Annotated in this window: 61 protein-coding genes; 20 read left to right on the forward strand and 41 right to left on the reverse strand. The window is 51.8% G+C overall.

Translation table 11 applies throughout. From position 1 onward, the window contains the following. Nucleotides 1-145 precede the first annotated feature (145 nt). The 11 genes from G477_RS0117065 to G477_RS0117120 form a co-directional block, all read right to left on the reverse strand. On the reverse strand, nucleotides 146-1,084 hold the full coding sequence (locus tag G477_RS0117065; protein ID WP_026698944.1) for a 5-oxoprolinase subunit C family protein: 939 nt from the start codon (nucleotides 1,082-1,084) through the stop codon (nucleotides 146-148). Next, nucleotides 1,077-1,844: a LamB/YcsF family protein gene (locus tag G477_RS0117070; RefSeq protein ID WP_026698945.1), complete on the reverse strand. Its 768-nt coding sequence runs from the start codon at nucleotides 1,842-1,844 to the stop codon at nucleotides 1,077-1,079. Before G477_RS0117070 ends, G477_RS0117065 begins: the two co-directional genes overlap by 8 nt. Beyond that, nucleotides 1,841-2,569: a 5-oxoprolinase subunit PxpB gene (pxpB, locus tag G477_RS0117075; RefSeq protein WP_026698946.1), complete on the reverse strand. Its 729-nt coding sequence runs from the start codon at nucleotides 2,567-2,569 to the stop codon at nucleotides 1,841-1,843. The genes G477_RS0117070 and pxpB overlap by 4 nt, the downstream gene beginning before the upstream one ends. Then, on the reverse strand, nucleotides 2,566-4,389 hold the full coding sequence (locus G477_RS0117080) for a sensor histidine kinase (RefSeq protein WP_026698947.1): 1,824 nt from the start codon (nucleotides 4,387-4,389) through the stop codon (nucleotides 2,566-2,568). Before G477_RS0117080 ends, pxpB begins: the two co-directional genes overlap by 4 nt. 13 nt (nucleotides 4,390-4,402) lie before the next feature. Next, complete coding sequence (locus tag G477_RS0117085; RefSeq protein WP_051288191.1) at nucleotides 4,403-5,398, reverse strand: BMP family ABC transporter substrate-binding protein; 996 nt, start codon at nucleotides 5,396-5,398, stop codon at nucleotides 4,403-4,405. 459 nt (nucleotides 5,399-5,857) lie between these two features. Beyond that, a complete protein-coding gene (gene ppc / locus G477_RS0117090; protein WP_026698949.1) occupies nucleotides 5,858-8,623 on the reverse strand; it encodes a phosphoenolpyruvate carboxylase in 2,766 nt (921 codons plus the stop codon). A 405-nt stretch (nucleotides 8,624-9,028) separates the two neighbouring features. Then, nucleotides 9,029-9,481, reverse strand: coding sequence for a hypothetical protein (locus tag G477_RS0117095; RefSeq protein WP_026698950.1), 453 nt, complete (start codon nucleotides 9,479-9,481; stop codon nucleotides 9,029-9,031). Further along, entirely contained in the window at nucleotides 9,474-10,280 is an 807-nt protein-coding gene (locus G477_RS0117100; protein ID WP_035212325.1) for a DUF3100 domain-containing protein, read from the reverse strand. Before G477_RS0117100 ends, G477_RS0117095 begins: the two co-directional genes overlap by 8 nt. A gap of 86 nt (nucleotides 10,281-10,366) precedes the next feature. Then, nucleotides 10,367-11,914, reverse strand: coding sequence for a sodium/proline symporter PutP (putP, locus tag G477_RS0117105; protein ID WP_026698952.1), 1,548 nt, complete (start codon nucleotides 11,912-11,914; stop codon nucleotides 10,367-10,369). Between the two features lie 1,404 nt (nucleotides 11,915-13,318). Continuing rightward, nucleotides 13,319-13,981: an STAS domain-containing protein gene (locus G477_RS0117115; RefSeq protein ID WP_026698954.1), complete on the reverse strand. Its 663-nt coding sequence runs from the start codon at nucleotides 13,979-13,981 to the stop codon at nucleotides 13,319-13,321. Between the two features lie 24 nt (nucleotides 13,982-14,005). Then, the gene (locus tag G477_RS0117120) at nucleotides 14,006-14,206 is read right to left on the reverse strand and encodes a hypothetical protein (protein ID WP_026698955.1); all 201 of its coding nucleotides are present in this window, start codon (nucleotides 14,204-14,206) and stop codon (nucleotides 14,006-14,008) included. Between the two features lie 113 nt (nucleotides 14,207-14,319). Here G477_RS0117120 and G477_RS0117125 point away from each other — a divergent pair, with 113 nt between their 5' ends. Then, the gene (locus G477_RS0117125; RefSeq protein WP_026698956.1) at nucleotides 14,320-15,228 is read left to right on the forward strand and encodes a glycerate kinase; all 909 of its coding nucleotides are present in this window, start codon (nucleotides 14,320-14,322) and stop codon (nucleotides 15,226-15,228) included. 150 nt (nucleotides 15,229-15,378) lie between these two features. Further along, nucleotides 15,379-15,672, forward strand: a complete 294-nt coding sequence (locus G477_RS0117130; RefSeq protein WP_026698957.1) for a hypothetical protein — start codon at nucleotides 15,379-15,381, stop codon at nucleotides 15,670-15,672. Between the two features lie 733 nt (nucleotides 15,673-16,405). Here G477_RS0117130 and G477_RS0117140 read toward each other — a convergent pair. Then, nucleotides 16,406-17,293 carry an ROK family protein gene (locus tag G477_RS0117140; protein ID WP_026698959.1) on the reverse strand — a complete coding sequence of 296 codons (888 nt, stop codon included), beginning with the start codon at nucleotides 17,291-17,293 and terminating at the stop codon, nucleotides 16,406-16,408. Nucleotides 17,294-17,466: 173 nt separating this feature from the next. On the opposite strand from G477_RS0117140, the gene htpG reads away from it, so the two are divergent. Further along, entirely contained in the window at nucleotides 17,467-19,356 is a 1,890-nt protein-coding gene (gene htpG, locus G477_RS0117145) for a molecular chaperone HtpG (protein WP_026698960.1), read from the forward strand. Between the two features lie 103 nt (nucleotides 19,357-19,459). On the opposite strand, the gene G477_RS0117150 is transcribed toward htpG, so the two are convergent. From G477_RS0117150 to G477_RS0117160, 3 genes are all read right to left on the reverse strand, one after another. Further along, on the reverse strand, nucleotides 19,460-20,620 hold the full coding sequence (locus tag G477_RS0117150; RefSeq protein ID WP_026698961.1) for a glycoside hydrolase family 16 protein: 1,161 nt from the start codon (nucleotides 20,618-20,620) through the stop codon (nucleotides 19,460-19,462). Beyond that, nucleotides 20,617-21,057 carry a hypothetical protein gene (locus tag G477_RS0117155; protein ID WP_026698962.1) on the reverse strand — a complete coding sequence of 147 codons (441 nt, stop codon included), beginning with the start codon at nucleotides 21,055-21,057 and terminating at the stop codon, nucleotides 20,617-20,619. The genes G477_RS0117150 and G477_RS0117155 overlap by 4 nt, the downstream gene beginning before the upstream one ends. Before the next feature lie 147 nt (nucleotides 21,058-21,204). Continuing rightward, entirely contained in the window at nucleotides 21,205-22,575 is a 1,371-nt protein-coding gene (locus tag G477_RS0117160) for a TcaA second domain-containing protein (RefSeq protein ID WP_026698963.1), read from the reverse strand. 150 nt (nucleotides 22,576-22,725) lie between these two features. Here G477_RS0117160 and G477_RS0117165 point away from each other — a divergent pair, with 150 nt between their 5' ends. Then, the gene (locus G477_RS0117165) at nucleotides 22,726-23,430 is read left to right on the forward strand and encodes a hypothetical protein (protein ID WP_026698964.1); all 705 of its coding nucleotides are present in this window, start codon (nucleotides 22,726-22,728) and stop codon (nucleotides 23,428-23,430) included. Between the two features lie 998 nt (nucleotides 23,431-24,428). On the opposite strand, the gene G477_RS0117175 is transcribed toward G477_RS0117165, so the two are convergent. Further along, nucleotides 24,429-25,121: a LuxR C-terminal-related transcriptional regulator gene (locus G477_RS0117175; RefSeq protein WP_026698966.1), complete on the reverse strand. Its 693-nt coding sequence runs from the start codon at nucleotides 25,119-25,121 to the stop codon at nucleotides 24,429-24,431. Nucleotides 25,122-25,425: 304 nt separating this feature from the next. Between G477_RS0117175 and G477_RS20735 the strand changes: the two genes are divergently transcribed. Continuing rightward, on the forward strand, nucleotides 25,426-26,091 hold the full coding sequence (locus tag G477_RS20735; protein WP_051288192.1) for a response regulator transcription factor: 666 nt from the start codon (nucleotides 25,426-25,428) through the stop codon (nucleotides 26,089-26,091). 459 nt (nucleotides 26,092-26,550) lie between these two features. Here G477_RS20735 and G477_RS20740 read toward each other — a convergent pair whose 3' ends face one another. The 6 genes from G477_RS20740 to G477_RS20165 all read right to left on the reverse strand — a co-directional run bounded on the left by G477_RS20740 (nucleotide 26,551) and on the right by G477_RS20165 (nucleotide 43,328). Continuing rightward, a complete protein-coding gene (locus tag G477_RS20740; RefSeq protein ID WP_051288194.1) occupies nucleotides 26,551-27,888 on the reverse strand; it encodes a serine hydrolase domain-containing protein in 1,338 nt (445 codons plus the stop codon). Between the two features lie 363 nt (nucleotides 27,889-28,251). Continuing rightward, a complete protein-coding gene (locus G477_RS20150; protein ID WP_051288197.1) occupies nucleotides 28,252-29,991 on the reverse strand; it encodes an FAD-dependent oxidoreductase in 1,740 nt (579 codons plus the stop codon). A 465-nt stretch (nucleotides 29,992-30,456) separates the two neighbouring features. Then, on the reverse strand, nucleotides 30,457-31,458 hold the full coding sequence (locus G477_RS20745) for a CAP and S-layer homology domain-containing protein (RefSeq protein WP_051288199.1): 1,002 nt from the start codon (nucleotides 31,456-31,458) through the stop codon (nucleotides 30,457-30,459). Between the two features lie 99 nt (nucleotides 31,459-31,557). Further along, nucleotides 31,558-32,424 (reverse strand): GNAT family N-acetyltransferase, encoded by an 867-nt coding sequence (locus G477_RS0117210; RefSeq protein WP_084406331.1) that lies wholly within the window; start codon nucleotides 32,422-32,424, stop codon nucleotides 31,558-31,560. A gap of 572 nt (nucleotides 32,425-32,996) precedes the next feature. After that, a complete protein-coding gene (locus G477_RS20750) occupies nucleotides 32,997-36,143 on the reverse strand; it encodes an alpha-amylase family glycosyl hydrolase (protein WP_051288201.1) in 3,147 nt (1,048 codons plus the stop codon). 459 nt (nucleotides 36,144-36,602) lie between these two features. Continuing rightward, complete coding sequence (locus tag G477_RS20165) at nucleotides 36,603-43,328, reverse strand: pullulanase (protein ID WP_084406332.1); 6,726 nt, start codon at nucleotides 43,326-43,328, stop codon at nucleotides 36,603-36,605. Between the two features lie 764 nt (nucleotides 43,329-44,092). Here G477_RS20165 and G477_RS20755 point away from each other — a divergent pair. Continuing rightward, nucleotides 44,093-45,556: an S-layer homology domain-containing protein gene (locus tag G477_RS20755; protein ID WP_245575571.1), complete on the forward strand. Its 1,464-nt coding sequence runs from the start codon at nucleotides 44,093-44,095 to the stop codon at nucleotides 45,554-45,556. A gap of 720 nt (nucleotides 45,557-46,276) precedes the next feature. Then, nucleotides 46,277-47,008, forward strand: a complete 732-nt coding sequence (locus tag G477_RS0117230; RefSeq protein WP_026698970.1) for a potassium channel family protein — start codon at nucleotides 46,277-46,279, stop codon at nucleotides 47,006-47,008. Between the two features lie 115 nt (nucleotides 47,009-47,123). Here the strand turns inward: G477_RS0117230 and G477_RS0117235 are convergent, their stop codons facing one another. After that, the gene (locus G477_RS0117235; protein WP_026698971.1) at nucleotides 47,124-48,116 is read right to left on the reverse strand and encodes an aldo/keto reductase; all 993 of its coding nucleotides are present in this window, start codon (nucleotides 48,114-48,116) and stop codon (nucleotides 47,124-47,126) included. A gap of 869 nt (nucleotides 48,117-48,985) precedes the next feature. Here G477_RS0117235 and G477_RS0117245 point away from each other — a divergent pair. Together G477_RS0117245 and G477_RS20760 are read left to right on the forward strand one after the other, a co-directional pair. Next, complete coding sequence (locus G477_RS0117245; RefSeq protein ID WP_026698972.1) at nucleotides 48,986-49,708, forward strand: copper amine oxidase N-terminal domain-containing protein; 723 nt, start codon at nucleotides 48,986-48,988, stop codon at nucleotides 49,706-49,708. Nucleotides 49,709-50,074: 366 nt separating this feature from the next. Further along, nucleotides 50,075-50,827, forward strand: a complete 753-nt coding sequence (locus G477_RS20760; protein ID WP_026698973.1) for a copper amine oxidase N-terminal domain-containing protein — start codon at nucleotides 50,075-50,077, stop codon at nucleotides 50,825-50,827. Between the two features lie 417 nt (nucleotides 50,828-51,244). On the opposite strand, the gene G477_RS0117255 is transcribed toward G477_RS20760, so the two are convergent. The 17 genes from G477_RS0117255 to G477_RS0117340 form a co-directional block, all read right to left on the reverse strand. Further along, nucleotides 51,245-51,424 (reverse strand): hypothetical protein, encoded by a 180-nt coding sequence (locus G477_RS0117255; protein WP_026698974.1) that lies wholly within the window; start codon nucleotides 51,422-51,424, stop codon nucleotides 51,245-51,247. Nucleotides 51,425-51,573: 149 nt separating this feature from the next. After that, a complete protein-coding gene (locus G477_RS0117260; RefSeq protein WP_084406334.1) occupies nucleotides 51,574-52,188 on the reverse strand; it encodes a helix-turn-helix transcriptional regulator in 615 nt (204 codons plus the stop codon). A 385-nt stretch (nucleotides 52,189-52,573) separates the two neighbouring features. Beyond that, nucleotides 52,574-53,161, reverse strand: a complete 588-nt coding sequence (locus G477_RS20765) for a Fic/DOC family protein (protein ID WP_051288205.1) — start codon at nucleotides 53,159-53,161, stop codon at nucleotides 52,574-52,576. Further along, the gene (locus G477_RS21305; protein ID WP_156897388.1) at nucleotides 53,154-53,321 is read right to left on the reverse strand and encodes a hypothetical protein; all 168 of its coding nucleotides are present in this window, start codon (nucleotides 53,319-53,321) and stop codon (nucleotides 53,154-53,156) included. The genes G477_RS20765 and G477_RS21305 overlap by 8 nt, the downstream gene beginning before the upstream one ends. A gap of 399 nt (nucleotides 53,322-53,720) precedes the next feature. Then, nucleotides 53,721-54,017 (reverse strand): hypothetical protein, encoded by a 297-nt coding sequence (locus G477_RS21310; protein WP_156897389.1) that lies wholly within the window; start codon nucleotides 54,015-54,017, stop codon nucleotides 53,721-53,723. After that, nucleotides 54,007-55,617, reverse strand: a complete 1,611-nt coding sequence (locus tag G477_RS0117280; protein ID WP_026698977.1) for a hypothetical protein — start codon at nucleotides 55,615-55,617, stop codon at nucleotides 54,007-54,009. Before G477_RS0117280 ends, G477_RS21310 begins: the two co-directional genes overlap by 11 nt. A 1-nt stretch (nucleotide 55,618) precedes the next feature. Beyond that, on the reverse strand, nucleotides 55,619-56,089 hold the full coding sequence (locus tag G477_RS20185; RefSeq protein WP_035212330.1) for a CFI-box-CTERM domain-containing protein: 471 nt from the start codon (nucleotides 56,087-56,089) through the stop codon (nucleotides 55,619-55,621). Between the two features lie 9 nt (nucleotides 56,090-56,098). After that, nucleotides 56,099-56,542 (reverse strand): hypothetical protein, encoded by a 444-nt coding sequence (locus tag G477_RS0117285; RefSeq protein ID WP_026698978.1) that lies wholly within the window; start codon nucleotides 56,540-56,542, stop codon nucleotides 56,099-56,101. Nucleotides 56,543-56,619: 77 nt separating this feature from the next. Further along, nucleotides 56,620-58,218, reverse strand: a complete 1,599-nt coding sequence (locus G477_RS0117290; protein ID WP_026698979.1) for a dynamin family protein — start codon at nucleotides 58,216-58,218, stop codon at nucleotides 56,620-56,622. Next, nucleotides 58,193-60,028 (reverse strand): dynamin family protein, encoded by a 1,836-nt coding sequence (locus tag G477_RS0117295; RefSeq protein ID WP_026698980.1) that lies wholly within the window; start codon nucleotides 60,026-60,028, stop codon nucleotides 58,193-58,195. Before G477_RS0117295 ends, G477_RS0117290 begins: the two co-directional genes overlap by 26 nt. Nucleotide 60,029: 1 nt before the next feature. Then, complete coding sequence (locus G477_RS0117300; RefSeq protein ID WP_026698981.1) at nucleotides 60,030-61,964, reverse strand: dynamin family protein; 1,935 nt, start codon at nucleotides 61,962-61,964, stop codon at nucleotides 60,030-60,032. Between the two features lie 564 nt (nucleotides 61,965-62,528). Beyond that, nucleotides 62,529-63,530, reverse strand: coding sequence for an S-layer homology domain-containing protein (locus tag G477_RS0117305; protein WP_026698982.1), 1,002 nt, complete (start codon nucleotides 63,528-63,530; stop codon nucleotides 62,529-62,531). A gap of 885 nt (nucleotides 63,531-64,415) precedes the next feature. Next, nucleotides 64,416-65,252, reverse strand: coding sequence for an SDR family NAD(P)-dependent oxidoreductase (locus tag G477_RS20770; RefSeq protein ID WP_051288206.1), 837 nt, complete (start codon nucleotides 65,250-65,252; stop codon nucleotides 64,416-64,418). A gap of 568 nt (nucleotides 65,253-65,820) precedes the next feature. Continuing rightward, nucleotides 65,821-66,846 carry a zinc-dependent alcohol dehydrogenase gene (locus G477_RS0117325; RefSeq protein ID WP_245575572.1) on the reverse strand — a complete coding sequence of 342 codons (1,026 nt, stop codon included), beginning with the start codon at nucleotides 66,844-66,846 and terminating at the stop codon, nucleotides 65,821-65,823. Further along, complete coding sequence (locus G477_RS0117330) at nucleotides 66,827-67,663, reverse strand: IclR family transcriptional regulator (protein ID WP_026698985.1); 837 nt, start codon at nucleotides 67,661-67,663, stop codon at nucleotides 66,827-66,829. The genes G477_RS0117325 and G477_RS0117330 overlap by 20 nt, the downstream gene beginning before the upstream one ends. Before the next feature lie 4 nt (nucleotides 67,664-67,667). Continuing rightward, a complete protein-coding gene (locus tag G477_RS20195) occupies nucleotides 67,668-69,695 on the reverse strand; it encodes a TRAP transporter permease (protein WP_051288208.1) in 2,028 nt (675 codons plus the stop codon). Between the two features lie 64 nt (nucleotides 69,696-69,759). After that, nucleotides 69,760-70,953 (reverse strand): TAXI family TRAP transporter solute-binding subunit, encoded by a 1,194-nt coding sequence (locus G477_RS0117340; RefSeq protein ID WP_026698986.1) that lies wholly within the window; start codon nucleotides 70,951-70,953, stop codon nucleotides 69,760-69,762. 276 nt (nucleotides 70,954-71,229) lie between these two features. On the opposite strand from G477_RS0117340, the gene G477_RS0117345 reads away from it, so the two are divergent. The 11 genes from G477_RS0117345 to G477_RS20210 all read left to right on the forward strand — a co-directional run bounded on the left by G477_RS0117345 (nucleotide 71,230) and on the right by G477_RS20210 (nucleotide 82,569). After that, nucleotides 71,230-72,006, forward strand: coding sequence for an IclR family transcriptional regulator (locus G477_RS0117345; protein WP_026698987.1), 777 nt, complete (start codon nucleotides 71,230-71,232; stop codon nucleotides 72,004-72,006). 588 nt (nucleotides 72,007-72,594) lie between these two features. Then, nucleotides 72,595-73,383: an alpha/beta fold hydrolase gene (locus tag G477_RS0117350; RefSeq protein ID WP_026698988.1), complete on the forward strand. Its 789-nt coding sequence runs from the start codon at nucleotides 72,595-72,597 to the stop codon at nucleotides 73,381-73,383. 2 nt (nucleotides 73,384-73,385) lie between these two features. Further along, on the forward strand, nucleotides 73,386-74,552 hold the full coding sequence (locus tag G477_RS0117355) for an LLM class flavin-dependent oxidoreductase (RefSeq protein ID WP_035212333.1): 1,167 nt from the start codon (nucleotides 73,386-73,388) through the stop codon (nucleotides 74,550-74,552). 10 nt (nucleotides 74,553-74,562) lie between these two features. Then, the gene (locus G477_RS0117360) at nucleotides 74,563-75,147 is read left to right on the forward strand and encodes a cysteine hydrolase family protein (protein WP_026698990.1); all 585 of its coding nucleotides are present in this window, start codon (nucleotides 74,563-74,565) and stop codon (nucleotides 75,145-75,147) included. Nucleotide 75,148: 1 nt separating this feature from the next. Continuing rightward, nucleotides 75,149-75,694 (forward strand): NADPH-dependent FMN reductase, encoded by a 546-nt coding sequence (locus G477_RS0117365; RefSeq protein WP_026698991.1) that lies wholly within the window; start codon nucleotides 75,149-75,151, stop codon nucleotides 75,692-75,694. A gap of 6 nt (nucleotides 75,695-75,700) precedes the next feature. Then, on the forward strand, nucleotides 75,701-75,961 hold the full coding sequence (locus G477_RS0117370; protein WP_026698992.1) for a hypothetical protein: 261 nt from the start codon (nucleotides 75,701-75,703) through the stop codon (nucleotides 75,959-75,961). A gap of 130 nt (nucleotides 75,962-76,091) precedes the next feature. Continuing rightward, nucleotides 76,092-77,054 carry a 3,4-dihydroxy-2-butanone-4-phosphate synthase gene (locus G477_RS20775; protein ID WP_026698993.1) on the forward strand — a complete coding sequence of 321 codons (963 nt, stop codon included), beginning with the start codon at nucleotides 76,092-76,094 and terminating at the stop codon, nucleotides 77,052-77,054. Nucleotides 77,055-77,850: 796 nt separating this feature from the next. Next, on the forward strand, nucleotides 77,851-79,077 hold the full coding sequence (locus tag G477_RS0117380) for an FAD-dependent oxidoreductase (RefSeq protein ID WP_026698994.1): 1,227 nt from the start codon (nucleotides 77,851-77,853) through the stop codon (nucleotides 79,075-79,077). A 13-nt stretch (nucleotides 79,078-79,090) separates the two neighbouring features. Then, on the forward strand, nucleotides 79,091-80,533 hold the full coding sequence (locus G477_RS20205) for an aldehyde dehydrogenase family protein (protein WP_051288210.1): 1,443 nt from the start codon (nucleotides 79,091-79,093) through the stop codon (nucleotides 80,531-80,533). A gap of 49 nt (nucleotides 80,534-80,582) precedes the next feature. Beyond that, nucleotides 80,583-81,422: a fumarylacetoacetate hydrolase family protein gene (locus G477_RS0117390; RefSeq protein WP_026698995.1), complete on the forward strand. Its 840-nt coding sequence runs from the start codon at nucleotides 80,583-80,585 to the stop codon at nucleotides 81,420-81,422. Nucleotides 81,423-81,435: 13 nt separating this feature from the next. After that, nucleotides 81,436-82,569, forward strand: a complete 1,134-nt coding sequence (locus G477_RS20210) for a cupin domain-containing protein (RefSeq protein WP_035212334.1) — start codon at nucleotides 81,436-81,438, stop codon at nucleotides 82,567-82,569. Nucleotides 82,570-84,373: 1,804 nt separating this feature from the next. Here the strand turns inward: G477_RS20210 and G477_RS0117415 are convergent. Continuing rightward, nucleotides 84,374-85,351, reverse strand: coding sequence for a nuclease-related domain-containing protein (locus G477_RS0117415; RefSeq protein ID WP_026698999.1), 978 nt, complete (start codon nucleotides 85,349-85,351; stop codon nucleotides 84,374-84,376). Nucleotides 85,352-86,303: the final 952 nt, after the last annotated feature.

The following is an 86,303-nucleotide window of genomic DNA, read 5'->3' on the forward strand; positions in this document are numbered from 1 at the left end:
GCTTGGTCGAAATTTCCGTGAATTGTCCGCACTTTCTCTCAGCTTGGTCACAATCGGCCGACATTGGCCGAAGTTGCAAGTTACCTCCCCTGAACCGAAAACAAGCAGCGTCCGCCGGTGCCGGCGGGCGCTGCTTGGTCGTCTCTTATGGACCGCCGGCTGCTAGTTTGACGTAGCGGCGGAACTGTTTTTCCCGGTGCCGGCGCAGCTGCTGGGCGACTTCCACTGGCACGGTGGAGAAGCGGATCACCTCGCCGGGGCGCATCTGGGCGACTTTCGGGAGGTCTTCATGGATCACGGTGGCGATCCTCGGATACCCGCCTGTCGTCTGCCGATCGGCCATGAGCAGGATCGGCTGGCCGCCGGCGGTGATCTGGATGGTTCCCATCGCCACAGCATCCGAGAGCATCCCCTCCGCTTCAGGGACATCCATTTCCGGACCTTCCAGCCGGCTTCCCATCCGGTCGACGTCGTTGGTGATCCGGTAGGTTTCACTCATGAAGAGCGACAGGGAGCCTGGAGCGTCGGGCCCTGGGATGATACGGACGGGACGGCCTTTATGGTAATCCGGCAGGAGCTCGTGATGCATGCGCCGGCGTCCCGTTGTCCGCCCCGGTGTTCCGAGGGGAATGACATCCCCGTTGCGCAGCTCCCGGCCGCGGAAGCCGCCGAGTTTCGCACGGATGTACGTGGCACGGCTGCCCATCACTTCCGGGACATCCACCCCGCCTGCTACGGCGATGTAGGCACGCACCCCGAACTTCGGTTCACCGAAGGACAGGACACTGCCTGCCGGTACGAGCACCGCCGTCCAGAGCGGGATCTTCTCTCCGTCCACAGCCGCGGAGAGGTCTGCTCCCCCGACAGCTATCCGGACCGGTTCGGAGAAAGAGAGCTCCGGCCCCATCATCGTAACTTCCAGGCCGGCGGCTCCCGGATCGTTCCCCGTAAGCACATTGCAGAGCCGGAGCGCCCACGGATCCATCGCTCCGCCGACGACGATGCCATACTGCTGAGCCCCGGTACGCCCCTGATCCTGAATCGTGGTCAGGAGTCCCTGTTTTCGAATCTTCATTTCAGCCATCGATGTCACCCGGCGGAACGACCGCCACCCTTTCCTCGTACAGCATTTCGCGGATTGCCGCGGCCAGTGCCGGTGATTCCGGCTTATCTCCGTGCAGGCAGATCGAGTCCGCCTGGATCGGCAGCACCGATCCGTCGGAGGCAGTCACCGTACCGTCCATTACCATCTGACGCACCTGCTGAAGCGCAGCTTCCCTTTCGAGCAGCGCTCCCTCTTCTGTCCGGGGCATCAACGTTCCGTCCGGCTGGTACCCGCGGTCGGCAAAGACTTCCGACACGACGCGCAGCCCGGCACGGCGTCCAGCTTCCAGCAGTTCACTGCCGGCGAGACCGTACAACAGCAGGTCTTTATCCCAGTCCGCCGCAGCCGCAGCGACCGCATCGGCTTTCTCTCTGGAAACAGCCGCTTCATTGTAAAGCGCTCCGTGCGGCTTCACGTGCTGCATCGGAACGTCCGCTTTCCGGCAGAAGCCTTCGAGAGACCCGAGCTGATACAGCACAGCGGTGTAGATATCTTCCGGAGACAGTCCGACCGTCCGCCGGCCGAACCCGCTTAAATCAGGGTAGCCGGGATGAGCGCCTACGGCCGTGCCATGCTCCGCTGCAAGCGCCGTTGTCCGGCGCATGACCGCAGGATCGCCTGCATGGAAACCACAGGCAGCATGAATCGAGCTGACGAGAGGAATCAAGTCCGCATCGCTGCCGATCGTATAGGCGCCGTAGCTTTCGCCAACGTCCGCATTCAGATCTACTTTGATCATGTGACATCCTCCCATTCTATCTCGTAGTCTCCACGCTCCACGCGCCGGGCGATCGATTCATATTCAGACGGCGTAATCCGCGAAAAGCGGAGACGGTCTCCCGCCTGCATCAGCACCAGGCTCTGGCGGTTCCGGTCGTAGAGACGCACCGGGGTCTGGCCGATCAGCTGCCATCCGCCTGGACTCTGCAGCGGGTAGATGCCAGTCTGTTCTCCGGCAATGCCTACCGCTCCGGCAGACACTTTCTGCCGTGGGGTGCGGCGGCGTTCCACGGCAATCGCCGGGTCCATCCCGCCGAGGTAGGGAAACCCGGGAATGAAACCGAGCATGTAGATGCGGTACTCGGCACGCGTATGGCGGTCGATCACTTCCTGTTCCGTCATGCCGCAATGCTCTGCTGTGTCAGACAGGTCCGGTCCGTAGCCGCTCCCGTAGCAGACGGGAATGAGCCAGCGTTTCGGTGCTGCCAGCGGGACGTCCTCCGCTTCGGTTTTCCAGACTGCCATGGCAGCTGCAGCCTCCTCATACGACCAGTGAAGCGGGTCATAAAACACCGTCACCGCACAGTAGGCCGGCACCCATTCGATGACCGCTGGATCCTTTTTCTCCTGCAGCACGGCGCAGAAGCGGCGGATCGCTTCGTGCACTTCTTCTGAAATCACCGACCCGAATGGGACCCGTACGGCCGCATCCCCGAGCGGCTGCATCTCCATGCTCATGCTCATAACGTCTCCTCCTGACTCGACGGCATCGGAAATGTCAGGCAGAACGAGGTCCCTTCGGACGACGTTCCTTTGAGATCCAGACTGCCGTTGTGATGGTTCATGATTCGTTCTGCAATCGTCAAGCCGAGCCCGGTCCCCTTTTCTTTCGTCGTGGCGAACGGGTCGAACATCCGCTCTGCTTTCTCCTGCGGAATCCCCGGCCCGTTATCCGCAATTTCCACGGTGTAGGTCCGGGTCCGGACTTTTCCGGTGATGTCGATCCGGCCGCCGTCGGGCATTGCCTCGATGCTGTTGCGGACCAGGTTGTGAAAGACCTGCTTCATCTGCGCCGCATCCAAGTCCAGCTCAACCGGCTCCAAGTCGACACAGATCTGCACGTGGTGGTTCGCTTCCTGTTCCTGAATCAGCGGCAGAATATCATTCAGCGTATTCTGCAGCCCGGTACGGATGAGTGCCGGCGCAGCCGGCTTGGAGAGCATCAGCATGTCTTCGATGATCGCGTTGATTCTCTCGATTTCCTTCAGCAGAAGATCCAGACGGAACTTTTCCTGTTCCTCCGGGTCCATCGAATGCCGCATGAGGCCGAGGAAGCCGTCGATCACCGCAAGCGGATTGCGGATTTCGTGCGCCGCTCCAGCCGAGAGCTCCCCGATGACCGCAAGCTTTTCCGTCTGGCGGACCTGTCGCTCCAGTTCTTCCGTTTCCGTAATATCGATGAAGTAAAAGACTTTCCCGATTGTTTCGTCCTCTTCGCCGGCGAGCCGCGACTGGGAAGCAAGAAACATCCTTTCTTCTCCATGTTCTTTATACAGGACTTTCTCATTGCTGAAAATGTGCTTCGACGTCAGTACATCCCAGAACCGGTGCACCCCGGCGGCCTCCCGTTTCAGCTCCGGCAGCTGGCGCACGTGGAAGTGGTCGCCGAGCCAGTCGCGGGCGGTGCGGTTGAGCTGCACTTCGCCGCTTCGTTCATCCGAAGTGACAATGCCGATCGGAAGCGAATCGAGAATCTGCTCGCGGTACATTTTGTCCGACAGCACCATGTCAAAGGACTGCTCCAGCTGTGTGGACATCTGATTGATGGAGCGTGCGAGCGGCGCCAGCTCCACCTGGGTCGTTTCTTCCACTTCCGCCCCGTACCGGCCGTCGGCAATCTGCTGCAGCTGGCTTTCCATCGTGCGCACCGGACGGGTGAATCCAGCGCTGATGCGGTAGGCGAAAAACATGGCCAGCAGAATCACGATCCCGGTCACGAGCACAAGCAGGTCGAGCGCATCGGAAATGATGACGTTCAGGTAGGACTGCTGGTCTTCCAGGCTGCCCTGTACTTCCTGCCGCGAAGCTTCGATATCGGTACGGAGTGATTCCAGCTCATCAAAATAAGTACTCTCTATGTATTCTGCCGCCCCGGCTTCATTCCCGATTTCAACGAGCCCGTGCACGTGATTTAAAATCATGAAATCCAGCCGCTCCAAATCCCGCTGCACCGGCTCGAGACTTTCCGGCGGGGCATCGTGGAGGGAGAGCATCGAGCTTTCGCCTTCATCCCGGAAATCCTCATAGTTCGCCACAAAGTCACAGCAGAAGCTGCTCTCCACGCCGAACTCGGTAAACTGCTCCTTCATCGCGATCTGCGACTCCCAGTGGGAAAGCCAGAGCAGCTCCGGCACTTCTTCTGTCGTCAACGATTCACTCACATCGCTCATATCATCGAGAGACAGGATGAAGAAAAAGGAGAGGCTGCTCATCACAGCCGTGAAAAGCAGCAGTACTGTCAGTATTTTTGCCCGGAGGCTCCAATGTTTGAACGTATTCTTCATACGATGCGCTCCTTCAGCTCTCCCGCTGCTTCAGCTGCTCCTGGTATCGTTTAACAGCTGCTTTTTCAGCATCGGTGTACATCGGACCAAGCGGAGCCACTCCGTATGCTCCGTCTTCGATCTCCAGTTCACGCACACCGCCCGGCAGACCTTCATCTGATAAGTAGTCTTCCATCATTATCTCATAAATCTGCGGAATATGCTGGGTTACACTGGTCAGAACGTGATTTTCTGCAAGCATGGATTGATCTTCGACGAATCCGACCGCGTACATATCTTCCTGCTCCATTTCACTGATGATGTAACGGTTGAACTGGTTCCCTCTCGTGTAAATGACGTCGACGCCCTGCGCTTTCAGCGATCTCATCGCCCGGAGTGCCTCTTCCCTGTCATTCCTGCTGACGACCGTCTCCAGCAGAATATCGGTGTCTGCATCGAGCCGCCCGGCCTCTTCGTAGACCGCCTCTGCGGCATGCCAGTCCCCTTCCATGCTGATCACGCCGATCCGGCCTGTTTCTGATTTCATGGAAGCAGCATGAAGCGCCGTTTTCTCTGCATCGGTAATATCAAACGTGTAGACCGTATAGTTCTCCTGATCGGAATCGCCGTGCAGCGTGACAAACGTGACGTCCGGATGCTCTTCGGCGTAGAGGGAGAAGATATCCGAGAATTCACTGCCGTGGCCGATGATGATGTCGCATCCTTGTTCTATTTCCCGGGAAATACGAAAGTCGCGCATCCGTTTCGTCGTCAAATGCGGATAAAAGGCGACCTCCGTATCGAAACGTTCTTCCAGGTGCAGCTTGCTTTCATACGCCAAGGCTCCCCAGCTCTGGTCGTTAGTAGAGTCCGAGGTCAGCATGGATACGTGCAGCGGTTCGTCCTGCGGCTCCTCATCATCCGAACCTGAGACGTGGGACGAGAGCATCTGCAGGGCGAGCAGCAGCAGTACCGCTGCCGCACCGGCAACAGCTAAAATGATCATGGACTGTTTCTTCTGCACCTGCATCCGCTTTTCCCCCTTCTTCACCAACCGCCCTTGGCCGTTTCCGTGTATCCTGGTTCTATTCCATCTGTAACAATAACTTTCCGCACAAACGACCTCACCTTCTCATCTTACCGGACGCGGGGGCTTTTCGTCTATAGACCGTGCGGATTATGTGGAATTTCGTCGAAAAAATGCATCCACTTCCACATGTTTTCCGGCTTTCTTCCGTGTCATTTCAGTACTGGAGCACTATAACATAGATGATAGACCTGCGTCGAAAGATACGATACAGGACCTCTGATTTATCACGGGACCGCCGGTACGTCGCCCCACGAAGCAGACCGTGTCGAATCACGACCGACTGAGCGAGACGCCGCTTTCCTCCTGTGGCATTGGATGCTTGTTACACACTCAAAAAAATCCCGCCGGAGACGAGGCTCTGGCGGGATAATACGTGACTGGATGGAGCGTGCTGCAGGATCAGCCCGTATTCAGAAGTCCTGCGGCGACGCCGCTGATCGTCAGCAGTACTTCCGTGAGTACTTCTTCCGAATCTTCTGCTTCGTCCGAGCGCAGCTTCTGAATGAGGTCTACCTGCATGAAGTTGAGTGGATCGACATACGGATTACGCAGATGCACGGAGCCCTGGATGTTCGGAGTGAAGTCCAGCAGCTCGTCGGACTGCGAAATCTTGAGCAGCATGTCTTTCGTGCGGTCATACTCTGCCTGAATGTCCCCGAAGATCCGCTGCCCAACCTCCTGATCTTCCACCAGGTTGACGTATTCTTTCGCGGTCATGAGGTCTGCTTTCATCAGTGCCATCTGCAGGTTGTTGATCGTCGACTGGAAAAACGGCCACTGCTGGTACATCGCGCGGAGTGTCTCCAGCGCTTCATCGCCGCCGTTTTCGACATAGGCTGCGAGTCCCGTACCGGACGCATACCACGCCGGGATCATCTGGCGGCACTGCGTCCAGGCAAAGACCCAAGGGATCGCCCGCAGATCTTCAAATTTTTCCGAGCCCTTCCGGCTCATCGGGCGTGAACCAATGTTAAGCTCCCGCAGTTCGTTGAGCGGCGTGGTCTGCTTAAAGTACGTCAGAAAATCATCGTCTCCGAAGACAAGGTTCTGGTACTTTTTCAGCGAGTGATCCGAGATCGTTTCGATCGCGTCCTCCCACTCCTGCTTCAGTCCGGTCATCGCCGCTTCATCCTTGTGTACTTTCGACGTGGACTGAATGAGCGCAGAAGCTGCCTGCTCGAGGTTGCGGAACGCAATGTCGCCGAGCATATACCGGGAGGAGAGCACTTCGCCCTGCTCCGTAATCTTCACGCCGTCGCCGAGCGTTTCCGCCGGCTGGGAAATGATACTCCGGTTGAGCGGCCCGCCACCACGGCCGAGCGATCCGCCGCGTCCGTGGAAAAATTTCAGGCCAATGTTGTACTCCCGGGCCATGTTGTGAATTTCCTGCTGGGCTTTGAAGAGCTTCCAGTTGGCGGTGAGTGTCCCGCCGTCTTTGCTCCCGTCCGAGTAGCCGAGCATAATTTCCTGATGGTCGCCGCGCTTTTCGATATGGCTGCGGTACAGATCCATGTCGAATAGCGTCTGCATGATTTTCGGTCCGGCAATCAAGTCGTCGACCGTTTCCAGCAGCGGGGCGACATTGAGGTTGCTTTCCACAGTGCCGTCCACGTGCAGTCGGTAGATCCCCGCTTCTTTTGCGAGCACGAGCACTTCGAGCAGGTCACTCGCGGACTGCGTCATGCTGATCAAGTACACTTCCACGGAGCGCTTACCGAATTCTTCGTGCGCACTCTGGATCATCTTGAACACATCGAAGATATCCTGCGTTTCCTTCGAGTAGTCTTCGTTCAGCAGCATGAGCGGACGAGGGTCTTTCAATACTTTTTCCAGAACGTTGAGCTTCTCCTGTTCTTCCAGAGAGGCATAGTCCTCTGCAATGCCGACGACTTTCAGCATTTCAGAAACCGCCTGTTCGTGCTCCCCGCTGTGGTTACGGACGTCGAGCGTAGCGAGGTGAAAGCCGAACAGCTTCACCTGGCGGATCAGTTTGTTCAGCTTCTTGAGCTTCACGCCCTCGAGCTGATGCTCCATGGCTGTCTCTTCGATCATGAGCAGATCCCGCTCCAGCTCCTCGGCATGCGTATAGGCGTGACGGCTGTTTTTGCTGTCAACCGCACGCAGGCGCTTGAGCATCACGGCAAATTTACGACGGTATACTTCGCCTTCAATCTGCCACTTTTCTCTACCGGTCAAATACTGCTTTTCCTGTTCTTCCACGTGCTTCACGAAGTCTTCGGATACGCTGACGCGTGAGGTGGACTGACTGAAGCGCTTCATCAGCTCCGTGATGCCTTCATCATATTTGCGGAGCACGAGGCCGCGCTGCAGCTTCAACGTCTCCCACGTCACGTCCGGTGTCACGAATGGATTGCCGTCACGGTCCCCGCCGATCCACGAGCCGAAGTTCAGGAAGTTCGGTACTTTCCACTTCCGGTCGGTGAAATAATCGTTCAGCTGGTCCTCCAGTTCGGTATGTACCGCTGGAAGCACATCGAACAGCGTCTCATCAAAGTAGTAGAGTCCGTTCTTCACTTCGTCGATGACAGTCGGCTTCCGGTGACGCAGCTCATCCGTCTGCCAGAGCGCCGTCACTTCGTTCACGAGACTTTCTTCCAGATTGCGGCGCTTTTTATACGGAAGCGTCGGCTGATCGAGTTTCTGCAGAATCGTGGAAATCCGCTTCTGGATTTCCAGGACGGTCCGTTTCGTCGCTTCGGTCGGGTGCGCGGTCATGATCAGTTCGATCGACAGGTCATCAATGATGGACTGTACCGTTGCATCATCATGGTTGTCGTTCTGCAGGGCGATGATCGCTTCCTGCATCGAATGCCGCTGCACGTCGCTGTCGCGCTCGAGCCGGTAAAACTGCGAACGGCGGATGCGGTGGTTCTGCTCCGCAATATTGACAAGGTGAAAATAGATCGCAAACGCACGGATCACCTGCTGGCGCATCGGCGATTTCAACGTCGTGATTTCCTCTTTGAGATGACGGTACTTCGTATCATCATATTCGTCGCGGAGACCTTTCGTCAGTTCGCGGATATCTTCCACTTTATTGAAGAGTTCGTCGCCTCCGTGCTTTTTAAGTACTTCCCCGAGGATGTTCCCCAGCTTTTTCACATCGTTTCTCAGGTGCACGTTCTGATCTTCTGTTTGTGTCATCTCGATCCCTCCTGATAAAAAATGCAGGCAGCCTGTCCACAGGCGGCAGCTGTTGGCTGAAGCGGTGTTTTCCTGCTCCTGCGTGCGGCGGTGCTGCAGAGAAACATGCCTTCTGCAGCACGGTTGAGAGCCTTAACGGGTCAGCCGGGAGGGGATGTGCGCGGGACGTATTTTGTCCGGCCCGTCACACTGCGTCCCACCCACGGCAGAAACTGCCCCTGTCTGATATAACCAACATCATAACAGAAGCAGCAAGAAATAATCAATTTTTTCATACAATTCTTACGTGCAGCGCGCATTCAGGTGGAATCGGGTGAATCCGCCTGCTGAAAGCGTATCAGCCCGTTCAGCCGCAGCTTTCTGCCCGCCATTCTCTGCCAGCGGGATTGCTCCCGCACGCCTGTATCAGATGATCCCCTGGATCCGCAGCACGACTTCGGCAATCAGCGCGGAGCCGATGAAGGTTCCCAGAAGTACGAGACTCGCGACGACCAGCGTCCGCCAGCCGAGCTTGGCAAAGTCGGCCCAGGACCGTCCGATGGCAATCCCTGCATAAGCAAGGATCGGGGTTGTTAGAGCAAGCAGCTCCACCTGCCCGGTCCACTCTGCCACGTAGGCCGAACCCGGGGTCCACGGCGTCGAGACGAGGATGCCGATAATCGCGATATAGGCCACGCTCGGAAAGCGGAGCGGAATGACTTCCGCTGCAATAAAGCCCGCGAGACAGACGAGAATCAGGATGATCATGCCGGGCACCGCCTGCAGCGGCATAATCCCGTAGCCGAGCCAGTTGCCAAAAAGCGCTGAAATACCGAAAATCACGAGCAGAATCGTCCATTCCTGTATGTTGTTAAGCATCTCCGCCACCTCCTCTGCGCTTCTCCATCATCCGGTATAGTTTTTCGGTCAACGGCAGACCGATAAAGATACTGACATACAGCCCGGTGGAAAGCGACAGCAGGTTGCTCGCTCCGGCAAAGGCGACAATCGTATTTTCCATATCCGGGAAAGCTCCGATCAGCGATCCGCTCGCCGCAGCCATCATGCTGCCGCTGCCAATCCCCGAAGCCATCGCAAAAGAGTACGGATGCAGCGGCGTGAGCGTAGCCAGAAAGCCGGCGATGAGGCCCATAAACACCGCACCGAACACCGTGCCGAAAATATAGACGGCCATCACCCCTCGTCCCTCCGGGGAATTGATGCCGAAACGATCCATGATCAATCCGACGTTCGGTTCCCGTGCGACCGAGTGGGTCATGCCGACCGCCTCCCGCTTCAGTCCAAGCATCAGCGCAATCGGCAGCGCGACGAGAATCGTCCCGAGGTTGCCGAGCTCCTGGAGCAGCAGCGCCGGGCCGGCGGCAATGATCTCTGGCAGATCCGGGCCGATAATGACGCCGATTTTCGCCAGCAGCAGCGCGACTCCGAGTACGAGCAGCGGTTCTGCATGTTTGGACTGCTCCTCCCCGGCGAGCGGGGAAAAGAACACGACCAGCCCGATGATGATGGCATACAGCATCGGCAGCAGCAGCACAACCCCCGGCCCTACGCTGAATTCAAACTGACCAATCGATTCGGCAATGATGACGATCGCAAACACAATCACGTGAAGGCGCCAGTCCTTCCACAGTCCATTCGCTTTCTCCCTACTCAACATGACCACCCCGCTCCCTGAATTTAGGACAAACCCTGATAAAGAGGGAAGATCCCCCGGGCCTTAGCAGCCTGGGGGATCTCCGCTGTTTATTTTCCGTGGTGCATCGATTTCGCTTCCTCGAACTGCTGCTTCATGTTCTCTGTCGGTCCAGGACCGATCAGACTGAAGATGACAATAGCAATAGAGGAGAAGAGGAAGCCTGGTACCAGTTCATACATGTCGAACAGCGCCCCGATTCCGGCTGCCAGCGCATCTGGCGCAAACTGGGCGAAGAACTCACCCGGCGGCATGCCGAGCCACGTGGCAATGTTGAGCCAAACGACGACGGTACCGCCGCCGACGATCATACCGGCAAGCGCTCCGTTGCGGGTCATGCCTTTCCAGAAGAGGGCGAAGATGACCAGCGGTCCGAACGTGGCACCTAATCCGGCCCATGCGTTCGCTACGAGATCCATGACGGTCGAATCCGGATCCTGCGCCAGAATCAGCGCAACGATCGCGATCGCAAGAACGCCAAAACGCCCTACCCAGACGAGTTCTTTCTGGGACGCGTTCTTCCGCAGCATTCCTTTATAAATGTCTTCTGCCAGCGCGGAAGAAGAGACGAGCAGCTGGGAGTCAATCGTGCTCATGATAGCGGCAAGCACCGCAGCTAAAAGCACACCAGCGACAATCGGATGAAAGAGCACCTGCGTAAACATCAATAGAACCGATTCCGGGTCATCAAGCGGCTGGTCGGCAAAGTAGGCAATACCGACGAGGCCGGTGAAGACCGCACCCGTCATCGAGAGCAGCACCCAGGAAATCCCGATCGCCTGTGCTTTCGGAAGTTCCTTCATGGAACGGATCGCCATGAAACGAACGATAATATGCGGCTGGCCGAAGTAACCGAGCCCCCACCCGAGAAGGGAGATGATGCCTATCGCACCGACGCCGCCGCCGAGAAGGTTCAAGTTCTGAGGATCCACGTCCCGAATCGTATCGAATGTCGGACCGATTCCCCCAAGCTCCATCATCGCGATGACTGGAATAATGATGAGCGCGAGGAACATGAGAATCCCCTGCACAAAGTCTGTCCAGCTGACGGCTAAAAACCCGCCGAGGAACGTGTAGGCAATAATGATAGCAGCTCCTACCCAGAGTGCCGTGTTCTGATCCATCCCGAAGGAGCTTTCAAACAGGACAGAACCGCCGACGAGGCCGGATGATACGTAAAAGGTAAAGAAAAAGAGCAGCAGTACAGCAGAAACAATCCGCAGAATCCGTGCTCCGTCGTCAAAACGGTTCTCAAAAAAGTCCGGCAGCGTAATCGCATCGCCTGCAACTTCCGTATAGGCCCGGAGACGCCCTGCCACGAACATCCAGTTGATGATCGCACCTGCAGCAAGACCAATCGCAATCCACGCCTCCACTAGACCCGCGGCGTACAACGCCCCCGGCAGTCCGATCAGCAGCCAGCTGGACATGTCCGAAGCACCGGCTGACAAGGCTGCGACCCCTGCGCCGAGTCGGCGCCCGCCGAGCACGTAGTCGGACAAGTTGTTGGTCATTCTGTAAGCAATAAAACCGAGTGCCAGCATACCAATCAAGTACACAGCAAACACGATGATAATGGTTGTTTGACCTTCCACCATCATGATGGATTCCCCCTTCTAGTTATGTCTGTATCCGCCGACCTCCACCCTCCTTTGACAATTTTGTGAACTTTTCCTGCTGCTTTCATTATAGTCGCAAAGGGAGGAATTGACCAGTGCTATTTTTCTAGAGAGGGCCGCCTCTTTTACTAAAAACCTCCTCTTTTCGTGCATCGAAAGAAGCAGGCAGCGGTCGGCACTATGATCAGCGGAGCCGTTTGGCAGTGCTACACGTCCGTCCGCTGCCGGAAACCTTGTCGACTCGACAGGCAAAGCTTGACGCCCGCCCTGAAAAGCTCGACGCCCTGTGGCGAAAGTCTGTCGCCCCGGGGAAGAAGCCCGCCAAACGGACCTTGCCTCGCCACTCGAGTGAAGAGGTACGTCGAGGTATACCTCCAACCTTGTCGACTCGTCGTCGTACCCTCGCCACACCGGAGCATCTGCTTCTCTCCCGCACTACAGCAACAACTCGATACGCTCGTACCAGAGCCGGCACGGCAGCGCGCCGCGTTCGAGAGACGAGCGGGACAGCACCAACGAGATGGACCTACGTGGATGCTTGGTGCGTTTGCTCTCATCCTTACTAGGATCCTTTCGTCGGAGTGGCGGGTGCAGAGAAAAGAGAGCCGTTTTCGTTTTCCCGCGCAAAGAGGAAACCGCCATGCCTGAGGAGTATCGAATTCTCTGCGCTTTCCCCGGCTGCCACGAGCAGCCGGCGGAAACGAGCTCATCGACGTTTGTGCTGCGGCTGATCCAAAAGCGCGTCGCTTCACCAAACGTTTGAGTCGCTTCCCCCTGCCGGGCGGGCGGTTCAGCGCCGCCCGCGCGTCGCTTTCCGACTTTTTTGAGCCACTCCGCTGTTTTTGAGCCACTTCGCTGCCGCTTTGAGCCGCTTTTATCCGAGATGCCGACGCTTCGCCCGGGTTTTGAGCCACCGATACCGCCAACCCCTTCATCCACCTAACCCCTTCCAGTCCCCGGCTGCCACGGGCAGCCGGCGGAAATGAGCTCATCGAGGCTTGTTGTGCTGCGGCTGATCTAAAAGTGCGTCGCTTTACAAAAACTTTGAGTCGCTTTGCTCTGCGTGGCGGGCGGTTCAGCGCCGCCCGCGAGTCGCTTCCCGACTTTTTTGAGTCACTTTGCTGTTTTTGAGCCACTTTGCGACCATTTTGAGCCACTTCTGCCCGACATGCCGACGCTTTGCCCGGGGTTTGAGCCACCGAAACCGCCAGCAGCCCTTCATCCACCTGACCCCTTCCAGTCCCCGGCTGCCACGGGCAGCACACGAGGCCGGCCACTGTATTGGGACACCTTTCTTAAAACAAAAAAAGCACCCGTATCCCGGGCCGCGGCCGGCGGCGGAGATACGGATGCTTCGTGGGTAGTTAGTTTCGGCACTGACGGTTACAGGCGGATACGGGTACCGGCCGAGGCCTTCTTTTCAACACTGGACTGACTCGGCTGAATCGTCCAGCCGGTAATCCGCAGGGCTTCCTGCATCGACGGTGCGATCCGGATGCGGCAGCTCTGCATCATCTGCGCGTGAAGTTCGCGTGCCTGGTCGGGCCGGACCCCGGTGAGAACCGTCCCGGCTCCGATGAGCTCCAGACTGTCTGCCAGTTCCATGATGCGCGCGGTCATTGCTTCTGATTTACGGACAAGGCCTGAGATGTCGAGAATCAGATGGTCGTATCCTTCTTCGGATACAGAGCGCAGCACCTGATCCATAACAACTGCGGCCCGTTCTTTCGTCATCTCCCCCGTGAGCGGGAGAATGGCTGTACCCGGCGCGAGCGTCACGATCGGTACTTCGGCATACGTGAGACGATCTCTTTCCTCATCAACACTCAGCACGGACTGAAGCAGTCTCGCCATCGTTTCCATCAGCGACTGCTCTTTTTCCGTGAACGTGCGCCGGCTGCTGCTCAGCGCGCACAGTGTGCCGAAAGCGTCGCCTCCTTCTTTATAAACAGGAACGCCGATCAGGCCGTGCCCCTCAATCCCGAGCTTCGTCGAGGTTTCCTCTGTCAGTTCATGCGTCTGAACATCTTCCAGCTGCAGCGGCACCCGGCCGCTGTTAAGTATGTGCTGTCAGTAGGAATCCTTCATTGGAACTTGAATGCCTTCCGATACAAGGGTTGTTTCTTTATTGTAGGCGTGCAGCACGGTCATGCTGCCACGGTCAAATCTCGTTAAATAAACGGTGTTCAAATCGAGAATATCGCTGATCCGCTCCAGAACGGAGACAGCTGTATCCTCGAGTTCCCTCCGGGTCTGTCTACTGTAATTCATTCCGACCCCTCCTCTGTTTCCTGCATTCTAACATAGATGAAGGAAAAGTATATCTTTTCAGCAATTTTCGTCTACAGCGCGTATACTATAGAAAACGAATGGAGGGAACGACTGTGAGCCTACTGCTTCTTACCGGTCCATCTGAATCTTATCCGGCACACGAAACGGCAGCAATGCTGCGAAGTGCTGCCACCCGGGTTTTTCCTGAGGAAACTCTGACTACCATCCCTCTCCACCGCAGCTCACTGCCTGCGTTCCAGCACCGTTCTCCGCAGCCGGTGCTGCAGGAGGAAAACACCCTATGGATCGATGCGTCCCGCATTCTGCCGACCGACGCGGATCTGCTTCACTCCAACACATACCCAGTCGGCAGGCACATCAAAGAAGCGGCGGAGCGCCGTACGATCCTGCTTGCCGGCGCCGCACCAGCTGCGGACGGTGGGTTCGGTCTGCTGGAGGCACTCGGCGCCCGCTATTTTTCACAGGACGGCAGCGAAATCACCGCTCTATCTGCCGCAGATCTGAGCAGCATTCACCGTGTCCACCTGCCCGACCTTCCGGATGTCCACATCTGGACGACCGATACACTCCCCGTCACCGGCCCCTACGGCACGGCCGCCCACGCCGGAAGAGAAAGCGGTCTGTCCGATGGCGCTATTGAATTTCTCGAAAGAAGCCTCACCGGCTCCATTCAGCGCCTGTTCCCCCGGGCCGACCTTCATGCCCCGGGCAGCGGCGCCGCAGGGGGTGCCGTCTGTGTGCTTCAGGCAATCGGCTTCCCTGTAGTCACAGAAGCAGAAGGAGTATGGTACGAGCTCCCGGAAAAACTTCCTGAGGCCGGAATGATGATTACCGCAGGGGACCTGTCCCACAGCCTTCTCGCTGCGATCGATGCGGCAGCGCGCACCCGGGGAGCCCGGCGTCTGCATCTCCCACCAATGGACGACGCCCCGGACAAAGATATCATACGAAAGATGGAGGAAATCCTTTCATCTTCCTCTTCTTCTCGGGATGATACGTGAGATCCCTACGCGAAAAGACGCCAGAACGAGAATAATTTTCCAATTACTTCATGCTTTGAAATGAGAAAACAGCCTCCCAATTTCTGTTTTTAAATGATACAATAAGTATCGGGTCATTATTAGTGACGAACGATGAAGGAGGGGAAAGCCTTGGCAAGACTACGATCATTCCGTGGTGATTTTTACGAGGGGACGCTCGTCATTCTGGATATTGCCAGTACGTCCAGCAGCGGCACCTATTATTCAGGAGTGCTGCTTCGTGAAATGGAAGAACCGGTGTTCGAATGGATTCATGAAGAGGATTCGCGCATGCTCGACGGCCGCGAAAGCCACATGTATGTCAGCCCATTTCTGAAACCATTCGGCGGCCGGGTCGGACTCGGAACAAGACTTCGGGACATCCTGGACAACGAGGCGCCGCAGACAGAGAGCCGGACATCCTGATCTGTGAAAGGAAGAGAACCTTCAGGTTGTCTTCCTTTTGAAGCACACAGCAAGCTACATACAAAAAAGGACTCCCGCTGCAGCAAAGCCGTCCACTTTTCCTCGTGCGGAGGACGAATCACGCTGAGCACGAACCTGGAGTACCCTGCCCGCCTTTACAGCGGACAGGGCTTTTTTGCGTGAAGAAGATGAAGCCGCCGGTCGGTCTGCGTATGGCGCGGATGGCGCAAAGGCCGGAGCATCTCCACTCACTGTCTCACCTTTAGACGAGTGGCTCCAAGTGTCTTCCGGGCGTCCCGCCTGCAGCCGGCTTCTGCCTCTCTATCCGAGCGACCTTCTGGAGAGAATGCTTTTTTCTCTTCTCTCTACGCCAAGCAGCAGCCGACTGCTTTTTTCCCTGCCCCATCGTCGGGAGAAACCTTGTCGACTGGGCAGGCAAAGCCCGTCGCCCGAAATCAAAACCTCGACGCCCCGCGGCAAAACCTCGTCGCCCCGGAGAAAAAGCCCGCCAGACGGCTTCGACCCCGCCAGACGAGGCGAGAGGTACGTCGAGGTATGCACGAAACCCTGTCGACTCAGAAGAAAAGCCCGCCACTGCGAAGCACCTTCTTCAAACGACGCGGCGCGGCACCTTCTCCAACCGTGAGAACGTATCTATTCTTATCACGTGACGAAAAAAGCAGCAGGGAAGAGGCCCTGTCCGCCTCTTCCCTGCTCTGACTTCTTTCTGCTGTTACCGCTGCTGCTGCATCCGCTCCAGCATGGATGCACCGATGACGCCGGCATGGCTGCCGAGGGCAGCCGGGCGGATGACGACCCGGCCACGCAGGCTTTCGTACACTTTGCTGTCCAGGCGCTGCTTGATCAATGGGAGCAGCACCTCTGCGGCATTCATCACCCCGCCGCCGAGAATCAGGCGTTCCGGATTGACCGTATGGATGATGTTGGCCAGCCCGCGCGCGGTCCACTCACTCCATTCGGCCACCACCGGTAGTGCGGCTTCTTCGCCGCGGCCGGCTGCTTCTGTCAACGCCGCTGCGGTAGCGTAGCCGGCCTCTAGCGCCTTCGCCTGAAGGGCCGTTCCGGACGCAAGGGATTCCCACGCCCCTTGGTTCATCCCCTCCTGTTCCGGACTTTCGTCGGCAATAATCATGTTTCCGATTTCCGCGGCATTCCGATCTGCGCCGACGAGGAGCCGGTCGCCGTTGACAATGCCTCCGCCGACCCCGGTGCTGATCGTGATGAACACCATGCTGGCCGCGCCGGCACCGGCGCCGGCCAGATACTCGCCGACAGCGGCAGCATTGGCGTCGTTCTCGAGGAGAAACGTCCTCGGGATCGCCTTCTGCATCTTTTCTACGATCGGAAATCCGTGCCATCCCGGCAGGTTCGGCGGATCGAGAAAGATCCCGCGGTCCGGGTCGAGCGGTCCGGGCGCTGCCATGCCGACGGCCCCCGGCGCTTCCTGCAGCCAGCCTTCCAGCCAGCCCTGAACCTTCTTCACCGCTTCGTCGGGACGGTCCGGCGTGGCTGCTGAACAGAAATCCTCCACCCGCCCGTCATTCGACACGAGCGCAGCCTTGATCGTCGTTCCCCCAATATCAATACCAATCCGGCTCATAGGAACCCCCTCCTCTTCTGCGCACATTATAGCAGAAGCCTGCTGCGCCGCCTACACCTGTTTTTTGAAGGGAAAGGAATTGACAAACAGCCTGTTTTTAGTAGAATAAAATTGGATTAGCACTCCGTGTTCGTGAGTGCTAAAAGAATGAGTCGACAAAGGAGCGGGTTACGATGGCGAAGAAGGAATTCAAGGCGGAGTCCAAGCGTCTGCTGGAGATGATGGTCAACTCGATTTATTCGCAGAAAGAGATTTTTCTGCGTGAGCTGATTTCCAATGCCAGCGATGCGATTGATAAAATGTACTACAAAGCGCTCACTGATGATGCGGTGGCTTTCCATCAGGATGACTTTTACATCCGGGTTCAGACGGATGAGGAGGCACGCACCCTGACGATTGAAGACACCGGGATCGGCATGACGGAGGAAGAGCTGGAGCAGAACCTCGGGACGATTGCGGAGAGCGGATCTCTCGCGTTTAAAAAGGAGACCGAAACAGAAGACGGCCGGGATATCATCGGCCAGTTCGGTGTCGGCTTCTACTCGGCGTTCATGGTTGCAGACCGGGTCGTTGTGGAAACGAAGTCGCTGGACAGTGACCAGGCGTACCGCTGGGAATCCGACGGCGTGGAAGGCTACACGATTACACCCGGAAACAAATCAGAGACGGGGACGACGATCACGATTTACTTGAAGCAGGATGAAGAAGACAACGAAGACGACTTCAGCCAGTTTCTGCGGGAACAGCGCCTGAAGACGATCATCAAAAAGTACTCGGATTTTATCCGCTATCCGATTCTGCTGACGGTGACGAAAGAAGAGCCGGCCGGCGACGACAGCGAAGAAACGACGACGGTGCAGGAAGAAGAGACCGTCAACAGCATGGTGCCGATCTGGCGCAAAGACAAGTCCGAGCTGACGGACGAGGACTACACGAACTTCTACCATGAGAAGCATTACGGCTTCGATCAGCCGCTTAAGCACATTCATATCAATGTCGACGGCACGATCCGCTACAGCTCGATTCTCTACATTCCGGAAACGACGCCGTTCGATTACTATTCCAAGGAGTTCGAAAAAGGGCTCGAACTTTATTCCAGCGGCGTGCTGATCATGGAAAAATGCCCGGATCTGCTGCCGGACTACTTCAGTTTCGTGAAGGGCATGGTGGATTCCGAGGACTTGTCGCTGAATATTTCCCGGGAAATACTGCAGCAGGACCGCCAGCTGAACATGATCGCGAAAAACATTAAAAGCAAAGTGAAAAAGGAACTGCAGAACATGCTGAAGAAAGACCGGGAGAACTACGAGAAGTTCTACGAATCCTTTGGCCGTCAGCTGAAGTTCGGCGTGTACAATGATTTCGGTCAGCACAAAGATGACTTGAAAGACCTGCTGCTCTTCTATTCTTCCAGCGAGAAGAAGCTCGTCAGCCTCGCCGAATACGTGGAGCGCATGCCGGAGGAGCAGGAGTATATTTACTATGCTTCCGGAGAATCCATCGAGCGGATTGACCAGCTGCCGCAGGCGGAGCTCGTGAAAGACAAAGGCTATGAAATGCTCTATTTCACGGAAGAAGTCGACGAGTTTGCCATTAAAATGATGCGCGAATACGAAGGGAAAGAATTCAAGTCCGTATCGAGCGGTGATCTCGGGCTCGAAAGCGAAGAGGAAAAGAAAGAAAATGAAGAAGCCGCAACGGAATACAAAGAGCTGTTTGAAAAGATGAAAGGACAGCTCGACGGGAAGGTCAAAGACGTGCGTCTCTCCTCCCGCCTGAAAAGCCATCCGGTCTGCCTGACTGCCGAAGGGGAAGTGACGATCGAGATGGAGAAAATCCTCGCGCAGATGCCGGAAAACCAGGGCGTCCAGGCGGACAAAGTGCTGGAGATCAACCATCAGCACGACGTTTTCGCTTCCTTGAAGCAGGCACACGAGAACAACGATGAAGCGACCCTGCAGCTGTACACGAACCTGCTGTACAACCAGGCCCGCCTGATTGAAGGGCTCTCCGTCGAAGACCCTGTCGCCTTCACAAACGATGTGTGCCGCATCATGAAATAACCGAAGAGGTTCCTTCCGGGGCCGACGCTGCCCGCTCTGGAACCACAAAAAACAAGCCGTCAGGACGATCTCGTCGCTGACGGCTTGTTTTTATTTTATCGGCTCACCAGCGCACCCAGTCGAGTTCGAGGTACGTATCTTCCTCCGTGCTGTTTCCCTCGAGCCAGGCCGGGTACCAGGCATTGATCATGAGCGGCATGTCCTCGTGCGGATAGCCGTCTTCCCAGGCAGCAAGCAGCTCGCCTTCCAGGTAGAAGCGCAGCTCGTCCGGATAGTAGTCAAACCGGTACTCGAGAAACGATGCGGTCGGATCACGTTCCATCGGCAGTTTTTCCTGCCGCGCAGTGTCCCCGTCTTCGTACGTTGTCAGCCAGATTTCGCTGTCGTCAGCCTGGTTGAACACTTCGATATCAATTTCATAATAATAATCAGGCGGAGCGTACAGGAAGAATCCCGTAATCGAACCCGGGGCATCAGGCAGCCGCATCTTCGCTTCATAGGACCCGTAGCCGGAAGCCGATTCGTGTTGCAGTTCTGCGCCGTCGTCTTCCCCTCCCGGGAGCCGCAGGCGGACCCCGCCGGCCTCTTCCACAAGCGGCGCCCGCAGCGCGGATCGACCGAGCGTCCGCCCATCGGACACTTGCCAGTTTTCCTCCCGGAGGTCCTCCATGTCGTCAGCACCGCGGCTGATCCGCAGTTCCTCGGCTGCCACCGCCTGCAGAACGGTCGTGCCGTCTTCATCAGACAGCGTCAGGAGCAGCTCGTAATACCCGCTGAACGCTTCTTCCGGTATCGGCATCTCGATCGTCTGCTCGCCGTCTTCAAGCTCCCGGCTCCCGTCGGTGATTTCCGAAGGACCGTCGAACTGCCAGTGCAGCGTATACGAATCTTCTGTCTCGGCGGTCAGCGAAACGGTCAAGGCTTCTCCGGTCTGTGTGGCCATTTCTGACAGAGACAGTCCCCGAATCTCCAGCCGCTGCCGTTCGGTCGTTTTATACACCGGCCGCATGCTTGCTTCGTCTACGTCGAGCGCAAAGGACCACTGCCGGAGCAGCCACGCCGCTGCTGTATTGGCGGCATCCGCGGAAGCGCGGTGTACGTCAGCCGCCGTGGGCTGTTCCCGGTCGTCGTCCGAGACGCTGCATCCGAGCAGCACGATCGAAAAAAGGAGCAGCCCGGCTGTCCGGACTCCTCGATGCAGAAGAAGATGACCCGTGTTCCGGCCCGCTCCCTTTTTCCGGCGGCTCCCTGGAGCATCCTTCATACGTTCACTTCCTCTGCCGATTTCTTCCGGCTTCCTAACAGCCAGACGGCCGCTGCGAACACCCCGATGCAGACGCCGGTGCCGTTCAGCACGATGTCCAGGGCACGCGCGTCCCGAGTGAAAAATTCCTGGACGACTTCCACCGTGGTGACAAAGATCAGCATCGCCGCAACCGTCCACGTGCGCAGGCCGAGCCAGAGAAAAAAGAGAAACGCCAGCAGAGCAGAGCTGAACACGTGCGCGATTTTGGAGAAGAGCAGGTCCTCATCCGTCTGCAGATCGCCCACGTAACGGAGCGAGAAGAACCGCTCCCAGCTGACGTCGGTGGTGAATACAAATTGAATATGCTGGTCATACATAAATGCCGTGGAGCTGTAGGTCCACATGCCGGCGAGATAGAGCGCCAGCCAGATGCCGAAAAAGAGTCCCTTGATCATAGCGTGCCTGCCTTTCCTATTTCATTCCAGTATAGCATAGACGACTAAAACCGCGAAGCGCCTTTTGGTCGTAACGGTTTGCGGCCGCCGTCTTCCTTTATGAGAACATATACATTCCCATACTGGAACAGAAAGCAGGACCTTTCTCTACTCTTCCGGGAAATCCAGTTCGTCGGACCAGTCGTACGTCTCTTCTATAACCAGCGGGTCTTCCGGCCGGAACGAAGTGCTGCTGTGCTGGGATAAATACGAAGCGAGCCAGACGTCGTCTTCTTCTTCATGGACAAAGTGCAGCCGGCCCGTAAAGCGATTTTCCACTTCTTCGGTCTTTTCGCCGTGACGGTACCAGTGTTCTTCCCGCAGCAGCTGATAAGAGACCGATGCCTCCCAGCCGTCCTCCCCTTCTTCCATCAGAAGGCTTTCCTGGTCCACGGTGATGGTGGAGACCGGGATGTCCTTTTTATAGCCGGCGGAACGCATGTAGCGGATCTGGAATTCAAACGAATCCCGCAGCGAACCGGTCACATGCGTGAGGGTATCGGGATCATTCGTTACTTCAGCTTCGTTCACGTTCTGCATGAACCGGACGGTCTTCGCCAACAGCTGCTCTTCCAACTCCGGGCTGAATTCCTCCAGCGGCAGCTGAATCGGCTGACTGCTGCGGACCGTGACCGGCGCTGCGGCCGCCGTCCCTCCGGGAACATCGATTTCCCCGCTGACCTCGATCGAGCCATCATAGGATAGAGCTCCGAGCTGATACGCCTCCCCGGCAGGTACTTCCGCCTCTTCGCCGTTAATCGTCAGCGACATGTGCTCCAGGCTTTCCTCGATCCGGAGCGGGCCGGCGCCGGGATCAATCTCGACAATGAGTGGGTCTGCCGGTTTCACGAGGAGGTCCTCCGATTCATTCACGTGCGCATAGGGGCCATCATAAGTAAGGGTTGCTTCATACATGCCCGGGTGCAGCGGTCCATACTGCTCATGCACGTTGCTCCCGGGCTCATACCGTTCATCTGCCGTTTCGATTTCCAGACCGGAAAAGGCACCGTCCATATAGAAAAAAAGCGAAGGCAGCACGACCTCATAGCCGCCCAGCCAGCCATCCTGTTCTTCCAGCGCATAGGTTTCCGGCTCCGGCACTTCGGCTTCCGCCTTCATGAGAGCGGCCTGAGACCGCAGTTCCTGCAGCATCTCTTCCCGGTGCTCCTCGTCTTCCTGCATCAACCGCACGAAGGCCGCAGCAGAACTGTCCGTCACGTCGGCTTCTTCTGCGGTCATGAGGGTGGCGGCGCGCTCTGCATCTCCGGTAAGTACGGCTTCTTCCAGAGAGGCAATGATTTCATCGGGATCATCCCATTGTGCTGCCAGCTGCGGAGCGCCGAAAAAAACAGCGAGCAGCAGGCCGAGCACAACAAAACTGATCCACTTACCCGGCCGGCGTCCCTTAGGGAGATCCTGGCCGCAGGATGGACAACGTTCTTGGTCTGCTGCTGCACCGCAGCGGGGACAGGTTTTCATCGCGTTCCCTCCTTAATTAAGCTCACGGACGAAGGAATATCTGTTAGGACTATTCCCCTGCCTGCACGCTTTCAAGCATGGAGAATGCTCCCAGATGCTTGTTTCGCTGCCGCACAGGGTATAGAACAGGAGAAAAAGGGGGTTGGTACGTTGATCTGGGCAGGTTTTATGGGGGCACTCCTCTTCGCGTTCATTCATTTATATGGGCTGCGCTTCTCCCGCTTGTCTCCTGGCAGGCGAGGGCGCTGGATGTCGGCTGCTGGAGGGATTTCAATTGCGTATGTGTTTCTGCACATCAAACCGGAAATGCACACGCTCCAGCAGACGCTGCAGGAGGAAAACATCACGTTTCTTCTTGAAGACTTTCATATCTACGCGGCGGCGCTGTTCGGCCTTCTGCTGTTCTACGGACTGGAAAAACAGGCCGCGGGCAAACACGAGCATACGGCTGTCTTCTGGTTCCGGATCCACGTCGCTGTGTTTGCCCTCTACAATGCGCTGATCGGCTACCTGCTCGTCCACGGCGGACAGGAAAACACAGCGGAACTCGCTCTCTATGTGTTCGCCCTTTCGCTTCATTTCATTTCAAGCGATCAGGCGCTCCGGGACTATCATCCGGATGAATACGACCACGAAGGCCGGTGGCTGCTCGCCGGATCCGTTCTGGCCGGGTATGCAGCCGGGCTGCTCGGTTCCGTCCCGCCGCTCATAGAAGCGCTGCTGTTCGGTACTGTCGCGGGCGCGCTGATTTTAACCGTCCTCCGCGAAGAACTGCCGTCGGAGAAGGAAAGTCATTTTCTCTCCTTTCTTGCAGGCGCGCTGCTGTACGCGGCGCTCCTGGTTATGATCTTTTAGCAGTCAGGCCTAAGGTTAGCTTCAAAGAATACGGTACGGAAATAAGGCGCCGTGCCTGCCGCGCCGGGCGTTCCGCAGGGCCTGCCTTCAGCTATGCAACCGTCCCTCGGGAAAGAAGGGATTTTCAGACGCTCCTCCTGCGGTTACTCGTCGCATCAAGTGCGTCTGCTCCTGCGGTTACTCGTCGCACGAAGCCCATTTGCTCCTGCGGTTACTCGTCGCACGAAGAGCTCTGCTCCTGCGGTTACTCGTCGCATCAAGCCCATTTGCTCTCTTTTTCAAGTGCGGTATACGGCCGGTTAGATGCTGTTTCTACGTCTTGGGAGGCGTGGCCCAAATCTCGAGTCGAACCGTCCCAAAACAGCCCAAGAGCGGCGTGTTTTGGGCGTTCGCTGGCTCAATATGAAGCAGGTGGCTCCTTTTTCCTTCGGAGCGTCCCGCCTGCGTCTGGTACCCGCCCGCTTCAGGCAGGCAAGCGTCTCCTTTTTTCCGTGAAGCGACCCGCTTTCCTGTTAAGCGGCGTCTTCGGCTCTCCACCAGGAAGCAAGAACATTCCATGCTATCTTTTTTTACGCCAAGGAGTGGCGGGCGGTTTTTCGCTTTAGCCTCTGGTCCGGCAGAAACCGTGTCGACTCGACAGGCAAAGCCCGTCGCCCGGCCCCGCAAACCTCGACGCCCCGCGGAGAAAGCCTGTCGCCCCGGAGAAAAAGCGCGCCAAACGGCGTCGACCCCGCCATACGAAGCGAGAGGTACGTCGAGGTATGCACGCAACCGTGTCGACTCACGCCAAAACCCCGCCACGACACTGCACCCTCTTCTCTACAGCAGCGGCACCGCACGTTTTCAAAGGGGGGAATAGGTTATTCCTTCTCCCCCTGCCGTGAACACAGTCGGCAGCGCGAAATGGTGCAAGCGGTTGCGCTATACAATACTTCGTCATCCACTCCTCCCACCCATGCAGTCCTTTTTCCAACAGCGGCGCTTCCGTCACGCCGCTGTTATTTTTCGTACTTCACCCAGCCTGCGCGGATGGCGTGTACAATGATGCCCGTCCGGTCTGCGGTGCCGACGACCCGGATCAAGTTACTAATATAGCGTTTCACCGTTTTGACGGAGTAATACAACATTTCCGCCATTTCCTTCGTCGTACGTCCATCCAGCAGCAGCTGCAGGATGTCCATCTCCGCTTTTCGGAGCGGAGCATCCACCTCTTCCTTGATCAGCTTGAGCCTCTCCGCCGGCTCGCCTTTCCGCCGGTGATGCATGAGACTGTCCGCCACATAGAAATTCAGCTCCGGCTCCAGCAGAAAGGCATGATCGATTACGATATCCAGCGCCCGGTCGCCATACATTGTAAACTTCTCCAAAGAGATCAACCCGGAAACGGGCAGGTGCAGAATCTTTCGGGACGATTCCAGCTTCGATGCCGGCGTCACGAAGATAATCCGCTTTTTCGTCCAGTCTACCTCGTGCTCCCGCTGCTGCTCATATTTAATGAGGGAAGCGGGATCCGATGAAAAGATGAACAAAATATCAAAACTACCCGCATACGTCTCGTCTTCTCCGGTACACAGCGCAAGCTCCTCATATCTGCCTGCCCCTTGATTTGTCTCATACACATCCTGAAAGTAGTGCTCGTACGCCTCTTCTCTGCAGACGAGCAGAATTCGTCCTAAGGATTTTGTAGACATCTGCATTCTCCTGACATAAGCAAAGGTTGTGAGTTTATTGTTCTTCTATTGTACACTCTATGTATAAGGTTTTACAGTGACAGGCCTGTAAACCTTTTCTACGCGAAGCTGCCGAACTGCATCTTTCATGAGAAACCTGCCACTCTGCGGAATGATTATAGGACCTATGGATTAACCGATTATGAGAAAGTATGAGTAAAAAAGTGAATCTTCGTGAAAGGAACTAGCAAATTGATGTACTTCATGATACTTTTAGGAATAATGACATACTCAGACGACTATACTGATATTGGGGGAGGATCCGATGCTGAAAACTGTTGAACCCCAGCGTCTACTTTTTATTTCTCATCTACAGAATGAACAGATTGAGGAAGCGGACCTCTACCTGCCGGACTCATATGATGTCACCTTCGCAGACACGTATGTTCAGGAGCAGGAAGAATACGACTGCTGTTTCTTTTTTCTGAACGATCCCGGAAGCCGTGCAGAACTACTGGAAGCGGCTTTCACCGATAAACAGAAAGTAGTGATTGTCACCCCGCAGGAGGACATCGACCGGTCATTTCACTCGCTCTTGTATCCGATTTCCGGTCTGATCACCCTCGAATGGTTTATCTCCAATGCAGAGGCTGTCTGCAGCAGCCTGCAGCATCAGGACTTCTACCTGGAACCAGGCCTGCATCATCAGCTCGCAGACCAGCTCAGCCGGCTCCAGACGAAGGCAAAGCCGATCCGCCGCTTCCAGCTGGACGAACAGCAGATTCCAGCGGGCATGTCGGCCCGAGACCAGAAGCTGCTCACGTACTTGATCAATGGGTACAGCACCAGCCAGATTGCAGATGAAATGTATTACTCGGCCAAGACCGTCAAAAGCTACGTCAGTCATCTGATCCGCATGGTGCAGGTGCCCGACCGTACCGCCCTTGTGCTGCACGCCCTGAAAAACGAATGGGTTTACGACGAACGATAAGTACCGTCGGCAGACTTTTCCGCTCATGAGTAAACCGCTTTTTCAAAAAACTCGCAAAAGACCGCCTCAAACTTCCACTTGAGGCGGTCTTTTATGTATGTCATCAAATTATGCTAAAGAATGTATCTTCGCTGTACTGTATTTTCACTTAAGGCGATGTGATGTTTCACCGTGATAGTGGCAGAACATCCCCCCATCAGCTTCGCAAGCCAGCAGCAGCGGGGATGTTCAGCTGGTACCTGCCTGCGCGCCCTCCGAAAATTGCCGCTTCGTTCCTCACTTTCATACAACGAATACGGTCATTTCTTGTTACACAAGCCTTCCCAGGTGAGCTGTAGAAAAGTGCGCGAAGCTCATGTCGGATGCTGAGGAGAAATCGCGAAAAGAGGGATCTGCGGTATCAAGAAAAGAGATCACCGGTGCACCTTTCTCTTTTCAGCATGGAGGTGAAAAAACCCTTTAATACAGCAGCTTATTTACACTGCGGTACAGCTCGCTGATGTTTGTTTCTTCGATATTGGATAACAGGATAAGCAGGTGATCGGATTCCTGCATTCTCATGAATGTACGGAAGCCTCGGGAGGAACCGGCAAGCTGATTAATACTGCCTCGGTGATGATCATACTGCTGCCAGCCATATCCCCAATGCCCTTTCTGCCTCTTCAACATTCGTTCCCGCTGTTCCGCACTCATCAATTGATCGTTGAATACGGCATCACGCAATTTCACTAGATCTTCAGCGGAAGCAAATACACCGCCAGAGGCACCTCTAGCGCTATAATCCCAACTGGAGACGGACCGTTGGCCATTGACCCAGGTATACCCGACAGCAGGACGATCGGAAGTGGCCAGATCAAATCCCGTGTTCTCCATTCCTGCCGGCTCTGCAATATACTTCTGCAAATAATCTTCGTAGCTGTAGCCACTTACTTCTGCTATCACTTCACCGAGCAGCTGATACCCTACGTTGGAGTAGCGATATTCCGTGCCTGGCTCAAACAACAAACGGTATATCCCTCCATGGTCAGGGTAGTTCCACGGATAACCGGAACGGTGCGTTAGTAAATCTTCCAACGTAACCCTGGAGGCAAAAGGTGCTCCCGGAAGGTGTTCTGCCAGCCTGTCTTCTACAGAAAGCACTCCTTTTTCTTCCAGCTGCATGATCGCAATGCCAGTGAACCCTTTCGAGATAGACGCGATCGCATGGGCATCCTCTGTCGAGTTGGGACGGGAATTGGATACGTCTGCATAACCGTAGCTGCTGCTGAGAAGTTCCTCCCCGGATTTCTCTACGATTGCACTACCTTGAAATTCTCCTCGTTCAACGATGCGGTGCAGGTAGCTGTCCACTAATTTCCCCCGCTCTTCATCGGTAATACCCGGGCGCATCATGGCAACATCGCCGGAACTTTCCAGCCAGAGAACATAGTGATCAAACAACTCAGCTACTTCGCGCATACTAAGCATCGAGCGCCCGCTGATCAGACGAGGCGTACGGTCAAATCGACGCGTCTCCCCATTCCACTTATATGTATCCTCCAAAAAGGAGACTTCCAGCGTATTGCCGCCGCCGCTGCAGGAAGCGGTGCGAGCAGGGTGGTCCCAGCCGATACTATATCCCAGGGCGTTACACAGCCCTCTGAGCTCAATATAGTTCGTCCCGTTAATCAGTTCAGGAGGACGGTCAAAGACAGCCTCTTTATCGTTTACAAATATGCTGTTCGGTGCTGCATCTGCTTCTTCGGCTGCAATGAAAATGAAAATCAAGGGAAGGAGCAGGAATAATAGTCGTTGCACTTTCAACCCTCCAATCTGTTAATGAATGTATATTTTATGTCTTCTGTTCCTTATTATACATAAAACAGATAGGCAGCGTTAATCATTTCTCTTTTGTTACAAACTTGTACGAATTCTGTAATACTTCCTGTTGGCATTCGCTTTTTTCTCCAAAACTGTTCGCATGATGGCATGTACAAGAGAAAAGACCGTCTCTGAGAATGCTGGAGACGGTCCCTGCACGTATAGAAGACATGGAAATCCTGCAAGGCAGCTGCTGGGTCTGCCATGTCAGCCATATTGTTATATCATCAAAACAGAAGGGTCTTTTTCAAACCTTACGTCATGCCGCACTTTCGAAAAACTCGAAGTCGGGCAGCATCGTTACTCCGAGTTCCGGCGTTCTTCCAGGCCGGGACGCATCTGTTCTTCGATGTCAAGAAGAACATCAAGCCGTTCATATTCGTCTTGTATAGAAATATCCCACGGTATGTTATCACTTAATTCTTCAGCATGACCAGCGTGTAATGCATCGCCGGACCACGCTTCTTCCCTATCCATCAGAAAGGCATCGAGCTCCTCGGTCAACGCACCAGTTCGATCCAGGGCGCGCCTGACTTTCATGGCAGTGCGGTCTGCTTCCATCGGCTCATCGAGATAAAAATCATTGTCATACCCTCCGAAGATAATATCGTATGAATACAGCAGCTTGAGCGCCTCATAGTATGGCTCTCCCTGGTAAGGATAATCGGGATCGTCGAGCTGTTCCAAGTAGTGCCCTGTCTCTCGTAATTCTTCTTGGAGAGCCGTGATCATTCCCTCGTCCTCTTTCATTTCTCGGAAGTCTGTATCTTCCTCAGCACTCATTGCCGCAGCCCTTCCGGCCGCCTCTGCTGCCGCCATGCCGGTCGGTATTACCCGGGCACTTCCCGCAGCTAGAGAAGAATAACCGGAGGCTTTGCTGGCCGTCAATAAGCCATCTACCTCCTGCGGGATCAAGGAACGAAAGGGAATGCCGTACTGATCAGGATCAACCGTAATGGAACCAAAATCATCCGGTCCCACCGCCTGAATATCCGCCGGATACCCTCCAATAGCAATATCATCCCAATGGTGCTTATTTTCCCAGAGAGCAGATACAGGAAGCATATATTCGCTTTCCACATGTCTCGTTTCTCTAATATATAGTTCTTCTGGATACTCGACAATTTCTGCCTCTTCAAAGCCAGGGATGTTGTCGCGAAGCCACGGAACGAAATGATCTGTTTCTTCTATACCGGCTTCGACCGCTGCTTCCATGCTTTCCTCATCCAGGCCGTCCACGCCGTATAACTGGAGCGCGTTGATAAAAACTTCTCCATGCTGCGTCCGGCCAATGTTAAGACCACGCATATTCGTGACGTCTCCACCAATCGTTTCTTCGTATTCAAAAAGCACGTCCGGAAATCCCCACGCTGCGTATTCGTGAATACCGGCTCCACCAAATACATCGTCTGCAGCAGCCTCCCGAACGCCATCCCAATCCACACCATCAAGGTAGATCATCAGCGTTGCAGACATAAGCTCATCCTTAAAGATATCTTCCTGCCCGACAAAATAAGGGGCCCCTGCCATGACTGCCAGATCAGCATCTGGAGACGCGTCAATAAAACGACCTCCTTCTACCCATCTATCCTCGTTTAATTCCACGTCACTCAACTTGTTCCCATCCAGACGCAGGTCGGTAATGTCGGTTTCTTTCTTCAACTCTATGGAAGGTTCTCCATCAATCAGTTCTTCAAAAGCTTCTTCCGCTTCATCAAGATCCACTGTGGATAAATGCCTTCCTCCTGCACGTTCATGCCATTCGGAAAAAATCCCCTGAGATACCGTTACCCCATCGTCATTTTCCGGAATATCCAAATAATTCAGCATCCCCTGGGTGATCAATCCACCAAGGGTATCGTCCGGTTCAATCATGAGCACTTGTGCCCCGGCCCTTGCAGCACTGACCGCAGCCGCCACTCCCTCTGGCTCTCCACTGTATACAATAACATCATAGCTGTCCTCTGTACTGAAACTTTCTTCATTGCTGCACGAGGCGGCCAGGACGAGCACCCCTGCTGACAGGATCCATTTATGCAAAACACATTCTCCTTTATAGAAAAAATACTCCAGCTTATTATACGTTTTATCCGATGGTCTGTCACCCGCTTCCAGAGAATACAATCCCATGTGTGGAATGATGACAAAAAAGGAGCAGCATCATGAGGGCTTGGTTGAAAGCAGGAACAAATCCCCGGCCTCATTGTGTATGCTATTGCCCGAAAGCAGCTCATTATGTTCTTAGAGAAGCTGCCGGTTTCTTCACCGGGACAGTTCCTTGCAGCTGAACAAAAGCGCAAAGCGCCTTTTGGTCGGAACGTCGTGTCCCGCAGGTTTTGAAGGGAAGAAAGAGGTTTCCTTTCCTCGCGTGCAACGAATGAAGCCGCCGTCTTCTTTTATGAAAACTTATACATTCCTATACTTAAAAAAACGAGCCGACGATCCATAAAGTGATCGTCGGCTCGTTTTGATCGTTCGGAAAGGAATAATGCAGCAGAAACGGCTTTAGGGCCGCAGGAACAACTGCACATAGTACGGCGTGCCATCTTCAGCTGCATGATAACCCGCGCCAAGGTGCGTATAGTCCGGATTCAAAATATTTTCACGATGGCCCTCGCTGTCCATCCAGGCATCGACCACTTCTTCAGCTGAACTCTGCCCTCGCGCAATATTTTCACCAGAATGCAGATACTCTATATCAAAGTAGGCGAGTAGATCCGAGTGATCCCCGTATTCCGGAGAGACATGATCGAAATAATCGTGTACCACCATATCTTCTGCCTTATGCATGGCAGCTTCCTCTACTCCCAGGTTTTGCTCCAGCGGATCCAATCCGTGCTCTTCTCTCGCCATATTCGTATAGTGCAGAATATCCTCTGCCATTTCCTGAGCTGTATCCGTCTCACCTTGTGGCTCTTCATGCATCAGCCGATGAACAAAAGTCGACATCTGGGCACGAGACACCGGCGTCTCCGGCTCAAAGGTATCCTCTGTCATTCCCTGCGTCACGCCCGCATCACGGAGGCTGTCGATATAGGATGAAGCCCAGTGAGATTCATCGACATCGTCAAAATAACGCTCCTCAGAAACAGGCAGCTGGTAAGCTTCTACCAGGATTTTCGCCATTTCTGCCCGCGTCAGGTCATCCTCCGGCCGGAAGTCGTCTACCGGCTCAAACAGCCCTACTTCGGTGAGTGTCAGCACTTCATGATAGCCGAAACTGTCTTCATCGAGATCGTCGAAACGGTGATCCGGGTATTCTCCATCCTGGATGCCGAGCGCGCGGTACATGATAACGCCTGCTTCTTCCCGGGTCATGACTTCTTCCGGTTCAAAGGTACCGTCCGGGTAGCCTTCAATGATCTGAACATCATGCATTTGTTGAATCGCCGTCAGCGCCCAATGATCTTCAGAGACATCATCAAACACCGTATCTTCTGCTGCAGCCTGCTGCGCCGTGAATGCCAGAACACCTGCTGTACAAACGAAAAAAAGCTTTTTCTTCATTAATGAACCTCCTGATGTTTGTCCCAATTGCCGTTGATTGTACAGGAAGATACCCTCTACTGCCAAATATTCTACGATTCGACACGTCTTCGGGTTACTTTATACCCGATTTATGTCATGAATCCGCGTACCGTGCAGGATCCATTTACTATGAAACGTAAATGGGTGCACGTCCGGAAATACTGCCATCTGTTCATCCGTCAAATCAAGCCAGACGAGAACCTCGTCCTCCATGTCCTGCTTCATCTGCTGATGCTGCGCATGCACGGTGTTCCATAAGCCCGGTCGGTCAGCAAGGTCGTTCCATGGGTAGATGACTTGAAGGAAATGCCTTCCCTTCCAATCTGGCTTTGTAATGACTACCCGGTCTTTGTCATGGTTCTCAAAGAAACGCCACTCTTGCAGCTTATTTTTAAAAAGAGAGTAGCCGGCAGGAAACGGATAATAGCATTCAAAAGGGAAGACCCGACCCGGCTCGATATATAAACGATCCAGCCATTGTATTTTTTCTTCTACCGTATGAATCGGCATCCATTCTGTGTGCCGATCGGTCATCGCATCGATCTGTTCGGCAGAGGCGGTCTGAAAAGCATGCCATTCTTTCAATCCACTCCCCGTCAACACACGACGCGCCGGTGTATTTTGAGACTCTGTATTCGCGCCGACCCAGGTGAGGCCTTCTTCTTGTTCCGCTTGTTCCTTTACATACGTTAACAGGTGCCTGGCCATGGACTTTCCACGCCAGCGCACATCCGTCCGGAGACGGCCGAGCATCGCATACTCATCTTGAAAAATGCTGTAGCCTGCCGTCCCTATCAATTCCCCATCTACAAAATGCCCGTAGAGATAGTGAGGCGGCGATGTCAATCGCTCAAAGACATCCGCAATGTAATCGCGCTCCAGATGCGTCACCATGGACAAGTATTGATCATAGTCTTCTATTGTTAAAAGCCGGATCGTGCTCACGTCAATTCCCTCCCTGCATGCTTTCTTCTGCCAGTATAACGGGTTGAAACCATTCGTACAACGAAATACATATCCAAGCACGGAACCTGATGGCAAGGAAACAAAAACCTATGAATAAAAGCGCATAACCGACCAAACAGCCCTACTCCTGGGTGACACGTATATCCCCCTGCTCAAGAAAAAATCTTCTCTCCCACCGTTTACCTTCTTTTGTGCGGCTACTCTGGCCAAGGCTTGGGTGATTGGAGCTCTAAAGAGCACCTGAACCGACGGTCTGCTGCGATTCGCGCAGGGTTCGTCTGCAGCGACTGAACGTCCGCTCCTTCCACGTGATGTCCGCTCAGCGTCTGACGGTCCACTCTGGACAGAAACCAAGGACATAGACCAAAAGCGCAGAACATCTTTTGGTCGACACGGCGTATACCGCAGGTTGATAAAGGGAAGAACAGGCTTTTCGTTCTTCCTGCCCAGTCCACAAAGCCGACTCCCCCATAAAATCATATACACCCTGAACAAACCTAGAAAAGCATGCCCCGCTGAGAGCGGGGCATGCTTCTTGTTTCGTTCACGTATTAAAACAGAAGGTTGTAGATGATCTGCGCACTTTCAGCTCGATTTGAGCTTTCTGTTGGAGCAAACCGATCATTTCCTCTCCCTTGAATGAGACCGCGGTTCTGCGCTTCATTCACATAGTCCACTGCCCAGGAACTGATGTTGTCCGCATCTGAGAAAGCGTCCGCTTCCGCTTGTTCACCTGACATGTCCATGTGGTCTGCGGCGCGGACAATCATGGCAGCCATCTGCTCACGGCTGATTTGCTCGTCCGGCGCGAACGTGGATCCCGTCATGCCTTCAACAATACCTGCGTTGTAAGCGGCTGCCACTTCTTCTGCGAACCAATCATCGCTCTCGATATCAGAGAAGGTTGTTTCCGCTCCTTCTTCCAGATCGAGCGCTCGCGTCAGCATGACCGCGAATTCGGCACGTGTCACTTCTTCAAGAGGCTGGAACGTTCCGTCTCCCATACCTTCAACGATGTTCTGCGCACCTAGTTGCTGCAGCGTTTCATACGCCCAGTAGTCTTCATTCACGTCCTCAAAGAATGGACCTGCTGCAGCTTCTTCTCCTGCTTCAATCGATCCGTTCTCTGTTGTCAGAAGCGCCGTTCCGCCGTCTTCCGCGGCCGGGATCGTGATATCTACCGTGCCATCCGCTGCTTCGTACGTGCTGCCGCTGTAGGCATCGGTGACGACGGTATCGTCAGAGGAAACGTCCAGTGCAACGGTCTGACTCTCGTCTGATGTGTTCAGAGCGGTATACACGCTTTCGCCATCGTACGATCGATCAAAGACCATGAAGCCGTCGTCATCTGAGCCGGCTACGTGGCCGCGTTCCCCGCGGGAAAGAACTTCGTTATGCTCCCCACGGAACTCAAGCAGTGCCGTGTAGTGCTCGTGGATGTGGTTGCCTTCAACATCATCCCACGCAAGGTCGTATCGGTTGTCGTACTGCGGCCAGTTGTCAGCTCCCGACTGTCCGAGCTCCTCCCCGTAGTAAACGACCGGCTGGCCTTTCGCCGTCATCTGCAGCGCAGCGCCCAGCAAGAGCGCTTCTTCGCCGTGGTTATACTTGAAACCTTCTTCGTCATGGCTTCCGAGGAACTGGCCCAGCGTCGCTGCACTCGTCAGGCCTTCATTCCGTTCCACCAAGTCGTCATGTGCTGCTTCCATGTCGCCGCCGGCAAATTGAGCAGCCGTGTCTTTGAATTGGAAGTCCAGGAGAGAATCCATCGTACCAGTGTTCAGGTAGCCATCATCGTTATCCTGGCCGGCCCCCCATGATTCACCAATCATTTTGAATGCCGGGTCTTCACGGGTCAGCTCGTTTTTGAAATGCTGCCATGTGGCGTCATCGACGTGCTTCACCGTATCCACCCGGTAGGAAGCAATAGCATTGCCCTCATCCGTGGTGGAACGCTCCAGCCAGGACGTCTGCCAGTCGACTACCTGTTCACGCACATCGGCACGTTCCGTTTCAAAGTCCGGCAGATCCGCGAGTTCCATTGTCAAGTCATCGGATCCTGGATCGTCCCGGATCATGTCGTTAAAGCGCTCGACGATTTCTTCATCTGGATAGCCCGGTGGTGCTTCCTCTTCCGGCAGCTGATCCTCTTCTTTCACCCCATAGCCAGGGTGGTTCAAGACAACGTCCACCATGATATCAATGTCACGTTCTGCGGCGGCATCAATCATCGTATGGAATTCGTCCAATGTTCCGAGGTGCGGGTTCAGCGTTTCGAAATCACTGGCCCAGTACCCATGGTAGCCGAAATATGGTCCTTCATCTGTTTCAAACTCGACGTCATGAGCGACGTTTTCCACAATCGGCGATACCCAGATCGTGTTGATGCCGAGGTCCTCGAGGTAATCGAGGTTCTCCGTCACGCCGGCAAAGTCGCCGCCCTGATAGGCGCCGCGTGGGTTGTCCTCCGCTGCTTCCTCATAGTTCAAGTCGTAGGGATCGTTGTTTTCCGGATTCCCATCGTAGAAACGGTCCGTCAGCATGAAATACACCATGGACTCGTCCCAGTCGAAGTCACCGTCCTCTTTCACCCGCTCGGTGATCTCCACATCGACCTCGGTTGTGTACGTGCCGCCGTTCTCATCAATGGCGGTGACCGGCAGCGTGTGTGTACCAAGTTCCGTGTCATGGACCGCGGACAATGTAACCGCGCCAACTTCTGGATCTACGGATAGATCTTCAAGTCCGCCTAGTGCCGTGGCATCGACTTCGATGTCGCTGATCTCCACGTCACTGTTGTTGTCGATATCCACATCCAGCACCGCGTGCTCGTTGTAGTTAAAAGCACGGTTCACGTCCGCCGTGACGCTGATGTCTTCTTCTCCTTCGGAACGCTCCTGCTCTTCATCTGGAGTTTCTGAAGAGACGAAATAAGGATTCGTAAATACCTCATCTACGCCTTCCTGGAGGAAAATTTGATTATGATTGTCAAAGTCGCCGAAATCCAAGTCATCTGACTGATCGCCGTTTTCCTGATCTACTAGCAGAAAGCCGATACTGGAAGCATCCGGAGCCAGGTCCAGATCGATGTAGGATCCGTATGCACCTGTCTGCTCACTCGTGAAGTCGTGCGCATCGACCGGCCACTCCTCCGGCTCTTCCGCTACATCCCCCCATGTCCAGAGTCCCCAAGGTTCGGGTGCTTCTTCTGGTTCAAAGTGGACGCGCAGCGTATCTTCCGGGAGATCTACCGGCTCGTATGTCAGTACCTCTTCGTCCTCCGTAATCCACACTTCATCCATGTCTTCGGACAGAATATCGATGTCTACGTCTTCCTCTGTCACGTTGTCCCCGTCCCTATTGTTGACGACGAGACTGAGGGTAGACGCATCCTCAGCGAGTTCAATATCCACATAACCACTGCCATTCGAGGTGCCGTGGTCAGAGAACCATTTTCCGTCCGGCCAGTCAGAAACCTCATCCGATGGATTGGCTGCATCTCCCCAAAACCAGAGACCGAGCTCATCGAAGTCCTCTTCGCTGTTTTCATAATGGACGCGCAAGTTCTGTGTATCTTCGTGATCACCGTTGTCGTTATGTTCTTCTGCTGAAGCCGCCGGACCGAATGTTGTAAACACGCTCATGCTCATGACACCGGTCATAAAAAAGGCTAGTCGTTTATTACTTTTTCGATGCAATTGTATTCTCCTCCTTCAAAATCAATCGAATGCTGTACAGGGACTGAGAGACAGACACGTCTTCCCCTCTCTGTTTCCAACATATATTGCGCAACACTGGCGCAATAAATGGGAACGTTTGCACAGAAAGCGGTGAGAAAGAAAGCGTTTGGTTTCAAGAAAGATCTGAAACTGCAAACGCTTTCCTTGTCGTAAATATAAAGGAAAACACGCTGAATAGCAACGAATATTGAGCAGTCATCTTAAAAATAGGTCATCAGACAAACATTGTGCGATGTTTGCACAACTGTTGTCACACAAGAAAAGGCCTGCCTCTTTGAGAGGACAAGGGTTTGCATTGGATATAAACTTTTTGTATAAGGTTACATAGTGATATCTAATAAATGTAAAGAAGCGACCTACAGCTTCACCAGCATTTCGTAGGCCGCTCCCTTCATTAACTCAAAGAATATTGTTTAGTTAGAACAGTAGATTATACATAATTTGAGCACTTTCGGCACGATTTGCCTCTGCCTGCGGAGCGAATCGATCATCGCCACGTCCTTGAATCAGGCCAAATTCCTGGGCGGCATTGACGTAATCAACCGCCCATCCGCTCACTTCCTCCGTGTCTTCAAAGGAACCAGCTTCGTGAACATTCATTTCTCCATGGAGTTCATGGTGGGCCCGTACAATCATAGCAGCCATTTGTTCGCGACTAATCTGCTTGTCAGGTTCAAAGAGACTTGCACTCATTCCTTCTACGATGCCTGCTTCATATGCTGCAGCTACTTCCTCCGCAAACCAATCATCAGAGTCTATATCTCTAAAAGGAGTGGCTTCATCTGCGTCAAGGTCTGCAGCACGAGTCAGCATCGCAGCAAATTCAGCACGAGTCACATCTTTTGATGGTTGAAAGCTGCCATTCTCCATTCCTTCAACTACGTGACGAGCACTTAATTTCTTAAGTGTATCATGTGCCCAATAATCTTCACTGACATCGTTAAACGATTGGTTAAGGCTGAGTACGGTATAGGTGCTGAAATGATGAAGCTCTGTTGAAATACTACCATCTGAAATTTCTCCCCCAGCATACTCCCAACCTCCATTTTCATCCACCCGATAGATTCCCAGTAGATCCTCCTCAGCATCTTCGTCTACATCAAATGAAAGTCGAATCGGCGTCTCAAAATTATCCACCGACTGATTTCCACTCTGGAGCTGAAAGTTGAAAGAGGGTCCTGCTTGAGCAAAGACAGCTCCTGAAGGAGATTCTAACTGCTCTGTATCTTTCGTTTCGCTTTGGTCAAACGATACTTCCATATCTTCATTTCCATTCTGGTCTTGAATTGATTCTAGAAGACTTTGAGGAAGATCAAGCGAAAAGTCGTCCCCAATGATGTTGACATCTCCAGCGGCTGCAGCTGCCTGAAGAGGAAGAGAGACCGTTCGATCGCTTTGACCAACTTCGACTTCTACCCTTCCATCATTTCCTGCCTGTGGATTTGGAATTCTTACTTGATCGCCAGGTGAACCAGGATCAGTCGGAGGACCTGGTACAGTCGATGGCGGTCCAGTGCTTCGATCTTCCTCTGCATCCGTCTGAATCACCACGGCTGTCAGCGGATCGATGGTAATCTCTTCTGCTGAAAGGTCAAAGCCGGCAGGATTACTTACAGCTGTTGTGCCTGCCTCATCTGCATCCGCTACGACAGTGCCGTCTGTCAGATCCTCTTCGAGCGTCATCGTGCGCTCGGTGTCATCTGCGTTGATCAGCACGTGGTACGCTTCCTCCTCGTCCGAATCCTCGGCACGGAAACCGATCAGCAGGTCTTCGTCTCCCACTTCCGGTGCATCGATGAAGGAGACACGCTCGTCAATGTCTTCCATCGTTGCGTGGCGGAAGGCATCGGTAGAGCGGCGCAGTTCAATCATACCGGACGCCATGTCCTGCGTCTGTGCATTAATTGGGTACGCTTCTTCATCCGTTGCCTTCTCCCAGTCAAACAGGTTGATGGCATCCGTGGAATCATAGGAATCATGGATGAAATACGGGTACTCAAACGGCTCGCCGTTTTCATCTGTCATGAACGTCGATTTATACGGGATATCTTCTTCGTCTACCGGTTCGCGGTAGTCTTCATGCTTGAATTGTTTCGTGCGTCCGAATTCCTGACCCGCATGGATAAAGGAAGTCCCTTGTGCGGTCAGCGTCATCAAGTTCCCCAGACGGATACGCTGGTGAATCTCTTCCTGATGGTCTTTCGGATCTTTTTGAATCGACTGTGCAATGACGTCGTGCAGCGTCAGGTTGTCGTGCGCTGCGACATAAGGGACGACATCGCCCGGGTTCGTCGCGGTGAAGTTGTGCGGATTCGCCGTCAGGTTGTCGTAGATACGTTCAATGGAACGATCGCCGCCAGTAAGGAAACGCGGTTCGCCTTCACTGCCAAAGCCGGATTTCAGCTCGTTACGGAAGTCGTCCGAGAAAGAACCGACACTTTCGGTATCCTGCATCCAGCTCTGGTCTGCGGGCTGGATATCCTGATCATTTTCATCGCCGACAAACGTTTCCCATCCTTCGCCGATCATAACGATGTTCGGGTTCACTTCTTTCGCCTGATCATAAGCCATCTGGATGCTTTCCGCATCATGATCACCCATCATATCAAAGCGGAATCCATCCACCTTGAACTCTTCCACCCAGTACATGATGGAGTCGACGAGAATTCGTCGGGACATCTCATGCGTCGTACCGAGACGTCCACCGCCGAAGCTGATGCGGGACGTGCCGTCGGCATCCATGAAGTGGTAGTAGTTCGGCTCGAGATCTTCGAAGATGTGCTCACGGGCCGTGTGGTTGTAAACCACGTCGAGAATAACACCCATGTCACGGTCGTGGATCTCCTCGATCAGCATCTTGAACTCCTCAATCCGCTTCTCTGCATCTTCCGGGTCTTCGGAATACATGCCCGTCAGCGAGAAATAGCTGTGCGGATCGTAGCCCCAGTTGTAGTTCGTGTCCGTGGAATCGTAATCCAGCATGCGCTGATCTGCTTCGTACTCATTCGAGAAGAAGTAGCTCATGACCGGCAGCAGCTGAATGTGCGTCACGCCGAGGTCTTCCACATAGTCCAGGCGCTCTTTGAACGCGTTGAACGTACCAAATTCGCTGTCGAGCTCGTCGTCAATCGACGGATCGGACGTGAAGTCACGGACGTGCAGCTCGTAAATAATCGCATCTTCTCGTTTTTCAAAGCCGTCGATGTCCGCGAAGTCCAGCTCCGGTCCGATTTCAGCCGGATCGACAATCGCTGCTTTCCCTACATGCTCGTCGCTGTTGACGCTGTCCCATGCTGCCATGGACGGTGCGTACGGATCGAGTGCTTCGACCGTTTCGCCGTCGCGCTCAATCATGTAGTGGTAGTAATAGCCGCGCAGGTCGTCCACGTCGGTGTTCTCCTCATCGAGCGTCACTTCCCATACGCCGCGGTCCTGGCGCTCCATGTCCACATCGGTGATCACGCTGTCCTGATCGTCTTGATCGTAGAGACGAACGTCCACGTTGTCTGCGCTCGGCGACCATACTTTCAGCGTCGCAGCGCCGTCTTCGTTTACCTCTGCACCGAGGTCCCCGTCGTAGCTGTAAAGCTCGTCCTTCAGACGCCAGCCGACGATCGCTTCGGCTGTCCGCTCCATAAAGCTCACGTCAAACGGCGCGTTGGAGAGATCAAAGTCGCCGTGCACAAGCACCGTTGTTTCATCCTCAATCGTCACGCTGTCAAACGCGACGGCTTCCCCATCTGCTTCCACAGACAGTTCTTCCATCAGAGCTTCTTCGCTCAGTCCGGAGGTGTCCGAGAATTCGAGACGCAGCTCATCTTCTCCAGAAACTTCTGCGGACTGCAGACCAGCCATCGTGACGTAGTAAGGGTTGTTGTACGCCGTATCATCGCCTTCCTGGACGAAAATCTGATTACCGGCATCCACTTGGAAGGCCATATCGTCCGTCTGATCGCCGGTTTCCGGATTCAGGAACAAGAAGCCGAGCTGTTCTGCTGCTTCTGCCAGTTCGACATCGACATAAGCACCGAAGTCGTTCGTGCCGTCAAAGGCTTTCGCATCATCCGGCCATTCGTCGGATGGGTTGGCGACATCGTCAAAGAGCCACGTCGCCCAGTTCTCTTCCGCGCCTTCGCGGTCGTAGTGGATGCGTACTTCGTTATCAGCCAGATCCGCCGGCGGCGTCAGATCATAAGAGCCGTCTTCATACAGCCAGATCTGGTTCATGTCGTCAGAAATAAGGTCGACTGCCACGTCACCGGTAATGTTATCGCCGCCGGTGTTATTCACGAGAAGATCCAGGCGGTCGGCTCCTTCTTCCAGTTCAATGTCGTAGTAAGGACCGAAATCCGTGGTGTTCCCCTCTTCAAAACGGGCTTCACCCGGCCAGCTGTATCGCTCTTCAACCGGCTCTGCAGCCCCGTCCCAGTACCATAGGCCGAGCGCATCGACATTGCGGTCGCCTGCGTCAAAGTGAACGCGCAGGTGATTATCCGGGATATCGGATTCGTCTGCAGGGGTCTCCGGCTCTTCCGGAGCTTCGACATCCTCCCCGGCTCCTTCAATCACACCGTTTTCCGTCGTCAAAAGCGCGGTTCCGCCATCTGCTGCAGCTGGAATCGTCACCTCCACCGTGCCGTCCGCTGCTTCGTACGTGCTGCCACTGTAGGCATCAATGACAACCGTGTCGTCACTGGATACATCGAGAACAGCGGTCTGCTCCTCATCCGACGTGTTTAATCCGGTGTAGACCGCTTCTCCGTCATAAGCACGGGAGAAGACCATGTAGCCATCTTCATCCGAACCTGCTACCTGATTGCGGTCGCCGCGGGACAGCACTTCATTGTGTTCGCCGCGGAAATCGAGCAGTTTCGTGTAGTGTTCGTGGATGTGGTTGCCTTCCACGTCGTCCCAAGCCAGGTCATAGCGGTTGTCGTACTGCGGCCAGTTGTCATCCCCGGACTGCCCGAGTTCTTCCCCGTAGTAGACGACCGGCTGGCCTTTCGCCGTCATCTGCAGCGCAGCGCCGACGAGCAGCGCTTCTTCGCCGTGGTTGTACTTGAAGCCGGCTTCGTCATGGCTTCCGAGGAACTGTCCGAGCGTTGCTGCACTCGTCAGACCGTCGTTACGCTCAACGAGGTCCTCATGTGCCGCTTCCATGTCCCCGCGTGCAAACTGCGCAGCCGTATCTTTGAACTGGAAATCCAGCAGGGAATCCATTGTCCCCGTGTTCAAGTAGCCGTCATCGTTATCCTGGCCGGCTCCCCACGATTCACCGATCATCTTGAAGGCCGGGTCTTCTCGTGTCAGCTCATTTTTAAAGTGCTGCCATGTCGCATCCTCCACGTGCTTCACCGTATCCACACGGTAGGAAGCGATCGCATTGCCGTTTTCCGTTGTAGAGCGGTCGAGCCAGGACGTCTGCCAGTCGACGATCTGTTCACGGACGTCGGTACGTTCCGTTTCAAAGTCCGGCAGGTCCGCCAGTTCCATCGTCAAGTCGTCAGATCCTGGATCGTCCCGGATCATGTCATTAAATCGCTCGATGACTTCTTCATCCGGATATCCCGGTGGTGCTTCCTCTTCCGGAAGCGCATCTTCTTCTTTCACCCCGTAGCCGGGATGGTTCAGAACAACATCCACCATGATGTCGATGTCGCGATCTGCCGCAGCATCAATCATCGTATGGAATTCATCCAGCGTGCCGAGGTGCGGGTTGAGCGTTTCAAAGTCGCTGGCCCAGTACCCGTGGTAACCAAAATAAGCGCCTCCGTCCGGGTCATCAAACCCGACATCATGTCCGACGTTCTCGACAATCGGAGACACCCAGATCGTGTTGATGCCGAGGTCCTCGAGATAATCGAGGTTCTCCGTCACGCCGGCAAAGTCGCCGCCCTGGTAAGCGCCGCGCGGGTTGTCTTCCGCGGCTTCTTCGTAGTTCAAGTCGTACGGATCATTGTTTTCCGGGTTCCCATCATAGAAACGGTCCGTCAGCATGAAATACACCATCGACTCGTCCCAGTCAAAGTCGCCGTCTTCTTTCACCCGCTCGGTGATCTCCACATCGACCCCGGTCGTGTACGTACCGCCGTTGTCATCAATCACGGTGACCGGCAGGGTATGTGTACCAAGTTCGGTGTCATGGACCGCAGAAAGCGTCACCGCGCCGACATCCGGATCGACGGACATCGCTTCCTCGCCGCCGAGCGCCGTTGCATCGACTTCGATGCCGCGGATGCCGACGTCGCTGTTGTTTTCAATATTCACATCCAGCACCGCGTGCTCGTTGTAGTTAAAGGCACGGTTTACGTCAGCCGTCACGCTGATATCTTCTTCACCATCGGAGCGCTCCGGCTCTTCTTCCGGTGCATCCGTTGACACGTGGTATGGATTCGTGAAGGCTTCTCCTTCGCCTTCCTTGAGGAAGATCTGATCGTGATTGTCAAAATCGCCGAAGTCCATGTCATCAGACTGATCGCCGGTTTCCTGATCAACCAGCAGGAAGCCGATGCCGGAAGCATCCGGAGCAAGATCCAGATCGATATACGGCCCGTATGTACCGGTCTGCTCACTCGTGAAATCATGCGCATCGACCGGCCACTCGTCCGGCTCTTCCGCAACGTCCCCCCATGTCCAGAGGCCCCACGGTTCCGGCGCATCTTCCGGCTCAAAATGCACGCGCAGCGTATCGTCCGGCAAATCGACCGGCTCATAGGCTTTGACCTGTTCTTCTTCGGTAATCCAGACTTCGTCCATGTCTTCCGATAGAATATCAATATCGACGTCTTCTTCCGTTACGTTGTCCCCGTCCCGGTTGTTAACGACGAGGCTGAGCATGGAAGCCTCTTCTGCCAGTTCAATATCGACGTAGCCGCCAAAATCGGTCGTGCCGTGGTCCGCAAACCACTTGCCGTCCGGCCAGTCGGAAACTTCATCCGACGGATTGGCCGCATCTCCCCAGAACCAGACGCCAAGGTCGTCAAAATCCGCTTCGCTGTTCTCATAGTGGACGCGCAGCGTCTGTGTATCCTCATTGTCGTTGTGCTCGTCTGCTGAAACCGCCGGGCCGAACGTCGTAAACACGCTCATCCCCATCACGCCGGTCATAAACAGTGCCAGCCGCTTACTTCTTCTTCGATGCAAGTGCATCCTCCCCCTTTAATGTAAGTAATGGATGGTGCCGATCCTGTGCCACCTTCTGCCCCCTTTCTGCTTTCCTACGAATACCGTGCAAACTTGCGCAATTAGTGGAAACGTTTGCACAGAAGCTGTGAGAAAGAAAGCGCCAGTCTTTATTTTGACGAAGAACATTTGCAAGCGCTTTCCTTGCCGTTACTTTAAGTCAAAACACGAACAATAGCAATAAATTCTAATAAATTATCTGAAAATAGGTCATAAGAACAGAACGTATGCGAAGTTTGCACAACGGTAGTCACACAAGAAAAGACCCACACCTATGAGAAGACAAGGATTTGCACAATATCCGCCTCTGCCGACAGCAACACAGTCGACTCGTGAAGGCTGCTTCTGATTGTCTCCAAGTCAAAAGAGAATTCAGGTCCTCGTCAACGCCATTTGTCAGAAGGCAGATGATCGGGAATGTGTCGTCAAGCTTCAAGGCAGCAGCCTGGAGGATGCAAGAACATCGCTTTTATGGGGGTTGTTCTCATAACTGCTTCTCTTTTCCTAATCAGTAACAAACTCTTAATATGAATAACGACGTTCCACCCATGGATGCAGCGATGCGGGTGCGGTATAGTTAGCATGCTGCATAAGAGAGTAGACGCAGCTTCCGCTGTGACAACAAACCAATACACTCATCCAAAACCATACCAGGACATCTCCTTTCTTCTCTCTGCGGCAATAAGAAAGATACATACATTAGGAGGAAAAAACCGTTGTATATCATGGGGAAAGCAGGAAAGACACTGGCGGCAGCAACCGCAGCAGCTGTTCTTTTTCTGCCTGAAAGTGGTGTGAAAGCTCAAAGTTTTTCAGATGTGTCGGAGAATGCATATTATCATCAGCCGGTAACGGAGCTTGTGGGACAAGGCATTATCGGAGGATACGACGACAACACCTTCCGGCCCGGTGTATCGCTGCAGCGGAAGCATGCCGCTGCGCTTCTTACGCGTGCACTCGATTTGGACGAAGGGTCTTCCAGCACCTTGGAAGCATTCGACGACGTAGACGGCAGTCATCCTTTTGCTGCCGATATTGCATCACTCGCAGATGCAGGCATTATTGAAGGAGATGGGGAGAAATTTCATCCGTCCGCGCCAACAACTCGCGAGCAGATGGCCTCGATTCTTGTGAGAGCCTTTGACCCGGCATCGACCGGGCGGGAATCAAACAATGCTGCGATTCACCTCAGCAATGTCATGGATGTTCACCAGGAAGACGTCCAGACACTGGCTGACTTCGGGTTGACAACCGAACTCGACGACTTTCTGCCGAAACAGGAAACGAGCCGTGGCCAGTTTGCCACGTTCCTTCATCGCACGATCGTGTTCCAAGAGGGCGGAGAAGTACTTGCACCGGAAGATCCTGATACGTGGCGCGTCAACGGCATTGAGATCGGCGATGACCTTGCCGATGTGCAGGACATGTGGGGAAGCCCGGAAGAAACAGTTACGAGCCACCAAGGGTTCGACTGGCACATCTATCACAATGGTTACCGGCAGGTGCGTATGGCCGGTATCGAAAACGAAGATGTTGTCGCGCTGTACAGCGGCAATCCAGTGGACATCACGGGGAACACGAAAGCCCAGGCCCGCGACCGCCTCGGCGAACCGGCTTCTTACATCCAGCGTTCCCGCAACCGGACGAACTTATCCGACGCGGACTGGCGCGATTACTTCGATATTGAGGAAGGGTACGCAGCTGTCTTTTACGACACGCACCAGGGGGACCGGATCAACGGGGTTCAGATTACTGCTTCTTCTATTGAAGAGAGGCAGACGAGCATCCGCGGAGATCTGATGCCGGCAGATGAAGAAAAGCTGATGTTCACGCTTCTCAACGCCACCCGCGTGCAGCAGGGGCTCGACCCGCTCGCCCATCATGAGAGAGCAGCGGACGCCGCCCGCGCGCACAGCCAGGACATGGCCGACCGCGGATACTTCAATCACCGTTCGCCGGAAGGACTAAATGCCACGGATCGTATGCGGGAAGCCGGTATCAGCTTCCGTTCCCGCGGGGAGAACATTTCCCGCGGTCATGCAAGCGCGGTGTTCTCGCAGCAATCGCTGTTCAACTCAGACGGCCACCGGCGCGCTATGCTGCACCCCGACTTCGACCTGGTCGGCGTCGGCGTTGCCAAAGCAGATGACAACCACCCGTACTACACGCAGAAACTATTCGTGCAGTAGCACAACCAAAAAATACTATGGCATGGCGTCGGATTAAGCTTCCGGCGCCATGTTTTACGTTTCTTCTGTGATGTCCGCATGACGAGGCCAGGCCGGATGGGAGACGCTACGCTTTCTGCCGCGCCAGGCGAACGCTTTCCGCGGCTGTGATCCAAAAGCGGGTCGCTCCGCCGCTAAATGGCGTCGCTTCGTTACGGAAAGCGGGCGGCCCGGCGTCGCCCGCGGGTCGCCCTCCGATTATTTTGAGCCACTTTGCTCTTTTTGAGCCACTTCGCCGCAGCATTGGGCCGCTTCAGCTCTCATTGGAGACGCTTCGTTTCCCATTTCGAGCCACCTGCTTCCGATCCGCCCGCCGACCGATCCACTGATGCACCTCCTTCCTGTCTTTTCCGGCTGGTATCACAGCCGGCGGAAACGAGCTTATTCCTTTTTTCCGCAACTGATCCAAAAGCGGGTCGCTCCGCCGCTAAATGGCGTCGCTTCGTTACGGAAAGCGGGCGGCCCGGAAGCGCCCGCGGGTCGCCCTCCGATTATTTTGAGCCACTTTGCTCTTTTTGAGCCACCTCGCCGCAGCATTGGGCCGCTTCAGCTCTTGTTCGGGACGCTGCTCCTTTCCATTTGAGCCAGGTTCGCGCGGCATCTTTTTATTCACAAAAATCATCTCATCTTACTTGCATTATTGTATACTTTTTACAGATGTACTAACGGGAGGAATGCTCTATGACATCGACCGTGAAGATCGTGTATGAAATCTTTCTCGTGCTGCTGATATTGTGGTCCGCTTCGACGTTGTTTTACGAGCCGACCTACATCTTTCTCTATCAGGCTGTCTGGATCATTCTGCTTTGCGACGTCCTGATCCGTTTGTCCGCCGCTGAAAACAAGCTCGACTTCGTGAAGCGGCATCCGTTTGATTTTATCGCGGCGATTCCGCTTGATTCGATTTTTCAATTTGCCCGCTTCGTCCGGTTGTTCCGGCTGCTCCGCGTAGCCCTGCTGCTGAAGCGGACGCCGATCTATGCCATTCTTTATACGAACGGCCTGTTGAAAACACTCGGCGCCGTCGGTCTCCTTATTTTCCTCTCGGCGATCCCGATCACCTATCTGGAAGCAGACGTGGACACATTCATGGATGGAGTCTGGTGGGCGGTCGTCACCGCTACGACCGTCGGCTACGGGGATATTGCTCCTGTCACAACTACCGGACGGGCGATCGCCCTCCTCCTCATGGTCTTCGGGATTGACCTGATCGGCATGGTGACCAGCTCGATTGCGACCTATTTTCTTGAAAAGAGACAAGCCGGCTCCGGCAATGATACGGCCGCCTTCATCTGCAGCCAGCTGCAGCAGCCGGATAGGTTGACCACCCATGATTATGACCGTCTGCTGTTTCTGCTGCAGTCGCTGAAGGATGAACAAAGATCGGAGACGCACGACAAGACACGTGGCTAAAGAGACACCATCCGGGAAACAAAGCCGCCGTCCCCCTGTATAAAATCTTTTGCTTTCCTATCGTATAAGATAAAAAGCCTGTCAGCTGACTGACAGGCTTTTCGACACGGGTCTGTTATTTCTCCTGCGGCACGGGCGCATCCGGCGCGATCAGGCCGGCTTCCCGCAGGTCCTGCCAGAAGCCGGCAGGGATCATTTCTTTCAGCGCAGCGAGGTCCTCATGAATACGCCCAGGTCGGGTGGATCCCGGTATAACGGCTTCCACCGCCGGGTGCGCCAGCGGAAACTGCAGCGCGGCTGCTTTCAGGCTGATGCCGTGTTTTTCCGCCACGCGGCTGATCTCACGTACCCGATGCTGCGTCTCGGGTGTTGCCGGTGCGTAGTCTTCCGAATCTCCACCAAAGAGTACGCCGGCGTTATACGGTGCACCGGTGACAATGCCGGTCCCTTTTTTCTCCGACAACGGCATGAGCCGCTGCAAGGAGCGTTCATGCTTCAAGAGCGTGTAATGCGTCGCCTGGAGAGAGAGCGTCGGATGCGCGTCTTCCAGTTCCAGCGCCATCTCAATCGGTACCGTCGTGTTCACGCCGATGCCCCAGTCCTGGATGACCCCTTCGGACTTCAAGCGTTCAAGGGCCGGAAACGCACCGGTTCGTGCTTCTTCAAACAGCGCATGCCAGTGATCTCCATGGAAATCAGGGGAAATATCATGCACGTAGACGACGTCAAGCCGGTCCGTCTGCAGGCGCTCGAGGCTCTGCTCAATGGAGCGCAGCACGGCCTCTTCCGTGTAGGATTCTTCAATCTGGTTCTGACGGCCGTGTTCGAACAAGCCTTCTTTTTTCTCCGTTTCATCCTTGATGATGCGGCCGACTTTCGTGCTCAGCAGATACTCTTCCCGCGGCGTGTTCTTGAATACTTCTCCGAGTCTCGCCTCTGCCAGCCCGGCGCCGTAGAGTGGGGCTGTATCGAAATAACGGACGCCCGCATCCCATGCGGACTGAATCGTCTCCTGTGCTTCTTCTTCCGGCACGTTCCGGAACAAATTCCCGAGCGGGGCGGTCCCCAGACCCATTGGTGTTTTTAGTTTATATTTGAGAATAGCCATTCTGAATTCCTCCCTTTGTATGGAAACTGCTCTATTTGCTTTCCCACTTTGTCTTTTGATTAAACAAAGAAGCCGGTATCGTGCGAGTCTAATCAACGATACATTTGTCAGGACAAAATGTTATCTTGCCTTTCATCCAACCTCTCTGTCGAACTTGCTGTTTCATCCACGTCTGTTGATTACCCATTTATTAGGGGGAATGTGTATTGGGTGCAGCGGCTGCGGTTTTTCTATCTTCGCCTGCTGGGGAGAAGGCTTTCAGCTTTCTTTTTCCACAGGCGTCTCGAAAGAATACCTTGCACTGCGACAAGGTCTGATCACAAGGAAGAAAGGATGCAGCATCCTCCTTCCAACGAAAGGCTCGTTGTTCCTAAATGAGAAAAAGAGCGGCGCGCAGCCGGCGACTTAGGGAGGATCAGGACGATTCGAAGATCCGGCTGCCGGAGGCAGACTGGCTGTCCCCTCCGGAAAACGCCCGGCGGAAGCAGAGCGTCTCTCCGTATTCCAACTAAGAAGCTCTTTCTGTTGTTTTATAGAAAAAACAACAACTATTATTTTGAGAAAAACATTATTTTACATATTCTACTCCTGCGCTCAACCCTTCTACCTTGATTAGAGAAAGCCTCAACGGGGTAGACCCACGTCTATTTGTTTACAACAAAGGATTAGAGACCATACCCATTCCCTTAAAAATAAGTAAATTAGATAATTTATCCTGTAAAGAAGGATATTTAACATTAAATATACTGAATATTATGAAAAAATAAGTATATTTTCTTATTTCTATGCTCTTTCTGCCTTTTGTCCCGGGGCTGCCAGGAAGAATCAGCGTAGACTAAAAGTATCCTATTAGAAAGAAGGAGATGACCATGAAAGGCAAAGTATTGCTGATCAGTCTGCTCGTATTTTTCCTTAGCGCAGCGCCGCTTTACGCTTCAACGTCCCGGATGATTGAGATTTTTTACGGCGTAAACGACCTGCGGATTAATGGGGAAACCGTTACTCCCGCTGAGCGTCCCTTCATTTACCAAGGAAGAACATATGTCCCTCTCCGCTTTGTCAGTGAATCTTTAGGCAGCAGCGTGGACTGGAACCCACAGAACCGTCGCATAACCATTGTGGACCCAAATGCCCTCCAGGCTGGAGATGCCGTTGTTGGCAGAGACGTACAGCCTTCTAATACAGCCGTCGGCGGCCGCAGTGGTATGAGATTTGATATCACAGCCAGAGAAACCGTACGGGATCATACTGGGAAAGCTCACCAAGCTTCTGTACAGCTGCTGATGCAGAATTTTCATGAAAACCGATCCGAGCGTTGGGGGTTAGTCGAGTTTCCTATTCAGTCAGTTTGGAAGGAGTTCCGGGCAGATTTCGCGCTGAATCAACAGTATGTCGGGACTAGAGGAGAGGAGCACAAGCTGGAAATTTTTCTTGATGACCGTCGTGTTCAGACTATCACAATGAAGAAAGGAGAGCTGAGTAAACCCGTCCGTGTTTCACTAGGTAATGCCAAAAAAATCGGCTTCCGTATCTCGTCAGAAGAACCATCCATCACGTATTTAGGTCTATACAGCCCTCGATTCCTGCGATAATACCCCCCCTCTGTTTTTAGACTCAATGTTTTTTTAAAACAGTAGATGCCCCTTTCCTCGATAGAAACGGGCATCTAACTGCCCTCTCCTTGCTGAAGCAAAGCACCTTTTGATCGGAATGGCTTGTACCTTAAGCTTTTCAAGGAAAAACGTTTTGTTTCCGCCGGCGCACGAAGCCGCTGCAACACTGTATGAGAACGTATACTTCTTCCCTCTTTTCTGCAAAATAAAAAATAGTTACGTCAGTCCTCCAAATGATGTCTCGTCTTCTCTCTGCTTTCCCACAACGCGGACGCTCCGCCCACCTCTGCTGATTTTCCCTGCCACTCTTGTTACCGAAGAATCTAAAGAAAGAAGGGAATACAGATGAAAATCAAAGTATTTCTGATCAGTCTGCTTGTTTTTCTGATAAGTGCAGCTCCCCTCTATGCTTCCACGTCCAGAATGATCGAGATCTTTTATCGTGTGAACGAAATCGAGATCAACGGCGAAACCGCGACCCCGTCCGAGGAACCATTTATTCACGACGGACGCACCTACGTCCCTCTCCGGTTTGTCAGCGAATCCCTCGGCAGCAATGTTCACTGGGACGGCCAGACCCGTAAAATCACCATCACCGATCCGAGCGGTTCCGGTGGATCTGGAGAGCAGCCAGCTCCCGGCGGCATCGCTGCGATTCGAGACGTCGCCCCGTCGAACTTGGACAGCGGCTCCGGTATGCAGATGAATGTCTATGATTACGAGGATCGAGACAACTTCAGTGCGATAGACCATGTGGGAACGGTTCATCAACAGTTCATCCGCTACCGGTCCCATTGGAATTTTTCTGCAGACGAAGAGCGGTGGGGATTGGCCGAATTCCCTCTTCAATCAAGCTGGCAGCAGTTCCGCGGGACCTTCGCTATACAAGACCAATCCGTAAATTCAGCCATCCAACGGTACCAGCTGGAAGTATACTTGGACGACACGCGCGTTCGTACGTACACCTTAAACAAAAATGATCTCCCTGTGCCGGTCAACATTGATTTAGGCGACGCCCGAAAAATTGGGCTTCGGATAACCTCCGAGGGACCTGGCACATCCAATATGGGTATTTTCAGCCCAAGATTCGTGCAGTGACGCCCTCCATTCTTGGTGACAAAAAATCCTTTCAGCTGATGAAGTAGCAGGATGCACCGAGAGAAGCCTACACATGGTTCTTCCTCCATGATGAAAGCGTGCCAAGGATAACGTTGGTGGGAACAAAAACGCGAAGCGTCTTTTTGTCGGAACGGCGTGCATCAACGCTGCAGGCTTTTCAAGGGAAGAAAAAAGTTTTTTTGTTTCTTCCCGCGCAGCTTAGGATGCCGCCGTTACCTTGTATGAAAACTTATACTTTCTTGTACTTTAACGAAAAAACGCTTCCGGCCATCCCCATTGGATGATCGGAAGCGTTTTTTGATCGGTTCGTTGGAGCAAGCCGTTTCTCCCTCCGAAACTGCAGCGGCGCCGAGGTTTTTCATTTCATCAGCAGGTACACTGCTCCTTAGGCTCGGCTTATCCCTGCTCCGGCACGGCGTGCATTCGCCGCCGGGCTTTCTCACGCTTTTTGTCTCCCTGCAGACCGGCGATTTTCTCCAACGTCAGGGAGAAGACAATCGTTAATCCGACAAAACCAATCACTGCGGCACTGATCACCGCAGGTTCTACCATGCTCCAAAGTACTGCATCTTCCATCTCTGCCACCTGCCTTTTCTGTTTCCGCTTTCATTCATTATAAAAGAAAAGACTGGATTTGTCCAAAGTGTGAACAACAGGACGGAAGACTGGTTCTACAGTATGGCCAAAGTAATCAGCATCCGTATTTCCTTCAAAAGACATCGAATTTACACTCGTTCAACCCAGTTCTCTTTTATCACCTTCAACACAAGCTGTGTACGGCTTTCGACCTCCATTTTGGCAATAAGTCTCGATATATATGTTTGGACAGTCTGTTCTGCGTAGTACATCTTCTCTGCTGTTTCGTATGTATCATGTCCATCCAACAGATGCTGCAGTACTAATTTTTCTACTTCCGTTAATGGAAAAGGGATTGTCTCTGGAATAAGTTTCAGTGTATGAATAGGTTCCCGCTGCTGCTGCACAGCTCTAATTTCTCGGGCCGCCCGGTGCTGAAGCTCCGTCTCGATTACCATCGTTTCTGCTGCTGCTTTATGATAAAGGTTTTTCATTCCAGCTGCAGTCTCATCAGAAAACAGACCATGGATATCTTTTTTCATCACATGCATGGAAAGGGAAATCTGCTGTTTGGGCATACATAAATAGCAGATGGTTCCAACTTTACAGCACAAATCAGCCAACTCCTCTGCTTCTTGCGGTGTAGCCGCCCATAAGACAGCCTGTTTGTCTAACACTTCAGTCGACGTATTCGTAATATAAATAGGTTCGGGGTCGCCGCTGCAAACAGGTCGAATACGATGAACTCTATCTTGTACAATCATTTCTCCACCACCTACCAACCCTTTCCTAAGTTTACCTTAACAAATATAACCACACGGCTCTTTATATTTGGAGAAGAAAGCAAGGAAGAACGGGAAAATAAGGGAAATATTGTGAAATAAAGAGACGAAATGCTTCCACTTTCCTGCAGAGTTAAATGGAATTTAATTACAAACCCTAGTAACCTCTGCGCTTCGTTGATTTTTTTGACGGTATGCCTTCTTGTGAATCCATCTATTCTTTTCGTTTCGTTTCTTCGTAAGACAAGCACCAATGAGAATCATCAGCTGACGTGTAAAACGTTACAGCAGGAGAAACACGTTCCTGCTTTGCTGTAATGGAGACATCTCGGAACAGTTATACCAGCAAAGGCAGTCCCCATACCTTTTATTCACTTTTTCCAGCTTTATCCCACTGAATGGTCTCCAGGAATAATCCTCTTAATGGGGCCTCCTCCATGACAGAACGAACCATCGCTTCCATGTACTGCTCTCTATTCATCTCCTCCAACTTCCAAAGTACACCTATGCTCAAAGCCCACCCGTAAAGGAAAAAACGAATGACCCGCCCATTGCCTTCCCGGAAAGGATGGAGCATGTTGAGTTCTGTTTTCCAATATGCAAGACGTTCTGCGGCCTTCTCCAGTGTCGGCCACTCCGGTTCTTCCTGCAGTTCGCGAAACAAGGCCTCTGCATTCTCCTTCAGATGTTCTGCCTGGCAAAAGCGCGTCGTCCCTTTCGCCAGCTGCACCGTCCGGTACTCCCCGGCAAAATCGTACACATCCTGAAACAAGTGATAATGCAGCCGCAGCAGCGACGCTTCATCAAACGGCGCCAGAAACGACGGCCAATCGCTCAGAGAAGAAGCCCTTGCAGCGAACGCAAGGGCTTCCAGTTCTGCCAGTTCCTCCTCCGATTCAGCACCAATCCGGTTGTGCCGAAGCAGATCGTCCACACCAGCCTGATATTTATCCATGCTGATGCAGCTCCCGGATGAGGCCGGGGCAGATCATCTCGTCATTGTTCACGGCTTCCAGCAGCCGCTCTTGTTTCTTTAAAGGAATATCCATTTCTTCCAGTTGAAGATTACTCATGATTCGGCGGAATTCTACGCATTCAGTCGTCATTGCAGGCATTCGGATACCTCCTTCAATCTATCTCTATTATAACATATTTAGAGGTTGAAACGAAGGGAAACAGTGGTTTATCTAGAGCTTACATCGTTAACTTGATTCCCAATAAATCTTATTAAAAATGAAAATTTAGAGTTAATAAAATTTATTTCATCATGAGAATTATGACATATTAGGATGTGTTATATGAGCATGAAAAACAATATAATAAGATGAAGGCATAACAAAATAAATATCCTCAAAACCGCATTAAAGTCCCGATACAATTATCAAATGAGAATGATTAAAATTAATACTAGAAAAGGAAACAATAAAACTAGAATGATGGATTTTACGACATTGTAAAGGTTTGATTCTTGATGCCTATCAATATTACCGACATCCTTCATAGCATTAAATTCTTCAGTCACGTCTATCTTTTTTATTCTTCTGAGGCGGAGGATAGAGTCCTTCAACAGGAGGATCAATGAACCTTTCCCCTAATATTTCTCCATTTTTTCCGAGTTGTATGAATTGTTCCGGTAGAGGTGATTCGATTTTTTCTTGAGTGAAATCTGCTTCAAATATAACCATATCCAAATTAACTGAGTTCGTATTTGATTCTTTGTTAAAATTGCTTGTGCTATCTACTACAGCATAACAATTTGAGCAGATATAATTATTACTATTAACTGGTTCTTTGCATTCATTACATATCATCACGCATCCTCTTTCCATAAATTACTTTTTTCAGCCAATTCCTACTATCTAATGATGACAATATGTCAGTAATATTTTTCAAGGTGTCTTCCATAGTAATTAAGCTCTCTTCTATTTGATAATCACGAAAGAACTTTTGAGTTTGCACAATTGAAATTGGATGAACTTCTTTAAATTCTTTCTCGAAAAGGGGGGAAAATTGTGACAAGTGCATGGAACAAAACCGAAAAAGGTCATATCTGAACCCAATTAATTCTATCAATCTAATCCATAAAGGTGATTTCATATCAGGCACTCGCCTAGTCCTCTCTTCAAAAAGATGCTGCAGGGCAATCAAACCGTTCATTGGAACATCCGCCCACTGACCTTTATGATAAGCTCTAGTCCAAATAGTGATACTTTCACTTCTCAGATCTTCTTCTAAATCGTGTAAATCATCTAACAACTGAAATAAAGCACCCATCATAAAAAAATGATTGAAGCTCTCCGCTGTGAAATTTGGAACGACTAAACACCCGTAAAATGCAAAGGCATACCCTCCTTTTTTCATAGAAATTTCTAAAAGCTCTTCATCTTCAAGTTCTTCATTTTGTTGCTTTTGTGATTCTAGCTGCCACTCATAAAGCGAGGATAGAATCACTTCCATTTGGCTTACCTTTTTTCTAGGAATGCATTTGTAAAGCTCTTTCACCATATATACAACTTTCTCTGCGCTACAGTCATTTGAATTGTATTTATGTTTATTTCTCACTGCGTTCTCAATTGCCTTAAGTCCTTCCGCTGAACTATGACCACGATCTAAATAATCATCTTGAAGTGGATGTAGAACCGCAGCTAAAAAATAAAGATACCTCTTTCTTCTAGGAATTAAAAAGCTTCTAGTTTCAATAACGTGATGCAGATAAAGATTAAGTATGTTGTAAAGAGCCCTGATTTCACCGTCTTCATCGAGTTTCAAATTCTTTTTCTTTGTCCATCTCCTACAATCTTGTATTGCTTGTTCTATAATGAATGTGGTGGATATTACAATCGACACAGCTTCAGACTTTTTTATTTGATTATCAAAACCCAACTGATTCATTAAATGAAGTAAAGACTCTTTTTCTTCACTCAAAAGTGAAGAAATACCTTTTATGAGGTCTTTCTCATTTTTTATTCGCCTAATAAATTTATTGTATGTTGCGCTTGAGAAAATGACATTTATCTCATGCTTATCTTTTTCAACTACTATATCTTCTTCATTCCTTAAAATATCTTCGTTTAGTTTTGAAGAGTTTGCTCTAAATTGATATCTAGAAAAATCAATACGGGGCATGACATTTTTATAAGAATTTCTATAAGCAGAAGGTTGTGTTTCATGTTGATACGTCCTAATCATCTTTTTTATTAATTTTTCTTCATTAGCTTTAAATGTTTTCTCAATAACAGGGGTTGACTCTTGTTCTAATAGTTTATTAAGAAACTCCACTGCCCCATTTTCGGAAATATTTTCTTTATTTTTGTCTAAGAGGTACTTAGTTGCTTTTTCCATTTTTGCATTCATAGAACGACTAGCTGATTTAAGAAAAATATACCTTCCCCAAGATTTAAGAATCGTCATGCTAGTGCCTCCATACCTTTTTTGTTACATTAATCATCATTATTAAAAGATGGCGCACTCCTTTTTTCATTCTTGGTTTGTGACGAATATAATTAGCTGCGACAGGTCCGATGAATTCATATACTTTTATAAAAACTCTACCGCCATTTGTCGGCCTCAAAACCTGCTCTCTGAATCTGCGAAGGTATAATACCTCTTTTTCCATCGCTCCTTCAAATGCTGCTGTTGCTACAAAACAACTACTTTCATTCTCTTTTTTTTGTGCAGATAAGACATATTTTGTGGGTCTTTTTGCTGTATCATCTACTAATCTTTGGGGCAAATGTTCTTCATTGATAGAATAGCGACGCTGCTTTTTAATTCTAAGTCGATGGTCTGCTTGTTCAGGTACATCAATATGATTCCTTTTTTCTCCAGCTATCCTGGCATTACCTGTTACTCCGTCTTTGTTAGGGATATGTTTGTTATCCATATACTGTACCTAAGCCAACGATTGAAATGGCGGCATCATAAATGTTTGCGCATGCGCCAGAGGATCTTCATAGTGCATCACCGTTTGAAGACCGTAACCAGTAGATTGAGTACTAGCAACAATTTCACCTTGTTCATTTGCTATAATACTTCCATCTGACAAATAGGATAAATCACCTGCATTTGAATGATCGGAATGAAACATTTTTAGCTGCTCACCGGTGTTTGTAGAGTATCCTGTTTTGGCATGAGTTGATGGATCGAAAACGTTAACTCCTCCTAATTGGTTTGGGGTGGTGTAGGCTATTTTCTGACCATCTTTAGAGAAATCGTAACCTCCTTGCATGTTTTCAGTTGCGTTAACAGATGTACCGTCGCTCATTTGTATACTTTTATCACCAAACTGCTGGTCAAAAGTTTGCATAGTTGTTTGATTTGAAGAAGAGAAATCCATTATACCAACTCCCACTTTGTTTTTTAAAAGCTTTCAAAACTCACCTTTTATCCATTTCTGTTAATAAATAAGATTGGTTACTTTGTATTATTGAACCAAGGCAATGTTAAATCCTCCTCATCTATAATATGCCTCAATTCTGTAAAATATCTCTTATATGAATTACCTAATCTATTTCTGAAGCTGCTTGGAAAATCATCTCTAATCAAATGAGATATATTCTCTTCTGACTCTTTTATGGCTATCGTTAGATTACTTAAAATCATATCGTATCCTTCTATAAGATACTCCAGCTGGTTTTTCATTTTAATTTCTATTTCTTCAGCTTCGGTTTTTAACCGATTCAATTTAGTATTTATTCCATCAATTTTGTTTCGTAACATCGCACGCTTTATATTTAATTGCTTACCTCTTTCTTCTAATTTTAAGTTATCTTCAAGAAGTGCATTGCCACCATATGCATCAAATTGACTGTTATGCTCTTCTATTTTTATTTTCAATCTATCATTTTTTTCATTAAGTTCCTTGGATGTTTCTAGTAAAGATTCAAACGATTGAAGTAATAATTCCTTTTGTCTATTAATTTGATCAGCTTGCAAAGATTGCAGGGGAAGATAATCTTTTTCGGCTAAACAGAATAGAATATTCTGTTTAGCCTCCGCCTCAAATTTCTTATGAGACTGATTTAAATAATTCAAGCCAGCTTTTGCTTGAAGCAATTGTGTATTCAATCTCCTCAAGTTTTCCTCTTCAACTACTCGAATCGTTTTGTGCTTACTAATTAGATCAAATGTATTGTTCAATTCACGCCTTGTCTTCCTGATTGCATTTAACATTTTTTCTTGTGAAGCATTCTGGGCTATTTCCTCTTGGATCAACTCCGTCAATTTGTCCCAGCCACTTCTTTGATAAACTTCTTCAGAATTGCTTAAAGCCTCCTTAGCTGATACTGCAATTATCTTTCCAAAACCATCTCCGTTTTTTCGATAGAAATCTTTCATCGTTTCTTGAAAATCTTCTTCGTCTTCAGCACCATCAATTTTGTTAACAATAGCAATTTTCTTAATTTTTTTATCAAGCTTATCAATAAATTTCATTTCAGTTTTTCTGCCAGGGCTCATATAATTGAAAATCCACCAAAACATGTCCGCTTCTTTTAAATAACTAACTGTGGCTTTCTCGTGTCTTTCGTTCATAGCATTTAAACCGGGCGTATCAACGAAGGTAACCTCCTTAAGTACAGGATGAGGATAGGACAAAATCAATTTATAGGTATCATCACGAAAACTTGTTTTTTTAGTATCCCCCTCTGATGACCAGCTATCTAAATCATCGATTGAGAGTGTTTTTTCGCGACCATCATTCATTTGAGCAACAAGGCTCATTTCTTCTCCATATACGACTTCGGTAACAGTAGCGGTTTTTGGTGTAACATCCGCTTTTAATAGATCTTCATTTAAAATTGTATTTATTATGGAAGACTTACCAGACTTGAATTCTCCAATAATGACCACAACAAGTGGTTTTTTTACATTTGAAGCTACACGTCTTATGTTTAAACCTTTTTCTTTCAATCCTTCTTCCTTCTCAAGAAATTCAGCTATATCCATAAAGAATGCTTCCAACGATTTTATTGAATCATTAGCGTTTTTACTTTTTCGCATTGGGTTGAACATCGGAATACTTCCTTTCCACCAATTTCCTCTCTACATGTCCATAGCATTCAATATAATTGTTCACATTAAGTTTTAGTCTTTTTAACGCTTCTATTCTTTTCTCACTGTCCAACTGTCCTCGAGTTTCATCTTCCATCGTTTGTTTTAATTGACTAATTCGATCTTCTACTGTTTCATTCATTCTTTGTACTCCAGCTTCGAAGATGGCATCTACTCCTTGATCAACATAATTTAATACTTCGGATTGAAAATGATTGGTTGTTTGATGGAGTTTTTCTAAAACACTTGGAAGCACTTCCCCTTTTATTTTGTCCGTCTTTTTCTCCGACATATATTTTTGAAGAATTGGCATACCTGCAAGACCTATTATGGGTAGTAAAATTGGGCCGCCAATAAGCATAGCTATAGTGCCTGCTCCCCCTGCTATCATGCCTGCTTTTACCGGAGTATTAGATAAATCCTCTGCATGAATACCACTTAATGACGTTTCTCCACTTGCGATTAAAGCCTTACGTTCTGTGTAAATTTTTTCCACCTTTGCATTGAACTGTTTCGCTAATCCAATAGCTACATTTTGTTCAAGACTGTTGAACAAGTAATGAATTTGTGAAATGTATTGTTCAGACCACGTTTTAAGGCGTTTCTTAATAACATTCGGTACATCTTCATCTAATAGTCGTTCAAAATTCATACCGTCATATCTAGAAATCATAGCCTGTACATCTTCATTAAGATTATTCTCTAAATAATCTAACGATTTCTTAACAATCTGAAGAATCTCTCGTTTTCTATCTACGATATAACCTTCCATATCCTCTTTAATCTGATCAATTTCTTCTCTTGCTTCTCGAATTGCCAATAAACGCTCTTGTCTAACTTCAGTTTCTTCTAGCTCGTTGTTTAGTTGAAAAGATACAGCTGCATCTAAATTTTCCATTAGATGATAAAATCTCTTCTCATAGCGAAAAAGTGTTTCACTAGATGCTGTGCCATGATTTATGTTTTCTTCTAAAGCCCTGCGTGCTTCGTGGATCCCAGATATATCCGTGAGTTTTTGATCCTCTTTTAAAGAGCCCTCCAATGCCCAAGAAGCAGAGAGTGGAATTACGTATGGGCTAGGAATACCTGACCGTTTGAGTCTCTTCCTAAGATCATCTAATATTTCTTCAATATCTTCCTCTTCTACCCTATCGATGAAATTAGCGATGAAAATCAAATTTTCTTTGCCTTGATTTAATAATGTATTTTGAAGAAAATTAGACTCGGATTGTTTTAGTGGACTTGTTATATCAAGTAGAAAAAAAACTACATCCGCTCGTGGGATATATTGGTAAGTTATATTTGATCGTTGTTCATTTATATCATCTAGTCCGGGAGTATCAACCAATGCTACTCTTTCTTGTAGTAGTGGAATTGGCAACTCTATATTAATATACTTTATGTCACTGATACTTTGAGTTCCTTCCGCAGAATAGTCTAATAATTGATCCTCATCTAGCGAAAAAGACCGTATCGAATCATCATTGTAATAAATTGTGGCAGACTCTTCGCCGTAGGTAACCGTGTGGATACATGCTGTAGTTGGCGTTACATCTGCAGGCATTACAGCTTGTCCTAGTATCGCATTTATAAATGTTGACTTACCTCGTTTGAACTCTCCGGAAAAAACAACTGTATAAATAGAATTCTCAATATCTTCAAGTAAATTAGTTAAGCTTTCCCGATTAATGTAGGGCGCTTCTGCTTCTAGTTGATTCAATATATCCTTCACGGAATCAATTAGTTCTTTCTTTTTTTGCTTATGATTCATCCTACACACCCTCTTTTCTGATTAAGGATAAATTAGACGAAGTTTCTAATTCATCTAGAAGCGCGTTCAAATCTTTATATATACTTGTCAATTCTTCTCTATATCCCTCTAGATCTTGGCGCACTTTCACCATCTCGGCTTCTTTTCCATTACGATCTTCATACAGTACTCTTAATTGCTCTTCTAATATCTCTATTTTTCTTCCGGTTTCTTCTATAACAAGTTCTTCTATTTTAGTGATTTTCTCATTCCAGCCTCGAAGCATTTGTTTCATTGCACTTTTCTCTTTTTTGTTGAAATGAAGTGTGGTGATTTTTTTTATTTGAGTCATTTGAGTTCTTTTTTGTTCTCCAGCGAGATAATCAAAGAACTTGATTCCCGCAAAAATTGCCATTGGAAGAGCAAAAACCATTGATGCTCCTGCGATACCGATCATACCTGCTAAACCAAATGTTCCAACACCTGTAGCTGCAAAGAAATCATCGGTTTTATCTGAATATGACTTTGGGAATTCATCCCCCCATCTAAGATCCTCATCAACTGAGAAGTGCTTGTCGACCGTTCGCATAATCTCTGACCATTCTTGATCATACAAACGCTCTAAACGTATAAGCTCCTCATTGATTAATTCCTGTTGTTCTTTATAAATTTCTTTCTCTAATTTACTTACTATGGGGGAGATCGCGATAGAAATATGAAGTTTAATCGATTCAGCTTTAATTTCTCCTTGGTATTGATCTACACTACTAACTGCACGGTCTTTTATCATCTTGAACGTTTCTTTGAATATTGTTTTAAGCTGTTCTTCTGATTTTTCCAAATTTTCTCTGAAGTCACGCAGTTGTCTATCCCTTTCTCGAGTCATTTGTTTTAATTGATCTTTGGTTTCCTCAACTCCAATCTCAATATCTCTTATTGGCTTCTCCAAAGATCCGAGTCGCGGAGCAATAATTAATTGATCTAATTCTTTACATCTAGAAGCAATTTCAGAGATTGGTTTAGCTAATTTTACAGCACCACGTTCATTGGCTAAAAAAGCATTCAATGATTCTCCCAATTCTTTCATTCCAGTCTCTTCTTCATTAAGAGTGGGGGCTACTCTAAAACCATCTCCGCTTTTTTCCAATTGATGATGAAGATGGTCCTTAGAAGAAACCAAATACACTTTTGGCTTCTTCAACAACTTGCTCAATTCTTCCTCAATATAGCGTTTCGATTTTTCTCTGCTATTTTCAGTAATAAGCTGGTCTTTAAAATTAACTACGAAAAAGATTTTTTTAATATGGGCTTCATCAAGAATTCTATTTTTCAGGAAATCAAATTCTGACTTAGAAAGTGGTTGAGTAGCGGATAAAAGCATGATGGCAGTATCACACATGGGGATAAGAGAGTGAGTTATCTCTTCTCGAGACTCTTGAAGGTCATTGACGCCTGGTGTGTCAATTATTTCAACATTTTTCCTGCACCATTCAGAGGGATAGTTAATTTCCACTGAAGATATATTCTCATGATAATCCATCGCTTCTTCAAATTGACGTATCTCCTCACTGTTTTCATCATCGGGTTCCATTGGAGCAACAAGTTTATTAAAATCATCTAAATTTATACGACGAGAAGGTTGTTGTTTGTCCTCGCGATAGTGAATACTATACTGAGTTGTTTCTCCATATGTTATTCGATTTATTACAGCAGTAGTTGGCCTTGTTTTCATTGGCAGCACTTTTGCACCAAGAAGAGCATTAATAAAGGTTGACTTTCCTCTAGAAAACTCACCTACAACAGCTATAGAAAAACGTTCCTTTTGTAGATGAGATTGAATTGCATTTAAATTATCTTCCATCTGCTCAATTGATAAAAGTTTAGCTATATGTTTTAACCTCGATAAATGATCTTCGACTATCTGTTTTTTATTATTAAAAATCGATAAAGCATCCATGTTTAGACACACCTCTTCAAAATATTTTGAATTTTTGTTACATATTAAACTTTCCTAAGGTTTTTCACCTTACTATAGGTCCTCATAAAGAGTACCTGAAGCTCTTAATCATCAATAAAACACGTTACTATACTTAAATTTTATTTATTTGAATGTGATTATCTCTACATGGTTGTAAATCCCTTAAAATATCGATCAAGCGAATGGATCGCCAATCATACTTGTGAGGAAGATTTCGTTCTTTTCAATAAGACTATCATATATCCTCAATTCACACACACAAAATTGGAAGATTTTTTTGTTTTTTTAAGCCGATTCATTTGATTGTATTTTAATTATGCGCGCTACTTTTGAACAAGTTAAAAAAATAATGCAGTGAACGATATTTGAAAATTTTATAAGAGAATGTTTACACATAAGATCGAAATGACAATTATCTTTTGATCATCATTGTATAGAAAAAAGTGTTCTCTATAATTCGCACAAAACAAATGAATCACGTCGTCCGCCTATGAAATATTACTCATAAAAACAAAGCCTGCCGGATTGCTCCGACAGGCTCTATCATCGCAGTTGCTCGGTTAAATCGACTACCGCGGTGATGCGGTAACGCTCTGCCTCCACCCGATCGAGGTGAAACACAGCACGCCGGTTTTCCAGTACAGGCCCGTCCCCACGGACGCCGTAATCGACATAAATGTTATGAGCGCCGTCCCACACTTCATCAATTGTATAATCAAATATTCCATCCACGGGACCGGGTTCATCCAAATACTCCTCGAGCCGCTCTAGTCGTTCTCTAACCGCCCGTTCCGTGAACCAAGGACGAAGCGCCTCACCAATGTGGACGACGGTGTCGGCATTCACGTCCTCATCCACCAGGCGGCTTTCCCGCTCAGCTTCCAGTCGGAACACCCGCTCCGCTCCTTGCAGGAATGCGATCATATCGGCTTCATTCTCGACCTTCTCTTCCCACGCATTCGCCGTCGAGCGGGTCAAAAAAGCACTGAACTGCCCGCGGCTGACAGGTTCGACCGGCCGGAATGTTCCATCTCCAAATCCTGCAGTAATACCGTTATATAACAGCCGGTGCACGGCCCGGTACGAGTATCGCGCCGGCGCGACATCCCCCATGGTATCCGGTACCTCCCGCCAGGAAGGGGCATAGGTGAACGCGCGCGTCAATATCACCGCCATCTGCTCCCGTGTCAGCACACCTTCCGGGTCAAACCGCCCATCCGGCAGTCCCTGCATCAGCCCGTGAGACGCCGCAGCCTGCACCGCCTCCCAGGCAAAATGAGCGTCATCCATATCCTCGAACGACGTGTCCTGCTCTGCTTCCTTCAGCTTGAGGACACGACTCATCATCACCGCCCCTTCCGCTCTCGTCAGCGGGCGCTCCGGCCGGATCGTTCCATCCGGATACCCGTTCATCACGTCCTCTTGAACAAGCTGCTGGAGACTCCAGTAGAAGGGATGTTCCTCAGATAAATCCGAGAACCCCGCAGACGCAGCCGTCGGCACTGAAAAAAGCAGCAGCATACTGAAAAAGAATAGTCGCATCATGATCCCGGCAGCTCCGGCGTACAGGCGCTGCCTCCCCCCTCTCTTGTTTCACGTCGTTCATTCCATCTTCTTTCATTATATCGGAAGAAAGGCTTCCGTTTTGTACGTTTTTACATTATTTGCATCAGGACCTAAGCCAGTAAAACAATCCCCCGACCTTGTATCTATAAACGATGTTTTGTGGTGCAGGCTGCTAAGAGCGGCCTGCGGAAATGAGGTTACCGATGCTTTTTTCTGCGGCTCTGACTGCGGCTGATCCGAAAGCGTGTCGCTTCACCAATCTTTTGCGTCGCTTCGGCTCATGGAGCGGGCGGCCTGACGCCGCATGCGGGTCGCCCGCCGGATATTTTGAGCCACACCGCTGGTTTTGAGCCACCTCGCGACATCTTTGGGCCGCTTCTGCCCGGAATGTCGACGCTTCCCCCGGGTTTTGAGCCAGCCAAACCCTCAGCCCCTCATCCACCTAACTTCTTCTCTTCCCCGGCTGCCACGGCAGCCGGCAGAAACCAACTCATCGACGCTTGTGCTGCGATTGCTCCAAATCCGAGTCGCTTCACCAACCTTTTGCGTCGCTTCGGTTCATGGAGCGGGCGGCCCGGCGCCGCATGCGGGTCGCCTGCCGGAATTTTTGAGCCACGCGGCTGATTTTGAGCCACCTCGCGACAGCTTTGGGCCGCTTCTAATTGGAATTCCGACGGTTCGCCCGGGTTTTGAGCCTGCCACACTCGACCACCTTAACTGTGTTTCTACCGCCTCTTCAAGTAATGCCATGCTCCGATCTCTCCACTCAGCGGACACAGCCGCCGACTTCCTCGACAACACCTTATTTTGCCTTACGAATGAAAAAAGCGCCTTCGCTTGGAAGGCGCTTGCTGAAGGTGCTTTTCAAGAGGAAAAATACATGCCGCCGTTGATGCTGACGGTTTGACCGGTCACGTAACTGAACTGGTTGCTGCATAATCCTAGCACCACCTGGGCAATCTCTTCCGTTTCGCCGAAGCGCCCCATTGGCACCGTATTCAATAGTGCCCCCTTCTGCTCATCGGCCAGTTCCTCCAATGCTGCTCCTCTCGCGGATTTGATAAAACCCGGAGCTACGGCATTTACCCGTATGCCGTAAGCTGCTGTTTCCACCGCGAGCTGTTTTGTCATACCGATCACCGCGGATTTCGCAACTGCATAGGGTCCTGAAGTGAACGTTTCCGTATCGAGAACGCCACGCTGGCCGGCGATCGAAGCAAAATTGACGATACATCCCTGCCCGCGTTCCATCATGTGTGGCAGCACCGCCTGGGAACAATAGAAAGCGCTGTTCACATTCACCTTCATGATCTTATCCCACTGCTCTTCTGTTGCATTGCTGATGCCGAGGACCGGCCCTTTTCGTTCCGTCGTGATGTCCCTGCCGCCGCTGACGCTTTCCCGGTCCGTTTTGCTCGTTCCTCCAACATTATTAATGAGAATATCAATGGAATACGACTCCAGCATGCTGCCGATAGTCCGGTCCACTTCCGATTTATCTCCTGCATCCATGTCGTAGGAGACCGCTTCGATCCCGAGCCGCTTCAGATCCTCAGCGCTGGAATCGAGATATGTTTTGTCAATGTCTGCAACAATAATAGAAGCACCCGCTTCTCCGAGTACTTCCGCCATTCTTCTGCCAATCCCTTTCGGATTCGCCGCTCCTGTGATCAGAGCCGTTTTCCCATGTAAATCATGCATGTTACTCCTCCTCCTTCTATTGCGAGAGCTGATGCCTTCGTTCTCACTCCAACGTTTCTCCTTTTTGACAGGACTTCGGTTTAGATGCTGCTTCACTGGAAATCGTCCAACTGTTCTGATCAAAGCACGAAGCGACTTATGCTCACAGCGGTGTCGCTCCTGGCTTTTAAAGAGAAGAAAGCAGCGGACACAGTCGCCGTCTCCCTGTAGAAGAACATAGTTACTTCTATCCTATAACCAACATAAAGTGGCTGCTGCCTGAGAACATGAACCTCGTTCGCGGACGAAGCGAAAGCGCGTCGTTTTGTTGAATATTTGGGCTGCTTCTCTATCGGCAGCGGGCGCCCTGAAACCCGAAACGGGTCGCCTCCCGATTTAATGGAGACAGAATAATGTTTTTGCGCCAGTCTTCACGTCTTTTGAGACGCTTGCTTTCTTATTGGAGACGCTCTGTGCCGGGTATTGAGCCACATTCGAAGTGCCTTCCTCCTAAATAACCCGAAGGCATTGCGCTGCGAACATGTCGCGGACACCCAGCCGAGACGCCTTGCCTGTTGAATAAATGCACTTACTCTCCCATGAGAAAAACGGACTTCATAACTTTCTGCTGAACTGCATCTTCAAACGCTTCGTGCATGTCCTCGAGACGATATAGCTGAATCATCGCAGCGGGCTCCACTTTCCGCTTCTCCAGCAGCCGGATCGCCGCCTTCATGTCCTGTGCTGTGTAAGCACAACTTGTAAGAATGGATACCTCCCGACGAACGAGGGCAGTCATGTCGATACGCACTGCTTCTTTATACAGTCCCTGCACCGTACACGTCCCGCCTTTTTTCACCACATCCGGGATAAAATCGAAGACCGATGCAGCGCCGGAACATTCTACCCATCCTTCCACTGCAGTTCTTCCGGTATGTTCATTCAGCCAAGTGCGGATAGGCTCTGGATGTGAAAGCACAGCGGGAATCCCGAGCGCTTCGCAGATAGGGAACCGCTTCTCTTCATCTTCCATTGTCCCTGCCAGAAGCACATCGGCTCCCTGCAGTTGAAGACATAAAGCCGTGAGAACTCCAATGGGACCCGGACCTGTCACGAGATGGACGTCCCCAGGTGATACTGGATGGACGGAAGCCGCTGCGTGAAAGGCTACAGCCAGCGGCTCTGCCAAAGCGGCCTCCGCTGGGGGAACCTGATTGGAGATCGGATGAACAAAGCGCGCCGGCGTTGCAAACTTCTCCGCGAACACGCCATCCCGCTTCATTCCCCGCACTTCAAACGAGTGACAAAGATTTGTTCTTCCAGCCAGGCACGGCTCGCAGCTGCCGCAGGATAAAATCGCATCCGCGACGACAGTGTCTCCCACCTGAACATGCGAGACCGAAGTACCGGTCTGTTCGATTACCCCCGTGCATTCATGTCCCATCGTGACCGGAACCTGCATGTAGTGATGGGTAGAATGATATTGATACGCATGAAGATCCGACCCGCATACTGCGGCCGCGGTCACGCGAACGATGACGTCCTCCGCTCCACAGGCTGGATCCGGCCGCTCCTCCAACCTCATCCCATCATATTCACGTCTGACTTTCCTCACTGCCTGCAAGGCGCTCAACCTCCTTCTGCCAAAGAACATAGTTCCTTCCCTGATAATTCATTCTTCTTGCAATTGTTTCTGCCTTCTCCAAAATCTTCTTCTGTGCAAAAAGAAGAGATGTCCCCCGCAGCTGCACGGAGGGACCGACAATCCCGATCGCCGCTGCCGGACGTCCCCTTCCATTCAATATCGGGGCACCGATCCCGCTGACACCGACGGTCGTTTCATCCTTTTCCATAAAGTAGCCTTTTTCCCTTACGCCGGCAAGGCGGCTGCGCATATCCGGTTCAGAAATCACGGTATACGGCGTTCGTGGGGAAAGGCCATTCTTTAAAATCCGGTCGGTTTTCTCTTCTGTTTCAAATGCCAGCAGGGTGATGCCGAGTACGCCATACGTATAGGGACGCCGCTGCCCGACCTTGGAAGAGAATTTCAAACCTTCTTCATTTTCTTTGATAAACGCATAGACAATGGTTTCCTCATCGCCGAGTGCCATGACGATCGTCTGTCTCGTTTCCGTGTGGAGTTCCAGCAGCGGTTCCTCCGCCGCTTCCATAATATCGAGCGAAGAGGTCAGTCGAACGCCCAGTTCGATGAAGCGGATGCCGGGACTGTAGGTTTCTTTCGTTTCATCATAGTTGAGATACCGCTCTCGCTCGAGTGTGCAGAGAATGCGGTAGACGGTGGACCTTGGAAGCCCACTCGCCTCTGCGATGTCAGTTAGTGTGAGCGCTCCTTTATCAGAGCTTGTAAACGTCTCGAGCACGTGCAGGCTCCGCTCCACAGCCCGGATCGGCTTCGCCTGGATTTCTCTCATGTCCTCACCCTCCCTGTCTCTGCGTTTCGAATGTTGTCGGACCTTCTTCTCTTTCCTTCTTCTTCCAGTTATTGGACTTCCACTCCGCTACCATCAGGATAATCGCTCCAATGGCCGCCGTGAGGTTCACAATCCAGCTGAACTCCCACATCGTCACGGGGAAGAAGAGTCCGGCTGCACAGAGTATCAATACCATCCGCTTGGTTGTCGTCAAATGATGGAACAAGTATTTCTCTATGGCAGCCGCCAGCAGATAGCAGGCAAAGACTGCTGTTGCAAGCGACAGTCCTGTCGCTCCCCAGTTCTGCGTTCCATCAACGGAGATCAGCAGTTCTGGTGCATAGACGAAGAGAAACGGAACGATATAAGCGACGAGACCAAGCTGCATCGCCTTGAACCCGATTTTGTGCGGACTTGCTTTCGCAATCGGCGCAGCAGCAAAACATGCCACAGCAATCGGCGGCGTGAAGTTCGATACAATCGCAAAATAGAAAACAAACAAGTGGGCAGCAATCGGCGTCACCCCAAGCTCAATCAACGTCGGAGCAACGAGAACGGCAACGACCGCATAGGCAGCGACCGATGGCATGCCCATCCCGAGTACAATACAGACGAGCGCACTGATGATCAGCAGTGTAAGCAGTCCGTAATCAGCTACTCCCTGCAGCACCATACCGATATTAAACCCAAGGCCGGTGATACCGGTTACACCCATGACGATGCCTGCCGCAGCCAGTACGACGGTGATTTCCAACATAAGCTTGCCAGTACCGGTCAATATTTCATAGACCCGCGTGAAAAACTTGCGGCGGACATGCTTTTGAAGCAGTCCAAGTGTTAGGAGAGCAATAACCGACGCATACATCCCAGAAAGAGACGGGGTATACCCGACGATAAACAGGAAGTAAATCAACGAACCGAATGCTGGGAGCACGAGCCAGGACACTTTCATAATGCCTTTAAACGGCGGAAGCATGTGCGGTTTCAGTCCGTGCGCCCCCTGTCTGGCGGCGATGAAATCGACCTGCATAAAGAGACACATATAATAGAGGAGCGCCGGAATGATTGCCGCAATCGCTACTTCCATGTACGGCACACCGAGCGTTTCGGCGATAATGAAGGCGGCGATTCCCATGACCGGTGGAATCAGCTGCCCGCCGGTAGAGGCGACCGATTCGATCGCGCCTGCCTGATTAGAGGAAAAACCGTTCCGTTTCATTAGAGGAATCGTCACATTCCCTGTCAGCAGCACGTTAGAGACTGGATTCCCGGTAACCGATCCAATAAAAGTCGACCCGAGCACCGATCCTTTCGCCGGCCCTCCACGGTAACGTCCGAAAGCAAACAAGGCAATGTCATTAAGGATGTCCCCTCCGCGCATGAAGATCAGAATCTGACCGAAAAGGATAAAGACGAGCCCGATGGTCGCTGCAAGATTCAGCATGCTCATCATCGCACTCGGATCCAGGTAGAGATAGTTGAACAATTGATCGGGCGCTGTCCCGCTGCCCCGGAGAACCCCTGGCATAAACGGGGCTAGGAAACCATAGGAAATAAACGTCACAACAATACCGAGCAGCACAAGACCAAGCATACGCCGGATAGCTTCCAGGACGAGCAGGACGGCCAGCATCGAGATGAGGAACCGTTCGGTCGTCACCTGACCGATCATCAGCATGATGTCCGGGTAATAAATGAAGACATATCCGCCGGCCGTCAGACCTGCCAGAGCCAATATCCAGTCATACCAAGGCACAATATGGGTGGCTGCTTTTTTGGAAGCCGGTATCGTTAAAAAAACACCAAAAAGAATCAACGCGAAAAACAAGCCGAAGTACTGTTCACTGAACAGGGTGAAACCGAGCCGTTGATGAATATTGAGCACGTACATGATCCCAGAAAGCGGAATCAGGATCAGTGTCGCTGTCTGAATGATGCGGAGCACCGGTGTCTCGAACAGACGATACCGTTTCTTTTCCACCTCGACATTTTCCGGCGGGATATCTGTTTTGTTTTCTACTTTATCCGACATGCATTTCCCTCCTTATGTATGCCGCAGAGGCGGAACAGCAAGCACTGTTCCGCACCGGCGCAGACTATTGCGACAGCAGTTCGTCCTGAACGGACTGTACGTCGTCGTTCCAGAGCCCTTGATCTTCAAAAAATTCGATGGCCCCATCATGGTATGGAATCTCCGGCTCTTCATCAAAGAACTGCTCCTCAACCCAGCCTTGGAACCATGGGTGGATATCATGCAGATCTTCGTGGTGCTCCCATACGGTTTCCATCACTTCATATACCGTATCGTTATCAATATGCGAGGAGGAGATAAAGTAGTTAGGATATTCAATCGCGGTCGTCTCTTCCGCAATGTAGCCGTCCGGATCTACTGTTGTCATCTGAGCACCCGGCACGCGTGACTGAATTTCTGCAAGAACGTCATCCGGGACATCGTCGATTTCGTCTGGACCGTAGTCATCCAGGAAGTCAAAGCCGCGCAGGCCAGTCGCATTGTGGGCTTCCTGCATCAGCGGTGTGGAAGGCACTAGAGCAAACGTAGCGTCCAGCTGGTTGTTCTGCAGCCCTTCTACCCCGCGGTCAATCGATGGTACCGGAGCATCCTGCACATCATCCCACGTCATGCCGTTTGCATAGAGAACTGCTTCAGAAATCAGTTCGGCGATGGTCGCACCCGGGAAGTCGGAAGCGACTCGCTCTCCTGCAAGATCGGCGACACTTTCAATATCCGAATCCTCTCTGACTGCCAAGCCCGTAGCCTGAATGAAGTTCCCGCGCATAATGAGACGAAGTTCGTCGTGGGATTCTTCATACCCGACCTCTTCATCGCCATTATAGGCAAACACCATATCCGGCGCACTGTCGATACCAAAAGCAATTGTGCCGTCATTCAGCTGTGGCAGCCAGGCGTTGATGCCCGCGTAAGGCTGCACCGTCGTAGAAATATCAGATTCCGAATTCAACAAACTTCCTACCCCGTTACCAAGCGCATTGACCGACGTTCCCTGCGGAGACGTTGCGAAGTTGTAGGAGTCGCCATCGGTGTCCGGCTCTTCCCCTTCTTCCAGTACTTCTTCTCCATCATCTTCTGCTGGAGCATCGTTGTTGCCGTCCTCGTCCTCTTCGTTATTTTCTTCTGCCGTTGCATTATCAGCCCCGCCGTCTGCTTGATTTGCGTCGTTGTTTGTGTCGTTATCACCACAGCCCGTTATGACAGCTGCAAGTCCAATGACTCCTCCTGTGTACACGGCTTTCATTGCAAATTTTTTCATTCCCCTTACCTCCTCAAGTGTAGTCACGCATAAGACAGCGCTTTCAAAACGGTAGAAAAAGCAAACCAACTCGTTTAGTGAGTTGATTAACTCGTTTTGTGAACAAAGTGTAGCAAGTATTTAGAAAATAGTCAATATTATTTTTATTCTCACTTTCGAACCGATATCTCCTGCATGAGGCCAGCTATAGCTTGCTTCCTGAAACACAGCAGGGTAAAATGGCGAAATAACTCGCTCCATGAGTTTCACAATTTAAATTATTCAGGAGGTACGATCATGCGCGACGTAAACATGAATCCAATCCGTTCTGTGGAAAGAGCGATGGACGTCCTGCTCTCCTTTTCTACAGATAAACCAGAACTCTCTATTGAAGAAATTACCGCAGCAACCAGCATTCCGAAATCCACCGTCTACCGGCTTCTCTGTACACTCGAAAAACGCAGCTTCGTCTCGTTCAATGAGCAGACAATGAAGTATAAGCCCGGTGTCCAGCTGTTCTCGCTCAATGCACTGACTCCGCATATTCTTGATGTGCGTGCGGAGGCAGAAGACATTATGTCAGACCTGCATCAAAAAACCGGTCAGACGATGATCATGGCCGTACCGGATGGGGATGAAATTATCTACGTGCACAAAAATGAACGCAACACCGGCCTGAAATTTTCCTCTTCTATCGGGCAGCGCCGGTCATTTACGTATGGAGTCATCGGCCCGTCCATCCTCGCTTTCCAATCGAACGAAGACATTGATCAGGCACTTGCTGACCCAAGAGAACCAATGACAGACAAAACCGAACTAAGTAAAGACGTTATGCTCGAACGACTCCGGCAGCTGAGAGAAGAGTACATTTACGTGGAAACCGATGAAACCACGCTCGGCGTTACTGGCGTCGGTGCCCCAGTCTTTGACGTCAACGGTTCCCCTGTTGCGGGCATTGGCTGTATCGGCCCGACGATCTATATGGAAGGACAGCTGGAGGAAATTAAAGAAATGGTCAAGACCGGCGCTGAGCATATATCTAAAAAAATGGGATTCCGCTTCTCTTATGTTTAATTTATCTTATTTATATCATATAAAATAAATAAACAACGCACGATTCCCTTCTTTTTGTTTGATGAATGATGATTATCCCTTTATTATGTAAAGATGGATATTTCGTGTGATTGAACTCCCCGCGCTGTACACCACTTCTGTTCCGCCGGCACCCTGAATGAATGAGCGAGGGAAGCACAAGTTTTTTGTGCTTCCCTCGCGGTGCGTAGCGCCTCCTGTCGACGAGCGTCCCCCCCTAAGCTCCCTGTCTCCCTGCTACTAATGCGGCAGCTGCCTTTCCAAGTGTCAGCTTTCAGGCCCCCTTTTTTGTTGAAAGAAACGCGCGCTGGAAAACACCTCTTCTACCTTTACCCGGATTCCCCTCTTCATGATGCGGGCCGCACAACGGCAATGATTCTTTCCTGCCGCTGCGGCCCTTTTTGCGCTTCCTTCTCTTTCCAGCTTATCGCCCACGTTCTGCCCTCGATGAACCGGCGTTTCTTTTCACGTTTTTTTCTGATAATTCTTGACACTCGCTCAAAGTCATGATAGCTTATCTTCACAAATTGAGATAGTCATTCCACTCAGTGAGATGAAAGGAGCGAAACCATGACAGACCAAGCAGAAACGAAAGAACAGTGGCTGAAGGTAAACGGCAATGAGGTACGTGTAATCCGAAAAGGAGAGGGACCTCCACTTCTCTGGCTCCATGGCGCAAACGGTGGTGGTTGGAACGATTTTTTGGAAGCGCTGACATCCCACTTTGATGTCATTGCTCCCGACCATCCCGGTTTCAATCAATCCAGTGCTGATAAATCGATGGACACAATCGAAGACATGGCATTTCATTACCGGGATCTTCTCGACAAGCTCGACCTTTCACGCGTACACATCGCAGCGAGCTCGCTCGGAGCCTGGATTGGCCTCCAGTTTGCGCTTACCCACGAGCACCGTGTCCTTTCGATGGTGCTCTGCAATGCAGCAGGCATCAACATTCCGGGCGTCCGATCCATTGATCCGTTCAGCATGACGATGCACGAACTGGCTGGTCAGCTGTTCTATGATACGGCGAAAGCACCGCAGCTGCCCCCGCTCGACAGCATGCCGATTGAGATGCTTCGCAACCGCTCTATGCATGCCCGGCTCATGTGGGAAAAAGGGTACGATCCAAAGCTCCTTCCAAGGCTGAACGGCGTGCATACACCGGCCCTGATCGTCTGGGGGGAAGCAGACCGCCTCATTCCGCCGGAGTTTGGCGAAAAACTAGCGGATGCCATGCCGAACGCCGAGTTCATGCTCATGGAAAAAACCGGGCACCTCCCATACGTGGAAGCGCCGGAAGCACTACTGGAAGCCGTGATTGCCTTTATTCAACAATATGAAAAACAGGAGGTATAACGATGGTACAAGCTTTTGCTTTTCACCTGATGCCGTACAAAAACATGCCGGACGATTTCAATGAGACGCACGATAGTGCCTGGGTCAACTTCTCCAACAGTCACTTTGACCCGGAAGTAGCCCACGAGCTGTACAACCAATACTTGGATGAACTCGAATTTTGTGAAACGAGCGGCTTTGACGGAATTGGGGTGAACGAACACCACCAGACTGCTTACGGCCTTATGCCATCACCGAACGTGATGGCTGGAACACTCGCCAGACGGACGTCCCGGGCGAAAATCGCCATCCTCGGAAATGCGATTTCCCTGCATCAGCATCCGCAGCGAGTAGCCGAAGAAGTGGCAATGCTCGATGTCATCACGAAAGGACGCATCATCTCCGGGTTCGTCCGCGGCATCGGCGCAGAGTCCTACTCGTTCCGGCTCGACCCGACAAAATCGAAAGATCGTTTTTTCGAAGCTCACGATATTATCATGAAAGCCTGGACCGAAGACGGTCCATCTTCCTACCACGGAGAACATTACGATGCCTTTAACATCAACTGCTGGCCGAAGCCGTACCAGCAGCCGCACCCGCCAATCTGGTGCCCATCACAGGGAAGCAAAGATACCATCCAGTTCGCGGCGGAAAATAAATACACGTACCTGCAGACGTTCAGTTCCATCAAAAGTGTGAAAAAGTCCTTTGACGCCTATCGTGAAGCCGCAGCTTCTTTCGGCTATGAAGCCGACCCTTCGCAGCTCGGCTGGTCGGTGCTGACGTACTGCGCAGACACCGACGAAGAAGCATACGAACAGGCGAAAGAGCATGCAACGTATTTCTTTGACAAACTAATGGTCATGCCACGCGATTTCTTCTTCCCGCCGGGATACGTGCCGCCGGAAGCGATGCAGCAGATCCTCAAATCAAAAGCCGGACTTGGTACCCCAGGGGCGCTCAATTTTGATGATTTAGTAGAAGATGGCTTCATTCTGCTCGGATCACCCGAGACGATCAAGAAAAAGCTCGAAGCCTACCATGAAGAGCTCGGTTTCGGCGTCGTCAACATGAATATTCAATTCGGAGACATGACCCATGAACGCACGATGAGAAACATTGAACTGTTGGGGAAACATGTGGTGCCTACGCTGCATAAACTGACTTCCACAGCCAGCACGACGACGTAAGGCCGATGAGATGAAGACAGTCTTGATTCTCATTGACCTCCAGCACGACTTTTGTTCCGAGGACGGCGTCATGGCTCAGCTCGGGCATGACGTCCGCGCCGTTCAGACGGCCGCCGCGAATGCCGACATTCTCGCGGCGGCGGCGGCTGACTGGATGACAATCTGGGTAGAGACGCATCATCAGCCGGAGACGACACCGGCTGTCTGGGCTGGCCGCAGCAAAGGAGCGTCCGCCATCTGTTCGACCAAACACGGGCAGGCCGCATACATTGATGCTGCCAAGTACGCGGATGCGGTCGTTATCAAAAACCGATACAATGCGTTTCTGCATACAAACCTGGAGCTGATGCTCCGCACCGCAGGCATCGAGCGGGTCGTTTTCTGCGGATGCACGACGAATGTCTGCGTAGAAAGTTCCGCCCGCCACGCCTTCATGCTCGATTTTGAGACCGTGACGATCGCGGATGCTTCTGGAGCGTATTCGACCGAAGAACACGACGCTGCTCTGCACAACTTGTCCTCATATTTTGGCTCTGTTTTGCATATGAGCGAGCTCAACCTGCACGCCACCGCAGAAGGAAAGGAGGAAAGGTAATATGAACCTCGTAGGTATCGCCGGAACCATCACCGGCTCCAAACCCGAAACCATCATTGAAGAGGCGCTGGAACGAGCTGAAAAACTCGATCCTTCTATTTCAACAACGACGATCAACCTGAAAGAACTACAGCTCCCATTTTGTGACGGCCGGCCGGAATCTGCCTATCCCGCAGAGGTCCATGAACTGATCAGCACCATAGCAGAAGCGGATGCCGTCATTCTTGCTACTCCAGTTTTCCAGGCTTCAATTCCCGGAGCCTTAAAAAACATGTTCGACCTGCTTCCGGTCGATATTCTTGCCGGAAAACCTGCCGGCTGTATCGCCTGCAGCGGCACGTACCATCATTTTCTCGTTATTGAAAATCAGCTCAAACCGATTCTGTCGTATTTGAAAGCCTACAGCCTCCCTTCCTATGTCTACCTGCACCGGGACGATTTCGAAGGAACAACTATCGTAAACAAGGACAGCAGTAAGCGTGTCGATCAGATGATAGAAGAGCTGCTGGCCCTTGCCACCAGGCTCCCAGCCGGCGTAAGGAGCTGATCATTGATGACCCAGACAGAGGAACATCCATGGCATTACCCGGACATCGCCTTTGTCCGCTACTGCGAAAAGAGCCCTCTGATCAACCGGGGGATTTACAACACCATCGACAGCATGTTTTACCAGCTCGGTTACACGGAAGTCGTCGAGAGACGCAAGCAGATCCTTTCTTTTATCCGGTTTCTGCAGGAGAAAGAGAGAAAAGAAAAAGGCTTCGGCCGCAAAGGCCTCCGGGCAGAACTGGAAGCATTTCTTGCAGCAGAATAGAGGATGAAAGCAGGATACAGGTGCTTTCTACGCTTTTGGACCCACGAACATTTCTGCAGCGACGTGGCTGCGCGACGGCCTCATCAGACGCGTAGTGCTTTTGTTTCCAACAGGGAAGGAGTGAAAGAGAATGACTAACGAGCACCAGCACGAGAGACACATCTCGGACTATCCGGACGCAGCCGTCATCTTTGATGATATCCACCACCAGACTGGATATGTCGTCGGCAGTGACCAGGATATGCATCCGGATTTCGTGAATTTCCTCGCCTTTCATGCCAAAGGACTCGTGGCCTACGGGGTATCCAAAGACGTGCAGCTGCGGCTGGACCTGCCAGTCATGAACCGGGACGGAACAGACAGGAACAAAGAAATGCTCGTCTCCATCGATCACGTTTCTACCACGACCGGCATTTCTGCAGCAGAGCGGGCGCACTCCATGCAGAAAAGTCTCGCCTCCGATGCCGCGCCCGAACATTTTCAGCGACCCGGGCATGTTTTCCCCTGCCTGATGGCAGCTGGCGGCCTGCCAGAGCGGGCCGGTGCAGCGGAAGCCGCCTTCCACCTTATGCAGCAGCAGCGACCGGAAAGCACGTCCGCCGTCTTCTGCGAAATTTTGAATACGTCCGGTAACATTGCTTCAGTGGAAGACATACGGGAGCTCCCAGCCTTCACCAACACGCAGGTGCACTTCTTCAGCGACCTGCTCCAGGAAGCACTCCGGCAGCAGTCCTGGCTGGAAATCACCGAGCACATCACCGCCCCTGGCTCGGACGGGATTCATGTTCTAACCGTCCGCGATACGCTCCAGCACTTGACGTTCAAGCTGTACACGACACTCGAAGCATCCGGTACTCCGCAGATTGTCTCTTACTCCCCGTGTGAACAAGGTGATCTTCTCCGACACGGTCAATGTTCCTGCGAGGCACACTTCAGCGATTATTACAAGCAGCTGCAGGATCGGGAGATTGATGCCATCGCCTTCTACAGCATGCAGCCCCTCGCCTCCCCGCCTTCCGACTCGCTTACCGGCATCATTCACCAGCAGCAGCAGAAACTGCTGGAAAAACACCGCGTGACCGCCTCCGGCTGAGAGAGGCGGTTTTTTTTGATAATCGGCCGCATGGACGATTGCCTATCAGCCGGAGCAACGGGCAGCTTCGCTTCGTTCAGCCTTGGCAGTGATCAGCGACTACTTCTCCTGCCGATCACAAACCGGCTGGTACTGGAAAAATGTCCGACCCGCAGCTGAAGCGGGTCGGTCCGTGGAATATTTGAGCCGCTTCGTCTCCGAAGACGGGCGGCCTCGCCGTGCCGACAGGTCGGTCCAGCATTATTTTGAGCCACATTGCTTCTTTTGAGCCTGTCTGCAACAGCATTGAGCCGCTTTGGCCCTCATTGGAGACGCTCTGACCGGAATAATGAGCCACTTCCCACTGGCACGGGGACCCTGCGCCCTTCCAATCTTCTTCGAAAACGGGGAACCGTCCCTTTCCGGGTCAGCATTGCTCAGTGAATAAAAGCTCCAGCCCTCATCAACCTCGTTTCTGCGGCTGCACCGGCAGCCGTAAACCGGAAGGGCTGGGGTAACTTGCTGTTAGGTAGAGAAAGCGGAAGGGCTTCACATGTGTTTCTCCCAACTGTAGGGTCCGCCCTGTTCCCAAACGCCTACTCTCAGCCGCTGAACGTCTGCTGCACACCCAAACCACGACCCTATAACAACGATACGTCTCCCTTGATGAGAACGCATGCATGTCAATCTCCTGAAAAAGGACTTTCTCTTTTGAATCCGGAACAAGAAGATTGACAATTATCAAAATAGTTGATATTCTTTATTCATAAAATGAGTTTACCAACTCATTAAGTGAGTTCACGCGGAGGTGAAAGTATTGGATAACCATCCTGTTATTATCGCAGGAGCCGGCCCTGTCGGCTGTACACTAGCAGAAATACTTAGTCTCAATGATATCCCCGTTTTACTTGTCGAGAAAGAAGCTGCACCAAACAAAGAATGGCGTGCCTCCACGTTTCATGCTGGAACGATGGAACTTTTGGAAGCGGATACAACGCTTGTCGACGACATGCTCGAACACGGGTTTAAAGCCCATCATGTCCATTACCGGGATCGCCATAGAGGGCTGTATGCCTCGTTTGACTTCCGGAACATCGCCGACGAAACCAATTATCCCTTCCGCCTGCAGTGCTCGCAGGCAACCTACGTCAAGATTGCTTTTGAAAAGCTGAAGAAGCGCAGCAACGTCACGGTCCAGTTTGAATCGGAAGTAAGCCATTACGAAGAAACCGAAGGCGGACTGAACGTCACGCTGAACACGAAAGACGGGGAGCAGACACGATTCACCCCCTTCCTGCTCGGCGCGGACGGTGGAAGAAGCAAAGTTCGAAAACTCAATGACGTCACGTTTGACGGATATACGCATGAAGAACGCTGGCTTTTGGTCGGTACCACCGCCGACTTCCATGACTACATCCCAGATCTCGCTTACGTCAATTATATCTCCGATCCGGACGAATTCCTGTTTATTTTACGTGTACCGGAAGCCTGGCGCTTCCTGTACCCAGTAAAACCCGAAGTATCCGACGAAGAAGCGCTCGATCCGGCATCGATCCAGAAAACCATGGAGCGCGCCCTGAACACGACCGATACGTTCCCGATTGTGGAGAACACGATTTATAAAATCCACCAGCGGGTAGCGGATAAATTTTACCGCGGTCGTTCGGTGCTTGTCGGTGATGCGGCCCACCTCAACAGCCCTATGGGTGGACTTGGCTTAAACAGTGGTATCCATGATGCCGTCGATCTGAGCCGGCGACTGGTCCGTATTTACCGGGAAGGTGCCGATATCGAAGAAGAACTCGCCGCCTACAGTCAGGCACGCAGCACAGTGGCGAAAAAGTACGTCAAAGCCATCAGCGAGAAGAACACAAAGCTCATGAAAGAGCAGGACGAAGCCGAGCGAAAGCGTCTGCAGGATGATTTGACGGAGACGGCCAATGACCCGGTGAAAGAAAAAGAGTGGCTGATCAACTCCTCCTTGATCGCAAGCGTAAAAGATCAGGGAATCGGTCGTCCCCCAGAGACATCGGAACGAAAGTGAGGCGGATCATCAGATGCAGACAGCCATGAACCTTATTTCCAATCAACATAGGGACGGCGGAAGCCTGCTTCCTGTTACCGACCCTGGGAATCCGGATGACGTGCTCGGCCATATCTCTGCGGCAGATAAATCCTTAACCGACGAAGCCACAGCGTCCGCTCATGACGCCTGGCGAGGATGGAAGAAAACAGATCCGGCCACACGCGGAGAAAAGCTCCTTCAAGCCGCCGAGCAGGTCGAAGCCGCGCACGAACCGATTGCCCGGCTGACCACTTCCGAGAACGGCATGCCCATCGCTACAACGAGAGCGGAGTTGACCCTTGCACTCTCCGGAATGCGTTTTTTCATCGAGGAAGCTGCTTCGTTTTCATTTTCCGACACTGTCGAAGAGAACGCCGACTGGGTCACTCGCATCAAAAAGTCTAAAGGGGTCATCGCCTGCATTGTGCCATGGAATGCACCGATTGTACTGACGCTGCAAAAAGTCCTTCCAGCTCTGCTGACCGGGAATACCGTCGTCGTCAAACCATCCCCCTTGGCCTCGCTCGGCGTTACCCAGATCCTGGAAATCATCGCAGAAGCATTACCGGACGGGGTGCTTAATATCGTACAGGGAGACATCGAGTCTGGACGCGCCCTCTCCGAATCTCCACTCGTGCGGATGCTGTCCTTTACCGGCGGCGGCTCGACAGCAAAGCATATCATGCGGAGCGCCGCGGACAACTTGAAGCACGTTCATTTTGAACTCGGCGGCAACGATCCGGCCCTCGTCCTCGACGATGCCGACCCAGCCGAAGCAGCAACGACGCTGATGCAGGCAGCATTCCGAAAAAGCGGGCAGTACTGCTTCGCGCCAAAACGAATATACGTGGCAGACACCATCTATGATTCGTTTATGATGTATGCCAAAAAAGCCTTGGCAGAGATGAACATCGGTCACCAGCTGCAGGAAAACACAGCCATCGGCCCCCTCATCTCAAGCAGCCAGCGGGACGCTGTGCGCGCACTGCTTCAACAGGCAGCCCAGGCCGGCGCGACGATCACAGAAATGCATCGAGACGATCAGCTGCCGGAGAAGGGATGGTTCATGAAGCCAGCGCTCGTGACCGGCGTCGCGGCCGATCACCCGATTGTGTTGGAAGAACCATTCGGCCCGATTCTTCCGGTTCTCTCCTGCAGCTCCACCGAAGACATGATCTACGAAGCCAATCGGACCGAGTATGGACTAGGTTCCTCTGTCTGGGGCAGTGAAAAGCAGGCAGCAGCCATAGCAGCTGAACTGGAGGCTGGCTTCACCTTTATCAACCGGACGGCCGTCACCCCGTTTGGATACCGGCATCTCCCGTTCGGTGGCGTGAAGCAGAGCGGAATCGGCCGAGAAAACACGGCGGAGGTGTTCGACGAATTCGTGCAGCTCCATGCCATTCATGGAAGCCGCCCCTCTTTTTTTGAATGAAATTAAACGAGTTGACAAACTCACTCAACGAACAGAAAGGATGACGTATATGAAGATTGCACTGTTTAATGGAAACCGAGCCGGTGTTGTTCAGGAGGACGGCGTCGTTGATATCACCGATGCCGTGAAGTGGGATACGAGCCATCCGCAGGACTCGCTCCTGAAGCTCATGACCGAATTCGACCAGCACAAGGCTGCGATCAATCAAGCGGTGCAGGACGGCAAAGCCATGCCACTCCAAGAAGTGAAGCTGGATCCACCTGTCCCGCATCCAAGCAAGATTGTCGCTGCTCCGGTCAACTACTACCTGCACCAGGACGAAATGAACGAGCAGTTCCAGAATGCCGAGTATACGATCGAGAACCTCGGTTTCTTCTTGAAGGCCCCGTCTTCCTTGATCGGCCCCGACGATCAAATCCAGCTGCCGTTCCCGGAGAGGCGTACCGATCACGAAGCCGAAGTTGCGTTCGTCGTGCACAAGCAGGCGAAAAACGTCTCCGCTGCGGATGCTCATAAGTACATTTTCGGCTACTTCGGGCTGATGGATATCACCGTTCGGGGAAAAGAAGACCGACCGTGGCGCAAATCGTTCGACACGTTCACCCCAATCGGCCCTTGGATTGTAACGGCCGATGAAATTGAGAACCCGAACAACCTTGCTTTCGACCTTCATGTAAATGAAGAAAAGCGCCAGGACGCCAACACGAAAGACTTGATCTACGACTGCTACAAGTTTTTTGAAGCCGCCTCACACGTCATGACACTGGAACCCGGCGATATTCTCACCACCGGCACTCCGCAGGGCGTCGGTCCAATCGAAAATGGGGACACCGTCACCTTGAACATCGAACGCATCGGCGATTTCAAAGTCAGCGTGGCACTCAAATAAGGAGGAATGCGTGATGAGTAGAAAAGACAGCAAGAATTTAGAGGAGCTGCACCAGAACCTGGAACAAGAAAACATGGGCCCCCTCTGGTCGTCCATCCACAACTTGAATACGATTGAGCCAAAATCGAAGCCGATCCCGTACCTCTGGAAAAAAGAACTCATCCACAAGCGGCTGAAGGAAGCCGAAAACCTGCTGAAGGTTGGCGAAGGTGCCGACCGTCGCGCCGTCTTCCTGATCAACCCAGGCATGGCTGACTTAGAGCCGGTCGGCTGGGGCGGAGCAACGCAGACGTTGTATGCTGCCGTTCAGGCCGTCAAGCCGGGCGAAATTGCGCCGGCTCACCGGCACACGACGACCGCTCTCCGGTTTATCATCAACGGCCACGGGGGGCGAGGCCGGGTGAACGGCGAAAAAATCACCTTTGAACCCGGTGACTTTTTGATCACGCCGACATGGACGTGGCACGACCACACGAACATCGATGACGAAGAAGTCTTGTGGATGGACTGCCTGGACGTTCCATTCACCAATTTCCTTGCCACCTGCTTCACCGAATTTCACGAAAAGAAGCAGCAGGACCTCACCGTCGAAGATGACTTCAGCCTCAAACGCTACAATGGCGGGATGGTACGGCCGATTGACGACCGGGAAGAGAAGATTGCCCCGCTCGGCCGCTACACGTGGAAGATGGCGAAAGACGGCATTGAAGGCCTGAAGCAGTTGGACGTGCATCCCGTCGACGGCTACGCCGTAGAGTATATCAACCCGACGACTGGCAAAGATGCCAACGACCGCATCGGCTCCCGCATGCAGATGCTGCCGCCGGAATTCCACGGCAAGGCGCATCGTCACGTGCACAGCACGATCTATCACGTGTTTAAGGGAGAAGGCTATACGATTGTGAACGGCGAACGCTTCGACTGGAGCGAAGGCGACTTCCTCGTCGTGCCGACGTGGGCATGGCACGAGCACGTCAACACGTCCAGCGACAACGAAGCCTTCCTCTTCTCCACCAACGACCTGCCAATCATGGAAGCCTTCAACTTCGAACGGGTTGAAGACTACCCGGAAAACGACGGACACCAGGAAGTCACATCCGTCTTCGAACCGATCCGCGTCGACAGCAGTGCGCAGGAGACGAAATAATTGGATAAAACAAGAGACCGCCTCCGGTTAACATCGGAGGCGGTCTCGTTTGTGATGACAGACGACCGTGAAAAGGATACAGGCTGGTCCACTGGTTTTTTGGCCACGAAGCGAGTCATCCACCGAAAACCCTTCCTGCACCGGCTGCTGCGGCAGCCGGCGGAAATGAGGTTATCGACGTTTGTGCAGCGGTTGCTCCAAATGCGAGTCGCTTCACCAACCTTTTGCGTCGCTTCGGCTCGGGAAGCGGGCGGCCTGGCGCCGCATGCGGGTCGCCCACCGGAAATTTTGAGCCACACCGTTGTTTTTGAGCCACCTCGGGACAGCTTTGGGCCGCTTTGATCCGGAATGCTGACGGTTCGCCCGGGCTTTGAGCCAGCTAAACCCTCAGCCCTTCATTCACCTGACTTCTTCCCGTCCCCGGCTGCCACGGCAGCCGGCGGAAATGAGGTTATCGACGTTTGTGCTGCGGTTGATCCAAAAGCGAGTCGCTTCACCATCCTTTTGCGTCGCTTCGGCTCGCAGGGCGGGCGGCCTGACGCCGCATGCGGGTCGCCCGCCAGAAATTTTGAGCCACGCGGCTGGTTTTGAGCCACCTCGCGACGGCTTTGGGCCGCTTCTGCCCGGAATGCCGACGCTTCGCTCGGATTTTGAGCCAGCCAAACCATCAGCCCTTCATCCACCGAAACCTTTCTGGTCCATAACCGACTGCCACGGCAGCCGGCGGAAACCAGCTCATCGACGCTTGTGCTGCGGCTGATCCAAAGTGGGTCGCTTCACCATCCTATTGCGTCGCTTCGGCTCGGGAAGCGGGCGACCCGCCGCCGCATGCGGGTCGCCTGCCGAAAATTTTGAGCCACGCGGCTGGTTTTGAGCCACCTCGCGACAGCTTTGGGCCGCTTTGATCCGGAATGCTGACGGTTCGCCCCGGGTTTTGAGCCAGCCAAACCATCAGCCCTTCATCTACCGAAAACCCTTCCTGCACCGGCTGCCCCGGCAGCCGGCGGAAATGAGGTTATCGACGCTTGTGCTGCGGTTGATCCAAATGCGAGTCGCTTCACCAACCTTTTGCGTCGCTTCGGCTCTCGGAGCGGGCGGCCCCGCGCCGCATGCGGGTCGCCTGCCGAAAATTTTGAGCCACGCGGCTGGTTTTGAGCCACCTCGCGACAGCTTTGGGCCGCTTTGATCCGGAATGCTGACGGTTCGCCCCGGGTTTTGAGCCACGAAGCCCGACAGCCCCTCATCCACCTAACCCCTTCTGGTCTCCGGCTGCCACGGCAGCCGGCGGAAATGAGGTTATCGACGTTTGTGCTGCGGTTGATCCAAATCCGAGTCGTTTCAACCCAGGGAGCGGGCGGCCTGGCGCCGCATGCGGGTCGCCCGCAGGAAATTTTGAGCCACACCACTGGTTTTGAGCCACCTCCCGTCAGCTTTGGGCCGCTTTGATTTGGAATGCCGACGGTTCGCTCGGATTTTGAGCCAGCTAAACCCTCAGCCCTTCATTCACCTGACTTCTTCCCGTCCCCGGCTGCCACGGCAGCCGGCGGAAATGAGGTTATCGACGTTTGTGCTGCGGTTGATCCAAAAGCGGGTCGCTTCACCAACCTTTTGCGTCGCTTCGGCTCGTTGAGCGGACGGCCCGGCGCCGCATGCGGTTCGCCCGCCGAAAATTTTGAGCCACTCCGCTGTTTTTGAGCCACCTCGCGCCGCCTTTGGGCTGCTTCTGCTTTCAATCTCGACGGTTCTTCCCCTTTTTGAGCGACAACTCCTTTTTCCATACAAAAAACCTGATGGGCATTGGCCATCAGGTTTTGCTTTGGTTTTTTACAGCTTCGGTTAGTTTGTTTTTCTCCAATGTATACATGTAGCCCTCTCGAAAAGTCCATGGACGTATCAAACGAAGCGAGCTCCGGCGTGGAATGCCGCTAAATAAACGTTCTAATTCTGCACGCTTAAGGGGTCGCCGAATCAGCATACTAAGGTCATGCAATGCTTCTACATGCGCCTGCGTAGATCGATAACGGCAGCTGCTGCAGACCCAGGAATGCTTTTTACGTAAAAGAACCCCTTTTTCGCAAGTTTGACAGGTCATCGCATTCATCAGTTCAGTTTCATGAATATGAAACCTCCGCAGCAGATCAGCGCCTGCCTCCATATCAGCTTCTTTAATTCCCCGGACAACCTTCTCCATCTCTTTTTTCGTCAAAGTGTTTTTCTTATGGTTTTCATGCAGTTTGACAATAACTGACGGAAGATTCGCAGCATGAAAAATGTTACTGCGATCCAATGGCGCTTCAATTTTGGATTGATAGTTTGCAATCAGAACATAAGGAAGCACCGGGACATTGGCGGGGACATGATTTGCCAGCCAAGAAGTGAAATGATGTGCCTGCCTCTCGCTTTGACGGACGGGGCATCGGAAAATGTCCTCGACCCCATCTAATGTTCTGACGAGCTGACCATGATGCAAGTCAAAACGCAGGGTGCCGGCCATGTTTTTCACTTCGCCAATGAACACAAAGCGGGGGCTGATGATTAATAAATCGATTTGAAACGTTTCTCGAGTGGATGATGTTTGAAGAGTGATCTGGCGGAAAATATGTAAGTCGTCGGGGAGCAGAGACAGCTGTACATCAAGGGACTGCTCGCCGGCAAATCCGATGTTAAATCGGCGGAGGTGATCGGTTATGTCAGATCGTTTTGGATGCTGAGGGGGCAGGCGGCGCAGCAACGCCTCTAACTGATCGATAATCAAAGGACGTTTTAATTCAGGTAGAGCCATAGCCTCACCTCTCTATTAAGATGCTTTCACTATAGCAAAGTTTTGCCACTAATGCAAACAAATATTCCCCTTAAAGAATTGAGACACATCTACTCAAAATGCAGCCTACTTCCTAGGCAGAACCAAGTCACTTTGAAAAACATTTGAGCCATAAAGACCGTAGAACCCCCATCCACCTAACCCCTTCCTGCACCGGCTGCCATCGGCAGCCGGCGGAAATGAGGTTATCGACGTTTGTGCTGCGGCTCTGATCGAAATGCGAGTCGCTTCACCAAACGTTTGCGTCGCTTCGGCTAACGGAGTGGGTGCCCTGACGCCGCATGCGGGTCGCCCCCCAGAAATTTTGAGCCATGCGGCTGGTTTTGAGCCACCTCGCGACGGCTTTGGGTCGCTTTGATCCGGAATGCTGACGGTTCGCCCGGATTTTGGGCCACGAAGCCCGTCATCCCTTCATCCACCGAAACCCTTCCCGTCCCCGGCTGCCACGGCAGCCGGCGGAAATGAGGTTATCGACGTTTGTGGTGCGGTTGATCCAAAAGCGAGTCGCTTCACCAACCTTTTGCGTCGCTTTGGCTCGGGAAGCGGGCGGCCCGGCGCCGCATGCGGGTCGCCCGCAGGAAATTTTGAGCCACGCGGCTGGTTTTGAGCCACCTCGCGACGGCTTTGGGCCGCTTTGATTTGGAATGCCGACGCTTTGCCTGAATTTTGAGCCACGAAGCACGTCAGCCCCTCATCCACCTAACCCCTTCCTGCACCGGCTGCCACGGCAGCCTGCGGAAATGAGGTTATCGACGTTTGTGCTGCGGCTGATCCATATGCGGGTCGCTTCACCAATCGTTTGCGTCGCTTCGGCTAACGGAGCGGGCGGCCTGGCGCCGCATGCGGGTCGCCCGCAGGAAATTTTGAGCCACACCACTGGTTTTGAGCCACCTCCCGTCAGCTTTGGGCCGCT

The sequence above is a fragment of the Alkalicoccus chagannorensis DSM 18086 genome (genome assembly GCF_000429725.1).
Classification (GTDB): domain Bacteria; phylum Bacillota; class Bacilli; order Bacillales; family Salisediminibacteriaceae; genus Alkalicoccus; species Alkalicoccus chagannorensis.

What these genes read in the sequence shown, in the direction of transcription:
- G477_RS0117350 (WP_026698988.1), top strand. Translation starts at nt 72,595, where the DNA reads ATGACAGACCAAGCAGAAACGAAAGAACAGTGGCTGAAGGTAAACGGC.
- G477_RS0117340 (WP_026698986.1), bottom strand. Translation starts at nt 70,953, where the DNA reads ATGAAAAAATTTGCAATGAAAGCCGTGTACACAGGAGGAGTCATTGGA.
- G477_RS0117095 (WP_026698950.1), bottom strand. Translation starts at nt 9,481, where the DNA reads ATGCTTAACAACATACAGGAATGGACGATTCTGCTCGTGATTTTCGGT.
- G477_RS20210 (WP_035212334.1), top strand. Translation starts at nt 81,436, where the DNA reads ATGAGTAGAAAAGACAGCAAGAATTTAGAGGAGCTGCACCAGAACCTG.
- ppc (WP_026698949.1), bottom strand. Translation starts at nt 8,623, where the DNA reads ATGACACAAACAGAAGATCAGAACGTGCACCTGAGAAACGATGTGAAA.
- G477_RS0117260 (WP_084406334.1), bottom strand. Translation starts at nt 52,188, where the DNA reads ATGATTGTACAAGATAGAGTTCATCGTATTCGACCTGTTTGCAGCGGC.
- G477_RS20745 (WP_051288199.1), bottom strand. Translation starts at nt 31,458, where the DNA reads ATGAAGAAAAAGCTTTTTTTCGTTTGTACAGCAGGTGTTCTGGCATTC.
- G477_RS0117120 (WP_026698955.1), bottom strand. Translation starts at nt 14,206, where the DNA reads ATGAATTACAGTAGACAGACCCGGAGGGAACTCGAGGATACAGCTGTC.
- pxpB (WP_026698946.1), bottom strand. Translation starts at nt 2,569, where the DNA reads ATGAGCATGAGCATGGAGATGCAGCCGCTCGGGGATGCGGCCGTACGG.
- G477_RS0117390 (WP_026698995.1), top strand. Translation starts at nt 80,583, where the DNA reads ATGAAGATTGCACTGTTTAATGGAAACCGAGCCGGTGTTGTTCAGGAG.
- G477_RS21305 (WP_156897388.1), bottom strand. Translation starts at nt 53,321, where the DNA reads ATGCCTGCAATGACGACTGAATGCGTAGAATTCCGCCGAATCATGAGT.
- G477_RS20195 (WP_051288208.1), bottom strand. Translation starts at nt 69,695, where the DNA reads ATGTCGGATAAAGTAGAAAACAAAACAGATATCCCGCCGGAAAATGTC.
- G477_RS0117150 (WP_026698961.1), bottom strand. Translation starts at nt 20,620, where the DNA reads ATGAAGGATGCTCCAGGGAGCCGCCGGAAAAAGGGAGCGGGCCGGAAC.
- G477_RS0117290 (WP_026698979.1), bottom strand. Translation starts at nt 58,218, where the DNA reads ATGTTCAACCCAATGCGAAAAAGTAAAAACGCTAATGATTCAATAAAA.
- G477_RS0117160 (WP_026698963.1), bottom strand. Translation starts at nt 22,575, where the DNA reads ATGAAAACCTGTCCCCGCTGCGGTGCAGCAGCAGACCAAGAACGTTGT.
- G477_RS0117330 (WP_026698985.1), bottom strand. Translation starts at nt 67,663, where the DNA reads ATGAGAGAAATCCAGGCGAAGCCGATCCGGGCTGTGGAGCGGAGCCTG.
- G477_RS20770 (WP_051288206.1), bottom strand. Translation starts at nt 65,252, where the DNA reads ATGCATGATTTACATGGGAAAACGGCTCTGATCACAGGAGCGGCGAAT.
- G477_RS0117155 (WP_026698962.1), bottom strand. Translation starts at nt 21,057, where the DNA reads ATGATCAAGGGACTCTTTTTCGGCATCTGGCTGGCGCTCTATCTCGCC.
- G477_RS0117415 (WP_026698999.1), bottom strand. Translation starts at nt 85,351, where the DNA reads ATGGCTCTACCTGAATTAAAACGTCCTTTGATTATCGATCAGTTAGAG.
- G477_RS0117355 (WP_035212333.1), top strand. Translation starts at nt 73,386, where the DNA reads ATGGTACAAGCTTTTGCTTTTCACCTGATGCCGTACAAAAACATGCCG.
- G477_RS0117285 (WP_026698978.1), bottom strand. Translation starts at nt 56,542, where the DNA reads ATGGATTTCTCTTCTTCAAATCAAACAACTATGCAAACTTTTGACCAG.
- G477_RS0117295 (WP_026698980.1), bottom strand. Translation starts at nt 60,028, where the DNA reads ATGAATCATAAGCAAAAAAAGAAAGAACTAATTGATTCCGTGAAGGAT.
- G477_RS20760 (WP_026698973.1), top strand. Translation starts at nt 50,075, where the DNA reads ATGAAAATCAAAGTATTTCTGATCAGTCTGCTTGTTTTTCTGATAAGT.
- G477_RS0117235 (WP_026698971.1), bottom strand. Translation starts at nt 48,116, where the DNA reads ATGGCTATTCTCAAATATAAACTAAAAACACCAATGGGTCTGGGGACC.
- G477_RS0117100 (WP_035212325.1), bottom strand. Translation starts at nt 10,280, where the DNA reads ATGTTGAGTAGGGAGAAAGCGAATGGACTGTGGAAGGACTGGCGCCTT.
- G477_RS21310 (WP_156897389.1), bottom strand. Translation starts at nt 54,017, where the DNA reads ATGATATGTAATGAATGCAAAGAACCAGTTAATAGTAATAATTATATC.
- G477_RS0117080 (WP_026698947.1), bottom strand. Translation starts at nt 4,389, where the DNA reads ATGAAGAATACGTTCAAACATTGGAGCCTCCGGGCAAAAATACTGACA.
- G477_RS0117065 (WP_026698944.1), bottom strand. Translation starts at nt 1,084, where the DNA reads ATGGCTGAAATGAAGATTCGAAAACAGGGACTCCTGACCACGATTCAG.
- G477_RS0117370 (WP_026698992.1), top strand. Translation starts at nt 75,701, where the DNA reads ATGACCCAGACAGAGGAACATCCATGGCATTACCCGGACATCGCCTTT.
- G477_RS20735 (WP_051288192.1), top strand. Translation starts at nt 25,426, where the DNA reads ATGCTGAAAACTGTTGAACCCCAGCGTCTACTTTTTATTTCTCATCTA.
- G477_RS20775 (WP_026698993.1), top strand. Translation starts at nt 76,092, where the DNA reads ATGACTAACGAGCACCAGCACGAGAGACACATCTCGGACTATCCGGAC.
- G477_RS0117175 (WP_026698966.1), bottom strand. Translation starts at nt 25,121, where the DNA reads ATGTCTACAAAATCCTTAGGACGAATTCTGCTCGTCTGCAGAGAAGAG.
- G477_RS20755 (WP_245575571.1), top strand. Translation starts at nt 44,093, where the DNA reads ATGGGGAAAGCAGGAAAGACACTGGCGGCAGCAACCGCAGCAGCTGTT.
- G477_RS0117230 (WP_026698970.1), top strand. Translation starts at nt 46,277, where the DNA reads ATGACATCGACCGTGAAGATCGTGTATGAAATCTTTCTCGTGCTGCTG.
- G477_RS0117365 (WP_026698991.1), top strand. Translation starts at nt 75,149, where the DNA reads ATGAACCTCGTAGGTATCGCCGGAACCATCACCGGCTCCAAACCCGAA.
- G477_RS0117085 (WP_051288191.1), bottom strand. Translation starts at nt 5,398, where the DNA reads ATGCAGGTGCAGAAGAAACAGTCCATGATCATTTTAGCTGTTGCCGGT.
- G477_RS0117360 (WP_026698990.1), top strand. Translation starts at nt 74,563, where the DNA reads ATGAAGACAGTCTTGATTCTCATTGACCTCCAGCACGACTTTTGTTCC.
- G477_RS20205 (WP_051288210.1), top strand. Translation starts at nt 79,091, where the DNA reads ATGCAGACAGCCATGAACCTTATTTCCAATCAACATAGGGACGGCGGA.
- G477_RS0117070 (WP_026698945.1), bottom strand. Translation starts at nt 1,844, where the DNA reads ATGATCAAAGTAGATCTGAATGCGGACGTTGGCGAAAGCTACGGCGCC.
- G477_RS0117245 (WP_026698972.1), top strand. Translation starts at nt 48,986, where the DNA reads ATGAAAGGCAAAGTATTGCTGATCAGTCTGCTCGTATTTTTCCTTAGC.
- G477_RS0117140 (WP_026698959.1), bottom strand. Translation starts at nt 17,293, where the DNA reads ATGAGCCGGATTGGTATTGATATTGGGGGAACGACGATCAAGGCTGCG.
- G477_RS20185 (WP_035212330.1), bottom strand. Translation starts at nt 56,089, where the DNA reads ATGGATAACAAACATATCCCTAACAAAGACGGAGTAACAGGTAATGCC.
- G477_RS0117255 (WP_026698974.1), bottom strand. Translation starts at nt 51,424, where the DNA reads ATGGAAGATGCAGTACTTTGGAGCATGGTAGAACCTGCGGTGATCAGT.
- G477_RS0117345 (WP_026698987.1), top strand. Translation starts at nt 71,230, where the DNA reads ATGCGCGACGTAAACATGAATCCAATCCGTTCTGTGGAAAGAGCGATG.
- G477_RS20765 (WP_051288205.1), bottom strand. Translation starts at nt 53,161, where the DNA reads ATGGATAAATATCAGGCTGGTGTGGACGATCTGCTTCGGCACAACCGG.
- G477_RS0117305 (WP_026698982.1), bottom strand. Translation starts at nt 63,530, where the DNA reads ATGATGCGACTATTCTTTTTCAGTATGCTGCTGCTTTTTTCAGTGCCG.
- G477_RS0117280 (WP_026698977.1), bottom strand. Translation starts at nt 55,617, where the DNA reads ATGACGATTCTTAAATCTTGGGGAAGGTATATTTTTCTTAAATCAGCT.
- putP (WP_026698952.1), bottom strand. Translation starts at nt 11,914, where the DNA reads ATGGTGGAAGGTCAAACAACCATTATCATCGTGTTTGCTGTGTACTTG.
- G477_RS0117300 (WP_026698981.1), bottom strand. Translation starts at nt 61,964, where the DNA reads ATGGATGCTTTATCGATTTTTAATAATAAAAAACAGATAGTCGAAGAT.
- htpG (WP_026698960.1), top strand. Translation starts at nt 17,467, where the DNA reads ATGGCGAAGAAGGAATTCAAGGCGGAGTCCAAGCGTCTGCTGGAGATG.